This window comes from Nonomuraea sp. MG754425, assembly GCF_021699195.1.
Classification (GTDB): Bacteria; Actinomycetota; Actinomycetes; order Streptosporangiales; family Streptosporangiaceae; genus Nonomuraea.
Map to the genome: position 1 here is coordinate 1 of NZ_SSXE01000003.1, position 113,531 is coordinate 113,531.

Below are 113,531 nucleotides of genomic sequence, written 5' to 3' on the forward strand. Positions count from 1 at the left end.
CAGGTTCACGAACATCGCGTTCACGTTCGACCGCAACCGCGCTTCCTCACCCGCCAACCGCACCGCCTCACGGTGCACCTCGTCGAACGCCCGCGCCACCTCACCGATCTCGTCGTGGGTGTCGACGCCGATCGGCTGGACGGGGCCGACCGTGCCCTCACCGCTCTCGCGGAGCTGCTGGACGGTCTCGGGCAGGCGCTGCCCGGCGATGTCGAGCGCCTCGCGGCGCAGCCGGCGCAGCGGCCGGATGAGCGAGCGGGCGATGAGCGAGATGATCGCGGTCACGACGACGAGCAGGAGCAGGATGAGCCCGCCGGAGATCATCGCCGAGCGGTTGGCGCCCTCCTCCAGGGCCCTGGCGCGCAGGATGACGGAGGCGGACAGCTCCTTCTCCACACTCCGCAGGGCGTCGATCTTGCCGGTGCTGACCTCGAACCAGGTCGCGACGTCCCGGTCGGGCTGCACGCCGATGCTCAGCTCCTTGCCCTCGGCCGACTGGGCCATGGCGCGCAGCCTGAACAGGTCGGTCTGGTCGACGTCGCGGCCGACCACGGTGTTGCGGTAGAGCTCAAGCTGTTCGAGGTCGGCCAGGACGCCGAACAGCGTCTCCTCGCTCTGCTCGCGCGACTTGGCGTCGGTGAGGGCGTCGAGTTCGCCGCTGTCGAAGCCCTTCTTGTCCAGCGCGCTGGCCAGGATGCCGCGCTGCTTGGATGCCTGTTCCTTGGCCCGTGCGATGGCGGCCATGGCGCTGGCGGCGTCGGCGACCTGGTCGTCCACCGCGACCTGGCCGACCTGGTCGTGGAACTGCAGCAGCCGCGCGATGATCTGCGAGTACTTCTGGATCATCGGCAGGGGCTGGATCTTGCCGTTGACGGCCGTCTCGCGCAGCGTCGGGATCTCCTCCAGCCGGCGCAGCACGGGCCGTACGGCCTCGGCGTGCGTCTCGCCGAGCGCGACCGCGCGCCGCTTGGCCTCCTCGATGAGCCCGTCGACCCCGCTGTAGGTGGTGCGGAGCTGGGCCTCGCGGGTCTCCGGCCGCCCTTGGGCGATGTAGAGGGCGGTCTCGTCACGTTCGAAGGACAGTTCCTGGGTGACGGCGCCGATCTGCTCGCTGAGCTCGGCCACCTCTCTGAGGGTCTGGTACGTGTTGGCGTCACTGAGTGAGGTGACGACGTTCAGCCCGCCCAGGCCCACGGCGACGGCCGTCGGAACGACGATCAGCGCTATCAGGCGCGACCGCACGTGCCAGTTGCCCAATCCGAACCTCTTGGAGGGGGGATCGGACAGCCGTCGCTTCTGATGGCCGTGCGGCTCGCGGTCAGCGGAAGCTTCAGCGCTCTGCGTTCTCACTTGCCTTCGCAACCTCTCGCCCTGAGGGAAATTCTCGGTGACGTGCGGAGTTTCACGTGCGGCAATTTTGTCCATCGAATAAGCGCCATTTGAGCACATGGGTCGACCACCGCCAACCACCACTAGTGCCCCGATGAGGTGTTTATACCTAGATGTCCAGAAAATGCGGCAGAATCGGTAGATGGCCTTCTACCTGGCAAGACGAGGCAATGGGCGACCGTTCCGCGAGCCCCGTCCTGACTCACAGAAAAGATCGAATGAACGCCACACGAGTAACCTATGTTCCCGCAAACACCTCCTTTCCCAAATCGGACAAATCTCAACTTGCTTGCAGTCTTCAAATTTTCACGATAGAGCGGCAACCGGACATTGCAACTGCAAGTGTTATCTTTCCCGATAATGGACACCCAATTGGTGCTACGGTCGATCTCTGTTGTGCGTCAGGCACACAGCCCCCGGGAGCAGAAGCCACCCGGTTCCCCCCTGGCTCCACCCGAAGGGAGTCCCTGACATGAGGGTTGGCCGTTCCGCCAGAGCCGCCATCATCGGGTTCGCTTTGACACTCGGCACCGTGGCGTGCAGCGCGGGCACCGCAACGACAGCCAGTGCGCCACCGTCCGCCTCCGCCGGCGGCCTGGAGAAGACGAAGATCAAGATCGCCACCCTGCCCGCCATCGACAGCGCGGCCATCTATGTGGCGATCGACCAGGGTTTGTTCGAGAAGGAGGGCCTCGACGTCACGCCCGAGGTCGTCCAGGCCGCCCCTGAGGCCATTCCCATGCTCGTCAAGGGCGAGATCGACGCGATGTTCGGCAACTACGTGTCGATGTTCGCCGCCCATGACAAGCAGGCGCTGAAGCTACGCATCCTGGCCGAGGGCTCTCGCGCGGCCCCCGACTCGCTCAGCATCATGGCCCTGCCCAATTCCCCCATCAAGACGCCCAAGGACCTGGAGGGCAAGACGATCAACGTGAACGTCCTGCACAACTTCCAGGAGCTGGCGCTCACCCAGGTTCTCAAGGCCAACAACGTCGATCCGGCCACCATCAAATACGTGCAGGTGACCTTCCAGAACATCATGCCCTCGTGGAAGGGCGGCCAGATCGACGCCGCCTACCTGGGCGAGCCCATGGTCACCGCCGCCACCGCCACCATGGGAGCCCGCAAGATCCTCGACCCCGCCTCCGGCCCCGCCGCCGAGTTCCCCATCTCGGGCTACGTCAGCACCCAGGAGTGGTACGACAAGAACCCGCGGACGGCGGCCGCCTTCCAGCGCGCCATCCACAACGCGGCCAAGCTCATGGAGAACAACCGTGAGGTGGTGGCCAAGGTGCTGCCCACCTTCACGCAGATCGACGCCGCCACCGCGGCGACCGTGACCTTCCCCTTCTTCTCCAGCAGTGACAACTCGGTCCGCCTCCAGCGGGTGGCCGACTGGATGTGGGAAGCCAAGTGGCTGACCAAGCAGATCGACGTCAAGTCACTCATGTCGCCCACCGCGTCCGGGTGAGCAGTCAGACGCTGCCCCGCGTCCGCCCGGCGTCCTCCGCGACCCGCTGGTACCGCCGGGCGGCCGGGGCTCTCGCCTTCGCCGCCCTGATCGAACTGCTCAGCAGGACCGGCCTGGCCGACCCCGAGTTCCTGCCCCCCGCCTCCGAGATCGTCGGCCGCGCCGTGCTGCTGCTGCTCGACCCGGCCTTCCGCGGGCACGCCCTGACCAGCCTGCTCGCCTGGGCGATCGGGCTGTCCATCGCGGCCCTGCTCGCCGTACCGCTCGGCCTGCTGCTCGGCAGCGTGCCGGTCGTCGACGCGGCCATGCGCTCGGTCGTGGAGTTCCTGCGGCCGATCCCCTCCGTCGCGCTCATCCCGCTGGTCGCCCTGGTGATCGGCACCGGCCTGCAACACCGCGTGGCGCTGGTCGTCTACGCCTCCCTGTGGCCCCTGCTCTACAACACGATGTACGGCCTGCGCGGCGTGGACCCCCTGGCCAAGGAGTCCCTGCGCGCCTACGGCTTCGGCCCCCTGGCGGTGCTGCTGCGCGTCTCGCTGCCGGCGTCGGCGCCCTTCATCGCCACCGGCCTGCGCCTGGCCGCCGGGGTGGCCCTCATCCTGACCGTCAGCACCGAGATCGTGGCCGGCCGCGGCGAGGGCATCGGCGTGTTCGTCTTCTTCGCCGGCATCGCCGTGCCCGCGCGCATGACCGACATCCTGGCCGGCGTCTTCTGGGTGGGACTGTTCGGCGTGGCCGTGAACGCGCTGCTGGTGGCCGCCGAACGACGGGCGTTCCGCTGGCACCACGCCCAGTGGGGGGAGCGGCCATGAGGAGGCGAGGAATGCGCACCACCGTCTTCCGCGCGCTGGTGCTGGTCGTGCTGCTCCTGCTCTGGGAGATCGCCACCCGGCTGGCGGGCAACACCTTCTTCCCCCCGCCCAGCGTGATCGTGACCCGGATGCACGCGATGTGGTTCTCGGGGCCGCCCGGCACGTTCTTCCTCACCGACCTGGCCATCGGGAACATCCTGCCGAGCCTGGGCCGGATGGCGCTCGGCTTCGCCGGGGGCGCGCTGGCCGGGGTGCTGCTCGGGCTGGCCGTGGGATTGTCGGCGCGGGCGTACGACTATCTCGACGGCGTGCTGCAGTTCCTGCGCGCGATCCCGCCGCCCGCGCTGGTGACCGTCTTCCTCGTGGTGTTCGGGTTCGGGCTGCGCATGCAACTGGCGTTCATCGTGTTCAGCATCGTGTGGCCGGTGCTGCTCAACACCGCCGACGGGGCCCGCTCGGTGGAGCCGCTGCACCTGGAGACCTGCCAGGCGTTCCGGCTGTCGCGGGCCGAGCGGCTGCTGCGGGTGGTCCTGCCCTCGGCGCTGCCCAAGATGTTCGCCGGGCTGCGGCTGGCTCTGTCGTTGTCCCTGATCGTGATGGTCTTCTCCGAGTTGCTGCCCGGCACCACGAACGGCATCGGCTTCCAGCTCACCGACGCCTACGCCACCTTCGACCTGCCCGCCATGTGGGCCGGGATCGTGCTCCTCGGCGTGCTGGGCTACCTGCTCAACGAGGTGTTCCTGATCGTCGAGCGGCGCGTGCTCGGCTGGCACCACGCCGCCCAGCGGCTGGTCGATTAGAGTCGGCCGCGGGGACGGCATCGCGTCTTGGGGGGCACCGTGAGAACGATGATCGTGGGTGGTGGCATCGGAGGGCTCAGCACGGCGTTGAGCCTGCGTGCCGCGGGGCTGGAGTGCGTGGTCGTGGAGGCGGCCCGTACGCTGCGGCCCCTCGGGGTGGGCATCAACCTGCAGCCGCACGCCGTACGCGAGCTGACCGAGCTCGGGCTCGGGCCGGTGCTGGCGGAGCTGGGCGTGGAGACGAGCTTCATGTCGTTCGCCGACCGGCACGGCAACCTGATCATGGACCTGCCGCGCGGGCGGTCGGCCGGCTACCGCTGGCCGCAGTACAGCGTGCACCGGGGCGAACTGCAGATGGCGCTGCTGGCCGCGGTCGAGGAGCGCGTCGGGCCGGTGCGCACCGGCGTCCGGTTCGAGGACTTCGAGCAGGACGGCGACGAGGTGCTCGTCACCCTCCGGCAGGACGGGCGGGTGCTGCGGGAGCGGGTGGACGTGCTCGTCGGGGCCGACGGGGTGCAGTCCGCGGTGCGGGCCCGGTTGTGGCCGTCCGGCGATCCGCTGCGGTGGGACGGGATCCGGATGTGGCGCGGGGTCGCCGAGGCCGACCGGGTGCTCGACGGGGCCACGGTGCTGGTCGGCGGCTCGAACACCGCCGCCAAATTCGTGACTTATCACATCTCGGCCCGCAATCCGCGGCTGCTCAACTGGGTCGCGGAGGTGAAGGTGGCCGAGCCCGGGATCGTCGCCGAGGCCGACTGGTCACGTGTGGGCCGCTTCGCCGACGTGCACCGCCATTTCGCGTCATGGAAGTACCTTCCGGTGAACATCACGGAATTACTGGCCGCCACGGATCGCATACTCGAATATCCGATGGTGGACCGCGACCCCCTCCCCCGGTGGGGCCGGGGCCGGGTGACCCTGCTCGGCGACGCCGCCCACCCCATGTACCCGATCGGCTCGAACGGCGGCTCCCAGGCCGTGCTCGACGCCCGGTTCCTGGCCCGCTGCCTGGCGACGCACGCCGACCCGGGCACGGCGCTGACGGCGTACGAGGAGGGGCGGCGACCGCCCACGTCGGAGCTGGTGCTGGCGCACCGGTCGCTGCCCATCGAGAAGACGATCGCGCTGGTGAGCGAGCGCGCCCCCGGCGGGTTCACGAGCATCGCCGACGTGCTCACCCCGGAGGAGCTGACCGCCATGCAGGCCGCCCAGCGCGGATTGTCCGACAGCGACGTCCGGGCGCTGAACGAAAGGCCGTCATGGAGTGTTTGACCGTGCGCCTTACCTGGCAGGCACGATTGTGCGAGAGTAAGATCGCGGCAGATTAAGGTTACCTGACCGACATGTCCAGCTTTTTACCGCTCCGCCAGAGTCGTTTCCGGCTCCGGAAGAGTCGCCGCGCTGTCCGCGGTCTCGCCCCCTAGGATTTCCATTGCTCGAGATAGACAACCTCTCCCATGTGTACGGCGGCGGCACCCCCAACGAGCACCACGCCATCGACGGACTCAACCTGAGCGTCGCCGAGGGCGAACTGCTCTGCATCGTGGGCCCCTCGGGCTGCGGGAAGTCGACGCTGCTGCGCTCCATCGCCGGGCTCATCCAGCCGACGGGCGGCCAGGTCAAGGTCGAGGGCGAGGTCGTCAGGCAGACGCCCGACAACCTCGCCGTGGTCTTCCAGGACTACAGCCGCTCCCTGTTCCCGTGGATGTCGGTCGCCGACAACGTGGCGCTGCCGCTGCGGCGTAAGAACATGGACAAGAAGCAGCGCCGCGAGGCCGCGGCCGAGGCGCTGGAGTCGGTGGGCCTGGAGAACGCCGGGCGCAAGTACCCGTTCCAGCTCTCCGGCGGTATGCAGCAGCGGGTCGCGATCGCGCGGGCGCTGGCCTACCGGCCGACGCTGATGCTCATGGACGAGCCGTTCGGCTCGGTGGACGCCCAGACCAGGGAGGACCTCGAGGACCTCGTGCTCCAGGTCCGCGGCCACCACCAGATGACGATCGTGCTCATCACGCACGACATCGACGAGAGCGTCTACGTCGGCGACCGCGTGGTGGTGCTGTCCAAGGCGCCCGCGAACGTGGTGGGCGACCTGAAGGTGGACCTGCCCGCGCCGCGCGACCAGATCACCACCCGCGAGCACTCCGACTTCGTGCACCTGCGTGCCGAGGTCGGCCGGCTCGTCCGCGGCCACGCCACCGTCTGAGCGCCGCGCGGAACCGGGTCCGGTACCGCGCGTCGGTGAGTCTCGGCGGCCGGACGACGGTCTGGTCGTGGGACGCCGGTGCGCGCTGCCCAGGCACGACGGCACCGCGTCGTACCCCGCCAGGGCCTGCCGCCACTCGCCGAGTTGTTCGACGCCGCCGAGAGCGCCTGCCGCGAGGGGGCGTCGAGGGCCGTTTCGCAGGCCCGTGATGAGAGGGTGCCGCCTGGGCCGGTCGGCGGGCGGCACCCGTGAGGAACGCCTTTAGACCGGGGTGTGCATGTGCCGGGTCAGGGCGTGCTCCACCAAAGTGATGAGGGTGGATTTAACCGATTCGCGCTGACGGGCGTCCAGCCGCACGATCGGGATGTGGCCGCCGATCGACAGCGCTTCCCTGAGCTCGTCCTCGGCGTGCGCGAACTGGCCGTCCCAGCCGTTGATGCCGATGACGAAGGGCAGTTTCGCCTCTTCGAAGTAGTCGATGGCGGGGAAGCTGTCCGCCAGGCGGCGGGTGTCGACCAGGACGACCGCGCCGATGGCGCCGCGTACCAGGTCGTCCCACATGAACCAGAAGCGGTGTTGTCCGGGGGTGCCGAACAGGTAGAGGATCAGATCCCGATCGAGGGAGACCCGGCCGAAGTCCATCGCCACGGTCGTGGTCGTCTTGTTCGGCGTGAGCGAGACGTCGTCGACGTGCGCCGAGGCGTCCGTCATGACCGCTTCCGTGGTGAGCGGCAGGATCTCCGAGACCGCACCCACGAACGTCGTCTTGCCCACGCCGAAGCCCCCAGCCACGACGATCTTCGTCGAGGTTAGGCCGGGGCTAGAGCCTGCGAAGTCCACTGAGAACCCTTTCGAGCAAGTTGAGGTCCGGCTTTCCCGCGTCCAGCGCTGGCTGGTGCACGCGGATCAGGCCCTCCGACGCCATGTCGGCGATCAGCACCCGGACCACACCCAGAGGCTGGCGTAAGAGGGCGGAGATCTCGGCAACCGACCGGACGTTCCGGGTCAGGTTAATGATCGCCTGATACTCCGGACTTAGTAGGGAAATGTCTTGGTATTCCGACGTCACGGAGGACACGAGTGCCTCCATGGCGAACTTCATCCGCGGAGCGGTGCGCCCTCCGGTGACGGCATAGGGCCGTACCAAGGAGCTCTGCTTCTGCGGACGGGGAGCCGCCGGATGCGGCGGAGTGCTATCACCAGCCCAACCCTGCTGACCTGACACCATGTTCTCCTGTCACCGCCCTGCTAGCGGGGGCGGGCCGCTTGCAACTCAGCGCGTACGGCCGGAGTCAGTACCTGACCCGCCCGCTCGACCAGCAAGGTCATCTGGTACGCGACCAGACCCATGTCACAGTCGGGAGCGGCCAGAACCGCCAAGCAGGATCCATCACTGATCGACATGATCATCAAGAGCCCACGCTGCATTTCGATCACGGTCTGCGTCACCATACCGCCTTCGAAGACCCGTGCGGCACCCTGGGTCAGGCTGATCACGCCCGAGGCGACCGCGGCGAGCTGGTCGGCCCGGTCCTTGGGAAATCCCTCGGAGAAGGCCAGCGGCAACCCGTCAGACGACACCACGACCGTGTGGGCGACGCCCGGCACGTTGTTCACGAAGTCCGTGATCAACCAACTGATGCCGCGCGCACCCTGGCTCATTTCTCTCATTTGTCCTCCTCATTCTCTTGCCCGCGGGTGAACGCCCGGCCTTGCCGAACACCCTGCTGGAAGCTGGAGAGCCGGCTGCGCAACCGCTCGGGCGAGATCTGCGGCGCCGGTGACGAGGCCTGGGGCTCGGCGAGGCTGGCCGTACCGGGCACCAGGTTGGCCTTGGGGACCCGCCGGGGCAGGCCGGACGGCGTCGTCCCGGACTGCTGGGGCTGGGCGGCCGCCTGCGCGGCCTGGAAGCCGGAGTCGGCGGGCGACGACCAGGCCGGGCCGGTGTACGACTGGCCGGGCTTGCGCTGCGGCAGCCCGGACGCCGTGCTCTGGTGCTCCGGCGGCCCGGACAGCGGGGCGGCGGGAGGCATCGCGCCCGGCGGCGGGTCGGCGGGCACAGCCGGGTGCACGGCGGTGATCTCCGGCTCGGCCTCGTACTCGTGACGCCCGGCATCGGGGTCGGGCCGCCGGAACCAGTCGGACCCGACCGACGAGAAGATCGGCAGGAACTCGTCGCCCTGCTCCTCCATCGGCGAGTTGCGCACGACGGGGAGCGGCCCGGTCATGTCCTGGGAGGTGTAGTCGCCGGGACCGAACGGGTTGTAGCCGGAGCGGCCGTTCTGCTCGAACTGGTCGGCGGGCTTGGGCTCCTCGGCGAACGGCGAGTTGTAGCTCTCGCCGAACTGCGGGCGCACCCGGTCCTCGGACTCGAACAACGACCTGCGCGGCAGCGGGTCCGCGAACGACGACCAGCGCGACTCGTCCTGCTGCTGCGGCGGCGTCTGCGGCTGCGGCGGGGGTGGCTCGGTCGCGAAGGACGGCCAGCGCGGCTCGCCGTCCTGCATGGGCGGTGGCTGCTCGGCGAACGACGGCCACCTGCTGTCCCCGAAGGAGGAGGACTCGGGGGCGGCGGCGGAGTCGTCGGAGAACGACGGCCAGCGCTGCTCGCCGAGGGCGGAGGGCTGCTGCGGCACGGCGGGCGAGTCGTCGGAGAAGGACGGCCAACGGGGCTCGTCGGCCTGCGGCTGCTCGCCGAAGCCGGTCGGCTGCCGATCGCCGTAGGCGGGCTGCTGCTCACCGAAGCCCGGCTGCCCGGTGGCCGCGGGCGGCTCGCCGAAGGTGTCGCCGAACACCGACGGCTGGTCGCCGAAGGAGGACGGCTGCGGGTCGGGGGCGGCGGCCGGCTGCTCGCCGAACGGAGGCCAGTTCCCGCTGCCCGGCGCCGGCAGCGAGCCGGGCCACTGGGTGTCCGCGGGGCCGGGGAGGTCGTCGAAGGAGGGGTGCGAGCCGTTGCGCGACGGCTGCTGGAACATGCTCGGGTCGAACGAGGTGAACGCCTCGTACTGCCCGCCCTGCTGCGGCAGGCCCTGGCCGTTGCTGATGAGCATGTCGGGCATGAACACCAGGGCGCTCAGGCCGCCGGTCTCCCGCATGCTGAGCTGGACGCGGACGCCGTGGCGCAGGGCCAGGCGGCCGACCACGAACAGGCCCATGCGCCGCGAGACGGACACGTCCACGACGGGCGGGTTGGCCAGGCGCCAGTTGGCCTCGCCCAGCTCCTCCTGGCTCATGCCGATGCCCTGGTCGTTGATCGTCACCATCACGCCGCCCTCGGCGGGGGTGCTGGTCACGTTGACCTTGCTCTCGCGCGGGGAGAAGGAGATGGCGTTCTCGATCAGCTCGGCGAGCAGGTGGACGGCGTCGGTGACGGCGGGGCCGACGATGAGCGTGCCGGACGCGATCTGGATCTGGACCCGCTCGTAGTTCTCGACCTCCGACAGCGAGGCGCGGGCGATGTCGACCAGCGGCACCGGCTCGCTCCACTTGCGCGCGGCCTCCTGGCCGGCGAGGACCAGGAGGTTCTCGCTGTTGCGGCGCATGCGGGTGGCCAGGTGGTCGAGGCGGAAGAGGTTGGCGAGCCGCTGCTCGTCCTCTTCACCCTGTTCCAGGCCCTCGATGAGCTGAAGTTGCCGCTCGACCAGCGTCTGGCTGCGGCGGGAGAGGTTGACGAACATCGAGTTGACGTTGGCCCGCAGTTTGGCCTCGTCACCGGCCAGCCGGATCGCCTCGCGGTGGACCTCGTCGAAGGCCCGCGCCACTTCACCGATCTCGTCGCGGGTGTTGATGCCGATCGACGGCACCTCGGGCACCTGGGCGCCTTCGCCGGACTCACGCAGCACGCGGACGGTGTCGGGCAGCCGGCTCGTGGCGACCTGGAGCGCCTCGGCGCGCAGCCGCCGCAGCGGGCGGACGAGCGAGCCGGCCACGCGGGTGGTGATGATCAGGACGAGCAGCAGCAGGACGAGGATGAGCGCGCCGGAGATGATGGCGTTGCGCTGCTCGGTGTTGCTGAGGTCCTGGGTCCTGAGCACGATCTTCGTGGCCAGGTTGTCCTCGACCTCGCGCATGGCGTTGACCGCCACCGTGGTGCTCTTGAACCAGTTGTTGAGGTCGCGGGTGAGGGTCGGGGTGGTGACGTCGAGGTCGCCGATGCTGTTGCTCTGGCGTACCTGGGCGAGCGCGCGCTGGCGCATGGCGTCGGCGAGGTCCACCTGGAACCCGCGCATGCCCTGCTGGTACGCCTTCAGCTCGTCCGACTTGGCGTTCTGCTGGAAGGAGGCCAGCTCCGCCTGCTGCTTGCTCCAGGAGCCCAGGAAGTCGGCCCAGTCGGCGCTGTCCACCCGGCGCTGGATGAGCGTCACGATGAGGATGATCTGCTGCCGCGAGACCTCCTCCTTCATCTTCTGGAGCGAGCCGAGCGCGGCCACGTCACCCTGCAGGCTGTCGTCGTTGACGCCGTCGCCCAGGTCGGCCTGGATGGTCGAGAAGACCTCGATCATCGTGGTGTACGTGCTGATCGCGGCGCGCGGCGGCACCTTCGCGACCATGGAGTCGCGCAGGCTGTCCAGGCCCTCCAGCCAGCGGCGGGTGTTGCCGACGCCCTGGTTCACGCGCGCGGAGTGGGAGGCGTCGATGGCCGCGGCGGCGTTGACCACCTGCTGCTTGGCCTTGTTCGTCTCCGCACGCTGGTTCTTGAGGTCGACGAAGCGCCCGCCCCTGCGGGGTTCGGCGACGTACCACGCGGTGAGCGTGCGTTCCTTGCCGAGCTCGTGGTTGAGCGCACCGATGCGCTGGACCAGCTCGGCCACCTGGGTGAGCCGGCGGTACTCGGCGCTGGTGCCGATGGCGTCGGCGAGCTGGACGCCGGCGAGCAGCACACCCACGACGGTGGGGATGAGGATCAGCGCGACCAGCCGGGAGCGCACACGCCAGTTCGCCAGCCGGAACCGTCCGCCTGTGTACTCCCCTGACCTCGTGTGCCTGGGGTCTTTCGTCCTCACTGAGTCTCGCAACCTCTCGCCGGTACGTGCTCGAAGAAAATAGACACGCGTGTGGCGCATGGGATTCTGTCCGGCTGGGTAATTGGAACACAACCCGTACCAGATCGGCCAACCGAACATATCCCATCACACACACCCAAAGAGGCACTTTGGGTGTATTTCGCCACACGCGTTTCAGGCCGGACGGAAAGAATCCCGTGCCGCGGGCGCCGCGTGCTTCACCATCAGGTGCCGCGTCACCGAATACTCCTGCACCGCCTCCTGGCTCATGTCCTTGCCGAACCCGCTGCCCTTCACGCCGCCGTGCGGCGCCTCGCTGGCGATGGGCAGGTGGTCGTTGACCCAGGTCACTCCCACGTCGAGCCGATGGGAGACCCGCATCGCGCGGCCCACGTCGCGCGACCACACCGACGAGGCCAGGCCGTAGCGGGTGTCGTTGGCCAGCCGGACCGCCTCGTCCTCGCCGTCGAACGGGAGCGCGACCAGCACCGGGCCGAACAACTCGCCCTGCACGATCTCGCTGTCCTGCGCGACGTCCACCACCAGCGTGGGCGGGTAGAAAAAGCCGGGGCCCCCGATCGGGGAGCCGCCGTGCAGCACCCGTCCACCGGCCCGCGAGACGAACCCGTGCACCCGGTCCCGGTGCGCCGCGGAGATCAGCGGGCCGATGTCCGTCGCCGGGTCCCAGGGGTCGCCCACGGTGATTTCGGCAAGAGTTGCCCGAAGCGCCTCCACGGCCTCGCCGTAGACCTCGCGGGCGATGTAGACGCGGGTGGCCGCCGTGCAGTCCTGCCCCGTGTTGTACGTCGCCCCCATGGCCACGCCATGGGCCATCTCCGCCAGGTCGGCGTCCCCGAACACCAGCGCCGGCGCCTTGCCGCCGAGTTCGAGGTGCACCCGCTTGAGCGTGCCGGCCGCGCCGCTCATCACGGCACGGCCGGTCTCGGTGGAGCCGGTGACGCTGACCATGTCCACGCCCGGGTCGGTGACCAGCGCCTGGCCGCCCTCGGCGGCGCCGGTGACCGCCTGGACGAGATGGTCGGGGGCGCCCGCCTCGGCGAACAGCTCCGCCAGCCGCAGCGTCGTACGGGGCGTCTGCGGCGCGGGCTTGATCACCACGGCGTTGCCCGCGGCCACCGCCGGGCCGACCTTCCAGACGGCCATGACGAAGGGGAAGTTCCACGGCGCGATCGACCCCACCACCCCGACCGGGCGGCGCAGCAGCACCGAGGTGTAGCCGGGGCTGAACACCCCGGCCCCCGAGCCGTCCAGCGAGCGGGCGGCCCCGGCGAAGAAGCGCAGGTTGTCGGCGGCGAACGGCAGCTCGCCGTCCCTGAACACCGCCGCGGGCTTGCCCGTCTCCTCCACCTCGAGCCTGGTCAGCTCCTCGGCGTCGGCCTCGACGAGATCGGCCAGACGCAGCAGGAGCCGCTGCCGCTCCGCGGGGGTGGTCTGCGACCACTCCTCGAACGCCGAGCGGGCCGCCCGGACGGCCGAGGCCACGCCCTCCACCGGCGTATCCGGAATTTCGGCACAGGGAAGGCCGGTGGCGGGGTTGATCAATTCGCGCATCAGGAAGACTTCATCTCTCAGGGTCGTGCTACTGGCCGAGCTGCTCGATCAGGTCGGCGGCCTTGCGCAGGCCGTCGCGACGCCGGATCTCCTCGCCCGCGGCGGCGAGGCGCGCGCGCAGTTCGGTGTCGCCGAGCAGCCGCGCGACCGCCCCCGTGAGCTCTTCGTCGGTGAAGGTGTAGGTGGAGAGCCTGACACCATAGCCGAGTTCATCGACCCGCTGGGCGTTGTCGTACTGGTCCCAGAACAGCGGCAGCAGGATCATCGGCTTGCCGAAGTGCAGCGCCTCGGTGGTCGTGTTGTTGCCGCCATGGGTGATGACCAAGTCACACAGTGGGATGATCTTAGTCTGCGGAAGGAACTCCGCGCCCCACATGTTGTCGGCAAGCTTGATCTCCTCGTGCAGCGGGCCCTTGGAGACGATGTACTGGTTCGGGGTCGTGGCCAGCACGTCGATCACCCGCTGCATCAGCGCCACGTCGGAGGAGCCGAGCGAGCCGAGCGAGAAGTAGACCAGCGCGCCGTCGTTGCGCTCGAAGGGCAGCGTGAAGTCCTCGTCGGTCTCACGTACGGAGGAGTCGAGGCGATGCCAGGTCGGGCCCAGCGGGCGCTCGGCGACGTAGTCGAGGATCTCCGGGTAGACGTAGAGGTTCAGGTCGCCCTCGTGGATGAACTCGAGGTCGGGCAGCGGGGCCGTGCCCTGCTCGACGCACCACTCGTTGTAGGCGCTCCACACCTCGCGGTGGGTGCGCTCGTACTCGGCGCGGAAGGCGTCCCAGCCGGAGCGGTCGCCCGTGGGCAGGCCGGAGAAGACGGGCGGGACGTTCTCGCCGTTGACCTCGAGGGGCTGGCAGGAGACGATGCGGACGAACTTCTTGCCCGTCGTGAGCAGCGCCGGGAACGTGATCACGTTGTCCTCGACGATCACGTCGGGGTTCACCCGCTCGATGATGGCCTTGAGCTGCGGCTCGCAGTACTTCGCGCCGTCGATCAGCCCGTCCCAGATGGGCTTGGTGACGGTCTCCTGCTGCTCCAGGGTGCTCTTGCGGTACTCCGGCGCGGTCTCGCGGATGAAGTCCTTCCAGAACTGGCCGGGGTCCTGCTCCCCCTCCGCCGGCGGGGCCAGGTCGACGAGGTCCTCCTCGAAGCCGAGCGCTTCGAGCTTGCCCTTCCACGACGCCTCGGCGGCGAAGACGACGCGGTGGCCGCGGCGGCGCAGAATATCGCCGATGCCGATGGAGTTGTTGGTGGGACCGTAGGCGCTTTCCGGCATGAACAGGAACGTGAGAGACATCGCGACTCCGGGGAGCTCGTCAATTTGAAGATGAATTCAAAAACTGATCTAGCGTGAAGGTCAACTTAAGTGCACTATGGTCACGGCTAACTGAACAGCAGCCAAACGAGTGAAGGTGGTGAGGGTGGCTCAGCGCAAAAGCCGCAGCGACCGGCGGCTCGATCTGATCGAGGCCGCACGCAGGGCCATCATCCGCCATGGCATCGACGGTGTACAGCTCTCGCACGTCGCCGAGGAGGCGGGCCTGACCTCGGGCGCCGTCCTCTACCACTACCCCGACCTGAGCGAGTTGCTGGTCGAGGCGCAGCACGCGGGCATGGAACGTTTCTACGAGCAGCGGCTGCGCCAGCTCGCCACCTTCACCGACCCCGTCGAGAAGCTGGTGGTCACGATCAGGTCGGGGCTGCCCACCGGGCCGCTCGACCCCGATGTGCGCCTGCTCAACGAGCTGGGCGGGGCCGCCGGCCGCAACCGGGTCTACGGCGTGCTGCTCACCTCCCTCTACGACCGGCAGGTGTCGATGTACCAGGCGATCCTGGACACGGGGTCCGCTCTGGGGGTGTTCAGGCTGAGCGCCGACTCGGTGACGATCGCGCGCAACCTGGTGGCCTTGGAGGACGCCTACGGCTACCGCATCACGGCCAGGCATCCGCTGATCGGCCCCGAGGAGGCGGCCGAGCTGATCCTGTCCTACGCGCGCGCGGCCACCGGTAACGATCTCGCTCACTGATCGGCCGCCATGATCACCGCGTCCTCGGCGGCCCAGCGGACCTTGACCTCGGCGCCGGGGCGCACCGTGGCGGCTCCCTGCACGGCCACGAGGACCGGCTTGGGGTGGCCGGGCACCTCGACGGAGACGTGCGAGACGCCGCCGTAGAAGCTCACGTCGAGGACCGCGCCGGCCAGGCCACTCGACGCGCCGCCGTCGGCCAGCTCGATCTTCTCGGGCCGCACCGCCAGCAGCGCCCCGGCCTCGGCCGCCAGCTCCTCCAACGGGGTGCCGGCCAGCATGCCGAACCGCTCGCTCTTGATGCCGTCGAGGCCGCCGGCCGTGCCGTGGAAGAGGTTGTTGGCCCCGACGAAGTCGGCCACGAACGGCGTGCGCGGTCGCTCGTACAGCGAGACGGGCTCGTCCACCTGGCGGACGTGGCCGTTGTCGAAGACCGCGATGCGGTCGGCCAGCGACATGGCCTCCTCCTGGTCGTGCGTGACGACCACGAAGGTGATGCCCACGTCGTGCTGCAGCCGCTTGAGTTCGAGCTGCATGTCGGCGCGGACCTTCTTGTCCAGGGCCGACAGCGGCTCGTCGAGCAGCAGCAGCCGGGGCCGCTTGACGATGGAACGCGCCAGCGCGACACGCTGGCGCTGGCCGCCGGAGAGCTGGGCGGGCTTGCGGGCGGCGTGCGCGGACAGCCCGACGGTCTCCAGCACCTCGCCGACGCGCTGCCTGACCTCCTGCTTGGGCAGGCGCTCGCGCTCCAGCCCGTAGGCCACGTTCTTGGCCACGGTCATGTGCGGGAACAGCGCGTACGACTGGAACATGAGGCTGATCGGCCGCCGGTTCGGCGGCGTGCCCAGCAGGTCCGCGCCGTCGAGCGAGACGCTGCCCGCGTCCGGCCGCTCGAAGCCGGCGATGATGCGCAGCAGCGTCGTCTTGCCGCAGCCGGAGGGGCCGAGCAGGGCGAAGAACTCGCCCTGGCCGATCTCCAGCGAGACTCCGTCGAGCGCGATGACGTCCCCGAAGCTCCGGGAGACCCCGTCAATCTTGAGCACGCGACTCCCCGATCTTGGTCAGGCGCTGGCCGGCGATCACCGCCGTGAAGCTCACGAGGAGCAGGATCGCGGCCAGCGCGTTGATCTTCGGGGTGACCCCGAAACGGATCATTGAGTAGATGACGATCGGCAGCGTCTGGTCGTTGTTGCCGATCGTGAAGAACGCGATGACGAACTCGTCCAGCGACAGCGTGAACGCCAGCAGCGCCCCCGCCACGATGCCCGGCATGAGCTGCGGCAGCGTGATCTTCACGAACGTCACCACCGGGCCCGCGCCCAGGTCTCTCGACGCCTCCTCCAGCGAGGTGTCCGTGCCGGTCAGCCGGGTGCGCACCACCGCCGCGACGAACGCCATGGCGAACAGGCCGTGGGCCAGCACCACGGAGTACAGGCCGAGCGTGAGCTGGATCGTGCCGTACAGGACGAGCAGGCCGATGGCCAGCACGAGGTCGGGCAGCACGGCCGGCATCAGCGTGAGCGCGTCCATGACCTTGGACCTGGTGTACCTGGCCAGGCCGACGGCCATCATCGTGCCGAGCACCGTGGCGACGACCGTGGCGCCCGTGGCCACGATCAGCGTGTTGACCAGGCCGTCCCTGATCCGCTCGTCCTCGGCCAGCACGCCGTACCACTTGAGGCTGAAGCCGTCGAAGGTGTAGGCGGACTCGCCGGAGTTGAACGACATGACGACGAGCACGACGATCGGCAGGTACAGGAAGACGTACGTGAGCCAGAACGGCACGTACAGGAGCCGGGGTCTGCTACGCACGGCGGGCCGCCCATGCCTGGACGATGAGCAGCACGACCAGCACCGCGATGAGCGCCAGCGACAGCGTGGCGCCGAACGGCCAGTCGCGCGCCGCCAGGAACTGGTTCCTGATGAGGTTGCCCACCATGATCGACTTGTTGCCGCCCAGCATCTCGGGGATGACGAAGTTGCCGAAGCTCGGCACGAACACGAACAGGCACCCGGTCAGCACCCCTGGCACCGTGAGCGGCAGCGTGACCTTGCGGAAGGTGGCGAACCCGGACGCCCCCAGGTTGGCCGACGCCTCGCGGAGCTGCGGGTCGAGCCGCTCGATCGCGGCGTACAGCGGCAGCACCATCAGCGGCAGGTACGAGTACAGCAGCCCCGCCACGATCGTGCCCTGGTTGTAGAGCAGTTCCAGGGGGCCCAGCCCGATCTTGGCCAGGGCCGAGTTCACCAGCCCCGGCCCGCTGAGCAGGATCGTCCAGGCGTAGACCCGGATGATGAAGTTCGTCCAGAACGGCAGCACGACCGCCACCAGCGCCAGCGTCTTCCACTTCTTCGGGAGCTGCGCGATCAGGTAGGCCGTCGGATAGCCGACGAGCAGCGCGATCAGCGTCGTGAGCGCGGCGATCTTCAGCGAGTCCAGCACCACGCTGAGATAGAGCGGGTCGAAGAGCCGCTCGAAGTTCTCGGTGGTGAACTCGTAGACCACCCCGCCGAAACGGCCGCGCTGGAAGACGGTGTAGCTGAACACCAGCGCCAGCGGCACCAGCATGAGGACGACCAGGTAGGCCAGCCCCGGGGACAGGAAAACGAACGCGCCCAGCCAGCGTCCCGGGGAGCGGGGCACTGGCTGGGTCTCGACTTCAGACTTCACTGTGACACTGGCTCAACTGGCCGTGACGTCCTGCGCCAGCCGGGTGTACTTCGTGGACGCCTGGCCCAGGTCGATGGCGGCCTCGCCGTTGAGCAGCTCCGCCGGGGTGGTGCCGAGCAGGGAGCCCTTGGCGATCTTGACCTGCTCCATGGCGGCCTTGTTGGGCACCTTGTAGTTGATGTTCTCGGCGGCCCAGCCGTGGATCTCGGGGCTGAGGATGTAGTTGAGCAGGGCGTGCGCGGCCTCCTTGTTCTTGGAGGACTTCATGATCACCATGGTGTCCACCCAGAGGTCGCTGCCCTCCTTCGGCACCGTGAACTTGATGTTGCCCTTGGGGTCGGTGGTCGGGCACCAGCCGTCCCACGCCTCGACCATGATGGCCTCGCCGGACACGAGCCGGTCGCCGAAGGTGGTGTCGTCATAGCGCAGCAGGTGCGGCTTCTGCGCCATGAGCAGTTCCTTGGCCTTCTCGATCTCCTCGTCCTTGTCGGTGTTGATCGAGTAGCCGAGCGACTTGAGCGCGGGCAGCGCGAGCCAGCGCTCGGTGGCGAGCATGGTGACCTTCTTCTCGGCCCAGGCAGGGGGCTTGAGGAGATCGTTCCAACTCTTCGGCTCGCTCTTCACCAGGTCACTGCGGTAGCAGATACCCGTCGTGCCCCAGGTGTAGGGCACGGAGTAGTTGTTGCCCTTGTCATAGGAGAGCTGGGTGGCCTCGGGGTAGAGGTTGGCCAGGTTGGGGATCAGCTCTTTGTGGATCGGCTCCAGCAGGCCCTGCTCGTTGAGCGCCTGGGCGTACTGGCCGGACACGAACGCCACGTCGATGCCGCTGTCACCGGGCGCGGTGAGCTTGGTCATCGCCGTCTCGTTGGTGTCGTGCGTCTGGATCTGCACTTCCTTGATCTTGAGCTCCGCCTTGGCCTTCTCGGGGAGCTCCTTGGGCGTGTAACCGTCCCAGACCGTGATGTCCAAGGTCTGCTGCGACAGGTCCGCGTCGGGCTTGAGCTGGTCGGCCGCCGCCGGCGCCGCCCCGCTTGAGCTTGACGACGACTCACCCCCGCACGCCGCTACGGCAAGCGCGAGTCCGGCCGCCGCCGCGGCGGCCGGGAGACGACGGGTGAACCGGGTACGGGACACGGTCGCTACTCCTTCTGCAATTTGTGCGGTTTGAGGGGTCGCGCGACCTTACCGGACACAGCGGACCAGAGCAGGAGTGTTGCAGCAGAAATCAACATGAGCAAGACTTTTGATGACATTGCTACCTGGAAGTTTGGTCCAAGAGTTGAATTGGGATTCAATAAGCGATCGCTTGATCTCTCTCGGTGAGAGGCCACTCACCGCGCGAGATCGGGGGCTCACGGCCGCGCTGCTGACCCGGCTGGGGGGCGAGGTGCCGCCGCCGTTCGCCGTACGACGCTTCCTCCCGCTGCCCACCCTCTCGCACGGTCCTGGAGATCTCCACACTGGGGCCCCAGGTGAGCGCGATTTCGGCCCGCACGTGGACCAGACGAACTACTCGGTGGTGGTGGACGAACAGGTCGTGGTCAAGTGGCTCACGCCGCCCGTACCCCTCCCGCACCCCACTCCGGAGATCTTCGCGCACCTCGTTGACTCGGGGTTCAACGACACCGCGCCCCCTTACGCGGCTCTGACAGGCGTGTTCGACGGCCGCGAGCACCTCCTGGCGTTGGTCACGGGCTACCTCCCGCAGGCCCGCGACGGCTGGGAGTGGTGCGTGGACGAGGCCGAGGCGAGCACGTTCTCGTTCGCCGCCCGGCTCGGCCGGCTGGCCGCCGACCTGCACCTCGCCCTGTCCACCTTCCCCGCCGCGCGCGGCCAGGCGGACGTGCGCACCGAGCCCGCGGCCAGGGCGGAAGCGGCGCTGGCCGAGGCGCTGGAGCTGACCGGCGGAGCGGACGGCGAGTGGCTGGCCACCAGGGCGGCGGCCATGCGCCGCGAGCTGGCCGCCCTGGGCACCCCCGTCGCCGGCCCGCTGATCAGGATCCACGGCGACCTCCACGTGGGCCAGATCCTCAGGTGGCGCGACGGCTACGCGATCATCGACTTCGACGGCAACCCCACGGTCACCGACGCCCAGGCCCGCCAGCCGGCCGCAAGGGACGTGGCCCAGCTCACCACGAGCCTCGAACACGTGGCCCAGGTGGCGATCAGGAGAAGAGGCGCCCCGCCCGCCCACGCGGCGGCCTGGGCCCGGCAGGCCCGCGCGGCCCTCCTGACCGCCTACCGGGCCCGCCTGGCGGACGCCCACCGGCCGGACCTGCTGGACGAGCGGCTGATCCGCCCGTTCGAGGTGGAGCAGGAGTGCCGCGAACTGATCTACGCCGCCCGCCACCTCCCCCGCTGGCGCTACGCCCCCATGGGCGTCCTGCGCACCTGGTACGGAGACGAAGACCTTGAGGAGACCCACCCGTGAACGCTGACCTCTTTCTCGCCGACCTGGAGTCCAAGCCGGAGGCCCTGGCGGCGCTGGCCGACGGGCTGCGCGGGGCGGACCCGTTCCAGGCCCTGCCGGCGGACGTCGAGCGGGTCCTGTTCCTCGGCATGGGCAGCTCGCGCTACGCCGCGGGCGTGGCGGCCCGGCGGCTGCGGGCACAGGGGGTCGACGCCCACGCCGAGTACGCCTCCGCCGCCACCGGCTTCCCGAACACCGCAGGCACCCTGGTCGTCCCGATCTCGGCCACCGGCGGCAGCCGGGAGACCCTCGACGCCGTGACCAGGTACGCCGGCGGCCCGGCCCACGTGGCGGCCCTCACCAACGACCCGGGCTCCCCGCTCGCGCAGGCGGCCGGCCTGGTGGTCGAGCTGCGGGCGGGCGAGGAGCGCGGCGGCGTCGCGTGCCGCACGTTCCAGCACACGCTGGCCCTGCTCCTGGCCCTGGAGTCGCGGCTCACCGGCCGCGCGGGCGACCTGCCCGCGCTGCTCGACAGGGCCGCCAAGGCGTCGGCCGACCTGCTCGACCGCAGGGACGAGTGGCTCCCCCTGGTGATGGAGCTGCTCGACGGCCCGCACGGCGTCTACACGATCGCGCCCGCCGAGCGGCTGTCGTCGGCCGAGCAGTCGGCGCTGATGTTCCGCGAGGGCCCGCGCCGCCCGGCCGACGCCTGCGAGAGCGGCGACTGGTCGCACGTGGACGTGTACCTCACCAAGACGCTCGACTACCGGGCGCTGCTCTTCCCCGGCTCCCGCTACGACGGGCAGGCCATGGACTGGGTGCGCGAGCGCGGCTCCACGGTGATCGCCGTCGGCGCGGAGGTCAGGGACGCGGCGGCCACGATCCGCTACGCCCACGACGACGACCCGGATATCGCCCTGCTCACCGAGACGCTGGTGGCGGAGCTGGTGGCCGCCTACTGGTGGGCGGCACAGTAGGTCCGTCAGTGCGAGCGCACGGTCAGCGCGTGCTCGACCAGGGTGACCAGGGTGTGCTTGACGGCCTGCCGCGAACGCGCGTCCGTGCGCACGATCGGCACGTGCGCCGAGAGCGTGAGCGCCTCCCGCACCTCGCTCTCGATGTGCGGGAACTCGCCTTCCCACCCGTTGAGCCCGATCACGAACGGGATCTTGGAGTCCTCGAAGTAGTCGACGGCGGGGAAGCTGTCGGCCAGCCGCCGCGAGTCCACCAGCACCACGGCCCCGATGGCTCCGCGCACGATGTCGTCCCACATGAACCAGAACCGCCGCTGCCCGGGGGTGCCGAACAGGTAGAGGATCAGGTCCTGGTCGAGGGAGAGCCGGCCGAAGTCCATGGCGACGGTCGTGGTCGTCTTGGCCGGGGTGGGGCCGAGGTCGTCCACGCCCTGCGAGGCGTCCGTCATCATCGCCTCGGTGGTCAAGGGCATGATCTCGGACACCGCCCCCACGAACGTGGTCTTCCCCACGCCGAACCCGCCCGCCACGACGATCTTCGTGGCGGCGAGCCCGCTAGAGCCTGCGAAGTCCACTCAACACCCTTTCGAGCAGGCCCCTGTCGGGAAGCCCTGCCTCAAGCTGCGGCTGGTACACCTTGACCAGTCCGTCGGCCTCCATGTCGGCGATCAGCACCCGCGCCACACCCAGTGGGACGCTGAGCAGGGCCGAGATCTCCGCCACGGAGCGCACCTGCCTGCACAACTCGCTGATGGCGCGGTACTCGCGCGCGTAGGTGGTGCCGAGCTGCGCCGAGGTGGCAGACGATACCAGTGCCTCCATGGCCAGGTCCGTGCGCGGAGCGGTGCGGCCGCCGGTGACGGCGTACATGCGGACGAGCGAACTGCGCTCGGGCTCCTGCTCCCCGTTGTGCCACGATGCCATGGTTCACTCCCCCATTCACCACTGGCGCGTGGCGGAGAGCTCCGCCCGTACGGCAGGGGTGAGCACCTGCCCCGCGCGCTCGACCAGGATCGTCATCTGGTAGGCGACCAGCCCCATGTCGCAGTCGGGCGCGGCCAGCACCGCCAGGCAGGATCCGTCGCTGATCGACATCACCAGCAGCAGGCCGCCCGCCATCTCGATGAGGGTCTGGGTCACCCCGCCGCCCTCGAAGACCCGCGCCGCTCCCCCGGTGAGGCTGACCAGGCCGGCCGCGATGGCGGCGAGCTGGTCGGCGCGGTCTTTGGGAAAGCCTCTGGAGAAGGCCATGGGCAGGCCGTCCGCGGAGACGACCACGGCGTGCGCCACGCCGGGAACCTCGTCCACGAAACCGCTGACCAGCCAGTTGATGTCCCTGGCGGCCTGGCTCAGCTCCTTCATGAGTCCTCCTCGAGCTCCGCGCGCCCCTTGCGCACGCCCTGCTGGTAGCTGGCCAGCCTGTTGCGGAGCCGGTCGGGGGACACCGGAGGCCCGGGTGAGGGCGGCGGCGGCTTCGGGTTCGGGCTCGCGGTGCCCGGTACCAGGTTGGCTTTCGGTGTCCGCTTGGGCAAGCCGGAGATCGTGGTCCCGTTGTTGACGGGCTCCGCGACCGCGTCGGCGGCCTGCCATGCCTGGTCGGCCGGGGTTGACCAGGAGGTGTCGCGGTGGTCGGCGGTCGGCGTGGACCTGCTGAACCAGCCGCTCTCCTCGACGGCGGCGAAGATCGGCAGGTACTCGTCCCCGGCGGGCGGCGACGCGGGCGCGCCCGGCGGCGGGAACGACGTGCCGAGGCCGGGTGGCGGCTGCACGGCCGGGCGCGTCGAGCTGAACCAGGACGACGGCTCGGGGGCCACGGAGTCGAACGACGGGTGCCCGGACGCCGGCGCGGTGAAGTCGAACCCGACCGAGTCGAAACCGGAGGAGTCGAACCCCGACGAGTTGTACCCGGCGGAGCCGAACCCTGAGGAGGTGGACGCTGAGGAGGTGAACCCCGAGGAATTGGACGCCGGCGAGCTGAGGCTGGAGGGGTCGAGCCCCGCAGGGCCGGCCGGGTCGAAGCCGGTGGAGTCGAACGCGGCGGAGTTGAACGACGGGTGCCCGGACATCGGCCGGGGCACGGAGCCCGGCCGGGGCACGTCGAGCGCGTCCGGCTGCGGCCCGCCCTGGTACGCCGGGCCGGCCCCCTGCCTGGGCACCTGCACCCGCTGGTCCGGCACGGCGGTGAGCAGCATCGGCGGGATCAGCACCATGGCGGTCAGCCCGCCGATGTCCTGCCGCCTGAGCTGCACCCGGATGTTGTGCCGCAGCGCCAGCCGCCCGACCACGAACAGCCCCATCCGCCGCGACACCGACACGTCCACGACCGGCGGGTTGGCCAGCCGCCAGTTGGCCTCGCCGAGTTCGTCCAGCGCCATGCCGATGCCGTGGTCGGTGACCGACAACATCAGGCTGCCGCCGTCGATGCGGCTGCTGGAGATGACCACCTTGGTGTCGCGGGAGGAGAACGACACGGCGTTCTCGACCAGTTCGGCCAGCAGGTGCACCGCGTCGGTGACGGCCTGACCGGCGATGGCGACGTCCGACTGGACCTGGATGCTGACCCGGTCGTAGCTCTCGACCTCGCCGAGCGCGGCCCGGACGATGTCCATCAGCTCGACCGGCTCGCTCCACTTGCGCGCGGCCTCCTGCCCGGCGAGGACGAGGAGGTTCTCGCTGTTGCGCCGCATGCGGGTGGCCAGGTGGTCGAGCTTGAACAGGTCGCCGAGCCGGGTGTCGTCGCGCTCGCCCTTCTCCAGCCGCTCGATGAGGGTGAGCTGCCGTTCCACGAGCGTCTGGCTGCGGCGGGAGAGGTTGACGAACATGGCGTTGACGTTGGAGCGCAGTTTGGCCTCGTCGCCCGCCAGCCGCACGGCCTCGCGGTGCACCTCGTCGAAGGCGCGGGCGACCTCGCCGACCTCGTCCCTGGTGAAGATGCCGATGGGCGGGACCTCCGCGGTGATCTCGCCGTCGCGCGACTCCCGCAGGTGCTGGACGAACTCGGGCAGCCGGCGGCCGGCGATCTCCAGGGCCTCGCCGCGCAGGCGGCGCAGCGGCCGGACGAGCGACCTGGCCACGCCGGTGGTGATCAGCAGCACGACGACGAGCAGCGCCAGCACGGCGCCGGCGGTGACGAAGGCGGCGCTGCGCTCGTTGGCGCTGAGCGCCTCGCTGCGGGCCACGATGCCGTCGGCCTGGCGGCGCTCGACCTCGCGCATGGAGTCGACGACGACGTCGGTCGCGTCGAACCACTCTTTGGCGTCGTCCTTCCTGGCCTGGTCGAGTCCGCGCAGCGGCAGCCCCGTGGTGGCTCTGATCAGCACCAGCTCTCGCAGGAACAGCATGCGGTCGGCGGATCTGCCGTTGACGGTCTCGTCGAAGTAGCGGCGCTCGTCGGCGGTGGCCTCGGCGGCGAAGCCCTTGCGCTCGGTGCTCTCCACGGACTGCTCGCCGAGGAAGCGCTTGAGCTGGTCCTGGTCGAACGTGCCCTCGACGAGGACGACGGTGACCAGCGCCTGCTGGTAGGAGACGCTCTCCTTGGCCCGGGCCAGGCCGTCGAGCATGCTCGTCTGGCGGAACAGCTCGTCGTCCACGCTGCCCTTGACCAGTTCGTTGTGCACGGAGAGCAGGTCGCTGATGACCGTGGTGTACAGCTCGACGGCCGGGCCGGGCAGCAGGTTGGCCTCCAGCGCCTGCTGCCGCAGGGAGGTGAGGTCGTCGAGGCGGTTGAGCAGGTTCTCCAGTTGGTCCGCGGTACGGCCGGTGGACTCGGTCATGAGCTGGCCGGCGATGCCGCGTACCTGTCGGGTGGCCTCGTCCACCTGGTCCATCTGGGCCTGCACCTCGGCCAGGCCGTCGGCGGGCCGGTCGCGGGCGATGTACCAGGCGGTCCTGGCGCGTTCGCCGGAGACCAGGTGGGTGAGCCCGCCCAGTTCGGCGGACAGGCGGGCGAACTGGTTGGTCCGCGCGTAGTCGGACGCCGCGGACGTCGAGGAGAGCACCTGGATGCCGCCGAGCAGCACGGCCGCCGCGGTCGGGACCATGATGAGAGCGACGAGCCGCGCCCGGACACGCCAATTACGCAGCCGCCAGCGACCTTCGCCGGCCTGCTTGACGCCCAGCTCTGTACTCACCCAACGCACCTCGCCCGAATCGGCGTATATGAGGAGGCTGTGCTCCGGGGGGAAATCAGCAAGTGCCGGTAATTGGAACACATCCCATGGCTCGTGGCCAAGCGAACATAACGCGACAAAAGATGTCTCGCGTGGCTCATGAGGATAGAACCTGGCGCTCCATCATGGAAGCACCCTAGACACGAAATAATCCTTTAACAGAATAAATGTCCGCTAATGGGCGTTTGACTCGTTCCAAGCGCGTAACGCGGCCGACGCGTGGTGATCACCGGACAGTCACGGCGTTGAGAATCCCGCTATTGGCGACATATGTTGAGCGACGTCAATCGAGGAGGCGAGTGTGGGAGTTTCTCCCGACAACGCGGCCATCACCGTTGCGGGGCTTTGGAAGATCTTCGGCACCAAGGCACAGAAAGTGCTGGACAGCGAGGACAAACACCTCGATCCCGCCGCGCTGAGGGAGAAGACCGGTTGCACCGCCGCCGTCCGTGACGTGAGCTTCGACGTACGCCCCGGCGAGGTGTTCGTGGTCATGGGCCTGTCCGGCAGCGGCAAGTCCACCCTCGTCCGCTGCCTGACCCGGCTCATCGAGCCGAGCGCCGGAGAGATCCGGATCGGCGGCGAGGACATCGGCGCCGCCTCCCCCACCCGCCTCCGCGAACTGCGCCGCCACCGGGTCAGCATGGTCTTCCAGCACTTCGGCCTGCTGCCGCACCGCAAGGTGATCGACAACGTCGCGTACGGGCTGGAGATCCAGGGCGCCGCCCGGCAGGCCAGGCACGCGCGGGCGGCGGAGATCCTCTCACTCGTCGGCCTCGACGGCTACGCCGACGCCTACCCCGACCAGCTCTCCGGCGGCATGCAGCAGCGGGTGGGCCTGGCCAGGGCGCTGGCCGTGGACCCCGAGGTGATGCTGTTCGACGAGCCGTTCAGCGCGCTCGACCCGCTGATCAGGCGCGACATGCAGGCCGAGGTCATCCGGCTGCACCGCGAGGTCGGCAAGACGATGGTGTTCATCACGCACGACCTGTCCGAGGCGCTCAAGCTCGGCGAGCGCATCGCGATCATGCGCGCGGGCTCGATCGTGCAACTCGGCACGGCGGAGGAGCTGGTGGGCGCGCCGGCCGACGACTACGTGGCCGACTTCGTCCGCGACGTGCCCAGAAGCCACGTGCTGACCCTGCGCTGGATCTGCCGCGACCCCGAGCCCGGTGAGCCGCTGGACGGGCCCGCGCTGCCGGTCACCACGGTGATCAAGGACGCCGTGGGCGTCGCCGCCGGGTCGTCCCAGCCCATCAGGGCGATGACGGACGACGGCGCGCTGGCCGGTGTGGTGGACCGGGTGGACCTGCTGGGCTTCCTGTCCGGCCAGGAGACCGGCGCCGTGCGGGCGGGGACATGAGCTCCACGGTCGTCAGCACCTCGTCCGGGTTACGGCTGCCGAGGTGGGCGGCCCCCGCGGGGGTGGCGGTCCTGTTCGTGGCGGCGTACGTGGTCTTCCGCGGCACGGGGACGCTGCCGCACGACAAGGAGGCGCCGCAGTTCCTGGCCGTCACGGAGCTGCGCGAGTGGATCGACGACCACCGCAACGACAACCCGCTCTTCCTCTACTTCCTCAACTACATCCGGCTGTTCGTGGCCTGGCTCTACGACCTGTTCCAGACCGGCCTGTCCGCGCTCGGCTGGCCCGGCATCACCGGCGTCATGGGCGCGCTGGCCTGGCTGGCGGGCGGCCGGCGGATCGCGCTGCTCGCGCTCGGCGGCGTGAGCGCGTTCGGCGTGCTGGGGTTGTGGGAGTCGAGCGTCGACACGCTGGCCCTGGTCGCGGTGGCGGTGCTGCTCTCGCTGGCGATCGGGATCCCCGTCGGCGTCTGGGCCGGGCTCTCCGTACGCGTGCGGCGGGCGATCACCCCCGTCCTGGACGTCATGCAGATCATGCCGACGTTCGCCTACCTGGCCCCGCTCGCGCTGTTCTTCCACATCGGCGCGCCCGCCGGGGCCATCGCGACGATGATCTACTCGATCCCGCCCGCCATCCGCATCACGGCGCTGGCCGTCTCCGAGGTCTCCCCCACCGCGGTCGAGGCGTCCGCCTCCCTGGGGGCCACCCGCTGGCAGACGCTGTTCAAGGTGCACCTGCCGCTGGCCAGGTCCACGATCGCGCTGGCGATCAACCAGACGATCATGATGGCGCTGTCCATGGTCGTCATCGCGAACCTGATCTCGGCCCCCGGCCTGGGCGGCGACATCATCCGCGGCCTGTCTCGGGCCCAGGTCGGCATCATGTTGCCGGCCGGCGTCGCCGTCGTGGTCATGGCCGTGCTGCTCGACCGGATGATGACGGCCGTGGCCAGGCGCGACCCGCACGCGAAGCGCGGCAGGACCGACCTGCTCGCCGCCGGCGCGCTGGCCGCCGCCGGCCTGGCGCTCATCCCCGTGCTGCCGAAGGTCTGGCCGGAGACGCTCACGATCAACGTGGTCGCCGAGGTGAACGACGCCGTGCGCTGGGCCGAGGACAACTGGTTCACGGTGACGACGTGGATCAAGGACACGACCTCCCTCGTCCTGCTCAACCCGCTGGAGTCGCTGCTCACCTCCGCGCCGTGGTGGCTGGTCGCGCTGGCCGTGCTGGTCGTGGCCTGGCGGGTCAGCGGCCTGCGTCCCGCGCTCGTCGCGCTGGCCTGCCTGCTGGCGATCGCGCTGCTCGGGGTGTGGGAGCACACCATGCAGACGATGACCACGGTGGCCGTCGCGGTGCTGGTCGCGCTCATCATCGGCCTGCTGCTGGGCGTGGCCGCGGCCCGCTCGCCACGCTGGTCGGCCGTCCAGCGGCCACTGCTGGACGCCGCGCAGACCATGCCCGCGTTCGTGTACCTGCTGCCCGCGCTGGCACTGTTCGGGACGACCCGGTTCACCGCCATCTTCGCCTCCGTCATCTACGCGGTGCCGCCGGTGGTGCGCCTGGTCGAGGACGGCCTCAAGGCCGTGCCCGCCACGGTCGTCGAGGCGGCCGTCTCCGCCGGCTCCACCCCCGGCCAGCTTCTGTGGAAGGTGCAGTTGCCGATGGCCAGGCGGGCCATCCTGCTCGCGGCCAACCAGGGCATCGTGATGACGCTGGCCATGGTGGTCGTCGGCGCCCTGGTCGGGGCGGGGGCCCTCGGTTACGACGTGGTCACCGGGTTCTCCCAGCGGACCGACTTCGGGATGGGCTTCGTCGCGGGCATCGCGACCGTGCTCCTCGGAGTCATGCTCGACCGCATCACGCAGGGCGCCGACAGGCGTCCGTCCCCCCGAAAGAGGAAGTTCACATGAAGATTCGCCTGCTCGCAGGCTTCGTCGTTCTTGGGCTCGCCGCCGTGGGTTGTGGCGGCGCCACGGTCGATGCGACCTCCACCGCCTCGGCCCCCGCGGCCGGCTCCACCGCCTCCGCGTCCGGTGGCGGCACGGTGAAGATCGCGATCAACCCGTGGGTGGGGTACGAGGCGAGCGCGAACGTCGTCGCGTACCTGCTGAAGAACGAGCTCGGCTACACCGTCGAGCTGCCCGAGATCAAGGAGCAGCTCGCCTGGGAGGGCTTCCAGACCGGCGACGTGGACGTGATCATCGAGAACTGGGGTCACCCCGACCTGAAGAAGCAGTACATCGAGGAGAAGAAGGTCGCGCAGGAGGCGGGCTCCACCGGCAACAAGGGCGTGATCGGCTGGTACATCCCCAAGTGGATGGCCGACGAGCACCCCGACATCACCGACTACAAGGGCCTGAACAAGTACGCGGAGCTGTTCAAGACCTCGGAGTCGGGTGACAAGGGCCAGCTCCTGTTCGGCGACCCGTCGTACGTCAGCAACGAGGAAGCCCTGATCAAGAACCTCGAGCTGAACTACAAGGTCGTCGTCGGCGGCAGCGAGGCGGCCCTGATCAAGAGCGCCCAGCAGGCGCAGACGCAGAAGAAGGCGCTGCTGTTCTACTTCTGGGACCCGCACTGGCTGTTCAGCAAGACCCCCCTGGTCCGGGTCAACCTGCCTGCCTACACCGAGGGCTGCGACGCCGACCCCAAGAAGGTGGCCTGCGACTACCCGGAGATGGACCTCGACAAGATCGTGAGCACGAAGTTCGCGCAGACCGGCGGGAAGGCGTACGAGCTGGTCAAGAACTTCTCCTGGACCAACGAGGACCAGAACGCCGTCGCCGACGACATGACCAACAACGGCCTGAGCGGTGAGGACGCCGCCAAGAAGTGGGTCGAGGCGAACACCGCCAAGTGGCAGTCCTGGATCCCCAAGTGATCAGCTCGCGACCGCGGCCCCGCCCGGCGGGGCCGCGTGCCACCTGGGTCAGCGACACCTGGGTCGGCGTCACCTGGGTCAGGGCGCTCGCGGGGCCGCTGGCCGCGGCCCTGCTCCTGGCGGCCTGCTCCAGCGGCGAGCCGGCGACCACGGCCAAGGCCAAGGGCACGGTCAACATCGACATCCACGGCTGGGTCGGGTACGAGGCCCAGGCGGCGGTGCTGGCGTACCTGCTGGAGCACGAGCTGGGTTACAAGGTCAGCACGCGCCCGATGAAAGAGGAGCAGTCCTGGCGGGATTTCGAATCCGGCAAGGTCGATGTGATCGTGGAAACCTGGGGTCACAACGACCTGAAGAAGCAGTACATCGAGGAGAAGAAGGTCGCGTTGTCCGCCGGGCTGACCGGAAACAAGGGCGTGATCGGTTGGTACGTCCCCGAGTGGATGGCCAAAAAGTATCCCGATATTACGGACTACCGAAACCTCAATAAGTACGCGAGTCTCTTCCGGACCGAAAAGACCGGAAATCTCGGCCAGGTATTGGACGGCGACCCCTCATTCGTCACCAATGACGAGGCGCTCGTCCGGAACCTCAAGCTCAATTACAAGGTCGTCTACTCCGGCAGCGAGGACGCGCTCATCAAGGCGGCCCAGGCGGCGACGAAGAATCGGACGCCGCTGCTCATGTATTTCTACGAACCGCAATGGCTGTTCACCAAGGTCAAGCTCGTCAAGGTCGCGCTGCCGCCCTACGCCCTGGGCTGCGACGACGACACGGTCAGGGTCGCCTGCGACTACCCGCCGTACCTGCTGGACAAGATCGTCAGCCGGCGGTTCGCGGAGACGGGCGGGCAGGCGTACGAGCTGGTGCGCAACTTCAACTGGACCAACGACCACCAGAACACCGTGGCCAGCGACATGATCAACGAGAAGCTGAGCGCCGAGGACGCCGCACGGAAGTGGGTGGCGGAGAACAAGATCGTGTGGAAGGACTGGATCCCCCGGTGAGGTTCGACTTCGTCATCGTGGGCGGCGGCTCGGCCGGCTGCGCCCTGGCCAACCGGCTGAGCGCCGACCCCTCGACGTCCGTGCTGGTGCTGGAGGCGGGACGGCCCGACTACCTGTGGGACGTGTTCATCCACATGCCGGCCGCGCTGATGTTCCCGATCGGCAGCCGGTTCTACGACTGGAAGTACGAGTCCGAGCCCGAGCCGCACATGAACGACCGGCGCGTCTACCACGCCCGCGGCAAGGTCCTCGGCGGCTCCAGCAGCATCAACGGCATGATCTTCCAGCGCGGCAACCCGCTCGACTACGAGCGCTGGGCCGCCGATCCCGGCATGGAGCGCTGGGACTACGCGCACTGCCTGCCGTACTTCAAGCGCATGGAGAACTGCCTGGCCGACCCGGACACGCCCTTCCGCGGCGGGCGCGGCCCGCTGAAGCTGGAGCGCGGGCCCGCGCGGGGGCCGCTGTTCGAGGCGTTCTTCGAGGCGGTCCAGCAGGCCGGCCACCCGCTGACCGACGACGTCAACGGCTACCGCCAGGAGGGCTTCGCCGCCTTCGACCGCACCATCCACCGCGGCCGCCGCCTCAGCGCCGCCCGCGCCTACCTCCACCCCGTGCGGCACCGTCCCAACCTGACGGTCAGGACCCGGGCCTTCGTGGAGAAGGTGCTCTTCGACGGCACCCGCGCGGTCGGCGTGGTCTGCGACGGCCGGCGCGTGGACGCCTCGGAGGTCATCCTCTGCGGCGGGGCGATCAACACCCCGCAACTCCTCCAGCTCTCGGGGGTGGGCCCGAAGGCGCTGCTGGAGCCGCTGGGCATCGACGTCGTGCACGACCTGCCGGGCGTGGGCGAGAACCTCCAGGACCATCTGGAGGTCTACGTCCAGCACGCCTGCGGGCAGCCGGTCTCCCAGCAGCCCTCGCTGGCCAGGTGGCGACGCCCGTTCATCGGCGCGGACTGGCTCTTCCGCAGACGCGGCCCTGGGGCCACCAACCACTTCGAGGCCGGCGGCTTCATCCGCTCGAACGACGCCGCCGCCTACCCGAACCTGATGTTCCACTTCCTGCCGATCGCCGTCCGCTACGACGGCTCGGCCCCGGCGGGCGGGCACGGCTACCAGGTGCACATCGGCCCGATGTACTCCGACGCCCGCGGCTCGGTCCGCGTCGTGTCCGCCGACCCGCGCCGCAAGCCCGCCCTCCGCTTCAACTACCTGTCCACCGAGCAGGACCGCAGGGAGTGGGTGGAGGCGATCAGGCACGCCCGCGCGATCCTGTCGCAACCGGCGTGGGCCGGCCTGGACGCGGGCGAGATCTCACCCGGCCCGTCGGTGCGCACGGACGAGGAGATCCTCGCCTGGGTCGCCAAGGACGGCGAGACCGCCCTCCACCCGTCGTGCACCTGCGCGATGGGCACCGGCGAGACGGCGGTGGTGGACCCGGACACGATGCGCGTGCACGGCCTCGACGGGCTGCGCGTGGTGGACGCCTCGGCCATGCCGTACGTGACGAACGGCAACATCTACGCCCCCGTCATGATGCTGGCCGAGAAGTCCGCCGACCTCATCCTCGGCAACACCCCGCTGCCGCCCGAGCCGGTGGAGTTCTACCGGCACGGGTGAGCCGCTCAACGGTCCAGGCGCTGGTAGCGGCGTACCGACAGGACGAAGAACACCACCGTGATCAGCGCCGGCCACACCACGGCCATCGGCAGCGCGTGCCGGGCCACCCACGAGTCGCCGCCCCATCCGGGGTTGCCGAACAGCTCCCTGGCCGCCGCCACCGTGGACGACAACGGGTTCCACTCCGCGACGGCCCCCAGCCAGCCCGGCATCGTGCCGGGGGCGACGAAGGCGTTCGACAGGAAGCCGATCGGGAACTCCAGCGTCTGCACCGCCACCACCGCGCCCGGGTCCCTGGTGAGCAGGCCCAGGTACATGCCGGCCCAGAGCAGCGCGAAGCGCAGCAGCAGGAGCAGGCCCACCGCCCCGAGCGTGCCCGAGAGGGTGGCGGGCCGCCAGCCGACCGCCAGACCGCAGGCCAGCAGCCCGGCCAGGACGACGACCGAGTGCAGCAGGTCGGCGATGGCCCGGCCGATCAGGACCGCCGAGGGGGCCATGGGCATCGAGCGGAAGCGGTCGGTGACGCCCTTGGAGGCGTCGGTGGCGACGGCGATCATGGTGCTGCTCAGGCCGAACAGCATCGTCATGCCGTACATGCCGGGCATGAGGAAGGCGAAGTAGTCCGCCCCGTCGGGCACCTTCACCGCCCCGCCGAACAGGTAGCCGAAGGCGAGGGTGATGACGACGGGGAAGACGACCCCGAAGACGACGGTCATGGGCTGGTTGGCCCAGTGGATCAGGTCGCGGCGGGCGACCGTCCAGCCGTCGGCCAGCGCCCATCGCGCTCGCGTCACGGGGCTGTCCAGGGTGGTCACGGTCATGGGCGGACGCCTCCGGCTTCGGTGAGGTTCAGGAAGACTTCGTCGAGGGTCGGGCGGCGGACGGCGACGTCCTCGGCCTCGATGCCGGCCGCCGCGAGCGCGGTGAGCACCTCGGTGAGGGACCGCACCCGCTCGTTCACCGGCCCGCGCACGTGCCGGGTGTCCCGGTCGAGCTCCACCGGCCCCGACGCCACCCCGCCGATGATCTCGGCGGCCCGCTCCAAATGCTCCGGATCGCGGACGACCACGTCGAGCTGGTCGCCGCCGATCCGGGACTTGAGTTCGTCGGGCGTGCCCTCGGCCACCACCCGGCCGGCGTCGATCACCGAGACGCGGTCGGCGAGCTGGTCGGCCTCCTCCAGGTACTGGGTGGTCAGCAGCACCGTGGTGCCGTCGGAGACCAGCTCGCGCACCGACCGCCAGACCTCGGCGCGGCTGCGCGGGTCGAGGCCGGTGGTCGGCTCGTCGAGGAACAGCACGGGCGGCGCGAGGATCATGCCGGCCGCCAGGTCGAGGCGGCGGCGCATGCCGCCCGAGTACTCCTTGGCCGGGCCCGGGTGCTCCAGGCCGAACCGTTCCAGCAGCTCGGCCGCCCTCGACCGGGACTGGACCGCGCTCAGGTGGCAGAGCCGGCCGAACAGCTCCAGGTTCTGCCGCCCGGTGAGCAGCTCGTCCACCGCCGCGTGCTGGCCGACCAGCCCGATGTTGCGGCGTACCTGGCGGGGCTGGGTGGTCACGTCGAACCCGGCCACCTCCGCGCGCCCGCCCGACGGGCGCAGGAGCGTGGTCAGGATGCGCACGGCCGTGCTCTTGCCTGCCCCGTTGGGGCCGAGCAGGCCGCGGACCGTGCCACGGCGCACGTCCAGATCGATGCCGTCCAGCGCCGCCTTCTCGCCGTACGACTTGCGCAGACCCTGCGCGAGTACCGCTGACATGCAGCCTCCCTGTGAATCGTACGGCGTACCGTACACAATACGGACGATCCTGGCAACCGTACGGTGTACCGTACGAGGGTGACTGTTGAGTACCCGGGGCGCGGCGACCCCGCGCGCAGCCTGGCGCTGCTCTGGCGGACCAGCGAGCGCACCAGCCGCAAGGGCAAACCGGAGCTGAGCGTCGACCGCATCGTGCGCGCCGCCATCGCGCTGGCCGACGCCGAAGGGCTGGCGGCGCTGTCCATGCGCCGCGTGGCCGAGCGCCTGGGCGTCGGGACGATGTCGCTCTACACGTACGTGCCGGGCAAGCCGGAACTGCTCGACGTCATGCTCGACGAGGTCTACGGCGAGACTCCCCGGCCGGAGGACGTGCCGGGCTGCTGGCGCGGCAGGCTGGAGCGGATCGCCAGGGAGAACTGGGCCCTCTACCTGCGCCACCCGTGGTTGCTGCAGGTGGCCGCGGCCCGCCCGGTGCTCGGCCCCAACGCCACGGCCAAGTACGACTACGAGCTGCGCGCGATCGACGGCATCGGCCTGTCGGACCTGGAGATGGACTCGGTGATCACGCTGATCACCGGCTTCGTGCACGGCACGGCGCGGGGCGCGGTGGAGAGCGCGCAGGCCGAACGCGTGACGGGGATCAGCGACGAGCAGTGGTGGGCCGCGCACGCGCCCTTCCTCAGCCGGATCGCCGACGCCACCCGCTACCCCACGGCCTCCCGGGTGGGCCAGGCCGCGGGCGAGGAGCTCAACGCGGCCTACAGCCCCGAGCACGCCTTCGAGTTCGGGCTACGCCGCGTGCTCGACGGCATCGAGGCCCTGATCGACCAGCGCGACCCCACCACCTGACAGCCCATTTCGCGAACGGGCGGCGGGCGCGTCTCAGGCTGACAGCGCGTTCTCGTAGGCGAGCATCGTGTCCACGAACAGGCGGCGCTGCTGCGGCGTGAGCGGCTCCAGCGCGCGCCGCCACGCCTGGGCGCCGTAGCCGAGCCACTCGTTGATCGCGTCCTGGCGCCGCTCGGCGATGCTGACGATCGTCCGGCGGCGGTCGGCGTCGTCCTCGCGCCGCTCCAGCACGCCCTTGCGGCTCAGCTCCCCCACCATCAGGCTGACCGTCGCGGGCGCCACCTCCAGCCGCCCGGCCAGTTCGTTGACCGTCATCGGGCCGTCGAACAGCAGGTACGACAGCAACGACAGGTGCCGGGGCGCCAGCGACAATGACTGCAGTTCCTCGGGCACCTTCAGCCGCTTGGCCCGCCCCACCATGCGCGGCATCAGCAGCAGCAACGTCCTGATCCCGTCGTCCACGCCCAAGCCGTCAGTCGCCATGCCCACAGGATAGTGACCGGTGGACGTCCCTAGTGGACGGCCGACGAGCGCAGCCGTACGACGTGCTCGACCAGCGAGATCAGCGTCGCCTTGACCGACTCCCGGTTGCGCGCGTCGGTACGCACGATGGGCACCTGCGGCGACAGCGCGAGCGCCTCCCTGACCTCCCCGTCGGAGTGCGGGAACTGGCCGTCCCAGCCGTTGATGCCGACCACGAACGGCAGCTTGGCCTCTTCGAAGTAGTCGATGGCCGGGAAGCTGTCGGCCAGGCGGCGCGTGTCGAGCAGCACCACCGCGCCGATCGCGCCGCGTACGAGGTCGTCCCACATGAACCAGAAGCGGTGCTGACCGGGCGTGCCGAACAGGTAGAGGATCAGGTCGCGGTCGAGCGAGAGGCGGCCGAAGTCCATCGCCACGGTCGTGGTCTGCTTGTTCGGCGTCAGGCCGAGGTCGTCGATGCCCGCGGACGCGTCGGTCATGACCGCTTCGGTCGTGAGCGGGAGGATCTCGGACACCGCCCCCACGAACGTCGTCTTGCCGACGCCGAAGCCGCCGGCGACCACGATCTTCGTCGAGGTGAGGCCGGCGCTAGAGCCTGCGTAGTCCACTGAGCACCCTTTCGAGCATGTTGAGGTCTGGCTGCCCCTGGCTGAGGCGTGGCTGGTGCAGGCGGACGAGCCCTTCGTCGGACATGTCCGCCACGAGCACCCTGGCCACGCCCAGCGGGACGCGGAGCAGGGCCGAGATCTCGGCGACCGACCGGAACGACCTGCACAGTTGCATGATGGTCGCCTGCTCGGGGGTGAGCAGGGCCATCTCGTCGTCCGGGATCGACATGGACGAGATCAGCGTCTCCATCGCGATCTGGTAACGCGGCTCCGATCGGCCGCCCGTCATCGCGTAAGGACGGAACAGGGGTTCTTCGTCCCCGGTCCCGTCAGAGCCGTACACGGCCCGCTCCCCTCAGTTCCATCACATCTACCGGGTCCTGGCGGCCTGGAGTTCCGCGCGCAGGGCGGGCGTGAGCGCTTGCCCAGCCCTGTCTACCAGCAACGTCATCTGGTATGCCACCAGGCCCATGTCACAATCCGGACCCGCCAGAACCGTCAGCACGGACCCGTCGCTGATCGCCATGACCAGCAGCAGGCCGCGCTGCATCTCCACGACGGTCTGCGTCACCGCGCCGCCCTCGAACACCCTGGACGCACCGACGGTCAGGCTCAGCAGGCCGGCGGAGACCGCGGCGAGCTGGTCGGCCCGGTCCGGAGGGAAGCCCTCCGAGGTGGCCAGGCAGAGCCCGTCCGCGGAGACCACGACGGCGTGCGCGACTCCGGGCGTGTTACGGACGAAGTCGGTGATCAGCCAGTCGAACTTGTGCGCCTCATGGCTAAGGGTTGTCACGCATCCTCCCCGGCGGGACGCTTACTCACTCTTGTCCTCCTGTCCACGTACTTCCTGGCGGCCCCGTCGCACACCCTGCTGGAAGCCGGCCATCCGGCTGCGCATCCGGTCCGCTGAGACCGGAGGCACCGGTGCCTGCGGCTGCGGCTGCTGCTGCGCGGGCCGGCTGGCCGTGCCCGGCACCAGGTTGGCCTTGGGGGTGCGCTTGGGGAGCCCGGCGGCGGTGACGCCGCCGAGGCTGGGCTCGCTGGCTCTGGCCGCCGCCTGCCATCCGGCGTCGGCGGCCGTTCGCCACGATTCCTCCCCAGAGGGTACGGCCTGCGCGGGTGTGGAATGATCCACACCCTCGGGCTGCTCCGCGTCCGCGTTCTCCGGCTTGCGGAACCAGGCCGACTCGACCGCCGCGAAGATCGGCAGGAACTCCTCCTGCTCCTGCTCGAGCGCGGACACCTCCACGGCCGGTATCGGCTCGGACCGGCGGACGTCGTTCGTCGGATACGACGGAGCCGGCGTCTGGAACGCGCCATTACCAGACGGGAGGGAAGGCGAGCTGGGGTACGAGAGGTAGCCCTGGGAGTCGTGGGAGGCCGGCCGGCTGCGGTAGGAGCCGCCGTCGGTGTCGGCGGTGAAGCCGGCGATCCCGGCGCGGCCGGGGTCGGAGTGGAACGAGGGGGGCCGGGGCGTGCCGGGCGTGCTGTCGTAGGTCCGGCCGGGCGTGCCCGGCGCGGGCGGGACCCCGTCGGACCCGCCGGGCCCGGACGGCGCTCCCGCGTGCCGGGGCCGCCCGCCCTCGAACGGCCCCTGCCCGCCGGCCGCGGCGTCGAAGGAGTCGAAACTGGCGAACGACCTGAACGTGCCGTTCGAGCCCGGGGCGGGGGCCGGCGTCGAGGACGTGAGCGGCCCGGAGCGGCCGGGCACGGTGCCGCCGCCGAACGCGGGCCGCTGCGGCAGCGGCTGCTGTGTCCCGTCGGCGATGAGCGCGGGCGGCAGCAGCACCATGGCGACCAGGCCGGCGCCCTCGTTCTTGCGCAGGTGCACCCGGATGCCGTGCCGCAGCGCCAGGCGGCCGACCACGAACAGGCCCATGCGCCGGGAGACCGACACGTCCACGACGGGGGGTTCGGCCAGGCGGCGGTTGGCCTCGGCCAGTTCGTCCTCGGTCATGCTGATGCCGGTGTCGCTCACCGCGAGCATCGCGCCGCCGCCCTCGACGAGGCTGCTGGTGACCACGACCTGGGAGTTGCTCGGGGAGAACTGGATCGCGTTCTCGACCAGCTCGGCGACCAGGTGGACCAGGTCGTTGGCGCTGCTCCCGAGCACGGACGTGGCACGGTGCACCTTGATCTGGACGCGCTCGTAGCCCTCGACCTCCGACAGCGCGGCGCGTACGACGTCGACCAGCTTGGCCGGCTGGCTGCGCCGGCGGGTGGCGTCGTGGCCGGCCAGGACCAGCAGGTTCTCGGAGTTGCGGCGCATGCGGGTGGCCAGGTGGTCGAGCTTGAACAGGTCGGCCAGCCGGCCGCCGTCCTGCTCGCCCTTCTCCAGGCCGTCGATCAGCGAGATCTGCCGCTCGACCAGCGTCTGGGTGCGGCGCGAGAGGTTGACGAACATCGAGCTGATGTTGCTGCGCAGCTCGGCCTCCTCACCCGCCAGGCGCACGGCCTGCCGGTGCACCTGGTCGAAGGCGCGGGCCACCTCGCCGATCTCGTCGTTGCCCTCGATCTCGATCGGCCGCACGTCGCGCACGGTCGCGTCGCCGCTGACGCGCAGCCGGCGCACCACGTCGGGCAGCCGGAACCCGGCCACCTCCAGCGCCTCGGTACGCAGCCGGCGCAGCGGCCCGACCATGGAGCGGGCGATGGCGACGGTGAGCAGCAGCACGACGATCAGCAGCGCCACGATCAGGGAGCCCGCGATGATCGCGTTGCGCGACTCGGCGGAGCGCAGCTCCTGGCTGCGCAGGCCCACCCGTTCGGCCAGGTCCTTCTCGATACCCTGCAGCACCTCGATCGCGGCGGTGTTGTCCTTGAACCACTCCTCGCGCTCCGCCCTGGCGGAGATGAGGTTGTCCGTGATGCGGGCGCCCGGCGCCCGGCCGCTGACCAGCACGACCGCGCGCGCCTTGGTGAGCTGGACGCGGACGTACTCCTGCTTGGAGGTCAGCGCCTTGGACAGCGCCAGCCCGAACTCGACGCCGGCCTCGGCCCCGACGGTGGCGATCTCGGCCTGCTGGCGGGCGTTGGAGGCGATGAACTGTTCGACGTCCTTGGCGTCGGCGCTGTTGGGGTTATAGGAGTTCTGGATGAGCTGGACGCGCTGGCGGGACATCTCCTCCTTGGCCGCGGCGAGCGCGCTCAGGGCGCGGAACTGGCCGACGATCTGGGAGTCGTCCGACATCAGCGCCAGCTCGTCGTGCAGGTTGAGCAGGGTGTCGGTGAGGAAGTCGTACCGGATGGTGTCGGTCTGGCCCTCGATCCTGATCTTGGGCAGCCGGCTCAGGTCGTACTTCGCCTGGGCCGCGGCCTTGACCACGCGGGGGCCGTAGGCGTCGTCGATGGCGTCGAGGTCGGTCCGTACGGTCTTGACCAACCCGTCCACGGCCGCCTTGCGCTGCGTGAGGTCGTCGGCGAGTTGCTTGCGCAGCGCGCGGTTGGCGCCGATCCAGCCTCCCGTGTCACGCTCCAGCCCGATCGCCTGCACCAGGTCGCGGATGCGGCCGGCCTGCTCGGCCGCGATCGCCGTCCGGTCGTGGACGTCGATGGTCTGCACCGACTCCACCACGCGTGTTCCCCCGAGCACGACGGCGGCGATGGTGGGCACCAGGATCAGCGCTGTGAGTCGCCACCGCACCCGCCAGTTCCGCAGGCCGAGCCGTGACAGCGACCGTTTTCCGCGCATTCGCCGCGCGGCTGGGTCGCCGCCCGCATTCCCCGTAGTCACCGCTCCCGCTACCCCTCAATCGTCCCGCCCGCGACGGGTCATGAATCGTCCACAACGTATCCGGCGTACCTGACTTATCAGGCATATCGGACATAATCGTTACAAACGTGACCGGTAGTCGTGTGCTGTTGGTTATCGCAGTGCGGCAAGGACTTGATCGCGGACTTGCGCCCTCTGCGCGTCGTCGGTGAGGGGGCGACCAGCGCGGTCCACGACGTAGAAAACGTCCACTGCCTCCGCGCCGAGAGTCTCCACGCGGGCGGCCCTCACGTCAAGACCACACTCACCGAACGCCCGTCCAATACGCCACAGAAGTCCCGGCCTGTCATGGGCCCTGACTTCCACCACCGTGGCGGTCGCGGAGGCGTCATCGACCAACGTCACCCGGGGTGGAGCGACGGGCACCCGCGGCGGCCTGAGCGAGCGGGTACGGCGGGCCAGCCGCTGTTCGATGTCAAGACGCCCAGCAAGGACGAGACGGAGATCGGCCTCCAGGGTCGCGGGATCGGGCGGGGACCCGTACTCGGGGATGACGGAGAACTCGATCACCGCCGTGGACCCGGCGGAGGCGGACGAGGCGGAGCGCACGACGAGCCGGTGCGCGGACAGCACACCCGCCGCGCTCCACAACAGGCCCACGCGGTCGGGCGCGACGACCGTGACCGCGCCCCCGTTCACGCGGACCGCGCCGCCGCCGTGCCGGGCCAGCGACGCCTGCTCGGCCGACAGGGTGGGCGGCTTGGGCGGCGGAGACCCCGCCAGCACCGACCTGACGCGGCGCACCAGGTCGGCCACCAGGCCGGCCTTCCAACTGTTCCAGGCGGCCGGGCCCGTCGCGTGCCCGTCGGCGACCGCCAGCGCGGCCAGCAGGTCGAGCACCTCACGCGAGCCGACGGTCGCCGCGACCTTCTCGATCGTGACGGGGTCGTCGAGATCCCTGCGGGTAGCGGTCTCGGGCAGCAGCAGGTGGTGGCGTACGACGGTGGCCAGCGTCTCGACGTCGGGGGCCGGCAGGCCGATCCTGGTCGCGATGTCGCGCACCACGACCTCGCCGGTCGCCGAGTGGTCACCCGGCCAGCCCTTGCCCACGTCGTGCAGGAGCGCCGCGATCAGCAGGAGGTCGGGACGGGAGACCTCGCGGGTGTGGCTGGCGGCGTTCGCGGCGGCCTCGATCAGGTGGCGGTCGACCGTGAAGCGGTGGATCGGGTTGCGCTGCGGGCGGTGGCGCACCCGCTCCCAGTCAGGGAGCAGCTTGACAAGGATGCCCGCCTGGTCGAGCTCCTCCCACACGGGCACGGCGGCGCGGCCCGCGCCGAGGATCGACACCAGCGCGTCACGCGCCTCCTCCGGCCACGGCACCGGCATCGGCGGCGACTGAGCTGCGAGCATCGAGACGGTGGCGGGCGAGAGCGGCAGCCCGGAATCGGCCGCCGCGGCGGCGGCGCGCAGCACCAGGACCGGGTCCTTGCGCGGGTTGACCCCCCTGGCCAGCACCACCTCCCCGGCGTGCTCGACCACGCCGTCGGCCAGCGGGCGGCGGCCACGCGGGGCCGGCCCTGACACCAGCCTGTCAACGGTGCGCCAGGTGGCGTCGAAAGCGTGGGAGACGGTGCGGCCGGCCTCGGCCAGCCTGCGCATCAGCGCCTCGGCGTCCAGCAGGCCGAGCAGCCCGGCGACCGCGTCCTGCTCCTGCAGCACCAGCCGGTCGGTGCCGCGGGCGGTGACGACGTGCAGCGCGTGCCGCACGTCGAGGATGAACTCGTACGCCTCCCGCGCCCGGGGGCCGGGGGCCGAGGCGACCCAGGCGGCGGCCACGGCCTGCATCGCCTGCACGTCGCGCAGCCCGCCGCGGCCGTCCTTGAGATCGGGCTCCAGCAGGAAGGCCAGCTCGCCGCTGTTCTGGGCCCGCTTGTCGGCCGCGTCACGCAGTTCGCCGAGCCTGCGCCGGGAGTCGGCGCGCCACTCGGCCAGCACCGCTTCCCTGGCCTTCCTGGTCAGGTCGGGGTCGCCGGCCACGTGCCGGGCCTGGATGAGGCCGAGCACGGCCTTGAGATCCTGCCGGGCGACCGAGACCGCCTCTTCCACCGTGCGTACGGAGTGGTCGAGGTTGGCCGCCGAGTCCCAGATCGGATACCAGATCCGGTCGGCGATCCGGGCCACGTCCGCCCGGCCGTTGTGCAGCAGCACCAGGTCGAGGTCGCTGCCGGGCGCCAGCTCGCCCCTGCCGAGACTTCCGACGGCGACCAGCGAGACGTGGTCTCCGTCGCTCGCCGTGCGGAACAGATCCTTGAGCCAGCGATCGGTGTCCGCGGTCCGCTCCTTGCGGGCCGCGGCGTACGAACGGGCCTCTCCCCTCACTGTCGTGCCCCCTTGCCCGGCTCCGCCCGGACGCCGTCGTCCGGGCATCGCCACGGATCCGTGGTGGAGTCCCTGCCCTGCCTCGCCAGGACGCCGTTGTCCTGGCGCGGCCTCGTAACGAGGGTCACAGGGCTTCGGGACCCCGTTCTCCCGTACGCACTCGGATGACGGTGTCGACCGGGACCGACCACACCTTGCCGTCGCCGATCTTGCCGGTGTGCGCCGCCTTCACGATGACGTCGATCACGTCCTCGGCGTCATCCTCTTCGGCGAGGACCTCCAGCCGGACCTTCGGGACCAGGTCGACCTGGTACTCCGCGCCGCGGTAGACCTCGGTGTGGCCGCGCTGGCGACCGTAGCCGCTCGCCTCGCTGACCGTCATTCCCTTGATGCCGAACTGTTCCAGCGCGGCTTTCACGTCATCCAGTTTGAAGGGCTTGATGATCGCCGTGATGAGCCTCATGCGTCCACCTTCTTCGTGGCGGTTGCGGGGACCGGACCGTTGGGGGAGCTCACGCCGGAGGCGTGAACGGTGCCGAGGTCGTAGCCGGTCTCGGCGTGCGTGGTGATGTCGATGCCGGTGATCTCGTCCTCGGTGGCGACGCGGAAGCCCATCGTCTTGTCGATGATCTTGGCGATCACCCACGTGATGACGAAGGAGTAGCCGCCGACCGCGACGGGGCCGAGCACCTGCAGCCCGAGCTGACCGAAGCCGCCGCCGTAGAACAGGCCCTCGCTCTGCTGGTCGAGGAAGGGGTAGGCGGCCAGGAAGCCGAGCGAGACGGCGCCGACGACACCGCCGACCAGGTGCACCCCGACGACGTCGAGGGAGTCGTCGAAGCCCAGCTTGTACTTCAGGCCCACGGCGTAGGCGCAGATCGCGCCGGCGAGCAGGCCGATGACCATCGCGGCCCAGGGGTCGACGAAACCACAGGCCGGGGTGATGGCGACCAGACCGGCCACCGCGCCGGAGGCCGCACCGAGGCTGGTGGCGTGCCCGTCGCGGATCTTCTCCACCACGAGCCAGGCGCCCACGGCCACCGCGGTGGCGACCTGGGTGTTGAGGAAGGCCAGGCCGGCGGTGCCGTCCACGGCCAGTTCCGAGCCGGCGTTGAAGCCGAACCAGCCGAACCACAGCAGTGCCGCGCCGAGCAGGACCAGCGTCAGGTTGTGCGGGCGCATCGGCTCCTTGCGCCAGCCGTGCCGCTTGCCCAGCACCAGCGCGAGCGCCAGCGCCGCGGCTCCGGCGTTGATGTGGACGACCGTGCCGCCCGCGAAGTCCTCGATGCCCATGGTGTTGAGCCAGCCGGTGCCCCACACCCAGTGCGCGACCGGGAAGTAGACGACCGTGGCCCAGATCACGGTGAACAGCATCCACGCGCCGAACTTCGCCCGGTCCGCGATGGCGCCGCTGATCAGCGCCACCGTGATGATGGCGAACGTCATCTGGAAGGTGGAGAAGACGAGGCTCGGCATGCCGGTGCCGTCGTCCTTGGTCGCGGTGTCCACCAGGCTCTGCAGGCCCAGTGCGTCGAAGCCGCCGACGAACGTGTTGATCGCGGAGCTGGGGTTGTCGGTGAAGGCGAGGGAGTGCCCGAACAACATCCAGGTGATAGTTACGGTGACGATGGCGCCGAACGACATCATCATCATGTTCAGGACACTCTTGGCCCTGGTCATGCCCCCGTAGAAGAACGCGAGGCCCGGAGTCATCAACAGCACCAACGCGGTGGCCGCTAGCATCCAGGCAGTCGTGCCGCTGTCGATCTTCACGACGCGACCCTCCTTACATGTGACGTGTTGCCACAGCGTGTTCGCCCGGGGTTTCGTGGCTCGACCAGGTGTGTTTCACATTCGTGAATCTCGCCACACTGGTGTTTCGGGTGCGTTTCGGGCATCTCACAGGGCCATTTTCCGCAATGCCAAACGGCTCATGCCATACTTAGGCTTGCCTTACCTAACCGATCAAGGAATGCCCATGCGCCTCCGCCTGGCGATCGCCGCCATGCTTCCCGTACTCGCCCTCACCGCGTGCGGGACCTCGTCCACCACCGAGGACGCGGGTCCCACCCGCACCGTCAAGCACGCCATGGGCGAGACCAAGGTGCCCATGGCCCCGAAACGGGTCGTCGTGCTCGACACCGACAAGCTCGACACGATGGTCTCCCTCGGCCTCGTCCCCGTCGGCGCGGCGCAGGCCCAGGAGAACCAGACCTGGCCCGACTACCTCGGCCCGAGCCTGTCGGCCACCAAGCCGGTTGGCACCCTCCAGCAGGTCAACATCGAGGCCGTCATGGCGCTCAAGCCGGACCTCATCCTCGGCTCCAAGTTCCGCCAGGAAGCCTTCTACGACAAGCTGTCCAAGATCGCGCCGACCGTCTTCACCGAGCGGGTCGGCGTGACGTGGAAGGAGAACTTCCTGCTCGACGCCGAGGCGCTGGGCAAGAAGGACCAGGCGCAGCAGCTCATGACCGGCTACGAGACACGGGCCAAGGAAGTGGGCGCCAAGTTCTCGAAGCTCGAGGTCGGCATCGTGCGCTTCATGCCGACCGAGATCCGCCTGTACGGCCCCGAGTCGTTCAGCGGCATCGTGGTGGGCGACGCCGGCATCCCGAGGCCGCAGCCGCAGCAGCTCGCCGACCAGGACGACAAGCGCTTCGGCAAGATCAGCCAGGAGAACATCGCGAAGGGCGACGCCGACGCGATCTTCTACAGCGCGTACGGCGAGGCGGCGGCCAAGTCGCAGGCCGAGGTCACCGGCGGGCCGCTGTGGAAGAACCTCGGCGCGGTCAAGTCGGGCCACGCCTTCAACGTGGACGACGAGATCTGGATGCTCGGCATCGGCGTCACCGCGGCCGGCAAGATCCTCGACGACCTGGACAAGCACCTGACGGCGCTCGCCTGACCCGCGAGCCGAAACCCGGCCGACACGCGGCCTGCACCCGGCCGACCTCCGCCGGCCGGGTCACGCCCGGCCTGACGGCCGGCGGTACCTGGCCCGGTCGGCCTCCGCCGGCCGAGACGCCCGCCTGACAGCCGGCGGCTGACACGCGACGCCCGGCCGAGCCGCGCCCCGGGTGGGGTCAGGCGGCGGCGGTGGCCATCTTGCGGAGCCGGGCCAGCGCGTCGCGCTCGATGCGCCGGGCGCGGTCGCGGCCGATGCCGTAACGCTCGCCGACCTCGGTCAACGTGTGCTCGCGGCCGTCGACGAGCCCGTAGCGCCAGCGCAGCATCTCGCTCATCGGGCCGTCGAGCCCGGTCAGCCACTCCTCGAGCCGCTCGCGCTCCAGGATGTCGATGGCCTGCTGCTCGGGGTCGGCCCACGTCTCGTCGGCGATCATGTCGCCGAGCTCGGTCTCGTCCTCGTCGCCCACCCCGAGTTGGAGGGACACCGGGTCGGACGCCCAGCGCCGCAGCTCGCGGACCCGCTCGATGGGCAGGTCGAGCATCCCGGCGAGGTCGTCGTCGGTGGGCTCGGCGTCGAACTCCGCCAGCATGTCCCGGCGGACCCGCATCAACCGGGTCATCTGCTCCCCCGCGTGCGTGGGCAGGCGGACCGGACGGGCCTGTTCGTGGATGGCCCGGCCGACCGACTGCCTGATCCACCACGTGGCGTAGGTGGAGAACTTGTACCCCCGGCGGTAGTCGAATTTCTCCACCGCGCGGACCAGGCCCAGGTTCCCCTCCTGGACCAGGTCGATCAGCGGCATCCCCCGCCCCGAGTACTTCCTGGCCACCGCCACCACCAGGCGCAGGTTGGCCTGGATGAACTCGTCCTTGGCCCGCTGGCCCGAGATGGCCAGCCGCTCGAGCTCCTCGTCGGCCGCGTCCCCGATGCGCGGCTCCGAGCCCCCGCCGTCGAGCAACTGCTCCGCGAAGAGACCCGCCTCTATCCGCTTGGCGAGCTCCACCTCTTCCTCTGCCGTGAGCAGTGGGACCCGGCCGATCTCGGCCAGGTATGTCCCCAGCAGATCGCGGTCAGCGACGTGCTGCTCCTGCGTGCGACTCCCCGTAGGCCTTGCCATCCCCAGGCACCTCGTTCCGCAGCTCCGTACTTACCCGGCCAACGTCCGGCCAGGGGCAAAGATTCCCTAAAGCACTACGTCTGCGGGATGGTTCTGGATGTCCTCCTCAAGGAGGAGAGCACGACGAAAGACCTGGTGAGCAAGGAAAAGCGGGTGCGGAACGCGGGGAACGGGCGGGCCGGCGCGCTGCGACGAGCCTACGTCCGTGCCGCGCCGCGCGCGGCCCCCGGCGGGTCTTCTCCTCAGTCGACCCGGCCGCCCCTGGGCCGCAGGGTCAGCTCGGTGAGGTGGGCGTCGGGCCCGGCGGTGAGGACGCCGAGCACCGCCCTGGCCACGGTCTGCGGCGTGAGGTACTTCTCGGGCTCGAACGCGCCGCCCTCGAAGGCGCGGACCTCGCGCTGCATGTCGGTGGCGGTCCGGCCCGGGTAGACGGTGGTGACCCGGAGCGCGGGCTCCTCGAGCCGCAGCGCGTCGGCGAACGCCTTGAGCGCGAACTTGCTGGCCGCGTACGAGGCCCAGTCGGGGTTGGCCCGCTGGCCGGAGCCCGAGTTGACGCACACCACGTGCCCGCCGGCCGACCGGAGGGCGGGCAGCAGGAGCCGGGTCAGCTCGGCCACCGCGACCACGTTCACCTCCAGGGTCTGACGCCACACGTCGGCGTTCTGGTCGGCGATCCGGCCCAGGACGCTGACTCCGGCACTGTGCACGAGCACGTCGAGCCGCTCGATGCCCTCGACGTCGGCCGCCGTGACCCGGGTCAGCTCCACCGGCCAGGGCCGCGCGCCGGGCAGTCCGGCGGCCAGCGCGGCCAGCGCCGCCTCGTCGCGCCCGCCGAGGAGCACGTCATGGGTCGGGGCGAGGGCCGTGGCGACGGCCGCGCCGACGCCTTTGGAGGCGCCGGTGACCAGCGCCTTCGGTCGATCAGTCATGGGAGGCAGCTTATTGAGGCCGGGCGGCCGGCGCGGCCGTCGGCAGGGCAGCTCGGTGCCCGGCGGGGCGGCGGGGCGGCGCGGTCGCCGGCGGGGCGGCGCTCACTGGGGGAGGTCGCCGGGCAGGAAGGTGCCGGTCTCCTCGGTCATCCGCTCGTACTCGTCGAGTCTGGCCCGGGTGCGCAGCGGGGCGGCGTCGGCCATCGCCTCGACCAGGGCCATGGCCAGCGCCAGCGGCGCCGCGTGCGAGTCGAACACGAGCCGGTCGCCCACGGGTGCGTCCAGCACGATCTCGGCGGGGAAGTCGGGCCTGTCGGTGATGGCGACGATGCGCAGCCCGAGCTTGGCGGCGTACTCCAGCCCGTGCAGCGCCTCCGCCGGGTAGCGCGGCAGCACCACGGCCACCGCCCACTCAGCTCCCGCCCGGCGGGCCGCGTGCAGCCCGTCGGTCAGCTCGGAGCCGCCGTGGGTGAACAGCCGCACGTCGGGGTGGATGCGGCGGGCGTAGTAGGCGAAGGTGGTGGCCAGGCCGCACGAGACGCGCAGCCCGAGCACGGGCAGCGGCTCGGTCGCGGCGAGTTGCTCGCCCAGCTCCTTGAGCGGCAACGCCGCCAGGCGCTCCCTGACCCGGGCGAGGTTGCGGATCTCGCAGTCGATGGCGCCGCGCAGCAGCGTGTCCCACGGCGCCTCGGCTCCGCCCAGCACCATCGGCCGCAGCGCCTGCCGCATCTCGGGGTAGCCGGTGAAGCCCAGCACCATGGCGAACCGGGTCACGGAGGGCTGGCTGACCCCCGCCCGCTCGGCCAGCTCGACGCTGGACAGGAAGATCGCCTCGTCCAGGTGCTCGCTGAGGTACTGCGCGATCCTGCGTTGCACGGGTGACAGGCTCCGGCCGTCCAGGAGCAAGTCGAGCCCACCGTGATATCCGTCCGCCACGCCACGCTTCAACGTCGCCGGCCCGGCATTCTCATCCCGGCCGGTCGGGGGGACCGGCCGGGGAGCGGGGTCAACCGGTCAGGAACTGGGTGGCGGCCAGCTCTCGGTACAGTTCGTCGGCGCCCACGAGTTCGTCGTGGGTGCCCGTCGCCCGTACGCCGCCGCCCTCCATGACGACGATCCGGTCGGCGCCGGTCACCGTGGACAGGCGGTGCGCGATGACCAGCACGGTGGTCTCCTCGGCGACCTCGGCGATGACCTCGCGCAGGCGCAGCTCGTTGACCGCGTCGAGCTGCGAGGTGGCCTCGTCGAGCAGCAGCAGCCTGGGCTTGCGCAGCAGCGCCCTGGCGATGGCCACGCGCTGCCGCTCGCCGCCCGACAGCAGCACGCCGCGGTGCCCGACCGCCGTGTCCAGGCCGTCCGGCAGCCTGGACACCAGGTCGTCGAGCCGGGTGCGCGCGACGGCCCTCAGAAGTTCCTCCTCCGTCGCGTCCCGGGCGGCGAAGAGCAGGTTCTCCCGCAGGGTGCCGGCCAGCACGGGCGCGTCCTGCTCGACGTAGCCGAGCGCGGCGCGCAGCTCGCCGAGCGGCCAGTCGCGGATGTCCCTGCCGTCGATGCGGATCGTGCCGGACTGGTGCTCGTAGAAGCGTTCGAGCAGGGCGAACACCGTGGACTTGCCCGCGCCGGACGGCCCCACCAGCGCGGTCAGCCCGCCGGGCGGCACCTCGAAGCTCACGCCGTCGTGCACGACGGGCCGGTCGTCGCCGTAGCGGAAGACCACGTCCTGGAAGGTCAGCCCGGCCGGTCGCCCGGCGCCGGGCGTCTCGGTGGTCGCCGCCTCGGCGGGCAGGTCCTCGATCTCCTTGATCCGCGCCAGTGCGGCCAGCCCCTGCTGCAACTGCACCCCGCCCTGGACGAGCTGCCCGATCGGCGGCACCAGGTAGAACAGGTACAGCAGGAACGCGATCAGCGACGACACCTCCAGCGTGCCGGCGGCGACCCTGGAACCGCCCACGGCCAGCACGGCCAGGAACGCGATCTGCACCGACATCCACGTCGCCACCCCCGCGAGCGACGTCCAGCCGGCCACCTGCAGACCGCGGTCGCGGGCGCGCGCGGCGGCCTCGCCGACCACGGCGATCTCCCGCTCCTCCGCGCCGCTGGCCTTGACCGTCCGGTACGCCTGCAACGCCCGGTCCAGCACCGCGCCCATCTCGCCCACGGCCTCCTGGGCGTGGGCTTGCGCCCGCTGGATCTTCGGCATGATGAGCGCGACCAGCCCGCCGATCACCACCACAATCAGCAGGGTGACCAGCAGCAGCACGCCGTCCATGGTCGCCATCATGACGACCGCGCCGACCAGCATGAACGCCGCGCTGACGGACTCGACGATGCCGTTGGTCAGCACGGCGCGCAGCAGGGTCGTGTCACCGGTCACGCGTGACAGCAGGTCGCCCGGCTTGAGCCGGTCCACGTCGGCGACCTTGAGCCGCAACATGCGATCGACGAGCCTGCGCCGGGCGCCGAGCACGATGCCCTCGCCGGTGCGCTCCATCAGGTAGCTGCCCCCGGCCGAGACGACCGCGCCGACCAGCACGGCCACGGTCAGCCAGAGCAGCGGCCCGGCCATCGACCGGTCCTGGCCGAAGGCGTCCACCACGTACTTGGCCAGCAGCGGCATCGACAGGCCCGCCGCCGAGCCGATCAGGCTCAGTAACCCGCCCAGGACGAGGATCTTCCGGTGCACGCGGACATAACCGAGCAGTTCCTTGACCACCACATCTCCCTTCACGATATTTCGCGTCTTCTCCAACGAACGAAGGAGAGCGATCCGTGCCACCCGGATGGCGTCAACTTAGATTGACGACTTAAGTATGTCAACTTTGGTTGACGCATATTCCCGGGAGGACGACCGACATCCGGAGGCGGCCCGCGGACGAATAGGGCGTCGAGGAACCCCGGCCGGAACCTCGTCCGTCACGATCAGCCCTTTCCGAAAGGACCGAACATGGAGCTCCGGACCAACCGGCGCGCTCTGGTCGGACTCGGCCTCGCCGCGGCGCTCGCCATCACGTCGGCGGCCGCGCTCCGCACCGACTCCGGCACGGCTTCCTCGCATCGCGAAGCGCCGATGATCTCGGGGGACCCGCAGCACGACAACACCGACGTGTACGCGTTCGTCAGCCCCGACAAAGCCGGCACCGTGACCCTGCTGGCCAACTGGATCCCGTTCGAGGAGCCGCAGGGCGGCCCGAACTTCTACCCGTTCGCCACCCGGTCCCGGTACAACATCAAGATCGACAACAATGGTGACGGCAAGACCGACATCACCTACCAGTGGGTGTTCCGCAACGAGGACAAGCGCGGAACCACCACGTTCCTCTACAACAACGGCCCCGTCACCTCGCTGGACGACCCCAACCTGCTCTTCCGCCAGCGCTACACGCTCAAGCGGATCACCCCCGGCGGCTCCAAGACGCTGGTGGACGACGGCGTCGTCGCACCCAGCAACGTCGGCGCCGCGTCGATGCCCGACTACGGCGCGCTGCGCGGCCAGTCCATCAAGAGCCTGCCGGGCGGCGGCAAGTCCTTCGCCGGGCAGTCGGACGAGGCGTTCTTCCTCGACCTGCGGGTCTTCGACCTGCTCTACGGCGGCGACCTGTCCGAGGTCGGCCAGGACACCGCCAAGGGCTACAACGTCAACACCGTGGCCCTCCAGGTGCCGCAGTCGGAGGTGGCGCTCAAGGGCGACGCCAAGCGCAACCCCGTGATCGGCGTCTGCTCCACCACCGACAAGTTCAACGGCCGCTCGTACGTGCAGGTCTCGCGCCTGTGCAACCCGCTGGTCAACGAGGTCGTCGCGCCCGCCGGGCTGAAGGACGCCTACAACGCCCTCGACCCGTCGCAGGACGCGGACGTGAAGGCGCTGGTCGACCGGGTCACCGACCCGGAGGTGGCCAGGCTGCTCCAGGCCCTGTACGGCATCAAGGCGCCCGCGACCCCGCGTACCGACCTGGTGGAGATCTTCCTGACCGGCATCGCCAAGCAGAACGGCCCCATCAAGGCCGACCTGAACTCGCAGGTGCTCAACAAGGACGCCGGCAAGCTGCGCCCCTCGGAGCAGTTGCGGCTGAACATGTCCGTCCCGCCGGCGAAGGACCCGAACAGGCTCGGCGTCCTCGGCGGTGACCTGCAGGGCTTCCCGAACGGCCGGCGGCTCGCCGACGACGTCGTGGACATCGCGCTGCAGGCGGTGGCCGGCGCCGCGCAGAGCGGCAAGCTCATCCCCGGCCTGACCGACAAGGTGGACGGCAACGACAAGCCCATCGGGCAGTCGTTCCCCTACATCCCGCTGCCCGGCAACGTCGCAGTCAACCAGCGATAACCGTCCTGACCGGCCGGTTCCCTCTCCAGGCCGGCCGGTCCACCCCGGCGGCAGGCCACCCGTCTCCCACCGTCTGCCGCCGTCGCAAGGGCCGGCCGGCCGTGTTCTCCCCGTCACGGCCGGCCGGCTCCGTCTCCCAGTTCTGGAGCCCTGGACATGCGCGCGTTCGCGATATTCGCCGGCCTCGCCCTCCTCACGGCGACGCTCTTCACGATCGTCTCCTTCTCCTCCTCGCCGGTGACCCCGCCCGCGGCCCTGTCTCCGCAGGACCCGCCGGGCCGCGAAAGCCTCCAGGAGCGGCTCAGGCGCGTGCCCGGCGACCACCGAGGCTGGGCCGAACTCGCCCTCCACTACGTGGACCAGGCCAGGCTCACCGGCGACCCGATGTACTACACGAAGGCCGAAGGCGCCCTGGCCACCGCCGCCGGGCTCGACGGCCGCGACGACACCGTCCTGGCCGGGCAGGCCGCGCTGGCCGCCGGCCGCCACGAGTTCGCCGACGCGGTCCGCCTGGCCGAACGCGCCGTCGAGGCCAACCCGTACGGGCTCGCGGCCTACGGCGTGCTGGCCGACGCCAGGACGCAACTCGGCGACCTGGACGGCGCGCAACGGGCCGTGGACCGGATGATGGACCTGCACCCGGGAGTGGCCGCCTTCTCCCGCGCCTCCTACGCGGCGGAACTGCGCGGCGACCGGGACGGAGCACGCAGGTACCTCGAATACGCCCACGCCGACGCCTGGACGCCGGCCGACCTCGCCTACAGCCGCTACTACCTGGGCGAGCTGGCCCTGCACGCGGGCGACCTGAAGACGGCGGCCGGCTGGTACGCCGAGGCGCTGCGCGCCTACCCCGCCTACCCGCCCGCCCTCGCCGGCCAGGCCAGGGCCGCGGCGCTCGGCGGTCGTCTCGACGAGGCGCTCGACCTCTACGACACCGTGGTCCGGCGGCTGCCCCTGCCCCAGTACCTCATCGAGCAGGGCGAGACCCGGATCAAGGCCGGCGGGCGCGCCGACTGGACGCTGCTCAGGGCCCAGCGCGATCTCTACCGGGCCGCGGGCGTGCGCGACGACCTGACGTGGGCCGAGTTCGAGGCCGACCACGGCGACCCGGACCTGGCCGTCGGCCACGCCAGGGCCGAGTACGCCCGCAACCCGAACCTCGTCGCCGCCGACGCCCTGGCCTGGGCCCTGTACCGGGCCGGCGAACCGGCCGAGGCGCTGCGGTACGCCAAGGAGGCGACCGCCACCGGCTGGCGGAACCCGCTGCTCGCCTACCACCGCGCGAAGATCGAGCAGGCCCTCGGCCGTCCCGCGCGGGTGGACCCTGGATTCGACCCGACGCTGTCGTCACTGGCGAGGTTCTCATGAGAGTGTTCCGGCTCGGCCTGCTGTCGGCCCTGGCGGGCCTGCTGCTCGCGTTGTGCGCGAGCGTGCTGCTGAGCGGCGCCGCCTCGGCCCATCCGCTCGGCCGGTTCACCGTCAACCACTACAACGGACTGCGGGTCTCGCCCACGCAGGTGACCAGCCTCGCCGTCGTCGATCTGGCCGAACTGCCCACCCTCCAGGCCAGGGCGGAGGTGGACGCCTCGTACGCGGCCCGCCGCTGCGCCGCCCTGGCCGCCGCCCAGCGGCTGGAGGTGGCCGGGCGGGCGACGCCGTGGCGGGTGACGAGCTCCGCCTTCGCCTACGCCCCCGGCGAAGGGGGCCTGGAGACCAGCCGCCTGTCCTGCCGGCTCGTGGCCGAAGTCCGCGCCGCGGGGGCCATGAGGTTCACCGACGGGTTCGACCAGGACAGGATCGGCTGGCGTGAGATCACCGTGGCCGGGGACGGCGTGCGGCTGAGCGGCTCGTCGGCTCCGGCGGCGAGTGTCAGCCGGGAGTTGCTGGCCTACCCCGACGACCTGCTGTCGGACCCGCTCGACCAGCGCACGGCCACGTTCACCGTCGCGGGCCCGGCCCTGGGACCGCCGTCCGGGTCCGGCGCGGCGGCGGGGGGCACGCCGTCCGGGGGCCTGGACGCCGGGATCGGCGGCCCGCTCGGCACGGCGCTGGCCGCGCTGGAGCGCACGTTCACGGGGCTGATCGGCTCGGACGCGCTGACGGTTCCGCTGGGGCTGCTGGCGGTGGGGCTGGCCGTGGTGCTCGGGGCGGGGCACGCGCTCATCCCGGGGCACGGGAAGACCGTCATGGCCGCGTACCTGGCCGGGCGGCGGGGCCGTCCGCGCGACGCGCTGGTGGTGGGCGCGACGGTGACGGTCACGCACACGGCCGGGGTGCTGGTGGTGGGGCTGCTGCTGTCGGCGTTCACGACGCTGGCCGGGGAGTCGGTGCTGGCCTGGCTGGGGGTGGCGGGCGGCGCGCTGATCGCCGTCGTCGGCCTCCGCCTCCTGCGCGACGCCCGCCGCCCGGCCCTGCACGATCACGGGCACGGGCACGGGCACGGGCACGGGCACGGGCACGGGCACGGGCACGATCATGGTCATGGTCATGGGCACGGGCACGGGCACGACGGCTCCGCGCCCGGCAGGCGGGCGGGGCTGGTCGGGCTGGGAGTGGCGGGCGGCCTCGTCCCCAGCCCTTCGGCCCTGATCGTGCTGCTCGGCGCGATCGCCCTGGGCCGGACGTGGTTCGGCGTGGCCCTGGTGACCGCGTACGGCGTCGGCATGGCCGCCACCCTCACCGTCACCGGCCTGCTCCTGGTCAGGCTCGTGGACCGCCTGGAGGCGCGCGCCTCGGCCGGTCGCCGGCTGGCGGCCAGGGTCTCGGGCCTGGCTCCCGTGGGCACGGCGGCCATGGTCGTCCTGCTGGGCGCGGGCCTGGCCCTGCGCTCAGTGGCATCCCTCTAGCGGGGAGCCGCGGCGGGCGTGCGTCAGGTGTGCCGGCGTCCGCGCCGGGTGGACGGCAGGTCGTGACGTCCGGACAGGAACTCCTGGAACGCGATCTTCGCCCTGATCGCCGGCCGCCGCCACCGCTCCTCGCGGTGGATGGCTTTGGCCATCTTGCGCGGCGACTGCCCGGCGAAGAACCAGCGGGCCCACGGCGAGCCGGGCCGTGCCAGCCGGATCGCCCCCACCAGCAGCATGGGCGGCACGAACAGCCCGGCCATGCCCGTCCAGATCTTGCCCTTGAGCAGCGTGACGACGGCTAAGGCCAGATTGGCCACGATCAGCGCGGCGGGGTTGACGGGGGTGCCGTAGTTCCAGGTGAGGGGGCGCAGGCCGATGAGGAGCAGGCCGGTCACGGCGACCGCGATGAAGACCGCGTCCACCGAGGTGCGCCCCTCCTCCTCCCAGTAGACGTCGTGCAGGTGCAGGATGAGCGCGAACTCGTCGAGCACCAGCGCCGAGCCGACGCCGAAGACGGAGGCCGCGACGGCGGTCCCGGCCTGCGAGCTGGGCGAGACGATGAGCGTGACCCCGCCGACCAGCATCAGCACCACGCCGAACACCACGTGGTGGATGTGCATCTCCCCCACGTTGATATTGCGGAACCAGCCGATCTTCGCCCTGATCAGCCGGACGTTGATCCGGGTGGCGATGAAGGCGGCGATGAGCATGACGAAGTAGCAGAACAGCGGCAGCCGTCCTGTGGCGATGATGCTTTGCTGAAACCAGTCCCTCATGGCACTGGTTCCGATGGTATGAGGAGATCGCCTGTTCCAGGTGCTTTGCCACTCCCGGACGGCCCGCGCCGCGCCCGCCGCTCAGGCCAGGAACGCCCGTAGCAGGGCCGCCGTCCCCTCCAGGTGCTCCACGACCGCCCGCCTGGCCGCCTCGGGGTCGCCGGCGAGGATGGCGTCCACGATGGCCTGGTGCTGCGCGACGGCGTGGTCCAGGTTGACCTGGAGCATCGGGATGGCGTTCAGCAGGTCGCTGACCCGCGAGCGGGCGTCCGCGCAGGCCGTGGCGAGCAGGGTGGAGCCGGTCAGCTCGGCGATCGACAGGTGGAAGGCGGTGTCGAGGCGGCGGTAGTCCTCCAGCCCCGCCTCGTTGAGCTCGGCGAGCCGGCGTACGAGCACGGCGCGCCTGTCCTGCGTCAGCTCGGACGCGGCCAGCACCTGGGCGGCCCCGCACTCCACGGCCAGTCGGAAGGTGAGCGCGTCCGTCAGTTCGGCCGTGCCCATCTTGTTGACCGCCTGGCGCAGGTCGCCGGCGTCCGGCCGGGGCGGCACGTACGTGACGAACGCGCCGCCGTAGCGGCCCCGGCGCACGTCGAGGTAGCCCGCGTCCGACAGGGCGCGGATGGCCTCGCGCAGCGTGACCCTGCTGATGCCGAGCCGCACGGCGAGCTCGCGCTCGGGGGGCAGTTTCCGACCGGGCGGGACGACGCCCAGTTTGATCGCCTGGAGCAGCCGTTCCACCGTCTCCTCGAAGGCGTTGCCCGCTCTGACCGGGCGCAACACCGTCATCAAACGCGCCGACTCGTCCAACGTGTCCTCAGGTCTTGACAAGCGATCCCGCCATACACATCAATGGTCTGAGACTAGCCCAATTAACGGGAAAGCGCTTCAGGCCAGATCGGAGCTGCACAGCGTGAGCGATCGAGCGAGCACCGGGTACCTGTCCGTCTCCGAGTTGCGCGCCGACGTGGCGGCGGGCCGGATCGACACCGTCCTGCTCGCGATCGCCGACATGCAGGGCAGGTTGCAGGGCAAGAGACTGTCGGCGCGCTACTTTCTCGACGAGGTGCTGCATCACGGCTCCGAAGGCTGCAACTACCTGCTGGCGGTGGACGTGGACATGAACACCGTCCCCGGCTACGCGATGTCGTCCTGGGAGCGGGGCTACGGCGACTTCGTGATGCGGCCCGACCTCGCCACGCTGCGCCGGGTCCCCTGGCACGAGGGGACCGCGATGCTGATGGCCGACCTGGGCTGGGAGGACGGCCGCGACGTGACCCCCTCCCCGCGCCAGATCCTGCGCGGGCAGCTCGCCCGCCTGGCCGAGCGCGGCCTGACCGCCTACGTCGGCACCGAGCTGGAGTTCGTGGTCTACGACGACAGCTACGAGGACGCCTGGCGGCGCGCCTACCGCGACCTGACCCCGGCCAACCTCTACAACGTAGACTACTCGCTGCTCGGCACGGCCCGCATCGAGCCGCTGCTGCGCCGGATCAGGCGCGAGATGGAAGGCGCCGGCCTCTACGTCGAGTCCGCCAAGGGCGAGTGCAACCTGGGCCAGCACGAGATCACCTTCCGCTACGACGAGGCGCTGCGCACGTGCGACAACCACGTCATCTACAAGACCGGCGCCAAGGAGATCGCCGCCCAGGAGGGCCGGTCGATCACGTTCATGGCCAAGCCGAACCAGCGCGAGGGCAACTCCTGCCACATCCACATCTCGCTGCGCGGCGGCGGGGACGAGCCGGTGATGGCGGGCACGCAGCCGTACGGGCTCTCGCCGCTCGGCGCGGGCTTCGTCGCCGGCCAGCTCGCCCACCTGCGAGAACTGACCCTCCTGTACGCCCCCAACATCAACTCCTACAAGCGCTACGTGCCCGGCAGCTTCGCCCCCACGGCCGTCAAGTGGGGCGTGGACAACCGCACCTGCTCGCTGCGGCTCGTCGGCCACGGCAGCTCGCTGCGGGTGGAGAACCGCGTGCCGGGCGGCGACGTGAACCCGTATTTGGCGGTGTCGGCGCTGATCGCGGCCGGGCTGCGCGGCATCGACGCCGAACTGGCGCTGGAGGACCCGTACGAGGGCAACGCCTACACCTCCGGCGCCGAGACCGTGCCGCACACCCTGCGCGACGCGCTGGCCCTGTTCGAGGCGTCGGAACCGGCCCGCGAGGCGTTCGGCGCGGACGTGGTCGAGCACTACGCGAACAACGCGCGGGTGGAACTGGCCGCCTACGACGCGGCGGTGACGGACTGGGAGATGTTCCGTGGTTTCGAGCGGATGTGACGTGAGCGCATGAAGATCGTCAACCCGGCGACGGAGGACGTCCTCGCCGATGTGGAGTTGGCAGACGCGGCCGAGGTGGACCTGGCCGTGGAGCGTGCCAGGAAGGCGCAGGCGGCCTGGCGCGAGGTGGCGCCGGGCGAGCGGGCGCGGCTGCTGCGCCGCTTCGCCGGCCTCGTGGACGAGCACGGTGAGGAGCTGGCGCGGCTGGAGGTGGCCAACGCCGGGCACACGATCGGCAACGCCCGCTGGGAGGCCGGCAACGTACGCGACGTGCTGCACTTCTACGCCGGCGCCCCCGAACGCAACCACGGCAAGCAGATCCCGGTGCCCGGCGGGGTGGACCTGACCTTCCAGGAGCCTCTGGGCGTCGTCGGGATCATCGTGCCGTGGAACTTCCCCATGGTGATCATGATGTGGGGCGCGGCCCCGGCGCTGGCGGCGGGCAACACCGTGATCGTCAAGCCGGCCGAGTGGACTCCGCTGACCGCGCTGAGGCTGGCCGAGCTGGCCCTGGCGGCGGGCCTCCCCGAGGGGGTGCTCCAGGTGCTGCCTGGAGCAGGGGAGGTCGCGGGGGCCCGCCTGGTGGCGCATCCCGGCGTGGCCAAGATCGTGTTCACCGGCTCGACCGAGGTCGGCAAGGAGATCGCCGCCAAGGCGGCGAGCCAGGTCAAGCGGGTCACGCTGGAGCTGGGCGGCAAGTCCGCGAACATCGTCTTCGCCGACGCCGACCTCGCCAGGGCCGCGAGCAGCGCGCCCTACGCCGTCTTCGACAACGCCGGCCAGGACTGCTGCGCCAGGTCCAGGATCCTCGTCCAGGCCGCCGTCCACGACGAGTTCATGGAGCGCCTGGCCGGAGCCGTGCGCGGGGTCGTGGTCGGCGACCCGCTCGACGAGGCCACCGAGATGGGCCCGCTGATCAGCGCCGAACACCTCGAACGCGTGCGCGGCTTCGTCGAGGGCGAGCCCTACCTGCGCGGATCCTGCCCCGAGGGCAAGGGGTACTGGTTCCCGCCGACCGTGCTGACCCCCGAGGTCACCGACCGGGCGTTCACCGAGGAGATCTTCGGGCCCGTCGTGTCGGTGGTGCGGTTCGAGGACGAGGCGCAGGCCGTCCGGATCGCCAACGACACCCCGTACGGGCTGAGCGGCTCCATCTGGACCCGCGACGTGGGGCGGGCGCTGCGCGTGGCCAGGGCTGTCGAGGCGGGCGCGCTGTCGGTGAACTCCCATTCCTCGGTCCGCTACTGGACCCCGTTCGGCGGCTTCAAGCAGTCCGGCCTCGGCAGGGAACTCGGCCCTGACGCGCTGGCGGCGTTCACCGAGACCAAGAACGTCTTCATCTCAACGGAGTGAGTGGGCACATGCAGCGGTTGCAGGATAGGGTGGCGGTCATCACCGGCGCGGCCAGCGGGATCGGGCTGGCCACGGCCCGCCGCTTCGCCGACGAGGGCGCCCGGGTGGTCTGCGTGGACGTGGACGAGGAGGCGGGCGTCAAGGCGGCCGACGGCGTCGGCGGCCTCTTCGTCAAGGCGGACGTGACCAGCGAGGACGACGTCGCCCGGATGTTCCGCACGGCGTACGACACCTACGGGAGCGTGGACGTCGCCTTCAACAACGCCGGCATCTCGCCCCCCGACGACGACTCGATCCTGGAGACCGGCCTCGACGCCTGGCGCCGTGTCCAGGAGGTGAACCTGACGAGCGTCTACCTGTGCTGCAAGCACGTCATCCCGTACATGCGCCGTCAGGGCAAGGGGTCGATCATCAACACGGCGTCCTTCGTGGCCGTCCTGGGGTCGGCGACCTCGCAGATCTCCTACACCGCGTCCAAGGGCGGGGTGCTGGCGATGTCGCGGGAGCTGGGCGTGCAGTTCGCCAGGGAGGGCATCCGGGTCAACGCGCTGTGCCCGGGGCCGGTGAACACGCCGCTGCTCCAGGAGTTGTTCGCCAAGGACCCGGAGCGGGCGCAGCGGCGGCTGGTGCACGTGCCCGTGGGCCGCTTCGCCGAGGCGTCGGAGATCGCGGCCGCGGTGGCGTTCCTGGCCAGCGACGACTCCTCGTTCATCACGGCCAGCGAGTTCCTGGTGGACGGCGGCATCTCCGGCGCCTACGTCACCCCGCTCTAGGAGGACGGCATGGGTCCCGTCATCGGCATCACGTGTTACGTCGAGACCGCCTCGTTCACGGTGTGGCAGGACACCCCCGCGGCGCTGCTGCCGTACGCGTACGTGGAGCGGGTGGTGCGCGCGGGCGGCCAGCCGGTCCTGCTGCCGCCGGCCGGCGCGCCCGCCGGGCTGGTGCGCCGGCTCGACGGGCTGATCCTGGCCGGGGGCGGCGACGTCGACCCGGCGCGGTACGGAGCGGAGCCGCACGAGCAGAGCGGCTACGTCCGGAAATTTCGTGATGACGCGGAGTTCGCCGTCATTTCGGCGGCGCTCGACGCCGGGCTGCCCTTCCTGGGCGTCTGCCGCGGCCTCCAGGTGCTCAACGTGGCCCTCGGCGGCAGCCTCCACCAGCACCTGCCCGACCTGGTCGGGCACACCGGCCACTGCCCGGGGCCGGGGCGCTTCGGGCACCTGCCCGTCACCCCCGCCCCCGGCACCCGCCTGGCCAAGGCGCTGGGCGAGCAGCCGGTGACGGTCGCGCACTACCACCACCAGGCCGTGGACCGCCTCGCCCCCGGCCTGACCGTCACCGCCGCCACCGGCGACGGCACGATCGAGGCCGTCGAGACGGACGCCTCGGAGGCGTTCACCATGGCCGTGCAGTGGCACCCGGAGACGGCCGACGACCACGCGCTGTTCGAGGCGCTGGTCCGGGCCTGCTGACACCGCTCAGGCCGGCCGGGGCTCACCCGGCCGGCCTGAACGCCCCCTCTATCGAGATGGCCTCGGCCCCGTACCTGTCCTCCAGGCGGCGGCGCAGGTCGTCGCTCACCACCCAGACGCTGACGTTCACCCGGTTCGTGACGGGGTCGGGCGAGGTCGCGAGGATCCCGGCGTCCTTCTCCTCCCCCAGGTCCCGCTGGATCGCGAGCAGTTCGGCCTCCGTGCGCTCGGCCGGGGTCAGGCACAGCGGGCCGCCCCACACCTCGCGGATCCACCGCTCCCGCGCTGCCAGGTCACCCGTGAAGCGCAGGTTGACCACGTGGCGCGCGGCGTCGATCGGCTCCTCCCGCACGGGGGTCGGTGCCGGGTCGAGCCGGTCGAACCAGGCCCCCGCGAAGTCCTCCGCCGTGCGGGCCCGCTCGACGGCCTTGTTCATCGCCTTCTCCGTGGTCGTGGCCTCGTCCACGGCCCGCCAGCCGCCTTCGGGAGCGGGACACGGGGTGTCGAGCCTGCCCGGTTCCCGCGCCGGGGTCGCCTCGGGCTCGCCGGGCGGCTCCGTCAGCGTCAGCCGCCTGCCGTCCCAGGTGCCGACCAGCCGGTACCGGCCCCATTTCACGCCGCCGCTCGACTCGTGCGCCACCTCGGCCCAGTCCAGGCCGACGACGTCGGGGCCGTCGCACTGGGGCGGGTCCGACGTCATGACGGCGTAGCAGAGCTGGGGGCCGTGGCCGCCGCCTTCGAGCACGGTCATGCTGGCCGTGTGACGAGCCGGCTCCGGTGCGGCGGCCGGGCGGGCGCCGCAGGACGCCACCGCCGACAGAGCGGCCACCAACGCCAGGCTTCCCGTCAACCGATGCATACTCCTATGACGTGATCGCGCCCCGCGCGGTTCACATCGGGCCCGCAACGCGACAACAACCCCGTAACGGCACTAGGCTGACGAACATCACCGTCGAAACCGTGCGGGAGAGCACCCTGACAGCCGGTCAGGGTCCCTGAAGGAGCAAGCCCTCCCCGCGAACCTCTCAAGGCAAAGGACCGCACGGACGAGGTGTCCTCTGGAAAGCAGGCCCATGGGCCTCGCCGAAGGTGAAAGTCCGGCAAAAGCCGGGCGAAGCTCTCAGGCATCGATGACAGAGGGGGAGGATCCTGGCATCCACTCCTGTCCTGAGGTGCGCCCAATGTCCCGACCGACACCGCTACGAGACGTTCACGAGAGCCTCGGTGCCACGCTCACCGACTTCGCCGGATGGCTCATGCCCCTCCGGTACGGCAGCGAGTCCGCGGAACACCGGGCCGTACGCGAGGCCGCCGGGCTGTTCGACCTCTCGCACATGGGCGAGATCTTCCTGACCGGCCCGCAGGCGGGCCAGGCGCTGGACTACGCGCTGGTCGGGCACCTGTCGGCGCTGGCCCCCGGCCGCGCCAGATACACCATGATCGTGAACGAGCGCGGCGGGGTGCTCGACGACCTCATCGTCTACCGGCTCGGGGACGAGGAGTTCATGGTCGTGGCGAACGCCTCGAACTACGAGACGGTCGCCCACGAGCTGCGCGGCCGGGCGAAGGCGTACGACACGGTGGTCGAGGACCGCTCCGACCAGTACGCGCTGATCGCCGTCCAGGGCCCGCGCTCCCAGGAGATCCTCGCCACGCTCACCGACGCCGACCTCGGCGGGCTCAAGTACTACGCGGGCCTGCCCGGCCTGGTGGACGGCCGGCAGGCGCTGATCGCCCGGACCGGCTACACCGGCGAGGACGGCTTCGAGCTGTTCGTGGCCAACCAGGACGCCGTCCCCCTCTGGCACGCGATCGCGGCGGCCGGGCAGCCGTACGGGCTCACGCCCGCGGGCCTGTCGAGCCGCGACACGCTCCGGCTGGAGGCGGGCATGCCCCTGTACGGCAACGAGCTCAACGCCGAGCTCACCCCGTTCGACGCGGGGCTGGGCAGGGTGGTGAAATTCGACAAGCCGGGTGACTTCGTCGGCAGGTCGGCGCTCGAGGCGGTCAGGAACGACCCCCCGCGGCGCGGGCTCGTCGGCCTGGTCGCGCGGGGCCGCCGGGTGCCGCGTCACGGTTACCCGGTCACCAAGGACGGCGTCGTCGTCGGCGAGGTCACCAGCGGTGCGCCCTCCCAGACCCTGGGAAAGCCCATCGCGATGGCCTACGTCGACACCGGCGCCGATTCAGGCCTGGCTGTGGACATCCGGGGCAGCCATGAACCTATGGACCTGGTCGAGCTGCCCTTTTACAGGAGGAACAAGTGAGCAACATCCCTGACGACCTGAGCTACACCAAGGAGCACGAGTGGGTGGCCGGCCTCGACGACGGCCTCGTGGTGACCGTCGGCGTGACGGCCTTCGCCGCCGAGCAGCTTGGTGACGTCGTCTACGTGCAGCTCCCCGAGGTCGGCGCGAACGTCGAGCGGGGCGACTCGGTCGGCGAGGTGGAGTCGACCAAGTCGGTGAACGAGATCTACGCCCCCGTCGGCGGTGAGATCACCGAGGTGAACCAGGTCGTCGTGGACGACCCGGGCCTCGTCAACAGCGACCCGTACGGCGATGGCTGGATGTTCAAGGTGCGCGTGGCAGGCGACCCTGAGGACCTGCTCTCGCCCGAGGAGTACACCGCACTCACCTCAGGCGAGTCCTGACCTTCACCGCCGGGGCCCCGCTCGGGGGCCCCGGCCCCGCACCATGAGGGGCGCACATCAATGGCGATCAGCGTCTTCGACCTGTTCAAGATCGGCATCGGCCCGTCGAGCTCCCACACGGGCGGCCCGATGGCGGCGGCGCACAAGTTCGTCCGTGGCCTGCACGAGGACGGCCTGCTGGATCAGGTGGCCCGGGTGGAGGCCATCCTGTACGGCTCGCTCGGCCTGACCGGCAAGGGCCACGGCAGCGACAAGGCGGTCCTGCTCGGCCTGTCCGGCGAGAAGCCCGAACTGGTGGACGTGGACACCGTGGACGCCCGCATCGCCGCGATGCGCGAGTCGGGCACGGTCACCCTGTTCGGCACCCACGAGATCCCCTTCGTCGTCGGCGAGGACCTCGTCTTCGAGCGCAAGATCTCCCTGCCCGAGCACCCGAACGGCATGCGCTTCACCGCCCGCGCGGCCTCCGGCGAGCGGCTCAGGGAGAAGGTCTACTTCTCGGTCGGCGGCGGCTTCGTCGTGGACGAGAAGGCCACCGGCGCCGACCGCATCAAGCCCGACGACACCGTGCTGCCCTTCCCCTTCACCACCGGCGAGGAGTTGCTCAAGCACTGCTCGAACACCGGTCTGTCGATCTCCGCCCTGATGCTGCGGAACGAGCGGGCGTTCGGCCGTACGGAGGAGGAGATCCGGCGCGGGCTGCTTCACCTGTGGCAGGTCATGTCCGAGTGCGTGCGCCGGGGCATCGCGACGGAGGGCGTGCTGCCGGGCGGCCTGAAGGTCAGGCGCCGCGCCAACCAGCTCCACCGCCGTCTGCAGTCGGAGCCGCCGGAGAGGGACCCGTTGCAGGCCATGGACTGGGTCACGCTGTTCGCCTTGGCGGTCAACGAGGAGAACGCGGCCGGCGGGCGCATCGTCACCGCGCCCACGAACGGCGCCGCCGGCATCATCCCGGCCGTCCTGAGCTACTACACCCGGTTCGTCCCGCACGCCGACGACGACGGCGTGGTCCGCTTCCTGCTGACGGCCGGCGCGATCGGGGTGCTGTTCAAGGAGAACGCCTCCATCTCCGGGGCCGAGGTGGGCTGCCAGGGCGAGGTGGGCTCGGCCTGCTCGATGGCCTCGGCCGCCCTCACGGAGGTCCTCGGGGGCACGCCCGAGCAGGTGGAGAACGCGGCCGAGATCGGCATCGAGCACAACCTGGGCCTGACCTGCGACCCGATCGGCGGCCTGGTGCAGATCCCGTGCATCGAGCGCAACGCGGTGGCCTCCAACAAGGCCATCACCGCCGCCCGCATCGCGCTGCGCGGCGACGGCCGGCACTTCGTGGCACTGGACAAGGCGATCAAGACGATGCGCGACACCGGCCGCGACATGCTGGACAAGTACAAGGAGACGTCGCGCGGCGGGCTCGCGGTGAACGTCATCGAGTGCTGATCACCTCTGAGTGGTACCATAGAGCTGTACCACTCAGAGGGAGGGTCATGTCCATCACCGCCAGCGAGGCCCGGCGACGTCTGTTCCCGCTGATCGAAGAGGTCAACAACGACCGCACTGCCGTCGAGATCGTATCCAAGAGCGGGAACGCCTATCTGGTGGCCGCAGAAGAGTACGAAGCCCTCCAGGAGACGGCCTACCTGCTCCGCTCTCCGGCCAACGCTCGCCGGCTGATCGAGTCGCACCAGGAGGCGCTCGCGGGCCGCCACGAGAGGCACGAACTGCTGGACGACGAGACTTCCCGGTGAAAGTCGCCTTCACGGGGAAAGGCTGGGAGGACTACGTCCACTGGCAGACGGCCGATCGGCAGATCCTCAAGCGAATCAACCGGCTCGTCGAGGACGCGTTGCGTGATCCCTTCGAGGGCATCGGCAAGCCTGAGCCGCTGAAGTACGCCCTGGCAGGCGCGTGGTCGCGGCGCATCACCGAAGAGCACCGACTGGTGTACCTGCCCATGGACGATGAGATCGTCATTCTGCAGGCTCGCTACCACTACGAGTAGATCGACCCATCAAGACGATGCGCGACATGGTGGACACGTACCAGGAGACGTCGCGCGGGGGGCTCGCGGTCAACGTCATCGAGTGCTGAGCGGTGCTCAGCGCCTCACGTGCAGCCGGACGACGGCCGGCGTCTCGTCGTCGCGGACCTCGCGGCGGATGCGGCCCACGATGTCCTGGTCGAGCTTGCCGACCACCGAGCCCATGTCCGCCGCCGCCGGGCAGGTCAGGCCGAGGCGCAGGCCGTCCTCGGCGACGCGCACGCCCGCCTTGCCCAGGCCGTCCACTCCTTTGAGGCCGACGAACAGCATGGCCGTGCCCGTGCCGTTCTGGGTGCCGCGGCGGCCCCAGCCCAGGCAGAGCAGCAGCCAGCGCAGCGCGACCAGGGCCAGGATCAGCATGCCCAGCGCCAGGAACCACAGGGGCCAGGGGTCCTCGGCCAGCGACCTGTGGGCGCGGCCGGGCAGGACCTTCGCGGTGGGCGACAGGCCGAAGAACTGGTCGTGGCCGCGCAGCCACGCGTAGCCGCCCAGCACCAGCAGCAGCCCTCCGACGATGGCCAGCCCGACGCGGTTGCCCGCATACTGCCGCATCACACAACGCTCCCTTCCGCCGTGTGACCGGCGGGCCCGCGACCGGCCGGTGTGTGACCGGCGGACGCGCGACCGAACAGCGTGCGACCGGTCTGTGCGGGGCGGGTCATGCGGCGGCCCTCCGGCGCAGACGGACCACGACCTCGCCGGTGCCGAGCGTGCCGACGCCCGCCAGGCGGTCGCCGACGGCCGTCCCGACCTGCCTGAGCATCTGGCCCGAGCTCTCCGCGCCGGTCGTGACCGTGACCTCGATGGTGCGCAGGCGCAGCCGGACGCGGGCCTTGTCCACGCCCGCCACCTGCATGGCCGCCGCGCGCAGCGTGCGGCGCAGGCCCGAGCGGGTGATGCCGATGACGATCAGCGGGTCGGCGGTCTCCACCGCCACCAGGCCGGAGCGGCCCGGCACGATCGCCAGCAGCAGCATGAGCGCGCCCGCCCCCGCCGACACCAGGGCCGCGGTCGCCGTGGTCACCCAGGTGGTCTTGCCCGCGAGCGCGACCACCTCGTTCACGGGGACCCAGCCGAGCGGCGCGCCGAGCAGCGCCGACACCACCTCGGCCGAGGTCGCCCCGAGCCCGGCGGCCAGCGTGAGCGCGACCAGGGCTCCGGGGACGGTACGCGCGGGCCTGAGCACCCTGCTCGCCCTGCGCAGCCCGGTGTGCCGCGGGGCGACGACGGCGCCGGGCAATATCTGCTGAAGCGTGGTCATCACAACGAAAGACGTACATGGATCGGGCATGACGTGAACCGCGCCCTCGCCGCCGATTTGCCCGAACATTACGGGGACCGCAATCAACGCGAACGCGCCTCATATTCATTTGCCCCATATGCGGTTACGCTGCCGGTATGGATGACCGGCAGCGTTATGACCGCGCGACAGCGGCCCTCGAAGCACCGTTCGCCATTCTCGACCTCGCGGCCATGCGGGCCAACGCCGCGGATCTCGTCCGGCGGGCGGCGGGCAAACCGATCAGGGTCGCCAGCAAGTCCATCCGCAGCCGCCCGCTGCTCGAACGCATCCTCGCCATGGACGGCTTCCAGGGCATCCTGGCCTACACCCTGCCCGAGGCGCTCTGGCTGGCCGCCAACGGCTGCACCGACATCGTCGTCGCCTACCCCACCGCCGACCGGCACGCCCTGGCCGCCCTGGCCGCGGACGCGAGCGCGGCCGAGCACGTCACCGTCATGGTCGACTCGGCCGCGCACCTCGACTACATCGAGGCGGCCGTGGCCGAGACGCGCCCGCGCGCCGAGATCCGGCTCTGCATCGACGTGGACGCCTCCTACGTCGCCTTCGGCCGCCGGGCCGGCACGCTGCGCTCCCCCATCCGCGAGCCGTACGAGGCCGCCGACCTGGCCACCGCCATCGCCAAGCGCCCCGGCCTGCGGCTGGCCGGGCTGATGGCGTACGAGGCGCAGATCGCCGGGGTCGGCGACGACCCGCCCGCGGGCGCCGCCCGTGCCCGCGTCGTCCGCGTCATGCAGGCGCTGTCGGCCAGAGAGCTGATCGTGCGGCGCGGGCGCGTGGTGAACGCCGTACGCCAGCTCGCCGACCTCGAGTTCGTCAACGGCGGCGGCACCGGCTCGGTCGAGCTCACCGTGCGCGAGAAGGCCGTCACCGAGGTCACGGCGGGCTCCGGCCTCTTCCATCCCCGCCTGTTCGACTTCTACCGCCGCTTCACCGGACGCCCGGCCGCCATGTTCGCGCTGCCGGTGGTGCGCCGTCCGGACCCCGGCACGGTGACCGTGCTCGGCGGCGGCTACGTGGCCTCGGGCCCCGTGGGGCCCGCCCGCGCGCCCCAGCCGTACCTGCCCGCGGGCCTGCGGTACGCACCCGACGAGGGCGCGGGCGAGGTGCAGACCCCGCTGCTCGGCCGGGCCGCCGAGGAACTGCGGATCGGCGACCGGGTGTGGTTCAGGCACGCCAAGGCGGGCGAGCTGTGCGAGCGGTTCGACACGCTGCACCTCGTCGAGGGCGACGCCCTGGCGGGGGCGGCGCCGACGTACCGGGGCGAGGGCCAGACGTTCCTCTAGCGGCGCCCGCGGCGGCGCCGCCACAACACGATGGCCGCCCCCACGACCAGCGCCGCGCCGACGCCGATGAGCAGCGGCCCCAGCTCGGGCCGCTCCTCCTCCCACACCTTCTCGTGGTCGTCGCCGTACTCGGCGGGCCGCGGCGTGACCCCGAGGGCGTCGCCCACGGACGCCACGAAGTGCCCCGCCCTGCTCTTGACGTCGGCCACCGTACGCTCGGCGACCCGCTTGGGACTCACCTTGTCGGCGATGGCGTCGACCGTGTGCGCCAACTCCGCGCGCGTCTGGGCGATGCGCCGCTCCAGCTCGTCGGGATCGGTGTCAGCCATGGTTCTCCTTCCAGCCGTACGCGCCGCGTGCCGAGCGGGCTCCGTCCGTTCTGGTGATCAGTCTGTCAGGTCGGCGCGCCGTCCGGCACAACGGCCGGGCCGGTAGGTTTGGCGGGAAGAACCCAGGAGGGCCCATTGACCGAGACCAAGCTCGCGCCCGGCGACGCCGCGCCCGAGTTCACGCTACCCACCGCCGACGGCGGCGCCATCTCGCTCGACGCCTACCGCGGCAAGCGCGTGATTCTCTATTTCTACCCTGCCGCGATGACACCCGGCTGCACCAAGCAGGCCTGTGACTTCCGCGACAACCTCGCCCAGCTCACGGCCGAAGGGTTCGTCGTCCTCGGCGTGTCGAAGGACAAGCCGGAGAAGCTGGCCAAGTTCGTTGCGCGCGACGCGCTGACCTTCCCCCTCCTGTCCGACCCCGACCTGGCCGTGCACCGGGCCTACGGCGCCCACGGCACGAAGAAGCTGTACGGCAAGGAGGTCGTGGGGGTCATCCGCTCGACGTTCGTCATCGACGCCGACGGGAAGGTGGAGCAGGCGCTCTACAACGTGAAGGCGACGGGACACGTGGCTTCGCTGAAGAAGAAGCTCGGCCTGTCCTGACCCGCGGGCGGGTCCCGCTTCCCGGCGGGCCCGCTCCTCTTTCGCAAATGCCTCCGGCCCGCATTCTGAGCGCTAAACTGTGTTCGGCCCGTTGCGACGGGCGGCGCGGGCGTGGCGAAATGGCATACGCGGCAGGTTTAGGTCCTGTTGGTGGCAACACTGTGGGGGTTCGAGTCCCCCCGCCCGCACCCGAATTCCTATTTCGTTTTCGGTAGCCGGTGTTTTCGCTGATCCGCAATTGCGCTATTCAGCCGGTCCGGAGGGGCGCTGGATCCCCGTTCTCCACAGACCCGTCCGGCGGCTCGGGCTCTCGGGGCACATCGGGCACCGCGGCCGTGGGTCGCGGCACGACACAGCGCACATGGTCGCCGTCCGGAGCGCAGCCGGGCCTTCCCGGGGGTCCCCAGCCGGGCCCGCGGGGCTCCAGCCACAGGCCGGTCCTGGCGGGGCGGTCGGGCACGAGGTCGGTCAGGGCGGCCACGGTGACGCCGCCGAGCACGCCGCCGGCGAGCAGCCCGATCAGGCCGGCTCCCATGACCTGGGTGCGTCTGCGGCGCAGGAAGTCCGGTAAGGAGCCCGGCCGTCGCTCGTGTGGTGTCGGCTGGGTGGGCGGGAGGTGGATGGCGGGGCGATCCGCCTGCTCTCCGTACCTGAGGGCACCGGTTTCGGGCGGTTCCGATGAAGTCGGGTCGCGCGGCGCTTCCTCTGCGCCGCGCGACCCGGCGTCGCGATCATGATCCGCCATCACGATCTCCCTTTACTCGCCCACGAGGGGCGCTCCCAGTCATGAGGATGCCAAAAGCCCCGTAAGCCCCATGTAAGCGGAGGATCATCTAAGACCTGGGTCGTAGTCCTACTTCCACCTAGAGACGGACCAATATCGCACCTGCCCTGCATATCGTGATGATGTGTTCGGCAAGGTACGGGCGTGGTCCGTGAGCCACGGAAGACTGGCGGGCGCCTTCCGCGTGGCTCCCCTGGCGGTGCTGTGCGCCGTGCTGACGTGGCCGTACGCGGTGTTCCTCCCGCCGGAGGAGAACGTCCCGCTGACCGTGGCCGGTCATCTGGCGCTGTCGGCGGCGCTCATCGTGCCGCTGCTGTGGCGGAACCAGCCGCTGCTGTCGTTCGCCGCGGTGTCGCTGGTCAGCTTCGGGCAGTGGCTGGCGCAGGCCACTCCGCAGCCGGCCAACCTCGCGGTGCTGGTGGCGCTCTGGGCGGTGGCCTACCAGTGCTCGTTCCGGTGGGCGCTGGCGGCGGGCCTGGTGGCGGAGCTGGGCGTGTTCCTGGCGCTGCTCAACTGGTCGGCGGCCACGTTCGGGATGTTCTTCAGCGGCTCGATCCTCGTGGTCGCGGTCTGGGTGACCGGCCTGTACGCCAACACCCGCCGCCGCTACCTGGAGGGCCTGGAGGAGCGCGCCGAACGGGCCGAACGCGAACGGGACCAGCAGGCCAGGATGGCCGCCGCGGCCGAACGGGCCAGGATCGCCAGGGAACTGCACGACGTCGTGGCCCACAACGTCAGCGTGATCGTGGTGCAGGCCGACGGCGCCGGCTTCGCCCTCGACAGCGACATCGAGCAGGCCCGCCTGGCCGTCCGGAACATCTCCAAGACCGGCCGCGCCGCCCTCGCCGAGATGCGCCGGCTGGTGGGCGTGCTGCGCGAGAGCGAGGCCGCGGGCACCGACTACACCCCGCAGCCCGGGCTCGGCCAGCTAGAGGAACTGGTGAGCGGCTCGGGCGTGCCCGCCCGGCTGCTGGTCGGCGGCGCGCCGGCCGAGCTGCCCGAGGGTCAGCAGCTCGCCGTCTACCGCATCGTCCAGGAGGCTTTGACGAACGCGCTCAAGCACGGCGGCCCCGGCGTCGAGGCCACCGTGGAGATCGAGTACAGCGGTCGTGACCTGGTGATCCGCGTGACCGACAACGGCCGGGGCGCGGCGGCCCCGCGCAGCCCCGACGGGCACGGGCTGATCGGCATGCGCGAGCGGGCCGGCATGTACGGCGGCGCCGTGTCGGCCGCCCCCCGGCGGGGCGGCGGGTTCGAGGTGCTGGCCAGGTTCCCCATGGCGAAGGCGGCGTAGATGATCCGGGTGATGCTGGTCGACGACCAGGAGCTGTTGCGGGCCGGCTTCCGGATGGTGCTCGGCGCGCAGCCGGACATCGAGGTGGTGGCGGAGGCCGGGGACGGCCGCACCGCCCTGGAGATCCTCAAGGACACGCAGGTGGACGTGGTGCTGATGGACGTCCGCATGCCCGGCATGGACGGCGTCGAGGCCACCGCCCACATCGACGGGCCGAAGGTGCTCATCCTGACCACGTTCGACCTCGACGAGTACGCCTTCGCGGCGGTCAAGGCGGGCGCGGCCGGGTTCCTGCTGAAGGACGTGCCGCCGAACGACCTGGTCAACGCCATCAGGGTGGTGCACGCGGGCGAGTCCGTGGTGTCGCCGAGCACGCTGCGCCGGATGCTGGACCGCTTCGCCGCGCAGCTCCCCTCCGGCACGCCGGTGGCGTCGGCGGCCGACCTGACGCCGCGCGAGCGCGAGGTGCTGCTCATGGTGGCCCGGGGCCTGTCCAACATGGAGATCGCCGCGGGTCTGGAGGTGGCGGAGGCCACGGTGAAGACGCATCTGGGGCGGGTGCTGGCCAAGCTGGGGCTGCGGGATCGGGCCCAGGTGGTGGTGTACGCGTACGAGGCCGGGCTGATCGTGCCCGCGCCTCGGCCGAAAGTCTGACGGGGGTCATCCACCGGCGCACACAAAGTCCCTCCTCAAGGCCCATAATTCGCGAAATTTCCACTTCTAGCGTGAGTCGCGGCTGCAAATCACGACAAGGAGTGAAAGTGACGCTCACCGAGACCCGGCGCCAGGCCCCGCCCGCCGTGGTGGCCACCGATCTGACCAAGGTGTACGGCCAGGGCGACGCCCTCGTGCACGCCCTGCGCGGCGTGACCGTGTCCTTCGCCACCGCCGCGTTCACCGCCATCATGGGCCCGTCGGGCTCGGGCAAGTCGACGCTCATGCACTGCCTGGCCGGCCTCGACACCGCCACCTCGGGCACCGTGCACATCGGCGACGTGGAGCTGACCGGCCTGACCGACCGGCGGCTGACGCTGCTGCGCCGGGAGCGGATCGGCTTCGTCTTCCAGGCGTTCAACCTGCTGCCCACGCTGAGCGCCGAGCAGAACATCCGCCTGCCCCTCGACATCTCCGCCCGCCAGGCCGACCAGGCGCTGTTCGACCGGGTGATCGAGACCGTCGGGCTGAAGGACCGGCTCGCGCACCGGCCGGCCGAGCTGTCCGGCGGCCAGCAGCAGCGCGTGGCCGTGGCCAGGGCGCTCATCAGCAAGCCCCAGGTGATCTTCGCCGACGAGCCCACGGGAAACCTGGACTCGCGCAGCGGGGCCGAGGTCCTGTCCTTCCTGCGCACCTCGGTGCGGGAACTGGGCCAGACCATCGTCATGGTCACGCACGACCCGGTGGCGGCCTCGTACGCCGACCGCGTGGTGTTCCTGCGTGACGGCGAGCTGGTCACCGAGGTCGGCTCCCCGACCCCGCAGAGCGTGCTGGACACCCTCGTCCGGCTGGAGGCGTGAGGTGCTCAGGACCGCGCTGGCCGGGTTGCGCGCGCACCGGCTCAGGCTGCTGCTCACGTCGCTGGCGATCATGCTCGGGGTGGGGTTCATCGCGGGCACGTTCGTGCTGAACGACACCGTCCAGGCCGGCTTCGCGCAGCGGGTCACGGCGGACGCCGCCAAGGTGGACGTGGCGGTGTTGCCCGCCAGGACCGGCGCGACGGTGCCGCATCGGGTGCTGGAGCGGGTCCGCGCGCTGCCCGGCGTGACCGAGGCCCAGGGCCTGATCAGGGGCGGCGCCCCCGTCCTCGGCAAGGACGGCAAGACCTTCGGCAACGCCCCGACCACCGCGCTGTCGGTCGTGCGCGGCCCGCTCGACCGCACCCACGTCGTCTCCGGCACCGGTCCCGGCACCGACGACCAGGCCGCGGTCCTCGACGAGAACACCGCGCGGGCCCAGGGCTTCCGTCTCGGCGACACGATCACCGTGCTCGACGCGGGCCGGAGCGCGCACCGGTTCAGGCTGGTCGGGCTGATCGACACCGGCGTGGACCAGATGCTCGCCTACACCGGCGCGGTCGGCTTCACCCACGCCACCGCCCAGCGGATGACGGGCGTGAAGGGGTACGCGGAGATCGACGTGGCGGGCACGGTGTCGAAGCAGGCCGTCGCGGCGGCCGTCGGCGGCGCGTACGCCGTCAGGACCGGGGACGAGCTGGCCGACGACCTGGCCAGGGCCGCCGGCATCGAGACGCGGATGCTCACGCTGGGCCTGCTGATGTTCGGTGTCGTCGCGATGGCGGTGGCCGCGCTGGTCATCTACAACACCTTCAACATCCTCGTCGCCCAGCGCACCCGGGAGATGGCGCTGCTGCGCTGCATCGGGGCCACGCGCGGGCAGGTGTTCGGCTCGATCCTGCTGGAGTCGGCCGTCGTGGGGCTGCTGGCCTCCGCGCTGGGCCTGTTCATCGGCTACGGCCTGGCCGCGCTCACGCTGAGCGTGCTCACCGCGCTGGACGCCCCGCTGCCCACGGACGCGGCCATCGCCCTCACCCCGGCCACGATCGGGACCGGCCTGGCCGTGGGCCTGGTCGTCACGGTGTGCGCGGCCCTGCTGCCCGCCCGCGCCGCCACCCGCGTGCCGCCGGTCTCGGCGCTGCGCAGCCGGGCGGAGGAGCAGACGTTCCGCACGGGCCTGGCGCGCGGCGCTTTCGCGGCGCTGTTCCTGGCGGCGGGCCTCGGCACGACGGCGGTCGGCGCGTTCGTGCTCGAACCCGGCCGGGAGGTCTCGCTGCTCGTGGTCGTGGCCGGGGGCGCGCTGACCTTCCTGGCCGTGCTCATCCTGGGACCGGTGCTGGTCAGGCCGTTGAGCGCGCTGGTGGGCTGGGCGCCGCGTCGGCTGTTCGGGGTGCCGGGCCGGCTGGCCGTGGACAACTCCGGGCGCAACCCCAGGCGGGCGGCCACCACCACGGTGGCGCTGACCATCGGGGTGACGCTGATGACGCTGATCTCGGTGGTCACCGCGTCCACCCGGACGACGATGACGGTCAAGCTGGACGAGCAGTTCCCCATCGACTTCCTGCTCGCCGACCAGGAACGTGCCTCCGTCGTCCCCAGGTCCGTGGCCGAGGAGCTGCGCGGCAGGCCGGAGCTGGCCTCGGTGGCGCAGATCCGCCAGGTGGAGGCGCCGGTCATGGGCGAGCGGCTCACGGTGGGCACCTACAGCGGGCCCGTCCGGCCGTACGTCGCCGCCGGCTCCATGGCGGGCTTCGGTCCCGGTCAGGCGGCGCTGGACGAGATCACGGCCGAGCGGCTCGGCGTGCGGGTCGGCGACGCGGTGAGTCTGCGGACCGGGCGCGCGGGCACCGTGTCGCTGAAGGTGGTCGCGCTGCTCGACGGCAACCAGTCGGGGCTGCCGCCGGTCACGCTCGCGGAGCGGCCGTTCGAGTCGTACTTCGGCTCGGTGCCCGACGCCCGGGTGATGGTGACGATCAAGGACGGCGTGCCCGAGGAGCGGGCCAGGGCGGTCGTGGACGCCGCCGCCGCGCCCTACCCGGCCGTGCAGGTCAGCAGCTCGACGGAGGTACGCGGGCAGTTCGACGAGACGCTCGACATGATGCTCATGATCATCTCCGGGCTGCTCGGGCTGGCGATCCTGATCTCGCTGCTGGGCATCGCGAACACGCTGTCGCTCTCGGTGCACGAACGCACCAGGGAGTCCGCCCTGCTGCGGGCGCTCGGCCTGACCCGGGCGCAGTTGCGCCGGATGGTGTCCGTCGAGGCGCTGATCCTCGGGCTGATCGGGGCGCTGGTGGGGGTGGTGCTGGGCGTCGTCTTCGGCTGGGCCGCGATGCGGGCGATGCTGGAGGGCTCCGTCCTGTCCGTGCCGGTGCCGCAGATCGTGCTGTTCGTGGTGCTGTCGGGGCTGGCGGGCGTGCTGGCGGCGGTGCTCCCGGCCCGCCGCGCGGCACGGGCGTCGATCGTCGGCTCCCTCGCCACGGGGTGACATCCGGATGAACGGGCGGAACACCTTACGCGATGCCGGAGCCGATCGAGCACTCCACACAGCACCCGGCACAGCCCATCGGGCAGAGTGCTCCGTGCGGTCAGCGGGGGGTGCGGCCGGGCCACAGTTCGGCCACGGTCTCCGGATCGAGCAGCGGCCGGGCCACCACCTCGCCCGTGGCCCCGTCGATGACCACGCAACCGCCCCCGGCCGTCTCCGGCAGCCTGGCCGGATCGTCGGGCTCCAGGTCGCGGACCCACGCCACGTACCCGCCGTCGAAGCCGTACACGCCGACCGGCAGCGCGTCCTCCGGCTCCCGCACCCCGTTGTAGTACTCCTCGGCCAGCGCCCTGGCCTGCTCCAGGTTCATCGTGGCCGCCCCAGGCGATCGAGCAGCACACAGAACACCCCGGTCACCGTCCGGTACGGCGGCTCGACCGACATGTGCCCCCGCTGGGCGTCGATCCAGATCACCTCGCCGTCGAAGTTCACCGCGTTCCAGACGTGCGAGCCGCCGCCCGGCCAGCGCACCAGGATGACCGCCGCCCCGCCGTGCCCGGCGTCGAGCAGCCGCCGGGCGATCATCGGGTAGGCGTGCCGGCCCTGGCCCGCGTACTGCAGGCGGTGGCTCACCCACCGTTCGATCCGGGCCACGCTGCCCTGCTCGCCGGTCAGCACGGGCCGGCCGATCCGGTCGTACTCGGGCAGTCTCGGCGCGGCCGTCGCGGGCTCGCCGTGCCAGGTGGACAGCACGGCGAGCGCGCAGTCGGCGGCGTTGGAGGCCCGGAACGGATCGTCGGCGGGCCCGCCGCCGTTGATCAGGCGCACCCATGTGCCGCGCGGGTCGGGAAAACGGGCGCCGGGCCGCAGCGCCCCGGCGAGGTCCCGCTCCACCTGCGGGTCCGGCTTCGCGAGCCCGCCGGGCACGCCGTACGGACGGCTGTCCGCGAGCCTGGGCGGACGCCGGGGCCCGTCGAACCAGTCGTCCCCGGCGTCGGGCGCGTCGTCACCGGTCGCGGCATCGGCCCTCTCGTGGCCGGGCCGCGCCGGCTCGGCGGCCAGCTCGTAGTCGAGCCACCGCACGCCCTCGGCCACCACGGGGTTGTACGGCCCATCTCGCAGGGCCCACCGGACACTCGGCTTGCGCTCGTGGAACACGGCCTGCCTCCTGTCATGCCTCGACGAACGATCGTAGAGGCGACTCCGTGTCAAGGGGGCGGACTCGGCGGAGATTCTCTGTTCCGGCCGCCCCGTCCACCTGCGCAAACACCCTCAAATCCGGGCTCAGGCCACGTCCACGGTGATGGAGTGCCAGCCGGTCGCGCCGTCGGGCGCGGGCGGCGCGACCTGCTCGGTCTGGGTACGCCCGGAGGCGTCGGTCGCCCGCACCTCGATCGTGTGCCGGCCTGGAGTGGCGGCCCAGTCGATCACCCACTGCCGCCACGTGTCGGGACCGGGTGTCTGGGCCAGCCGCGCCTGCCGCCACTGCCCGCGATCCACCCGCACCTCGACCGCGGCCACGCCGACGTGCTGCGCCCACGCCACCCCGGCGATCGTGGTGGCGCCCGCCTTGAGCGAGTCGCCCGACCTGGGCACGTCGATGCGCGACTGGGTCTTGACGGGGCCCTTGGCCGACCAGCCGCGCGGCGTCCAGTACGCCTGGTCGACGTCGAACCTGGTCACCTTGATGTCCACCACCCACTTGGTGGCCGAGACGTACCCGTACAGGCCGGGCACCACCTGGCGTACGGGGAAGCCGTGCTCCAGGGGCAGCGCCTCGCCGTTCATGGCGACCGCGAACAGCGCGTCGCGGCCGTCCATCACCACGTCCACCGGGGTGCCGCAGGTGAAGCCGTCGGCGGAGGTGGACAGCAGCATGTCGGCGTCGGAACGCAGCCCGGCGCGGCGCAGCACGTCGGCCATCCGCGCGCCCAGCCAGCGGGCGTTGCCCACGTAGGGGCCGCCGACCTCGTTGGACACGCACGCCAGCGTGACGTACGTCTCGGTCAGCGGCAGCTTCAGCAGGTCGGCGTAGGTGAGCTCGACGGGACGGTCCACCATGCCGTGGACGCGCAGGACCCAGTCGCGGGGATCCACCTGGGGGACGACGATCGCGGTGTCGACGCGGTAGAAGTCGCCGTTCGGGGTGACGAACGGGGACAGGCCGCCGATGCGCAGGTCCGTGCCCGCGGGCAGGGGCCGGGCGGGCGTCGCGGGCGCGGGGAGCCTGACGCCGCCGCGCGCCGCGTTCACGGCCCGCCGTCCGCCGAGTTGCTGCCCGAGCACCGCGGCGGCGCCCGCCACCACCGCGCCCCCGGCGGCCCCGGTGAGCAGCCGCCGCCGGTCGAACGTCGCCGCCCGCCCTCCGGCCCGCATCACCGTCGGCCGCTCGGCCTCCGCCCCGCCGCCGAAGCCGCCCTCGACCTCGTGACCGGGCTCCCCGGCCCCGGGAAACACGGGCTCAGCGGGCGCGGAACCGGGCGGCGGGGAGATCGGCTCAGCGGACCCAGCGGGCGAGAGCCCACCGGACCCAGCGGCCCCGGCCCGCGCGACGGGCCCGGTGGCGCGCCGGAGCAGCCAGGTCAAGGCCCAGGCCCCCGCGAGGGCCCCCAGCACGGTCGGCACGGCGTCCAGCAGCCGGGTGTCCGGCCGGGTCACCACGGCCAGCACGCCGATCGCCCCGAACAGCCCGAACCCCGCGTATCCGGCCGCGGGCGCACGCCGGGCCGACACCCCGATGACGGCGGCCACGGCGGCCAGCACCACCAGCACCCCGGCCACCAGAACGGTCTTGTCGTTCTCGCCGAAGGTGTTGATGGCGAAGTCCTTGACCGGGGCCGGCGCCAGGTCGACGGCCGCGTCACCGACCGCCACCACGGGGAACGCCGCCGGCGCGCCGCCCACCCCGGCCACGAGCTGGGCGACCCCGAGGGCGACGCCTCCGGAGACCAATCCTGCCAACGCCCCCGCCCACGGGGGGACCGTCACTTCAGTCCGCACACCTGAGACGGTACGCCGCCGGACGCCGAACGGTGCACAGGCAGGTGGTTCCTCAGGCGGGTGGTTACGAGGTGAGCAGCTCTCGCGCGACCGGGGCCAGCGCCCGGAAGGCCCGCCCCCGGTGGCTGATCGCGTCCTTCTCCTCGGGAGCCAGTTCGGCCGTCGTCCGCGACTCACCCTCGGGCACGAAGATCGGGTCGTAGCCGAACCCGTTGGCGCCCCGGGGCGAGCGGACCAGCCGGCCGGGCAGCGTGCCCTCCACCACCCGGGACTCCCCGGACGGCAGCGCCAGCGCGGCGGCGCAGGCGAAGTGCGCGGCGAGCTTGTCGTCGGGCACGTCGGAGACCTGGGCGAGCAGCAGGTCGAGGTTGGCGAGGTCGGCGCCGTGGCGACCGGCCCAGCGGGCCGAGAAGACGCCCGGCATGCCGTTGAGCACGTCGACGCAGAGCCCGGAGTCGTCGGCCACCGCGGGCAGCCCGGAGCCCTGGGCCACCGCGTGCGCCTTGAGCAGGGCGTTCTCCTCGAACGTGACCCCGGTCTCGGCGATCTCGCCGATCGAGGGGAACTCCTCCAGCCCGACGATGTCGAACCCGGCGAGGATGCGGCGCAGCTCCGCTATCTTGCCCGCGTTGCGGGTGGCCAGCACGACCTTCACGAGCTCAGCGCCTCCTGCTGGAAGAGGGTCAGCTCCTCGCAGCCCGCCACGGCCAGGTCGAGCAGGCTGTCGAGCGCGCCCCGGTCGAACGGCGCGCCCTCGGCCGTGCCCTGGACCTCGACGAACGTGCCGTCGCCGGTCATCACGATGTTCATGTCGGTCTCGGCGGCGACGTCCTCGGTGTAGCAGAGGTCGAGCATCGGCACCGAGCCGACCACGCCGACGGAGACGGCCGCGACCGAGCCGATGAGCGGGTCGCCGGGGCACATGCGGCGCTGGCGCATCCACGCGATCGCGTCGGCCAGCGCGACGTAGGCGCCGGTGATGGCGGCGGTGCGGGTGCCGCCGTCGGCCTCCAGCACGTCGCAGTCGAGCAGAATGGAGTTTTCCCCCAACGCTTTGTAATCGACGCAGGCACGCAGTGAACGCCCGATCAACCGGGAAATCTCGTGGGTCCGCCCGCCGATTTTGCCGCGGACCGATTCGCGATCGTTACGGGTATTGGTCGCCCGCGGCAACATCGCGTATTCGGCCGTAACCCAGCCCTGCCCGCTGCCCCTGCGCCAGCGGGGCACGCTGTCCTGCACGGAGGCGGCGCACAGCACCCGGGTGCCGCCGAACTCGACCAGCGCGGAACCCTCGGCGTGGGTCAGCCATCGCCTGGTGATGGTCACGGGTCGGAGCTGGTCAGGGTTGCGGCCATCCTGTCGGGACATGCAGATCACCCTATCTCCGCGACACAACGCTCTTGACCAAATGTGTCCGCCACATGGATCCTTACGCAATGACAACGGGGGTGTTGCGAAACCCTGACTTCCTCCGGTTCCTGACTTCGCACGTGGCGAACGAACTTGGGGCGAATATCTCACGCGTCGCCCTTCCGCTGGTAGCAGTGCTGGTGCTGCACGCGGGGCCCGCGGAGGTGGGGGTGCTGTCGTCGCTGCAGACGGCGGCCTTCCTGTTGATCGGCCTGCCTGCGGGGGTGTGGGTCGACCGGATGCGCAAGCGCCGGGTGATGATGGTCTCCGACCTGGCCAAGTTCACGGTGCTGGCGAGCATCCCGGTGGCGGCCGCGCTCGACGTGCTGACGATCGAGATGATGTTCGCGGTCGCGCTGATCGCGGGGATGTCACAGGTGTTCAACGATGTGGCCGACCAGACGTACCTGCCTGATCTGGTGAGCACCGCGCAGCTCAGCGACGGGAACGCGAAGCTGGAGGTCGTGCGGTCGGGAGCGTTCCTGGCGGGGCCGGGCCTGGGGGGCGTGCTGGTGCAGTTGCTCGGCGCGCCGCGCACGATCGTGGCCACCGCCATCGGCGCGCTCGCCTCGGTGTTCCTGCTGGCCAGCATCAAGGCGCCCGACAAACCACCCGCCGACGTCGAGCGCGGCCCGCTGCTGCGGGAGATCCGCGCGGGCCTGTCGTACGTGTGGCGCGACCGGCTGTTACGCGCGTTCGTGGCCTCCTCGGCGATCGGCAACCTGTGCGTGAGCGGGGTGCTCGGCCTGTCGGTGCTCTTCCTCGCCGAGACCGTGAAGCTGTCGCCCGGCGTGCTCGGGGTGCTGCTCATGTCGGGAGGGGTCGGCGGCCTGCTGGGCGGGCTGACCGGAAGCTGGTTATCGAGGAGACTCGGCACCGCCAGGACGACCTGGCTGGCCGCCGTGATCGGCGCCCCGTTCGGCCTGCTCCTGCCCATGACGGAGGCCGACTGGCGGGTGGTGTGCTTCGCGATCACCTCGATCGTGATCTCCTGGAACGCGACGCTGTCGAACGTCGGCCAGACCACCTACCGGCAGACCGTCACCCCCGAGCACCTGCTCGGCCGGGTCAACGCGTCGGTGCGGTTCCTGACGTGGGGCGCGATGCCGCTGGGCGCGCTGCTCGGCGGGCTCGTCGCGCAGCAGATCGGGGTTCGGGAGGCGTTGTGGCTGCTCATGATCGGCCGGATGATGGCGTTCGTGCCGCTGCTGTTCTCGCCGCTGCCGCGCATGCGTGACTACGGCGACGTCGTGGCCAGGCCGTGACCCGCGCCCGGCTCAGGTCAGGTCGTAGACGGCGCCGCTGCGGGCCAGCTCCAGCGGCCCGCCGTAGCCGCCGCCCGAAGCCTCCTCCAGCACGGTGGCCTGGTCGTTCCACGGGACGAGGTGGGTCAGGACGAGCCGGCCGACGTCTGCCTTGGCCGCGTGCTCGGCCGCCTGCCGGCCGGTCAGGTGCAGCCCGGAGGGCAGCTCGGGGCGCTCGACGAACGACGCCTCGCACAGCAGCAGGTCGGTGCCCGCGGCCAGCTTGACCAGCTCGCTCGACTCCCCGGTGTCACCGGAGTAGGCCATGCTCACGCCGCCGGCGGCGACCCGGAAGCCGTACGCCTCGACCGGGTGGTTGACCAGGCCGGCGGTGAGGGTGAACGGGCCGATCTCGTACGAGCCGGGCGTCAGCGCCACGAACTCGAACGCGGTCTCCAGTCCCGGCTCGTCCGGCATGCCGTACGCGGCGGCGAGCCGGGCGGACGCCCCGGCGGGCGCGTAGACCGGCACGACGGGATAGGGGGCCCCGGGCCCGTACGTCCTGGCCACGTGATAGCCGCAGATGTCGAGGCAGTGATCGGCGTGCAGGTGTGACAGGCAGATGGCGTCGACGTCGTACAGGCCGGTGTGGCGTTGCAGCGCGCCGAGCGACCCGCTGCCGAGGTCGAGCAGCATCCTGAACCCGTCGGCTTCGAGAAGGTAGCAGGACGCGGGGCTGTCGGGGCCGGGGTAGCTCCCGGAGCAGCCGACGATGGTCACCTTCATGTGGGCCTCCCGTTATAGGTAGTACCCCCCACTGGTGCGACTTCGACCACATCGATCTCCGGGCCCAGGAACCGTCGCCCGAGCCGGGCGAAGAGCAGGGAGTCGCCGGTGGCGCGGAAGCGGTGCCGGGGGGTGGCGTCGGTTCCGGCCGCCAGATCGCGGTCGTGCAGGATCCGGTAGACGTCCTTGGCCGTCTCGTCGGCGCTGGAGATCAGCGTGACCCCGTCGCCGGCGACGTAGGAGATGGCGCCGGTGAGCAGCGGGTAGTGCGTGCAGCCGAGGATGAGCGTGTCGCACCCGGCGTCCCTGACGGGCTCCAGGTACTCGCCCACGACCTTGATGAGGTCATCGCTCATCGTCTCCCCGCGCTCGACGTACTCCACCAGGCGCGGGGCGGCCACGCCGGTGAGGTGCACGTCGGGCGCCGCGGTGAAGGCGTCGTGGTAGGCCATGGAGTCGATGGTGGCCGAGGTGGCGATCACGCCGACCCTGCCGTTGCGGGTGGCCCGTACCGCGCGCCTGGTGGCGGGCATGATCACTTCGACGACGGGCACGTCGTAGCGCTCGCGGGCGTCGCGCAGCACCGCCGAGCTGGCGCTGTTGCAGGCGATCACGAGCATCTTGACGTCCTGCTCGACCAGGTGGTCCATCACCTCCAGCGCGTACGCGCGCAGTTCCGCGATGCGCTTGGGCCCGTACGGCTGGTGGGCCGTGTCGGCCACGTAGGTGATGGACTCGTGGGGCAGTTGGTCGATGATCGCGCGCGCGACCGTCAGGCCGCCCACCCCGCTGTCGAAGATCCCAATACTCGCGTCCGGCACGCTCTAGAGGGTAGGCGACCTGCCCGATCGACACTGCGTAAGAATGCTCACACTGCGACAGGCGTGGCGTGCGGCGATGCCGGGAGGGTCACGTCCGGGGGGCGTCAGCCCCTTCCGACGCGGGCGAGCTGGCGCGACTGGGCCACGAGGCGGCCGGTGGAGTCGCGTACCTCGACCTCCTCGTCGAACCAGCCGTCGGAGATCAGCCGGCCGCCGCCGAGCAGCGTGAGCGGGCCGGGCGCGGGCAGGGCCCGCAGGTGCCAGGTGAGGTCCACGGTGGGGGCCCAGCCGCGGGCCCCGGCGGAGAAGACGACGGGCGGCAGCGCGTCCACGGCCAGCGCCAGCACGTACGGGTCGGGGTCCTGGGGCTCGGCCATCCTGAAGTAGGCCCGCGACTCGGGCCGGCCGGTGGGCTCGCCCTTCAGCCAGCCGATCGTGGGCGGGTCGAAGAGCAGCTCCATCTGGGCGTTCAGCGTCATGCCCGAGTCGGGCTTCGGGTCGGGGAGCTTGACGCACTCCTCCAGCGGGGGCATGGGGTGGGCCGCCTCGCCGGCGTGCACGGGCTCGACGTCGTGCAGCGTGGCCGTGGTGATCAGCCCCTCGATCTGCGGCACGCCGTCCTGGACCAGGGTCGCCCTGGCGAACGCGACGGTCCGGCCCGCCTTCAGCGGCTCGATCCTGACCTGCGCCGGTCCGGGGGCCGCCGACCTCAGGAACTGCGCCGTCTGGCTCACGGGGTGCTCGAACGGCGAGGCGTCCACCGCCGCACGCAGGATCACGGCCATGAGGTAGCCGCCGTTGAGCGGGCCGCCGATCGCGTATCCGGGGTCGATGCACACGTCGTAGGTGTTCTCGTCCACCCTGATCGCCTGCGTGGCCTCGTCGAACTTGGTCATCCGCCCTGCCTCACATCTGGAACTATGTTCTAGACACTTTAGAGCATTCCTCGCTCAGCGCGCCTACCTGCGAAAACATGATTCGGCTGACAACGTTTGATCATGGCAAGTGTCACCGAACTCCGCGGACAGTCCGTTTGGGACTCCAACGGGGTGTGGGTCGGTTTCGTGGTGGACATCCGGGTGGTCAAGCACAAGGGCGAACTCCAGCAGAGCCACACGGTCTACGGCCTCGTCGTCTCCGGTCGCCGGGCCCCGCTCCTGCTCGGGCTCACCCGCGATCGGCAGGACCGATCGACCTGGTTCTCACAGACGTTGGCGCGGGTCGTCTACGCCGGGTGCACTTTCGTGCCCTGGGCGAACGTCGCCGACTACGGAGGCGGCGAGGTGCACCTTGATGTCCTGAGAAAAGAGCTGAACAGGGTCTAAATTTCGACTTCAGTACATTGCAAGCGCCCGTCTAGCAACATCAGCTACTTTCATTGTGGTCAAAAGTCCACATTGTGAGTTGAGTGATGTCTGCGAACAATCCCCCCTATGGCCAGGATCCTGACCGGACCACGGCATACAACTGGAACCAGGGGCAACAGCCGGAGCAGCAGCCGGCGGCTCAGTACCCGAGCCCGCCCTACCCTCCGCAGCAGCCGTACCAGCAGCAGCCCTATGGCCAGCAGTACGACGCGCAAGGACAGGGGGCCTACGGCCAGCAGGCGTCCCACGGGCAGCAGCAACCCTCCTACGGCTCCCAGTACGGGCAGCAGCACGGGCAGCAGCAGCCCTCTTATGGCACGCCCCAGTACGGTGGCCAGCAAGGCTGGCAACAGGAGCAGGGCGGCTGGCAACAGCAACCGCAACAGCAGGGTTGGCAGCAGGAACAGGGTTGGCAGCAGGGCCAGTACGCCCAGGGCGGCTGGCAGCAGCAGGGCCCCGAGGGTTTCGGCCCGCCCGAGCCGCCGAAGAAGGGCCGCAAGACCTGGATCATCGCCGTCGCGGCGGCGCTGGCCGTGGTGCTGTTCGGCGGCGGCGCGGTGTGGGCCGTGGGCGCCTTCGGCGGCGGCGGCACGCAGCCGAACGACGTCCTGCCCGCTGACGCGATCGCCTATGCCCGCGTCGACCTGGACCCGGCCGCCAACCAGAAGCTGGCGCTGTTCGAGCTGGCCAGGAAGTTCACGGTCACCAAGGACGCCTTCACCGGCGACGACCCGCGCAAGGCGCTGTTCGACGCCATCAACGACCAGGATTCCGACAGCGACGTCGACTTCGCCAAGGACGTCGACCCGTGGCTCGGCAGCCGGATCGGCGTCGCCGCCGTACCTTCCGGCAAGGAGGAGCCCGACGTCGCGGTGGCCGTCCAGATCAAGGACCAGGAACTGGCCAAGGCCGGCATCGCCAAGCTGATGAAGGGCGACAAGTACGGCGTGGCCTTCCGCGAGGACTACGCCCTGCTGAGCTCCACGCAGGCCCTGGCCGACAAGTACGCCACGGCCGAGGGCAGCCTGTCCGACAACGCCGAGTACGCCGAGGACATGGGCGCCGTCGGCGAGCAGGGCGTGCTGTCGTTCTGGGCCGACATGGGCGGCCTGATGGAGCTGGCCAAGACGCAGATCCCGGCCGGCCAGGAGGCGGCCGTCGAGCAGATCAAGGACGCCCGGTTCGCCGGCGCCCTGCGCTTCGACAGCGCCTACGTCGAGTTGGCCGGCATCGTCCGCGGCGCCAAGGGCATGACCGCGGAGGGCGACCTGCCCAAGGCCAACCTGGCCACGCTGCCCGCCTCCACGGCCGGCGCGCTGTCGATCTCCGGCCTCGACCAGGTCGTCACCAAGCAGTGGGCCGAGATCGAGAAGCAGGCCGTGGCGTCCGGCAACGCGCAGCTCAGCCAGATGCTGCAGCAGGCCAAGACGCAGCTCGGCCTGGCGCTGCCCGGCGACCTCGCCACGATCCTGGGCCAGAACTTCACGGTCGCGGTGGACAGCGAGGGCCTCGACGGCCAGCAGATCAAGGGCGGCGTGCGGGTCGTGACCGACCCGGCCAAGGCGCAGGCGATCCTCGACAAGGTGCAGCAGGCGCTGACCCAGCAGGGCGCTACCAGCCCGCAGATCGCCAAGGTCGCCGGTGACGGCGTCTTCACGGTGGCGACGACCGACGAGTACGCGAAGAAACTGGCCGAGGAGGGCACACTGGGCGACTCGGAGACGTTCCAGACCGCGATCCCCAACGCGGGCGAGGTGAACTTCGCGCTCTTCGTGGACCTCGACAAGGTCGAGAACCTCTACCTCGGTTCCATGCAGGGCGACGAGAAGGCCAACCTCCAGGTGCTGCGGGCGGTCGGGCTGAGCGGCACGCAGACCGACAGCGAGGCGGCGTTCTCACTGCGGCTGCTGTTCAACTGAGCGCGCGGCACCTGCCGGGTGCGTGCGGCTGAATCGGCGGGAACGCGAAGGGCGGCCTGGTCCACCGAGGACCGGGCCGCCCTGCTGTTGCTCCGTCAGCCTCCGCCCCAGTCTCCGACTACGCCCAGAGCTGGCCTTCGAGGCGGTCCTCCGCCTCCTCCAAGGTGCCCTCGTAGGCGCCCGTGGACAGGTACTTCCAGCCGCCGTCGGCCACCACGAACGCGACGTCGGCGCGTTCGCCCGCCTTGACCGCCTTCGCGGCCACGCCCAGCGCCGCGTGCAGCGCGGCCCCGGTCGAGACGCCGGCGAAGATGCCCTCCGAGGCCAGCAGCTCGCGGGTACGCCGCAGCGCGTCGGCCGAGCCCACCGAGAAGCGGGTGGTCAGCACCGACTCGTCGTAGAGCTCGGGGATGAAGCCCTCGTCCACGTTGCGCAGCCCGTAGACCAGTTCGCCGTAGCGCGGCTCGGCGGCGACGATCTGGACGTCCGGCACCCGCTCACGCAGGAACCGCCCGACGCCCATCAGCGTCCCCGTCGTGCCGAGCCCGGCGACGAAGTGGGTGATCGTGGGCAGGTCCTCGAGGATCTCGGGGCCGGTGCTCTCGTAGTGGGAGCGCCAGTTGGCCGGGTTGCCGTACTGGTAGAGCATCACCCAGTCGGGGTGCTCGGCGGCCAGCCCCTTGGCTACCCGCACGGCCTCGTTGGAGCCGCCCGCGGCGGGCGAGGAGATGATCTCCGCGCCCCACATGCGCAGGAGCTGGCGGCGCTCCTCCGAGGTGTTCTCCGGCATCACGCAGACCAGCCGGTAGCCCTTGAGCCGGGCCGACATGGCCAGCGAGATGCCGGTGTTGCCGCTGGTCGGCTCGAGGATCGTGCAGCCCGGCCTGAGCAGCCCGTCCTTCTCGGCCTCCTGGATCATCCAGAGCGCGGGCCGGTCCTTGATCGAGCCGGTCGGGTTGCGGTCCTCGAGCTTGGCCCAGATCCGCACGTCGGCGGAGGGCGACAACCTCGGCAACCCGACCAGGGGCGTGCGGCCGACCGAGTCCATCAGCGATTCGAACCGCATGTCAGCCGCCGGCGACGGCGGGAAGCACGGTCACCGTGTCGCCGTCGGACACCGGCGTGCCGAGGCCGCCCAGGAAACGCACGTCTTCGTCGTTCAGGTAGACGTTGACGAAGCGGCGCAGGCTGCCGTCGTCGACCAGGCGCTCCTTGATGCCGGGGTGCAGGGCCTCAAGGTTGCTGATCAGCTCTTCGAGCGTGGCGCCCTCGGCGCTGACGGCCTTGGCGCCGTCGGTGTAATTACGCAGGATGGTCGGAATGCGAACCTCGATGGCCATCGCGCTCAGTCTCCTCAGTCAGGTCGTCGTCCCATCGGCATGCAACACCGACGGCTGGATGCGGATTCCGCATCAGCGACAGTCGTAGACGACGACAGCCGGAGTGTGCGCGAACAGGAAGCTCTGCACAGGTCGGGCCATCATGGGAGAAACCTTACCTCTTCCTCGGTGACGACACCGTCGAGGATGCGGTAGGAGCGGAACTCGACGTCGTTCTCATCCCTGGTGGAGACCAGGACGTAGTGGGCGTCGGGCTCGGAGGCGTACGAGATGTCGGTGCGCGACGGGTACGCCTCGGTGGCCGTGTGGGAGTGGTAGATCACGACCGGGGTCTCGTCGCGGTCGTCGATCTCCCGCCACACCCGGAACTGCTCCATCGAGTCGAAGCGGTAGAAGGTCGGGGAACGCTCGGCGTTCTCCATCGGGATGAACCGCTCGGGCACCCCGTTCCTGCCCGCGATCACACCGCACGCCTCGTCCGGGTGGTCGGCGCGGGCATGGGCGACGATCTGGTCCACCAGTTCCTGCGGGATCGACAGCATGCCCGGAAATTACCAGAGCGCCCGGACCAGGCTGTCCTGGAGGTAGGTCAGCCAGTCGTAGGTCACGTAGGCCGGGTAGCGGGGGTCATCCTCGGACATCGTCGCGATCTGGTCGTGGATCTCCTCGGTCACCTCGAGCTTGGTGCCGAGGGTCAGGCGCAGGTCGTTGAGCGCGCGCAACCACGCCTGGGCCTGCTCGGGCGACAGCTCGAAGCGGCCCGAGCGGGCGCTCTCGTGCACGGTCTGCGCGTCGGCCCGCTTGCCGTCGCGCAGCGTGGCCTCGGTGTAGCGGCGGAACTCGGCCGACTCCTTGTCGTCCTGGTACGCCGACGGGAACAGCCTGGCCAGCACCGGATCCGACGGCGCCGCGCCGTCGCCGACGCCGATGCCGAGGGCCCGCTCCAGCGGGTCGTCGCTGGTCTGCCCGGGAGAGACGATGCCGAGCATCATGGAGGCGAGCGAGCGCAGCAGCGAGACCTCGGCCGCCTCGAAGACCGCGACGACGTTGCCGTTCCTGCCTCGCGAGAACCCCGAAGTCACCGGTGCCGCCTCACTGCTCTCGATCTGCTCATAGGACTCATAGGACTCATAGGACGTGCAGGGCTCAGCGGACCCGGACGACTTGGCCGACTTGAGCGGCTCACTTGACCGAATCCGGCTGGACCGTCGCCCACAGGCCGTAGGAGTGGAGAATCTGCACATCCCGTTCCATCTCCTCCCGCGTGCCGCTGGACACGACCGCCTTGCCCTTGTGATGCACGTCCAGCATCAGCTTCTCGGCCTTCTCCCGCGGGTAACCGAAGACCGATTGGAAGACATAGGTCACATAGGACATGAGGTTGACCGGGTCATTCCAGACGATGGTCACCCACGGCAGATCGGGCCGGACGTCCGATGACGGACGCTCGACGGCGATTGGAGCAGTGCTACCCACATCCCCGAGTCTGCCCTATCTGGGCCGTAGTCTTCGAGTCGTGAGAATGACCATGAGCACTGCGTTGCTCACAGATCACTATGAGCTGACGATGCTGCAGGCCGCCCTGCGCAGCGGCGCGGCACACCGCCGCGCGGTTTTCGAGGTGTTCGCCCGCCACCTGCCCGGCGGCCGCCGCTACGGGGTCGTCGCGGGCACCGGACGTGTCCTCGACGAGGTCGAACGCTTCCGTTTCGGTGATGAGGAACTCACTTACCTGCGCGATCACGAGGTCGTGGACGACGCGACTCTGGCGTTTCTGGCCGATTACCGGTTCTCCGGGAACATCTACGGCTACCGCGAAGGCGACCTGTACTTCCCCGCCTCCCCCATCATGGTCGTCGAGGGCACCTTCGCCGAGGCCGTGCTGCTGGAGACCATCACGCTGTCCGTGCTGAACCACGATTGCGCGATCGCCTCCGCCGCCTCCCGCATGGTGAACGCCGCCGCCAAGCGCCCGCTCATCGAGATGGGCTCCCGCCGTACGCACGAGGCCGCCGCCGTGGCCGCCGCGCGGGCCGCGTACATCGCCGGGTTCGCCTCCACCTCCAACCTGATGGCCGGCCGGCAGTACGGCGTGCCCACGGCCGGCACGGCGGCCCACGCGTTCACCCTGCTGCACGACTCGGAGCGGGCGGCGTTCGCGGCCCAGATCGCCTCGCTGGGGCCGGAGACCACGCTGCTGGTGGACACCTACGACGTGCCGGACGCCGTACGCACCGCCGTGGAGCTGGCCGGGCCGCGGCTGGGCGCGGTCCGCATCGACTCCGGCGACCTCGCGGCGGCGGCGCAGGAGGTCCGCGAGCAGCTCGACGCGCTCGGCGCGTTCGACACCCGCATCCTGGTCACCTCCGACCTCGACGAGTACGCCATCGCCGCGCTCGCCGCCGCCCCCGTGGACGGCTACGGCGTGGGCACCTCCCTGGTCACCGGCTCGGGCGTGCCGACGGCGGCCCTGGTGTACAAGCTGGTGGCGCGGGAGACGGCCACCGGCAAGCTGGAGGCCGTGGCCAAGCACTCGGTGGGCAAGCCGTCGCGCGGGGGCCGCAAGGAGGCGTACCGGATGTTCGACGAGCAAGGACGCGCCGAGACCGAGCTGATCACCACCGGCGGCCTCGTCCCCGAGGACGGCGTTCCCCTGCTGCACGAGCTGGTCCGCGGCGGGCGGGCGATCGGCCGCGAGCCCCTGACGGCCGCCCGCGACCGCCACGCCGCCGCCGTCGCCACGCTCCCCCAGGAGGCCCTCCACCTCGGACGCGGGTACGCCTCCATCCCCACCGAATTCGCCTGAACCTCCCCTGACGTATCGTGCTACCTATGGGCACCGCGTTGATCATCGTCGATGTGCAGAACGACTTCTGCGAGGGCGGCAGCCTGGCCGTGGCCGGGGGCTCCGAGGTGGCGGCGGCGATCACCCGCCACGTGAACGAGCACGGCTACGACCACGTCGTGGCCACCCGCGACTACCACGTCTCCCCGGGAGAGCACTTCTCCGGCGCCCCCGACTACGTCTCCACCTGGCCCGCCCACTGCGTCGCCGGCACGCCAGGAGCCGACTTCCACCCCTCGCTCGACGTGGCGGCGGTGGAGGAGGTCTTCAGCAAGGGCGCCTACGCGGCGGCCTACAGCGGCTTCGAGGGCGCCTCCGGCGACGGCGTCCCGCTGGGCGAGTGGCTCAACGAGCGCGGGGTGCGCGAGGTCGACGTGGTGGGCATCGCCACCGACCACTGCGTGCGCGCCACCGTGCTCGACGCGGTCGAGCACGGGCTGGCGGTGCGGGTGCTGCTCGGCCTGACGGCGGGCGTGTCCCCGACCACCACAGAGGCCGCGATGGCGCAGATGCAGCAGGCGGGCGCGATCCTGAGCGGAGCCCCCGCCGTCGGGTGAGGCCGGAGCCGACACGAAGCGTATGCGCTGTGCAACGCTGAGGTCATGTGATATCGAAGAGGGCGAACCCACTCCGAAGCCGGAGCACCACGGAGAGTGATCACTCTTCCGATCCCAGTGGGAGGTCCCCCATGTTGCCGTTCTCCCTCGGCATGGCCTGGCTCTTTCTCGCCCCGCTCTGCCTGTGGCTGCTCGTCAGGGGCAGCGGGCGGGAGCGCGCGGGCGCGGTCGTCACGTTAGCCCTGCTGGAGGCGGGCACGATCGCGATGAGCACGGTGCCGCACGCCGCCCTGCCCGCCCGTCCGGCCGCCGCGCACAGCTCGCCGGCCCCGTCGGCGCGCCGCGCGCCCAAGCCGCTGCCTGCCACCTGCGCCGAGCGGGCCCAGGTGCCCCGCGCCGCCGTCGCGGAAGGCGGCCGGCTGCTGCTGAGCTGGTCCGCCGCCCCGAACGAGTGCGACCGCGCCGTGGTCACACTGCGGGCCCGCGACCACCGGCTGCTGATCTGGCTGCGGACGATCCGGCGCACCGCCGAGCACGCGACCCGCCGGGGCGCGCGCACCCTGCCCGTCCGCGTCCGGGCGGGCACGGCCTCGATGAGGGTCCCGCTGCACGGGCACGCCCGCTACGTCCCGGCCGACGGCCGCAGCGGGCACCGCATCCCGAGCCCTGCCACGTAAGGGGTCAGGACGGCGGGGCCGTCGCCCGCAGCGCGTCGTCGAAGCTGGCGAACACCTCGAAAGCGTGCCGCAACCCGGTGATCGACAGAACCCGGGCCATCACCCCCTGCACCCCGCCGAGCAGCAGCCGCGTGCCCCTCGACTCGCAGTGCTGCATGATGTCGACGAGTTCGCTCATCCCCATCGAGTCGCAGAACGCGACCTCACCGAGATCCAGGATCAGGAACGGCTGGGAGGGCAGCTCCCAGACGCGCTGCATGTACTCCCGGAGGATCGGCAGCGCGTCTACGTCGAGCTCGCCCTCGAGCTTGATGATGATGGCGTTTCGGGAGAGGCCGGACGACACGGTGAGCGCCGAGTTTCCGGTGGCCTCAGACGACATGGGCGAAGCCCTTCTGCATATCCGAAAGACAGCCAAGAGTGGTTGTTGCCGCTTCCGTCGAGCTTCTAACAGAAGGCCACTGCTCTGTGGCCAAATGCGTAGAGTCACGCATCGTGACCACCGGCCGTGACACCCGTGCCCGCCCTCCGGACGGACCCGTCACCGCCGCTGGGTGGCCCAGCGGCGGATCATCGCGATGCGCTCCTGGATCTGCTCCGCCGTCGCCTGGGCGATCGGCGGGCCACCGCAGGCGCGGCGCAGCTCCGAGTGGATCACCCCGTGCGGCTGGCCCGTGCGATGGTTCCACGCGCCCACCAGGCCGTTGAGCTCGCGCCGCAGGTCGGCGATCTGCTCGTGCGGCGCGAGCTCCTGCTTCGGCTCGTCCGCCTGCTGCTTGCGCCGGGCCGCCTGCTGCTCGGACTGCCGCTTGCGCAGCAACTGGGCCACCTGATCGGGCTCCAGCAGGCCCGGCAGGCCGATGAAGTCCTCCTCCTCGGCCGAGCCGACCTCCGCGCCCGTGCCGAACTCGCCCCCGTCGAACAGCACCCGGTCGAAGGTGGCCGAGGTCTCCATCGTCTCGAACGGCAGCTCGTCGCCCAGGACGTCGGGGCTGTCCTGCTTGCGGTTGGCCTGCTCCAGCAGCGAGTCGTCGAGGCCGTCCTCCGGAGGCCGCTTGTTGAGCACGTGGTCGCGCTCCACCTCCATCTCGTTGGCCAGGCCCATGAGCGTGGGCACCGAGGGGAGGAAGACCGAGGCCATCTCACCGCGCTTGCGGGCACGGACGAAACGGCCCACGGCCTGGGCGAAGAAGAGCGGCGTGGAGGTGGAGGTGGCGTAGACGCCGACGCACAGGCGCGGGATGTCGACCCCCTCCGACACCATGCGCACGGCCACCAGCCAGCGGTCTTCCGACGCCGTGAACTGCTTGATCTTCTTGGACGCGCCCGGGTCGTCGGACAGCACCACCGTCGCGCCCTCGCCGGTGATGTTGCGCAGGTGGCGGGCGTAGTGGCGAGCTGTCTCGTGGTCGGTGGCGATGACCAGGCCGCCCGCGTCGGGGACGCCCCTGCGCACCTCGGTGAGCCGGCGGTCGGCGGCCTGCATGACCTGGCGGATCCAGTCGCCCTTCGGGTCGAGCGCGGCCCGCCACGCCTGGGAGAGCTGGTCCTTGGTGAGCGGGGTGCCGAGCGTGGCGGCGATCTCGTCGCCGGCGCGCGTGCGCCACTTCATCTCGCCGGAGTAGGCGAGGAAGATCACCGGCCGGACGACGCCGTCGTCGAGCGCCGGGCCGTAGCCGTAGGAGTAGTCGGCGACGCTGCGCTTGAAGCCCTCGGCGTCCTCCTCGTAGCCCACGAACGGGATCGGGTTGTCGTCGGACCTGAACGGCGTGCCGGTGAGCTGGAGGCGGCGGACGGCGGGCTCGAACGCCTCGCGCACGCCGTCGCCCCACGACTTCGCGTCGCCCGCGTGGTGGATCTCGTCGAAGATGACCAGGGTCTTGCGGTTCTCGGTGCGCGCCCGGTGCAGCGCCGGGTGCATGGCGACCTGCGCGTACGTCACCGCCACCCCGGTGTAGTCGCGCGAGGTGGCGCCCTGGCTGTTCTTGAACTCCGGGTCGATGGCGATGCCCACCCGGCCGGCCGCGTCGGCCCACTGGCGCTTGAGGTGCTCGGTGGGCGTCACGACCGTGACGGCCCTGATCACCCCGTTGGCGAGCAGCTCGCTGGCGATGCGCAGGGCGTAGGTCGTCTTGCCCGCGCCCGGCGTCGCCACGGTGAGGAAGTCACGTGGCTCGCGCCTGAAGTAGAGGTCGAACGCCTCCTGCTGCCAGGCACGCAGCTTGGGCGCGGTGCCCCACGCGGCCCGGTCGGGATAGGAAGGCGATAGGTGGGACGCGGCGAAGGTGCTCACCGCATCACCTCTGGGGTTCGTGTGCTTCGCTCTCTCACAGTGACCCAAGAGTAATCGGGCCGACCGACAAGACGTGCCGTGAGCCGAGGATTCTGGCCAAGGTCTTCCGCACGTGCTATGTGGCTTATCGGAGGCTCGTCATGACCGCGTCGAGCGCCTGCCTGCGGGCGTTCTCCTCGGGTTGCAGCAGCCCGACCAGCAGCACGGGACGCGTGTCGCGGGTGACCAGTGTCACCCGGAGGAAGGCCGGGCGGTTGACCACGTCCTGGTACTCGGCGCGCAGCGCGCGGGTGTGGCCGTCGGGGAGCCGACGGTCCTCGACGACCGTCACGCGGTCGCCCTTAAGCAGCAGCCTGGAGTACAGCTCCGCCGCCTGCGCCGTGGCCTTCTTGGCGTCCTTCACCGAGCCCTGCGCCGGTCTGGCCATCACGAGGGCCCCGCGCCCGTCGCGGACGACCGAGGTGAAACCCGTGACGGGCGGCAGCACGCCGGCGCTCCACCCCTGCGGCAGCGTCGCCGTCACTCCCGCCAGCGCGTCGCTGAGCCGTCCCGTGGCCGCCGGCGGGGCGGTGAGCCGGGGGGCGAGCAGCGCCGTCGTGGCCACCAGCGCCGTTCCGGCCGCCAGCGCCGCCAGGACGATCACCGTGCGCCGTCCCGGCCGTCTGCCTCCGGCCTGCTGCGCCTCGCGCGCTCCCGGGGCCGCCGGTGAGCCCTGCAGGCGGGCGGAGGGCGGCAGCGCGTCGTCCCAGTCGTCCTGGTCGTCCGGCTCCCGTTCCCGTCGCGGCGGCACGGAGTCGCGGGGGACGGTCCTGCGGATCTGGGGGTTCCACTCCGGCTCCCCGATCTGCTCGCCGTCAGAAGGGCCCAGGTCCAGCGGGTGCGCCCGGCGTCCCCGGCCGGGGTCCCGGCGAGGCGGGGCCATGTCCGCGTACGGCCGCCCGCGGCGGCCCCACGCGGGCGGAGGTCCGGGGACCGGCTCCGGAGCGGTGGAGCGTTCCTCCACGGGGTCGGCGAGATCCCCGGGCTCCGCGTCCTCGGGAGGAGTACGGCGATGCCTGGGCCGCCCCGGCTCGGGGGGCCAGACACGGTGATCATCCACCATGACACCTCCTTGCCCGCTGTCCTATCACTCCTCGCCACAGGGATCAGGAGAACCGTGATCGCTGTGACAGGAGGGACGGAATTTCAGTGGACGCGGCCGGCGAGGAAGGTCGCGGCCAGCGAGATGGCCGCCATGAGGACCGAGATGACCAGGAACCCGGTGGCGATCTGCGCGGAGGCGTGCCCGATCACGTTCACCAGCGCGCCGCCGATCCCGATCGACAGCGCCGAGCCGAGTTGGTCGGTGACCGAGAGCGCGGCCGAGTTCGCGCCCTGCTCGTTCAGCGGCGACTGCTTCATGGCCGTGATGCTGATGGTGGTCATGCCGAACCCCATCCCGAAGCCCGCCACGATCCACGCGGGCACGGAGATCCATCCGCTCACCCCCGGCAGGACCGACAGCAGGCAGAGCAGGATCGCGACGGTGACGCAGCCCGCGCCGAACCGGATCCGCCGGTGCGCCTCGCCCGCCTTCCTGCTCTGCAGGAACGAGCCCACGGACCAGCCCAGCGCCCCCGTCGTCAGCGCGATGCCCGCCGACCTGGCGTCGAAGGACTTCACGTGCTGCAGGGCCAGCGGGATGAAGGAGTTCACCCCGAAGAAGGCGGCCGAGTACAGCCCGCGCATCACCACGGTCGTGGGCAACCCGCGCCGCAGGCGCAGCGCGCCCGGCGGCAGCAGCCGGTACAGGCCGTAGCCCAGCAGGGCCAGGCCCGCCGCCGTCCCCACGCCCGCCCATCCGGCGTGGACGTGCAGCCGGTCGACCGCGTACAGCAGCAGCCCCGCGCCGGCGGCCGTGGCGGTGGCGGCCAGCGTCATCGCGTTCGGCCTGGATCTCGGGCCGGTGCCGGGACCGCTCCCGGTCGCGGAGCTCAGCCGCAGCGCCGGCACGAGCATCAGCAGCGCGGGCACGACCAGCGGCACGATGCCGTAGAAGACGTACCGCCAGCCCCACTGCTCGCCGACGAACCCGGCCACCGACGGCCCCACCATGGCGGGCACCACCCAGGCGGCCGAGACGGCGGCGAACGCCTTGGGCCGCACCTCCACGGCGTACACGCGGGCGATCATCACGTACAGGGCCACGATCGCGGCGCCGCCGCCCAGCCCCTGCACGGCGCGGGCCACGAGGAACATCCCCGACGAGCCGGCCGATCCGGCCAGCGCCATGCCGAGCGCGAACAGCACCACGCCGGCCAGGAACGGCACCGGGTAGCCGCGCCGGTCCGACCAGAGCCCGGCCACCACGTTCATGAACAGGCTGGCGATGAGGAAGGCGGAGAAGCTCAGCCCGTACAGGCCGAGGGCGTCGAGCTCCTCGGCGATGGCGGGCATGACGACGCCGACCGACATGCCTTCGAAGGCGATGAGCGTGACCACCAGCAGGATGCCTAAGGTGGCGGCTCGGTACTCCGGGCTCAGGATCCCCGGAGGTTTGTGGGGAGCGTCAAGCGTCTTTGCTGCTGTCACCTACATATCGTAGATGGGCAGGGAATATAAGACAGCGGGAGTCTCGCGGTAGGCGGCCCACATCTCGTGCATGCGCGTCGCCTGGCCCGGCGTGAACTCCCACATGCACCGGTCGTGGGCGTAGTCCATGTAGTTGTGCATGGGGTCCTTGCCCGCGTGCGCGACGCAGGTGTCCTTGTCCTGCGGGCACGCCTCGGTCGGCTTGGCCTCGCGCGGGGTGTCGTCGATCCCGTCGCCGGGCTCCTCGCAGCCGTTCTCGAACGTGTGGAACAGGCCGAGCCAGTGACCGATCTCGTGCACGCCCGTGAAGCCCTTGTTGTAGTCGCTCATCGCGCCGCCGGGCAGGGTGCGCCAGTCGATCACCACGCCGTCGAGGGCGGGCGCGCCCGCGTACCAGTAGGGGTAGCTGGCGAAGCCGAGCATGAGCTCGCTGAGCTGGGCGATGTAGAGGTTGAGCGTGCCGGCCCCGCCCTCGTGCAGCGCGCTCTTCATGGCCTTCTCGTGGCCGATGGGGTCGGTGAACCAGGCGGCGTGCTCCTTGACCGAGATGCGGTCGAGGCGGAAGCGCACGCCGGTGTCCACGCCGCCGAACCCGCCCGCGTAGGCGGCGTTGAGCGTGTCGATCTGCGCCTGGACGGCCTGGTCGCTCACCTGGCGGACGGCGCCCCGGGAGATGAGGTGGACGCGCGTGGGCACGATGATCTGGCTGGGCGGCGTGACTCCGGCCAGCCGCTCGCGCAACTCGGCCATCACCTTGGCCACGTCTTCCGGCCGGGGCGAGCGCGGCCGGCGCGGTACGGGACCGTGCCAGTGCTCGGACACGACGGGCCCACTGCCCCGCGTCCGCGCGGCCGACCCGTGCGTCTCGAACGCGCGCGCCTCCGTCCGCGCCGCGGACGCGCGCATCCCAGGCGTGTACCCGGCCGACCCGTGCACCCCAGCCCCGTGCATCCCAGGCCCATGCAGCCCAGGCCCATGCATCCCAGGCGCGTGCGCCGCCGTCAGCGCCATCGGCGGGTGCGCCAGGGGCGCGGCCTCGGGGGCGCAGCCGGTCGCCGCCGCCGAGGCGGGGCGAGGCGGGAACGGCGGGATGACGCCGGCCGCGAGCAGGCATGCCAACGAGACGGCGGTCGCGCGCCGGGCGGCCATGCGATCTCCCCACTGCGGTGCGGTCTGGTCTGGCTACAGACCGTAACGCTCCACAGCGGGATTACCGCTCAGCAACACTCACTGCTTGTCGTCACCCTCGCCGCCACCGGGAGGCAGGCCCTCGTAGATCTCCTTGCACTCCGGGCAGACCGGGTACTTCTTGGGGTCGCGGCTGGGCACCCAGATTTTGCCGCAGAGGGCGCGGATGGGCGTGCCGGTCACCATGCTCTCGGTGATCTTGTGCTTGTCCGCGTAGTGGGCGAACCGCTCGTGATCGCCGTCGCCGTGCGACGTCCGCGGAGTGGTCTCCTGCTCTGGGAGGATCTTCGTGCTCACCCCACCGAGTTTATGCCCGCCCGTGACCGCCTCCCCCAACAACGCCGCCCCAACAACACGGCACGGCCCCCGCCCTGAGGGGGCGGAGGCCGTACGGAGGGGGAACGTGCTCAGCCCATGTGCACCGGAGCGCCCTCGGTCTTCCTGCCCGACTTGACGAACAGCGACAGCGCCGCCGTCAGCACCGCGACACAGGTGCTCACGATGAAGGCGAGGTGCATGCCGTCCATGAACGACAGGTGCACGGCGCTGCCGATCTGCTCCGGCAGCCCGGGGGGCGCCACACCGAAGGCGGCACCCTTCTCCAGCGCCGCCAGGTTCTCCGGCGGGATCGCCGCGGCGGCCGGGCCGAGGTGGCCGGGCAGCGTACGGGAGATCTCACCCGCCATCACGGCGCCCAGGATCGCGGTGCCGAGCGCGCCGCCGACCTGCATGGCCGACTGCTGCAGGCCGCCCGCGACCCCGCTCAGCTCGACCGGCGCGTTGCCCACGATGATCTCCGTGGCGCCCACGAAGACCGGCGAGAGGCCGAAGGCCAGCAGCACGAACGGGATGCCGCTCTCGATGAACGAGGCGTCGATCCCGAGCCGCGACATGAGGAACATCGCCAGCGCGGTGATCAACAGGCCGGTCGCCATGGTGAGCTTCGGCCCGAACCGGCCGAGCGCCATGCCCGCCAGCGGCGAGGCGACGATCATGCCCGCGCTCATCGGCAACATGCGCAGACCGGCCTCCAGCGGCGACAGCCCGTGCACGCCCTGGAAGAAGAAGCCCAGGAAGAACATCGCGCCGAACATCGCGAACGCCACCATCATCATCAGGAAGGTGCCGATGGAGATGGACCGGTTGGCGAACAGCGACAGCGGCACCAGCGGCTGCCTGGCCCTGCTCTGCCAGAACACGAACAGGGCGAGGAGCACCACGAACGCGATGACGAAGTTGCGCGTCGTGGCGGAGCCCCAGCCCCACTCGGGGGCCTTGATGATCGTCCAGACGAGCGAGAACATCGCGCCGGACAGCAGCACCACGCCGAGCCAGTCGATGCGGGCCAGCGTCCGCGAGCGGTTCTCCTTGATCAGCAGCGCGCCCATGACCAGCGCGATGACGCCGACGGGCGCGTTGATGAAGAAGACCGACTCCCAGTTCACCTTGTCGACCAGCACGCCGCCCACGATCGGGCCGGCGGCGCTGGACAGGCCGATGATCGCGCCCCAGGCCCCCATCGCCTGGTTCAGCTTCTCACCGGGGAACGCGCCGCGCAGCAGCGCCAGCGCGGCGGGCTGCAACAGCGCGCCGAACAAGCCCTGCAGCACGCGCAGGCCGATCAGCGTGCCGATCGGCGTGATGCCGGGAATGAGGTCGGCGAGCTGGGCGCTGAAGCCGATGCCCACAGAAGAGACCGCGAAGCCCGCCACACCGATGAGAAACACCCGCTTGTGCCCGAACAGGTCGCCGAGCTTGCCCGCGGTGATCAGGAAGACCGCGAGCGCGAGCAGGTAACCGCTGGTCACCCACTGCAGGTCTGACAAAGTGGCCCGCAGGTCCATCTGGATGACCGGGTTGGCGATGCCGACGACCGTGCCGTCGAGCATCACCATGATCACACCCAGGCTCACCGCGAGCAGTACAAGCCACGGGTTGCCCCCCGTCCCCGGCTTGGCAGGGCCAGACGAGGACGGCGCGTGGACCGTCTTCGTATCAGCCATGAGTCCCCCTTTAGTCCACATTCACCCCAGACAGGGGCATAGGTCACGTAAGCCTCCGGCAATCTACTGTCAGTCCATGACTTATGACAAACGACTTTTATTCGTCTGCTCATGACTTATGGCACACTGTGTCACAAAGGTTTCGAGGGAGTGACCACAGTGGGTCTTCGGGAACGCAAGAAGGAGAAGACGCGCCTGGCGATCTTCGACGCGGCGCTCGACCTGTTCCTCGAACAAGGATACGAGTCGACCACCGTCGAGCAGATAGCGGGGGCGGTCGAGATCTCCCCCCGCACCTTCTTCCGGTACTTCACCGGCAAGGACCATCTGGTGCTGCTCTTCCACGACCAGGCCGAGGAGCTCATGCTGGAGGTCCTGGCGGGCCTGCCACCGGACGAGCCGCCGTTCGCCTGTCTCATGCGGGCCCTGCGCGCCGTCCTCGCCGACGTCCGGGCGGCGGCCCCCGAGCACGCCGACCGGTTCATGAAGCTACGGCGGCTGCTCGACGAGCATCCGCGCCTGTTCGGCCAGTCGGTGGCCAGGGGCGCCGAGACCGAGCGGCACCTGGCCGAGGCGATCGCCGCACGCCGGGGCGTGGACCCCGACCGGGACCAGCTCACGCACCTGATCGTGGGGTTCGCGATGTCCACCATGCGGGTCGGGTTCGAGTGCTCGCGCCAGGACGGCACGATGGAAGAGGTCCAGGAGCGGATGGCGGAGAGCATCGCGCTGGCCGAGCGCTCGCTCCGGCCGGGCTGGGACCTGTAGCGGGGGCGTCAGTTCAGCGTCGGGTCGTCGGGGCAGGTGGCCACGAAGGCCAGCTCCCCGCGCTGGCGGCGGAGCACCCGCCGCCACAGTGAGGCCGGGTCGGCGTGGAAGGTGTCGCCCACCTCGGAGTCGACCACGTACCAGGCGCCTTCGGCGATCTCGCTCTCGAGCTGGCCCGACGTCCACCCGGCGTAGCCCGCGAAGATGCGCATCTGCGCGATCTCCCCTTGCAGGATCTCGGGCGGCGCGTCGAGGTCGACCGTGCCCAGCCGGGCCACGGCGTCGGTGCCCGCGTGCAGCCGGCGCCACCCCAGGGGCTCCTCACCGCTCGGCACCGCGGCCAGCGCCAGCGCGCTGTCGGTCTGTACGGGGCCGCCCTCGAACAACACCGAGGGGCCGGTCACGAGGGGATCCCACACCGGCAGCACCTGCGTCACGGAGATGTCGCTGGGCCTGTTGAGCACGACGCCCAGCGTGCCGCCGTCGTGGTCGTGTTCCAGGATCAGCACGACGCTACGCCGGAAGTTGGGGTCGTCGAGGAGTGGCGTCGCCACCAGCAACCCGCCGACGTAGATCGCTTCCGCCATACCTCCATCATGAAGTACCTGCGGGGGTGCGCGCTCCCCCAGTGCGCCGATGTTACTTTTCGTGCCCGCTTGGGAACTTTACGTAGCGTAGATCACTTCTGGGAGAGCACATGCGCACCGGTATCCGCCTCATTCTGGCCGCCCTGCCGCTGGGCGCCGTCGCGCTGCTGCCCTCCGCCGCCGACGCCCGTCCGATGGACTGGCCGTGGCCCCGGCACGACGCCGGCGACCCGTTCACGATGACCGTGGAGGACGTGGGGTGCCGCTCCGGCCGGGTGGCCGTCCGGCTGCACAACCAGACCCGGCAGCTCGCCCGCTTCGACCTGAAGTCCGACGGCGACAGCGTGGCGAGCGGCTCGATTCCGGCCCGCAAGACCATCGTCCGGCAGGTCGCGGTGGGCAAGGGCAGCCGGGCCGAGATCGAGGCGTACTCGGTCACGGACCGCGACCCGGAGACGCTGATCGACTCCAGTCATGTCAGGAACGACTGCCCCTGGGGGCACCACCGCGGCCACCTGCCCTTCACGGGCCCGCCCACCGACCTGATGGGCAAGCTGGCCACGGCGGGCGGGCTCGTGGTGATGGGCGGGATCCTGTGGTGGTACGGCTCGATCTGGCCGCGCTCATCCATGTGACCCCGGGCCACGCCCCGCCCGTCCACCTGGGCCCGACCCGCGCACCGGCTCAGCCGCGCGACCCCGGCACCCGCAACACGCCGGCTCAGCCGCTCGACCACGGCACGTCGGCTCAGCCGTGCGGCCCCGGCACCACGAACGCGCCGGCCCTTGCGGCGGCCAGGGTGCGGGCCACGGACCGTTCGGCGTCCACCCGCGTCACCGGCTCCCTCGTGACCACCAGCCGGTAGTAGAGCGGCGCCGAGACCGCCCTGATCACCTCGCCGCCGTCGGTGCCCGCGGGCAGTTCGCCCCGCCGTACGGCCAGGTCCACGGCCTTGGCCCACTCCTCGATGCGCCGCGCGAAGAAGGAGCGCAGCGCCTCGGCCGCCTGGTCGTCGCAGGTGGCGGCGGCGATCACCGCCTGGAGCGTGGCCCCCAGTCGTCCGTCCGCGAGCGCGTCGAGCACGGACAGCGCGTTGGCGAGCAGGTCACTTTCGACGCTCCCCGTGTCGGCGTGGTCGGAGGACTGGTTGGCCAGCTCGTTCATGAGGTCGGCCACCAGGCCGGGGGTGCTCCCCCAGCGCCGGTAGACGGTGGTCTTGCCGACGCCCGCCCTGGCCGCGACCTGGTCCATGGTCAGGCCGTGGAAGCCGCGCTCGACCAGTTCGTCCTGGGCGGCCTCCAGGACGGCCGCGCGCACCCGCGCTGTGCGACCGCCGGGTCGCACGGTTCCCGCCGAGCGGGAAGGTTGGTCCATCGAGGCTCCTTCTCGTCAAAGACCGCGCACCCATTCTATCGAAACGCTTTTCCCGTTTAGGGCAGTGTTCGGCATTGCCGAACTGCGCTAGGGTTCCCGTTGTGGGAGAGACGATTCAATCGGTGGAACGCGCCGCCGCGATCCTACGGCTGCTCGCCTCCGGCCCCCGCCAGCTCGGAGTGGCCGAACTGGCCAGGGCGATGGGCCTGCCGAAGGGCACGCTGCACGGCATCCTGCGCACCCTGGTGCACGTGGGCTTCGTCGAGCAGGACGCCGCCACCGGCAAGTACCGCCTCGGCGCCACGCTGCTCCATCTGGGCAGCAGCTACCTCGACGTCAACGAGTTGCGCACCCGCTCCATCAACTGGGCGGACGCACTGGCCGGCCGCAGCAGGGAGAGCGCCTGGATCGGCACCCTGCACGAGGGGCACGTCCTGGTGATCCACCACGTGTTCCGGCCCGACGACAGCATGCAGACGCTGCAGGTGGGCACGTACCTGCCGACGCACGCCAGCGCGCTGGGCAAGGTGCTGCTGGCGCACGACCCGTACGGTGAGGGCGCCGGGCCGCTGGAGCCCCTCACCAAGCGCACGATCACCGACCCGGCGGCGCTGGAGAGAGAGCTCGACCAGGTCAGCGCACGCGGCTGGGCGGCCGAGATGGAGGAGCTGACCGAGGGCGAGGTGGCCATCGCGGCCCCCATCAAGGATTCGCGTGGCCTCGCGGTGGGCGCCATCGGCATCCGGGGCGCCGTCGAGCGGCTCGCGCCCGAGGGAAACCTGAACATGGAGTTCGTCTCCTACGTACGCGACGCCGCCCGCGCCATCACCCGTGACCTCGCCAGATGACACTTGAACAGCCTCCACCGACCACATACGATTCGTTCGGCATTGTCGAACTATGAGCCTTGCGAGGAACCCCAGTGCCTGACCCGCGCTACGTCGCAGCCATCGATCAGGGCACCACGTCCAGCCGGTGCATCGTGTTCGACCAGGCCGGCAACATCATCTCCGTCGCCCAGCGCGAGCACCGCCAGATCTTCCCCAAGCCGGGCTGGGTCGAGCACGACGCCGACGAGATCTGGCAGTCCGTCCAGACCGTGCTGGCCGAGGCCGTGACCGGGGCGGGCATCGACGACGGCCAGATCGCCGCCCTGGGCATCACCAACCAGCGCGAGACCACCGTCCTGTGGGAGCGCGCCACCGGCCGTCCCGTCTGCCCGGCGATCGTCTGGCAGGACACCCGCACCGACGCGCTCACGCGCACACTGGCCGAGCACGAGAGCCTGTTCAAGGAGAAGGCCGGCCTGCCGCTGGCCACCTACTTCTCCGGACCCAAGATCCGCTGGCTGCTCGACGAGCACGGGCTGCGCGAGCGGGCCGAGCGCGGCGAGGTGCTGTTCGGCACCATGGACAGTTGGCTGCTGTGGAACCTCACCGGCCGGCACCTCACCGACGTGACCAACGCCAGCCGCACGATGCTGATGAACATCCACACCCTCGCCTGGGACGACGAACTGCTCGCCGCGATGGACGTGCCGCGCGCGATGCTGCCGGAGATCCGCCCGTCCGCCGAGGTCTACGGCCACACCTCCGCCGGCGTCCCGGTGGCCTCGGCGCTCGGCGACCAGCAGGCGGCGCTGTTCGGCCAGACCTGCTTCGCGCCCGGCGAGACCAAGAGCACCTACGGCTCCGGCAGCTTCCTGCTGATGAACACCGGCCAGCAGCCGGTCGTCTCCAAGCACGGCCTGCTGACCACCGTCGGCTACCAGATCGGCGACGGCCCCGCCACGTACGCGCTGGAGGGCGCGATCGCGGTCACCGGCTCCCTGGTGCAGTGGCTGCGCGACAACCTGGGCCTGATCTCCAGCGCGGCCGAGATCGAGACGCTGGCCAAGACGGTGGACGACAACGGCGGCTGCTACTTCGTCCCGGCCTTCTCCGGCCTGTTCGCGCCGCACTGGCGATCAGACGCGCGCGGCGTGATCGCGGGCCTGACCGGGTTCGTGAACAAGGGCCACATCGCGCGGGCCGTGCTGGAGGCCACGGCGTGGCAGACCCGCGAGGTCGTGGACGCCATGAACGCCGACTCCGGGCTCAACCTGACCACGCTGCGGGCCGACGGCGGCATGACCGCCGACAACCTGCTCATGCAGACGCTCGCCGACGTGCTGGCCGTGCCGGTCATCCGGCCGATGGTGGCCGAGACCACCGCGCTCGGCGCCGCGTACGCCGCCGGCCTGGCCACCGGCTACTGGCCCGACCTCGACAGCCTGCGCGTCAACTGGCACAAGGCCGCCGAGTGGCGGCCCGCGATCGACGAGTCCGTACGCGAGCGCGAATACCGCAACTGGAAGAAGGCCGTGGCCCGCACCCTGGGCTGGGTCGAGCAGGAGGGATGACGGCGATGACGACCGCTACCGGCACCGACCGGGCCCAGGCCCGGCAGGATCTGTCCACCACCACCTACGACCTGCTCGTGATCGGCGGCGGCATCCTCGGCACGTCGGTGACCTGGATGGCCGCGCAGGCGGGTCTGCGGGTGGCGATGGTCGACGCCGGCGACTTCGCCGGGGCCACCTCCAGCGCCTCCTCCAAGCTCGTCCACGGCGGCCTGCGCTACCTGCAGACCGGCAACGTCAAGCTGGTGGCCGAGAACCACCGCGAGCGCCGCGCCCTGGCCGCCGACATCGCGCCGCACCTGGTCAAGCCGCTGACGTTCCTGGTGCCGATCTACAAGGGCGGGCCGCACGGGGCCGCCAAGCTGGGCGCGGGCGTCTTCCTGTACTCCGCGCTGTCGGTGTTCGGCGACGGCATGGGCAAGGTGATCACGCCGCACCAGGCGCTGGCCAAGGTGCCCGCGCTGCGTACCGAGGGCCTGCGGGCCGCGGCCGTCTACGGCGACCACCAGATGAACGACAGCCGCGTCGCGGTCATGACCGTACGGGCTGCCGTGGACGCGGGCGCGACCGTGCTCAACCACGCCGAGGTGATCGGGCTGCGCCGGACGTCCGGCACCGTCACCGGCGCCGAGTTGCGCGACCGTCTCGACGGCACGGAGTTCGGCGTGAACGCCCGTCTCGTGCTGAACGCCACCGGCCCGTGGGTGGACCACCTGCGGCGCATGGAGGACCCCGAGGCCGCCCCCAGCATCCGGCTGTCCAAGGGCGCCCACCTGGTGCTGCGCCGGCACGAGCCGTGGAAGGCCGCGCTGACCACGCCCATCGACAAGTACCGGGTGTCGTTCGCCATCCCGTGGGAGGACCACCTGCTGCTGGGCACCACGGACGAGGCGTACGAGGGCGATCCCGGCGCGGTGCGCCCCACCGAGGCCGACATCGCGCAGATCCTCGACGAGGCCGGGCACTCCGTGCGCGACGGCCAGCTCAGGCGCGAGGACATCACCTACGCCTTCGCCGGCCTGCGCGTGCTGCCCGGCGGCCCCGGCCAGGTGACGGCGGCCAAGCGGGAGACGGTGCTGACCAGGGGCACCGGCGGCATGTTGTCGGTGGCCGGCGGCAAGTGGACGACCTACCGGCACATCGGCAAGTACGTGCTCGACATCCTGGCCCACCTGCCGGGGCGGCCCCTGGGCGACGACCTGGCCGACATCCTGCCCGCCGTGCCGCTGCCCGGCCTGGCCAGCCCCGACGCCGTGGCCCTGCGGCTGTGGACCGACCGCGACCCGGGCACCCGCATGGACCCGCTGGTGGCCCGCCACCTGGCCACGCACTACGGGTCGATCGCGTTCGAGCTGGCCCGGCTCATCAGGGATGATCCCGCGCTCGGCGAGCGCATCCACCCGGGCGGGCCGGACATCTGGGCCCAGGCCGTCTACGCCCGCGACCACGAGTGGGCGGCCACGGTGGACGACGTCGTACGCCGCCGCACCACGCTCACCGTACGCGGCCTCGACACCGAGGAGATCCGCACCAGGATCGCGACGCTGCTCGGTACCGCCTGAGTTTGCCCCCGGGAGGTGGCCCGGCCCCCGATGTGGGCAGGGGGTGGGCATGCCTACTCCCATGAACGAAGCCCTGCTCAGGCACTTCAAGGACCTGCGCGACGGCGGCCACGGCCACGCCGTCGCGCGGGAGGACAAAGAACGGGTGTTCGCCAGGGCCGTCGAACTGCTCGACCCCGTGGCGCGCCAAGCCCTCGAGGAGGCCAACGCCGACCTGCTGCTCGGCACCGGCGAGGTGGTGGCCAGCGGGGTCACCCGCTCGCGCGAGGGCGGGCTGAACGCGATGTGGTCGCTGACCTGGCAGGAGCAGCGCGACTGCGGGGAGCAGCCGATCGCGGTGGTCGCCCACTTCGGCTGCGACTTCCACCATCCGCACCTGCGCGGCAACACGGTCGGCGACTGGCCGCTGAACGTCTTCGACGAGGCGGACGCCGCCGGACAGCTCGACACGCTCCGCGTGATCGCGGCCGGCGACGCGCACAACCTGGTCTTCCAGGAGAGCTACCACCTGATGCCCGCGATCACCCGGACGGCGCACGAGACGACGTGGTGACCGGCCCGCTCAGGCCTCGGTGAAGCCCCTGGCGCGCCCGCCCGCGGAGTCGCGGACCGCCGCGGCGACCGCCCCGGCCACGTCGGGGTGGAAGACGCTCGGGACGATGTAGTTGGGGCCCAGCTCCTCCGGCGTGACGACGGCGGCCAGCGCGCCCGCGGCGGCCAGCAGCATCTCCTGCGTCACCCCGTTGGCCTGCGCGTCCAGCAGCCCCCTGAAGACGCCGGGGAAGGCCAGCACGTTGTTGATCTGGTTGGGGTAGTCGGAGCGCCCGGTCGCCACCACGGCCGCGTGCTCGCGGGCGTCGTCGGGCGAGACCTCGGGCTCCGGGTTGGCCAGTGCGAACACCACCGCGTCCTTGGCCATCGTGGCGATGTCGTCGCCGGTCAGGATGCCCGGCGCGGACACCCCCACGAAGACGTCGGCGTCCTTGACGGCCCCGCGCAGGTCGCCGGAGTAGCCCTCGGCGTTGGTGTGGTCGGCGATCCAGCGCAGCGACTCGTCGAGGTCGTCGCGGCCCTTGTGCACGGCGCCGAGGTAGTCGCAGACGACGACGTTGCGCGCGCCGGCCGCCAGCAGCAGCCGCAGCACGGCGTTGCCCGCCGCCCCCGCGCCGGCCATGGTGATCTTGACGGACTCGATGTTCTTGTCGACGACCCGCAGCGCGTTGGTGAGCGCGGCCAGCACGCAGATCGCGGTGCCGTGCTGGTCGTCGTGGAAGACCGGGATGTCGAGCAGCTCGCGCAGCCGGCGCTCCACCTCGAAGCAGCGCGGCGCGCCGATGTCCTCCAGGTTGATCCCGCCGAACCCGGGCGCGATCACCTGCACGGTGCGGACGATCTCGTCGACGTCCTGGGTGTCGAGGCAGATCGGCCAGGCGTCGATGCCCGCGAAGCGCTTGAACAGCGCCGCCTTGCCCTCCATGACCGGCAGCGCCGCCTCGGGACCGATGTTGCCCAGCCCCAGCACGGCCGAGCCGTCGGTGACCACGGCCACGGTGTTGCGCTTGATGGTCAGGCGCCGCGCGTCCTCCTTGTTGCGGGCGATCGCCATCGACACGCGCGCCACGCCCGGCGTGTACGCCATGGACAGCTCGTCGCGGTTGCGCAGCGGCACCTTGGACTTCATCTCGATCTTGCCGCCGAGATGCATGAGGAACGTGCGGTCGGACACCTTGTGGATGACGACGCCCTCGACGGCCTCGAGCTGGTCGACGATGGCCTGGGCGTGGTCGGTGTCCCTGGCGGCGCAGGTGACGTCGATGCGGAGCTTCTCGTGCCCCGCGTTGGTGACGTCGAGGGCGGTCACGACGCCCCCGGCCGACTCTACGGCGTGGGTGAGCTGGCTGACGGCCTTGCCGCCGGCGGGCACCTCGAGCCGCACGGTGATGGAGTACGACACACTCGGGACGGTCGCCACGTCAATCGCTCCTTTGGGACTGACCAAGAATGCATCCATGTTAGGGGCAGTTGACTGTGGGCTGACTCGACGGCGGGTCAATACAGCGCCTCGGCGGCCATGACGATCAGCTCCGCGCACGTCGCCACCGGGATTCTGGTGCTGTCGAGGACCAGTTGGTAGAGCCGCGGATCGGCCGGATCGACCCGGTAGAAATGGCGCACGTAGGCGCTTCTGGCGCGGTCGTTCTCGTCGATGATCCGGGCCGCCTCACGCTCGCTGACCTGGTTGAACGCGGCCGCCTGGCGGATCCGGCGCTGGATCGGGGCGTCGAGCCGGACGTGCAGCGCGCCGGGGTGCTCGGCCAGCACCACCGCCCCGGCCCGGCCCAGGAACACGCCCCCCTGGTTCGTGGCCATTTGTTGGAGCGTGCGCTCTGTGCGGCGGACGAACTCCTCGGGCGCGAGCGGCATCGCGCCCGGCACGTACATGTCCACCCCGCCGAAGGTGACCGTCGGCAGCCGCACGGCCCCGGCGAACAACCGGCCCAGGCCGTGCTCGGCGCGGTCGTCGTGGGCCAGCGCCTCCTCCAGCGAGCAGCCCAGTTCCTCGGCCACGGCGCTGGGAATGGCCCGATCGACGAAGGGCACGCCGAGCCGCTCGGCCACGGCCGGACCGATCCGGTTGCCGGCCGTGCCGTATGTCGCCGATATCGTGACGACCCGCATATTTCCAGGTTAGAACAGTGCGCTGGCCAACGCCCTACGCGCTTTCGCCAAAGATGGGTCTTCGGCGGGCAACGCCTCGAACAGGCCGAGCAGGTGCCGCCTGGCCTTGTCGCGGTCGTCGCCCGAGGTGCGCTTGATCACGGCGATGACCCGCGCGAACGCCTCGTCGACCGAGCCGTTCAGCATCTCCAGGTCGGCGGCGAGGAGCTGCGCGTCGATGTCGGCCGGGTCCTGGGCGCGGCGCTGCACGTCGGCGGGGTCGACCTCGGAGGTGCGCTTGAGCAGGTTGACGCCCGCGAGCGCCATCTTGGCGTCCTCGTCGCCCGGCACGCGGGCCAGCAACCGCTGGTAGGACTCGATCGCCGCGTCGAAGTCACCCCGGTCGATGGCCTGCTCGGCGGCCACCATGTCGGGGTCGGCCGGCGGCCCCACGGGCTCCTCCTGCGGCTCGCCGCCTTCCTGATCCGGCGGCCGGGCCGCGGGGTTGGCCTGGTAGAACTGCTCGACCGCGGCCATCAGCTCGTCGAGCCAGCGGCGCACCTCCTGCTCGGGCAGCACCTGCTGGAAGCCGGTGACGGCCTGCCCCTGGAAGATCGCCAGCACGGTCGGGACGGCCTGCACGCGCAGCGCCTGGGCGATCTGCGGGCTGGCATCGACGTTGACCTTCGCCAGCACGGCCTTGCCGCCGAGGTCGCCGACCACCTTCTCCAGCACCGGACTGAGCTGGGAGCTGCCCGGCGCCCTGGGTGACCAGAGGTCGAGAACCACGGGCACGGTCATGGACCGGTCGATGACATCGGTCGTGAACGTCTCTTCGGTCACATCGACGATCGAGGCGGACGAGGCCGCCTGGGGACCTGCCGCCTCCCGCCGGGCCTGCGACTCCAGAGCCTGCTTGCGCGCGCCCAGATCGACCGCTCCGTAGAGGGACCCGGGCCTAGAGAAGTCCGCCATGCCCTTCATCTTGCCGTATCGCGGAGACCGGGAAGTCACCCGCGGCCACCCTGAGCGTGCGCAACTGGCCGAACATGCGGTGGAGTTCGTCCTCGGCGTACATCGTCAGGCCGAACTCGGCCTCCATCAGATCGGCGGTGGCCCGCCGGACGACGTCGCGGCCCGCGTCGGTGATCTCGGCCAGCACGCCGCGGCCGTCGCGCGGGTTGGGCCGGCGGCGGACGAACCCGGACTTCTCCAGCCTGTCCACCGTGTTCGTGACGCTCGTGGGGTGAACCATGAGGCGCTCCCCGATCCTGGACAGCGGCAGCGCCCCGGTCTTGCTGAAGGTCAACAGGACGAGTCCTTCGTACCTCGCGAAGGTCAAGTCGTATGGCTTCAGGAGCGAGTCAAGTTGCGACAGCAGGATCTGATGGGCTCTCATGATCGAGGTAACGGCCGCCATGGCGGCGGAGGGCCCGAAATGCGCGCGCCAGCTCTCCGCGGCGCGGTCGATCGGGTCGAACGGCAGGTTGAGCGGCTTCGGGTGCGACACAGCGATACGGTAGCGCGCCGCTCGTCCACATTCGTCTGGGTGCTCCGTACGACAGGCTTCTTCGCTTGACCAAGAATCCGGACATCAATCATCACGCTCAGTTATGGTTCTCCTACACATGGTGACGCGGAGGCCAAGTCACAACGGCCGTGGGGACGGCCGGGACAGGGCGCGATTCCGCCTCGCCAAGGGGCACGGGGGGTGCTTGATGAATTTCAACGGGGAAAAGGGTGCGTGAGCACGCGGGCGTTTCACGAGAGGAGCTGAAGCACAGCGCGGCGGTCACAGTCGCCGTCCTGCTGGCTGTCGGACTTTTCGCGGCGTGGAACGTCCTGATCCCGGGCGTGGACGCGTGGGAGAACATCGTGGCCGCGGTCATCGGCTCGCTCCGGCTGACCGGCCCGGTGGCGGCGGCCTTCGCCGCCTGGGTGGCCCTGCGCAAGCGCCGGGCGCTGCGCGGGCGCTCGCTCACGACGTGGCGGGCGCTCAAGGCGCCGCTGGCGATCGTGATGGTGGTGCTGGGCTCGTTCGGGGCCACGGTGCTGGTGCTGGCCGTCAAGACGGTGCTCACCGACCAGGCGGGCCGGCTGAGCCTGACCGGGCTGACGATGGGCATGGCGGGGCTCGCGCTGTACTCCGTGATCGGGTGGGTGGCCGGCTGGGTGCTGCCGCGGCCCTACACCCCGCCGCTCGCGGGGCTGGCCTGCTACGGGCTGTTCACGTGGCTGGCCGACGACCGCGGCTGGGCCGACAAGCTGGCGCCCGGCACCGGCGAGCCGTACGACCTGTTCCAGGGCCTGAACGGGGCTCCGTTCTTCGACCAGACGATCTGGCTGCTCGGCATCACGGCGGCGCTGCTGCTCGGCTGGGCGGCGCTGGTCACCAGGCAGGCCCTGGTGCTGGCGTGCGCGCTGCTGTCGGTGCTGGCCGCCGGGATGGGCGTGTCGCGGGTGCTGGCCCAGCCGAAGCCGGCCGCGGCCGTGGACATCGCCTACGCCTGTCAGGAGTGGCCGATCACGGTGTGCGTGCATCCGGGGATGCGCGCGGGGCTGACCGAGCTGGGGGCGACGTTCACGCAGATCGCCTCGCGGCTCGCCGAGACGCCCGCCGCGTTCACGCGGGTGGAGCAGCGTCCGCTGGACGACCCGCTGAAGCCGTCGAATGGGCTGGCGCCGGTCCACGTGCCTGACCTGTCGTCCGGGTTCGCGGAGGAGGCGGCGTACGAGTACATCGAGACGCTCGCCCCGAGGTGCCAGAGCGCGGTCGCGGAGGGTTACCGGCAGATCGTGGTGGCCTGGCTGCGCGGCGAGCCGCTGCCCGGCACGCCACTGCCCGAGCACCACTACGCGACGACGGCGTTCTCCTCCTGGAGCGAGCACCAGCGCCGGGAGTGGCTGCGCATGTTCTACAGCGACTTCCAGAGCTGCCGGCTGTCGGGCACGCACTTCGGCGGCGGGCCCTCCCAGGCCCAGGTGGCGCCCCCGGTGTTGCCCGCCCCCGAGTCGAGCCACGCCTACCCGGTGTATCCGGGGCCCGCCGGCACCACGCCGGCCGGTTCCTCCCCCGGCACGCCGGGCGCGGGCGCCACTTCGGACGCGCCGCACTCCGGCTACACCCGGAACGCGCCCGCTGCCCGGTGGACGCCCGACACGTCGGGGGTGAGCTGGCCGGTCTTCGCCGCCGCGCCGCAGGAGCCGGCCCAGCCGGCGGCCCCGGACGTGGCGCCGCCCCAGAGCGGCACGCAGGCCCAGGGGAACACGCAGGCGCTGCCCCAGGACAGCGCTCGGGAGAGCGCTCGGGAGACCGTGCGGGAGCACGCGCCCGACCCGGCGCCGGCGTCCGAGCAGGTTCCCGCCTCCCACGCGCACGCCGCCCAGGAGGCCCCGGCGAACAGCCACGAATCGGGACCGAAGATGTCACCTAAGAGCCTGCACTGATGATCGGCGAACGGGTAGTCATGCTCGCATGACGACTTCCCGTACGGCGCCGCCCGAGGTGACTCCAGGACGGCGCCGCTGGTGGCGATACGCGGCGGCGTTCCTGGTGCTGGCGGTGCTGCTCGTGGTGGGCGGACGGCTGGCCTGGTCCTGGTTCGACCCGCTCGGCGAACGGACCGTCGACCGCAGCCAGCCGGCGCTGCTGCGCTCCATCAAGGACCTGAGCAGGTTCGAGGCCGCCACGGGCAATTTCCAGGTGGTCGTGGACCTCGAGAAGGACGCCGCCTTCCTGCCCGACGCGATCAAGGGGACGCGCACGCTCTTCGTCGGGGCCGGCGGGGTGGACGCCTACGTCGACTTCTCCGCCATGGCGAACGGCGGAGTGAGCATCTCCGAGGATCGCACCGAGGCCACCGTACGCGTGCCGCGCGCCCAGCTCGAGAAGCCGAACCTGGACAACAGCCGCTCGTACGTGTTCGCGCAGCAGCGCGGCCTGTTCGACCGGGTCAGCGACTTCCTGTCGGGCTCGCCCGGCGACCAGCGGGAGCTCTACCTGCTGGCCGAGAAGAAGATCAACGAGGCGGCGGTGGCGAGCGACCTGCGGGCCAGGGCCGACGCCAACACCAAGGCCATGCTGTCGGGCATGCTCAGGTCGCTCGGTTTCACGAAGGTCACGGTGAAGTTCACCGACGAACCCTGAGCCGGGGGCCTGGCTCCCGGTGCGCTCACCTGCGCCTTAGGCGCCTTGTGCGCCTCCCTAAGTACCTCCTCATCCGCACGGCGCCGAGAGATAAGGCATCCGCCCGATGTGCCGGAGGGGGCCTTAGGAGGAGTCTCAAGAGTGCAGAGAACGAGACAAGGGAGCCTTCGGATGAACGCCGAACTCGAATACACCGTGATGCAGCACCACGCCGCCGAGCTGCGGCAGGCCGCCGCCGAGCGGCGACAGGTGCACGAGGCGCGCAGGAACCGGCCCGAGCGCCGGCACCGCTCGTTCCTCGCCCGGTTCCGCGCCTCATGACCGCCCACACGCAGCCCGGCCGCACCCTCCCTCGCGGCCGGGCTGAGATGCCCCCTTAGGGGGGCGGTGGCGTCCCGGCCGAATTCCTGGTCGGCCTGGGGCGCAGCGTTCCGAGACCCCGGTCCCATTCCTGGTCGGACCGGGGTTTCGCGCTGTCCGGGGTGTCGCGGCGCGGATCGGGCCGGCTCTCAGGCGACCGTGATGACGATCTTGCCCTGGACGTGTCCCTCCGCCAGCACGCGGATCGCCTCGGGGACCTCGCCCAGCGCGTACGTGCCGCCGACGGCGGGCACCAGCTCGCCCGACCCCAGCAGCCCCGCCAGGAACCGGAGGTCGCCGAGGTCTCTCGACGAGAACATCGCGAGCGGCTTGCGGCGGCGGGTGAACGGGCCGATCAGGGCGGCCCTGAGCTGGCGGTCGGTCCCCGACAGCCAGGGCCCGCCGCCCTCACCGCCGATGATCACCGCCCGGCCGCGAACGTCGAGCGCGCGCCGCAGATGTGACAGGGGGCGGTTGCCCGCCGTGTCGAGGACGAGGTCGTAGCGGCGCGGCCCGTCCGCGAAGTCCTCGCGCGTGTAGTCGATGACGTGCCGCGCTCCGAGCGAGCGGACGAACCCGGCCTTCGACGGCCCGCACACGCCGGTGACCTCGGCCCCGAACATGCGGGCGAGTTGCACCGCGAACGACCCCACGCCGCCGCCCGCCCCGATGACCAGCACCCTGTCCCCCGTGCGCACCTCGCCCGCCGCGCGCAGCGCCTGGAGGGCGGCGGTCGCCGAGGTCGGGACGGCCGCGGCCTGCTCGAACGTGATGCCCGCCGGGATCGGCACGAGGCGGCCGGGCCGGGCGAGCGCGTACTCGGCGAAGGAGCCGTCGCAGGTGCCGAACACCTGGTCGCCGGGCTTGACGGTGGTCACCTTGGCGCCGACGGCGTGCACGAGGCCGGCGACGTCGCCGCCGAGCCGGCCCTTCGGGCGGCGCAGGCCGGTCGCGAGCCGGATGAAGTAGGGCTGTCCGGTCATCAGGTGCCAGACTCCCGGGTCGAGGCCGGCCGCGTGCACGCGTAAGAGCACCTCGTCGTCGCCCGGTTCGGGCCGCTCGACCTCCGCGTGGCTGAGGACGGAGGCGTCGCCGTACACCTCGTGCACGATCGCTTTCATGGGCTGTCTCCTTCGTCGGGATACTGGAACACGTCGTCCAGCGGCGCGCCGAACACCCTGGCGATCTGGAAGG

At 70.9% G+C, this 113,531-nt stretch carries 112 protein-coding genes, 1 tRNA gene and 1 riboswitch (1 of these 114 running past the window's edge); of the genes, 49 read left to right on the forward strand and 64 right to left on the reverse strand.

From position 1 onward, the window contains the following. The coding region (locus FAF44_RS01510; protein WP_237101134.1) for a nitrate- and nitrite sensing domain-containing protein at nt 1-1,257 on the reverse strand (1,257 nt) is incomplete at its 3' end. A gap of 604 nt (nt 1,258-1,861) precedes the next feature. On the opposite strand from FAF44_RS01510, the gene FAF44_RS01515 reads away from it, so the two are divergent. From FAF44_RS01515 to FAF44_RS01535, 5 genes are all read left to right on the forward strand, one after another. Beyond that, nucleotides 1,862-2,860 (forward strand): ABC transporter substrate-binding protein, encoded by a 999-nt coding sequence (locus FAF44_RS01515; RefSeq protein WP_237101135.1) that lies wholly within the window; start codon nt 1,862-1,864, stop codon nt 2,858-2,860. Then, nucleotides 2,857-3,672 carry an ABC transporter permease gene (locus FAF44_RS01520; RefSeq protein ID WP_237101136.1) on the forward strand — a complete coding sequence of 272 codons (816 nt, stop codon included), beginning with the start codon at nt 2,857-2,859 and terminating at the stop codon, nt 3,670-3,672. Before FAF44_RS01515 ends, FAF44_RS01520 begins: the two co-directional genes overlap by 4 nt. Nucleotides 3,673-3,683: 11 nt before the next feature. Next, complete coding sequence (locus FAF44_RS01525; protein ID WP_237101137.1) at nt 3,684-4,472, forward strand: ABC transporter permease; 789 nt, start codon at nt 3,684-3,686, stop codon at nt 4,470-4,472. 48 nt (nt 4,473-4,520) lie between these two features. After that, nucleotides 4,521-5,744, forward strand: coding sequence for a flavin-dependent oxidoreductase (locus FAF44_RS01530; protein WP_237101138.1), 1,224 nt, complete (start codon nt 4,521-4,523; stop codon nt 5,742-5,744). A 160-nt stretch (nt 5,745-5,904) separates the two neighbouring features. After that, complete coding sequence (locus tag FAF44_RS01535) at nt 5,905-6,675, forward strand: ABC transporter ATP-binding protein (protein WP_237101139.1); 771 nt, start codon at nt 5,905-5,907, stop codon at nt 6,673-6,675. A gap of 261 nt (nt 6,676-6,936) precedes the next feature. Here FAF44_RS01535 and FAF44_RS01540 read toward each other — a convergent pair whose 3' ends face one another. The 6 genes from FAF44_RS01540 to FAF44_RS01565 form a co-directional block, all read right to left on the reverse strand. Further along, a complete protein-coding gene (locus tag FAF44_RS01540; protein WP_237101140.1) occupies nt 6,937-7,467 on the reverse strand; it encodes an ATP/GTP-binding protein in 531 nt (176 codons plus the stop codon). 28 nt (nt 7,468-7,495) lie between these two features. Further along, the gene (locus FAF44_RS01545; protein ID WP_237101141.1) at nt 7,496-7,903 is read right to left on the reverse strand and encodes a DUF742 domain-containing protein; all 408 of its coding nucleotides are present in this window, start codon (nt 7,901-7,903) and stop codon (nt 7,496-7,498) included. 20 nt (nt 7,904-7,923) lie between these two features. Continuing rightward, entirely contained in the window at nt 7,924-8,337 is a 414-nt protein-coding gene (locus FAF44_RS01550) for a roadblock/LC7 domain-containing protein (protein ID WP_201760494.1), read from the reverse strand. A gap of 5 nt (nt 8,338-8,342) precedes the next feature. Further along, entirely contained in the window at nt 8,343-11,678 is a 3,336-nt protein-coding gene (locus FAF44_RS01555; protein WP_237101142.1) for a nitrate- and nitrite sensing domain-containing protein, read from the reverse strand. Nucleotides 11,679-11,852: 174 nt separating this feature from the next. Next, nucleotides 11,853-13,250: an aminobutyraldehyde dehydrogenase gene (locus tag FAF44_RS01560; RefSeq protein ID WP_237101143.1), complete on the reverse strand. Its 1,398-nt coding sequence runs from the start codon at nt 13,248-13,250 to the stop codon at nt 11,853-11,855. A gap of 28 nt (nt 13,251-13,278) precedes the next feature. Further along, nucleotides 13,279-14,544: a glycosyltransferase gene (locus FAF44_RS01565; protein WP_237101144.1), complete on the reverse strand. Its 1,266-nt coding sequence runs from the start codon at nt 14,542-14,544 to the stop codon at nt 13,279-13,281. A 124-nt stretch (nt 14,545-14,668) separates the two neighbouring features. Between FAF44_RS01565 and FAF44_RS01570 the strand changes: the two genes are divergently transcribed. Beyond that, nucleotides 14,669-15,274, forward strand: a complete 606-nt coding sequence (locus tag FAF44_RS01570) for a TetR/AcrR family transcriptional regulator (protein WP_237101145.1) — start codon at nt 14,669-14,671, stop codon at nt 15,272-15,274. Here the strand turns inward: FAF44_RS01570 and FAF44_RS55655 are convergent. The 4 genes from FAF44_RS55655 to FAF44_RS01590 are packed head-to-tail and all read right to left on the reverse strand — an operon-like array spanning nt 15,268 to nt 19,079. Continuing rightward, a complete protein-coding gene (locus tag FAF44_RS55655; RefSeq protein ID WP_237101146.1) occupies nt 15,268-16,317 on the reverse strand; it encodes an ABC transporter ATP-binding protein in 1,050 nt (349 codons plus the stop codon). The genes FAF44_RS01570 and FAF44_RS55655 overlap by 7 nt on opposite strands. Next, nucleotides 16,304-17,086 carry an ABC transporter permease gene (locus tag FAF44_RS01580; protein ID WP_237101147.1) on the reverse strand — a complete coding sequence of 261 codons (783 nt, stop codon included), beginning with the start codon at nt 17,084-17,086 and terminating at the stop codon, nt 16,304-16,306. The genes FAF44_RS55655 and FAF44_RS01580 overlap by 14 nt, the downstream gene beginning before the upstream one ends. After that, nucleotides 17,079-17,945: an ABC transporter permease gene (locus FAF44_RS01585; protein WP_237101148.1), complete on the reverse strand. Its 867-nt coding sequence runs from the start codon at nt 17,943-17,945 to the stop codon at nt 17,079-17,081. Before FAF44_RS01585 ends, FAF44_RS01580 begins: the two co-directional genes overlap by 8 nt. A gap of 12 nt (nt 17,946-17,957) precedes the next feature. Further along, a complete protein-coding gene (locus FAF44_RS01590) occupies nt 17,958-19,079 on the reverse strand; it encodes a spermidine/putrescine ABC transporter substrate-binding protein (protein ID WP_237101149.1) in 1,122 nt (373 codons plus the stop codon). Nucleotides 19,080-19,251: 172 nt separating this feature from the next. On the opposite strand from FAF44_RS01590, the gene FAF44_RS01595 reads away from it, so the two are divergent. Both FAF44_RS01595 and FAF44_RS01600 read left to right on the forward strand, forming a co-directional pair. Next, nucleotides 19,252-20,376 carry a hypothetical protein gene (locus FAF44_RS01595; RefSeq protein WP_237101150.1) on the forward strand — a complete coding sequence of 375 codons (1,125 nt, stop codon included), beginning with the start codon at nt 19,252-19,254 and terminating at the stop codon, nt 20,374-20,376. After that, nucleotides 20,373-21,332: an SIS domain-containing protein gene (locus FAF44_RS01600; RefSeq protein WP_237101151.1), complete on the forward strand. Its 960-nt coding sequence runs from the start codon at nt 20,373-20,375 to the stop codon at nt 21,330-21,332. The genes FAF44_RS01595 and FAF44_RS01600 overlap by 4 nt, the downstream gene beginning before the upstream one ends. Before the next feature lie 5 nt (nt 21,333-21,337). Here the strand turns inward: FAF44_RS01600 and FAF44_RS01605 are convergent, their stop codons facing one another. Genes FAF44_RS01605 through FAF44_RS01620 form a run of 4 tightly spaced genes read right to left on the reverse strand, consistent with a single transcriptional unit; the run spans nt 21,338 to nt 25,459 of the window. Further along, complete coding sequence (locus tag FAF44_RS01605; RefSeq protein WP_237101152.1) at nt 21,338-21,904, reverse strand: ATP/GTP-binding protein; 567 nt, start codon at nt 21,902-21,904, stop codon at nt 21,338-21,340. Further along, nucleotides 21,885-22,253: a DUF742 domain-containing protein gene (locus FAF44_RS01610; protein ID WP_237101153.1), complete on the reverse strand. Its 369-nt coding sequence runs from the start codon at nt 22,251-22,253 to the stop codon at nt 21,885-21,887. Before FAF44_RS01610 ends, FAF44_RS01605 begins: the two co-directional genes overlap by 20 nt. A gap of 15 nt (nt 22,254-22,268) precedes the next feature. Continuing rightward, nucleotides 22,269-22,682: a roadblock/LC7 domain-containing protein gene (locus FAF44_RS01615; RefSeq protein ID WP_237101243.1), complete on the reverse strand. Its 414-nt coding sequence runs from the start codon at nt 22,680-22,682 to the stop codon at nt 22,269-22,271. A 5-nt stretch (nt 22,683-22,687) separates the two neighbouring features. Then, the gene (locus FAF44_RS01620) at nt 22,688-25,459 is read right to left on the reverse strand and encodes a nitrate- and nitrite sensing domain-containing protein (protein WP_237101154.1); all 2,772 of its coding nucleotides are present in this window, start codon (nt 25,457-25,459) and stop codon (nt 22,688-22,690) included. Between the two features lie 340 nt (nt 25,460-25,799). Here FAF44_RS01620 and FAF44_RS01625 point away from each other — a divergent pair, with 340 nt between their 5' ends. Genes FAF44_RS01625 through betA form a run of 5 tightly spaced genes read left to right on the forward strand, consistent with a single transcriptional unit; the run spans nt 25,800 to nt 32,371 of the window. Next, nucleotides 25,800-26,861: a glycine betaine/L-proline ABC transporter ATP-binding protein gene (locus tag FAF44_RS01625; protein ID WP_308193266.1), complete on the forward strand. Its 1,062-nt coding sequence runs from the start codon at nt 25,800-25,802 to the stop codon at nt 26,859-26,861. Next, nucleotides 26,858-28,771, forward strand: coding sequence for a proline/glycine betaine ABC transporter permease (locus tag FAF44_RS01630; protein WP_237101155.1), 1,914 nt, complete (start codon nt 26,858-26,860; stop codon nt 28,769-28,771). The genes FAF44_RS01625 and FAF44_RS01630 overlap by 4 nt, the downstream gene beginning before the upstream one ends. Next, nucleotides 28,768-29,742 carry an ABC transporter substrate-binding protein gene (locus FAF44_RS01635; RefSeq protein WP_237101156.1) on the forward strand — a complete coding sequence of 325 codons (975 nt, stop codon included), beginning with the start codon at nt 28,768-28,770 and terminating at the stop codon, nt 29,740-29,742. The genes FAF44_RS01630 and FAF44_RS01635 overlap by 4 nt, the downstream gene beginning before the upstream one ends. Next, on the forward strand, nt 29,739-30,749 hold the full coding sequence (locus FAF44_RS01640; protein ID WP_237101157.1) for an ABC transporter substrate-binding protein: 1,011 nt from the start codon (nt 29,739-29,741) through the stop codon (nt 30,747-30,749). Before FAF44_RS01635 ends, FAF44_RS01640 begins: the two co-directional genes overlap by 4 nt. After that, nucleotides 30,746-32,371 (forward strand): choline dehydrogenase, encoded by a 1,626-nt coding sequence (betA, locus tag FAF44_RS01645; RefSeq protein WP_237101158.1) that lies wholly within the window; start codon nt 30,746-30,748, stop codon nt 32,369-32,371. Before FAF44_RS01640 ends, betA begins: the two co-directional genes overlap by 4 nt. Nucleotides 32,372-32,376: 5 nt before the next feature. Here betA and FAF44_RS01650 read toward each other — a convergent pair whose 3' ends face one another. Continuing rightward, nucleotides 32,377-33,192 (reverse strand): ABC transporter permease, encoded by an 816-nt coding sequence (locus tag FAF44_RS01650; protein ID WP_237101159.1) that lies wholly within the window; start codon nt 33,190-33,192, stop codon nt 32,377-32,379. After that, nucleotides 33,189-34,127 carry an ATP-binding cassette domain-containing protein gene (locus FAF44_RS01655; RefSeq protein WP_237101160.1) on the reverse strand — a complete coding sequence of 313 codons (939 nt, stop codon included), beginning with the start codon at nt 34,125-34,127 and terminating at the stop codon, nt 33,189-33,191. The genes FAF44_RS01650 and FAF44_RS01655 overlap by 4 nt, the downstream gene beginning before the upstream one ends. A gap of 78 nt (nt 34,128-34,205) precedes the next feature. Between FAF44_RS01655 and FAF44_RS01660 the strand changes: the two genes are divergently transcribed. Further along, nucleotides 34,206-34,976, forward strand: a complete 771-nt coding sequence (locus tag FAF44_RS01660) for a TetR/AcrR family transcriptional regulator (protein ID WP_237101161.1) — start codon at nt 34,206-34,208, stop codon at nt 34,974-34,976. A gap of 33 nt (nt 34,977-35,009) precedes the next feature. Here FAF44_RS01660 and FAF44_RS01665 read toward each other — a convergent pair whose 3' ends face one another. From FAF44_RS01665 to FAF44_RS01700, 8 genes are all read right to left on the reverse strand, one after another. Next, a complete protein-coding gene (locus FAF44_RS01665) occupies nt 35,010-35,459 on the reverse strand; it encodes a MarR family winged helix-turn-helix transcriptional regulator (protein WP_237101162.1) in 450 nt (149 codons plus the stop codon). 29 nt (nt 35,460-35,488) lie between these two features. After that, on the reverse strand, nt 35,489-36,067 hold the full coding sequence (locus FAF44_RS01670; protein ID WP_237101163.1) for an ATP/GTP-binding protein: 579 nt from the start codon (nt 36,065-36,067) through the stop codon (nt 35,489-35,491). Further along, nucleotides 36,048-36,356: a DUF742 domain-containing protein gene (locus FAF44_RS01675; RefSeq protein ID WP_237101164.1), complete on the reverse strand. Its 309-nt coding sequence runs from the start codon at nt 36,354-36,356 to the stop codon at nt 36,048-36,050. The genes FAF44_RS01670 and FAF44_RS01675 overlap by 20 nt, the downstream gene beginning before the upstream one ends. 81 nt (nt 36,357-36,437) lie before the next feature. Further along, the gene (locus FAF44_RS01680) at nt 36,438-36,860 is read right to left on the reverse strand and encodes a roadblock/LC7 domain-containing protein (protein ID WP_237101165.1); all 423 of its coding nucleotides are present in this window, start codon (nt 36,858-36,860) and stop codon (nt 36,438-36,440) included. Nucleotides 36,861-36,881: 21 nt separating this feature from the next. Further along, nucleotides 36,882-39,758, reverse strand: a complete 2,877-nt coding sequence (locus FAF44_RS01685; RefSeq protein ID WP_237101166.1) for a nitrate- and nitrite sensing domain-containing protein — start codon at nt 39,756-39,758, stop codon at nt 36,882-36,884. A gap of 174 nt (nt 39,759-39,932) precedes the next feature. Beyond that, nucleotides 39,933-42,158: a [protein-PII] uridylyltransferase gene (locus tag FAF44_RS01690; RefSeq protein ID WP_237101167.1), complete on the reverse strand. Its 2,226-nt coding sequence runs from the start codon at nt 42,156-42,158 to the stop codon at nt 39,933-39,935. A 124-nt stretch (nt 42,159-42,282) separates the two neighbouring features. Continuing rightward, nucleotides 42,283-42,621 (reverse strand): P-II family nitrogen regulator, encoded by a 339-nt coding sequence (locus tag FAF44_RS01695; protein WP_043616024.1) that lies wholly within the window; start codon nt 42,619-42,621, stop codon nt 42,283-42,285. Further along, nucleotides 42,618-43,931: an ammonium transporter gene (locus tag FAF44_RS01700; protein WP_237101168.1), complete on the reverse strand. Its 1,314-nt coding sequence runs from the start codon at nt 43,929-43,931 to the stop codon at nt 42,618-42,620. The genes FAF44_RS01695 and FAF44_RS01700 overlap by 4 nt, the downstream gene beginning before the upstream one ends. A 205-nt stretch (nt 43,932-44,136) precedes the next feature. Between FAF44_RS01700 and FAF44_RS01705 the strand changes: the two genes are divergently transcribed. Beyond that, nucleotides 44,137-45,063 (forward strand): ABC transporter substrate-binding protein, encoded by a 927-nt coding sequence (locus FAF44_RS01705; RefSeq protein ID WP_237101169.1) that lies wholly within the window; start codon nt 44,137-44,139, stop codon nt 45,061-45,063. A gap of 178 nt (nt 45,064-45,241) precedes the next feature. On the opposite strand, the gene FAF44_RS01710 is transcribed toward FAF44_RS01705, so the two are convergent. The 4 genes from FAF44_RS01710 to FAF44_RS01725 form a co-directional block, all read right to left on the reverse strand. Then, complete coding sequence (locus FAF44_RS01710; RefSeq protein ID WP_237101170.1) at nt 45,242-46,183, reverse strand: RNA polymerase sigma factor RpoD/SigA; 942 nt, start codon at nt 46,181-46,183, stop codon at nt 45,242-45,244. Nucleotides 46,184-46,425: 242 nt separating this feature from the next. Beyond that, on the reverse strand, nt 46,426-47,112 hold the full coding sequence (locus FAF44_RS01715; protein ID WP_237101171.1) for an SDR family oxidoreductase: 687 nt from the start codon (nt 47,110-47,112) through the stop codon (nt 46,426-46,428). A 102-nt stretch (nt 47,113-47,214) separates the two neighbouring features. Next, nucleotides 47,215-47,988 (reverse strand): MurR/RpiR family transcriptional regulator, encoded by a 774-nt coding sequence (locus FAF44_RS01720; protein WP_237101172.1) that lies wholly within the window; start codon nt 47,986-47,988, stop codon nt 47,215-47,217. A 130-nt stretch (nt 47,989-48,118) separates the two neighbouring features. Next, nucleotides 48,119-49,840: an ABC transporter ATP-binding protein gene (locus FAF44_RS01725; RefSeq protein WP_237101173.1), complete on the reverse strand. Its 1,722-nt coding sequence runs from the start codon at nt 49,838-49,840 to the stop codon at nt 48,119-48,121. 216 nt (nt 49,841-50,056) lie between these two features. Here FAF44_RS01725 and FAF44_RS01730 point away from each other — a divergent pair, with 216 nt between their 5' ends. The 3 genes from FAF44_RS01730 (at nt 50,057) to FAF44_RS01740 (ending at nt 54,279) form a co-directional block, all read left to right on the forward strand. Then, nucleotides 50,057-51,433, forward strand: a complete 1,377-nt coding sequence (locus tag FAF44_RS01730; RefSeq protein ID WP_237101174.1) for a DUF4331 domain-containing protein — start codon at nt 50,057-50,059, stop codon at nt 51,431-51,433. 156 nt (nt 51,434-51,589) lie between these two features. Then, on the forward strand, nt 51,590-52,801 hold the full coding sequence (locus tag FAF44_RS01735) for a lipopolysaccharide assembly protein LapB (RefSeq protein WP_237101175.1): 1,212 nt from the start codon (nt 51,590-51,592) through the stop codon (nt 52,799-52,801). Continuing rightward, nucleotides 52,798-54,279 carry a nickel/cobalt transporter gene (locus FAF44_RS01740; RefSeq protein ID WP_237101176.1) on the forward strand — a complete coding sequence of 494 codons (1,482 nt, stop codon included), beginning with the start codon at nt 52,798-52,800 and terminating at the stop codon, nt 54,277-54,279. Before FAF44_RS01735 ends, FAF44_RS01740 begins: the two co-directional genes overlap by 4 nt. A 23-nt stretch (nt 54,280-54,302) precedes the next feature. Here the strand turns inward: FAF44_RS01740 and FAF44_RS01745 are convergent, their stop codons facing one another. Next, a complete protein-coding gene (locus FAF44_RS01745) occupies nt 54,303-55,055 on the reverse strand; it encodes a hypothetical protein (protein ID WP_237101177.1) in 753 nt (250 codons plus the stop codon). Between the two features lie 81 nt (nt 55,056-55,136). Continuing rightward, on the reverse strand, nt 55,137-55,841 hold the full coding sequence (locus FAF44_RS01750; protein WP_237101178.1) for a FadR/GntR family transcriptional regulator: 705 nt from the start codon (nt 55,839-55,841) through the stop codon (nt 55,137-55,139). Between the two features lie 124 nt (nt 55,842-55,965). Here FAF44_RS01750 and FAF44_RS01755 point away from each other — a divergent pair, with 124 nt between their 5' ends. From FAF44_RS01755 to FAF44_RS01770, 4 genes are read left to right on the forward strand one after another with little or no spacing between them, the layout of a single operon-like run. Continuing rightward, nucleotides 55,966-57,336, forward strand: coding sequence for a glutamine synthetase family protein (locus FAF44_RS01755; protein ID WP_237101179.1), 1,371 nt, complete (start codon nt 55,966-55,968; stop codon nt 57,334-57,336). 9 nt (nt 57,337-57,345) lie between these two features. Continuing rightward, entirely contained in the window at nt 57,346-58,689 is a 1,344-nt protein-coding gene (locus FAF44_RS01760; RefSeq protein ID WP_237101180.1) for an aldehyde dehydrogenase, read from the forward strand. Nucleotides 58,690-58,697: 8 nt separating this feature from the next. Next, nucleotides 58,698-59,462: a 3-oxoacyl-ACP reductase gene (locus tag FAF44_RS01765; RefSeq protein ID WP_237101181.1), complete on the forward strand. Its 765-nt coding sequence runs from the start codon at nt 58,698-58,700 to the stop codon at nt 59,460-59,462. Nucleotides 59,463-59,471: 9 nt separating this feature from the next. Next, nucleotides 59,472-60,164, forward strand: a complete 693-nt coding sequence (locus FAF44_RS01770; protein WP_237101182.1) for a gamma-glutamyl-gamma-aminobutyrate hydrolase family protein — start codon at nt 59,472-59,474, stop codon at nt 60,162-60,164. A gap of 22 nt (nt 60,165-60,186) precedes the next feature. Here FAF44_RS01770 and FAF44_RS01775 read toward each other — a convergent pair whose 3' ends face one another. Beyond that, a complete protein-coding gene (locus FAF44_RS01775; RefSeq protein WP_237101183.1) occupies nt 60,187-61,014 on the reverse strand; it encodes a hypothetical protein in 828 nt (275 codons plus the stop codon). A gap of 103 nt (nt 61,015-61,117) precedes the next feature. Further along, nucleotides 61,118-61,215, forward strand: a riboswitch (glycine riboswitch). 130 nt (nt 61,216-61,345) lie between these two features. Here FAF44_RS01775 and gcvT point away from each other — a divergent pair. Genes gcvT through FAF44_RS01800 form a run of 5 tightly spaced genes read left to right on the forward strand, consistent with a single transcriptional unit; the run spans nt 61,346 to nt 64,816 of the window. Beyond that, entirely contained in the window at nt 61,346-62,431 is a 1,086-nt protein-coding gene (gene gcvT / locus FAF44_RS01780; protein ID WP_237101184.1) for a glycine cleavage system aminomethyltransferase GcvT, read from the forward strand. After that, on the forward strand, nt 62,428-62,817 hold the full coding sequence (gene gcvH, locus FAF44_RS01785; RefSeq protein WP_237101185.1) for a glycine cleavage system protein GcvH: 390 nt from the start codon (nt 62,428-62,430) through the stop codon (nt 62,815-62,817). The genes gcvT and gcvH overlap by 4 nt, the downstream gene beginning before the upstream one ends. 60 nt (nt 62,818-62,877) lie before the next feature. Continuing rightward, nucleotides 62,878-64,254, forward strand: coding sequence for an L-serine ammonia-lyase (locus tag FAF44_RS01790; protein ID WP_237101186.1), 1,377 nt, complete (start codon nt 62,878-62,880; stop codon nt 64,252-64,254). Between the two features lie 47 nt (nt 64,255-64,301). Then, complete coding sequence (locus tag FAF44_RS01795) at nt 64,302-64,562, forward strand: type II toxin-antitoxin system Phd/YefM family antitoxin (protein WP_237101187.1); 261 nt, start codon at nt 64,302-64,304, stop codon at nt 64,560-64,562. Beyond that, nucleotides 64,559-64,816: a Txe/YoeB family addiction module toxin gene (locus tag FAF44_RS01800; RefSeq protein WP_237101188.1), complete on the forward strand. Its 258-nt coding sequence runs from the start codon at nt 64,559-64,561 to the stop codon at nt 64,814-64,816. The genes FAF44_RS01795 and FAF44_RS01800 overlap by 4 nt, the downstream gene beginning before the upstream one ends. Nucleotides 64,817-64,912: 96 nt before the next feature. On the opposite strand, the gene FAF44_RS01805 is transcribed toward FAF44_RS01800, so the two are convergent. Both FAF44_RS01805 and FAF44_RS01810 read right to left on the reverse strand, forming a co-directional pair. Next, nucleotides 64,913-65,410, reverse strand: coding sequence for a hypothetical protein (locus FAF44_RS01805; RefSeq protein WP_237101189.1), 498 nt, complete (start codon nt 65,408-65,410; stop codon nt 64,913-64,915). Nucleotides 65,411-65,513: 103 nt separating this feature from the next. Continuing rightward, complete coding sequence (locus FAF44_RS01810; protein ID WP_237101190.1) at nt 65,514-66,116, reverse strand: DUF6286 domain-containing protein; 603 nt, start codon at nt 66,114-66,116, stop codon at nt 65,514-65,516. A 137-nt stretch (nt 66,117-66,253) separates the two neighbouring features. Between FAF44_RS01810 and FAF44_RS01815 the strand changes: the two genes are divergently transcribed. Then, complete coding sequence (locus FAF44_RS01815; protein WP_237101191.1) at nt 66,254-67,441, forward strand: amino acid deaminase/aldolase; 1,188 nt, start codon at nt 66,254-66,256, stop codon at nt 67,439-67,441. Here FAF44_RS01815 and FAF44_RS01820 read toward each other — a convergent pair. Beyond that, nucleotides 67,438-67,770, reverse strand: a complete 333-nt coding sequence (locus FAF44_RS01820) for a DUF3618 domain-containing protein (RefSeq protein WP_237101192.1) — start codon at nt 67,768-67,770, stop codon at nt 67,438-67,440. The two genes, FAF44_RS01815 and FAF44_RS01820, sit on opposite strands and share 4 nt — an antisense overlap. 135 nt (nt 67,771-67,905) lie before the next feature. On the opposite strand from FAF44_RS01820, the gene bcp reads away from it, so the two are divergent. Together bcp and FAF44_RS01830 are read left to right on the forward strand one after the other, a co-directional pair. Continuing rightward, nucleotides 67,906-68,379 carry a thioredoxin-dependent thiol peroxidase gene (gene bcp, locus FAF44_RS01825; RefSeq protein WP_237101193.1) on the forward strand — a complete coding sequence of 158 codons (474 nt, stop codon included), beginning with the start codon at nt 67,906-67,908 and terminating at the stop codon, nt 68,377-68,379. 105 nt (nt 68,380-68,484) lie between these two features. Further along, a tRNA-Leu gene (locus FAF44_RS01830) sits at nt 68,485-68,567 on the forward strand. A 59-nt stretch (nt 68,568-68,626) separates the two neighbouring features. On the opposite strand, the gene FAF44_RS01835 is transcribed toward FAF44_RS01830, so the two are convergent. Further along, the gene (locus FAF44_RS01835) at nt 68,627-68,914 is read right to left on the reverse strand and encodes a hypothetical protein (RefSeq protein WP_237101194.1); all 288 of its coding nucleotides are present in this window, start codon (nt 68,912-68,914) and stop codon (nt 68,627-68,629) included. A 400-nt stretch (nt 68,915-69,314) separates the two neighbouring features. On the opposite strand from FAF44_RS01835, the gene FAF44_RS01840 reads away from it, so the two are divergent. The 4 genes from FAF44_RS01840 to FAF44_RS01855 all read left to right on the forward strand — a co-directional run bounded on the left by FAF44_RS01840 (nt 69,315) and on the right by FAF44_RS01855 (nt 74,456). After that, nucleotides 69,315-70,457 (forward strand): sensor histidine kinase, encoded by a 1,143-nt coding sequence (locus FAF44_RS01840; protein WP_237101195.1) that lies wholly within the window; start codon nt 69,315-69,317, stop codon nt 70,455-70,457. After that, entirely contained in the window at nt 70,458-71,111 is a 654-nt protein-coding gene (locus tag FAF44_RS01845; protein WP_237101196.1) for a response regulator transcription factor, read from the forward strand. A 107-nt stretch (nt 71,112-71,218) separates the two neighbouring features. Next, a complete protein-coding gene (locus FAF44_RS01850) occupies nt 71,219-71,971 on the forward strand; it encodes an ABC transporter ATP-binding protein (protein WP_237101197.1) in 753 nt (250 codons plus the stop codon). A gap of 1 nt (nt 71,972) precedes the next feature. Beyond that, complete coding sequence (locus tag FAF44_RS01855; protein WP_237101198.1) at nt 71,973-74,456, forward strand: ABC transporter permease; 2,484 nt, start codon at nt 71,973-71,975, stop codon at nt 74,454-74,456. A gap of 100 nt (nt 74,457-74,556) precedes the next feature. Here the strand turns inward: FAF44_RS01855 and FAF44_RS01860 are convergent, their stop codons facing one another. From FAF44_RS01860 to rph, 5 genes are all read right to left on the reverse strand, one after another. After that, nucleotides 74,557-74,826, reverse strand: a complete 270-nt coding sequence (locus tag FAF44_RS01860; RefSeq protein ID WP_237101199.1) for a hypothetical protein — start codon at nt 74,824-74,826, stop codon at nt 74,557-74,559. Continuing rightward, nucleotides 74,823-75,614, reverse strand: coding sequence for a toxin glutamine deamidase domain-containing protein (locus FAF44_RS01865; protein WP_237101200.1), 792 nt, complete (start codon nt 75,612-75,614; stop codon nt 74,823-74,825). The genes FAF44_RS01860 and FAF44_RS01865 overlap by 4 nt, the downstream gene beginning before the upstream one ends. A 126-nt stretch (nt 75,615-75,740) precedes the next feature. Next, nucleotides 75,741-77,456, reverse strand: a complete 1,716-nt coding sequence (locus tag FAF44_RS01870; RefSeq protein WP_237101201.1) for a molybdopterin-dependent oxidoreductase — start codon at nt 77,454-77,456, stop codon at nt 75,741-75,743. A 64-nt stretch (nt 77,457-77,520) separates the two neighbouring features. Then, complete coding sequence (rdgB, locus tag FAF44_RS01875) at nt 77,521-78,111, reverse strand: RdgB/HAM1 family non-canonical purine NTP pyrophosphatase (RefSeq protein WP_237101202.1); 591 nt, start codon at nt 78,109-78,111, stop codon at nt 77,521-77,523. Continuing rightward, the gene (rph, locus tag FAF44_RS01880) at nt 78,108-78,827 is read right to left on the reverse strand and encodes a ribonuclease PH (RefSeq protein WP_237101203.1); all 720 of its coding nucleotides are present in this window, start codon (nt 78,825-78,827) and stop codon (nt 78,108-78,110) included. Before rph ends, rdgB begins: the two co-directional genes overlap by 4 nt. A 68-nt stretch (nt 78,828-78,895) precedes the next feature. Here rph and FAF44_RS01885 point away from each other — a divergent pair, with 68 nt between their 5' ends. Then, a complete protein-coding gene (locus tag FAF44_RS01885; RefSeq protein ID WP_237101204.1) occupies nt 78,896-80,134 on the forward strand; it encodes an MFS transporter in 1,239 nt (412 codons plus the stop codon). A 12-nt stretch (nt 80,135-80,146) separates the two neighbouring features. Here the strand turns inward: FAF44_RS01885 and FAF44_RS01890 are convergent, their stop codons facing one another. The 3 genes from FAF44_RS01890 to FAF44_RS01900 all read right to left on the reverse strand — a co-directional run bounded on the left by FAF44_RS01890 (nt 80,147) and on the right by FAF44_RS01900 (nt 82,616). Then, nucleotides 80,147-80,899 carry an MBL fold metallo-hydrolase gene (locus tag FAF44_RS01890; protein WP_237101205.1) on the reverse strand — a complete coding sequence of 251 codons (753 nt, stop codon included), beginning with the start codon at nt 80,897-80,899 and terminating at the stop codon, nt 80,147-80,149. After that, nucleotides 80,896-81,720, reverse strand: a complete 825-nt coding sequence (murI, locus tag FAF44_RS01895) for a glutamate racemase (RefSeq protein WP_237101206.1) — start codon at nt 81,718-81,720, stop codon at nt 80,896-80,898. Before murI ends, FAF44_RS01890 begins: the two co-directional genes overlap by 4 nt. Nucleotides 81,721-81,824: 104 nt before the next feature. Then, complete coding sequence (locus FAF44_RS01900) at nt 81,825-82,616, reverse strand: thioesterase family protein (RefSeq protein WP_237101207.1); 792 nt, start codon at nt 82,614-82,616, stop codon at nt 81,825-81,827. A 102-nt stretch (nt 82,617-82,718) separates the two neighbouring features. Between FAF44_RS01900 and FAF44_RS01905 the strand changes: the two genes are divergently transcribed. Continuing rightward, nucleotides 82,719-83,045: a hypothetical protein gene (locus FAF44_RS01905; protein WP_237101208.1), complete on the forward strand. Its 327-nt coding sequence runs from the start codon at nt 82,719-82,721 to the stop codon at nt 83,043-83,045. 86 nt (nt 83,046-83,131) lie between these two features. Continuing rightward, complete coding sequence (locus FAF44_RS01910) at nt 83,132-85,006, forward strand: DUF3352 domain-containing protein (RefSeq protein WP_237101209.1); 1,875 nt, start codon at nt 83,132-83,134, stop codon at nt 85,004-85,006. 118 nt (nt 85,007-85,124) lie between these two features. Here the strand turns inward: FAF44_RS01910 and FAF44_RS01915 are convergent, their stop codons facing one another. From FAF44_RS01915 to clpS, 5 genes are all read right to left on the reverse strand, one after another. Beyond that, complete coding sequence (locus FAF44_RS01915; protein WP_237101210.1) at nt 85,125-86,072, reverse strand: PLP-dependent cysteine synthase family protein; 948 nt, start codon at nt 86,070-86,072, stop codon at nt 85,125-85,127. A gap of 1 nt (nt 86,073) precedes the next feature. Beyond that, nucleotides 86,074-86,346, reverse strand: a complete 273-nt coding sequence (locus FAF44_RS01920) for a MoaD/ThiS family protein (RefSeq protein WP_237101211.1) — start codon at nt 86,344-86,346, stop codon at nt 86,074-86,076. A gap of 140 nt (nt 86,347-86,486) precedes the next feature. After that, on the reverse strand, nt 86,487-86,888 hold the full coding sequence (locus tag FAF44_RS01925) for a Mov34/MPN/PAD-1 family protein (protein ID WP_237101212.1): 402 nt from the start codon (nt 86,886-86,888) through the stop codon (nt 86,487-86,489). A 9-nt stretch (nt 86,889-86,897) separates the two neighbouring features. After that, complete coding sequence (locus FAF44_RS01930) at nt 86,898-87,428, reverse strand: DUF2017 domain-containing protein (RefSeq protein WP_237101213.1); 531 nt, start codon at nt 87,426-87,428, stop codon at nt 86,898-86,900. 100 nt (nt 87,429-87,528) lie between these two features. Further along, nucleotides 87,529-87,822, reverse strand: a complete 294-nt coding sequence (gene clpS, locus FAF44_RS01935; protein WP_237101214.1) for an ATP-dependent Clp protease adapter ClpS — start codon at nt 87,820-87,822, stop codon at nt 87,529-87,531. A 46-nt stretch (nt 87,823-87,868) separates the two neighbouring features. Between clpS and FAF44_RS01940 the strand changes: the two genes are divergently transcribed. From FAF44_RS01940 to FAF44_RS01950, 3 genes are all read left to right on the forward strand, one after another. Continuing rightward, the gene (locus tag FAF44_RS01940) at nt 87,869-89,152 is read left to right on the forward strand and encodes a nicotinate phosphoribosyltransferase (RefSeq protein WP_237101215.1); all 1,284 of its coding nucleotides are present in this window, start codon (nt 87,869-87,871) and stop codon (nt 89,150-89,152) included. 26 nt (nt 89,153-89,178) lie between these two features. Next, complete coding sequence (locus FAF44_RS01945; protein ID WP_237101216.1) at nt 89,179-89,748, forward strand: nicotinamidase; 570 nt, start codon at nt 89,179-89,181, stop codon at nt 89,746-89,748. Nucleotides 89,749-89,879: 131 nt separating this feature from the next. Then, on the forward strand, nt 89,880-90,425 hold the full coding sequence (locus tag FAF44_RS01950; RefSeq protein WP_237101217.1) for a hypothetical protein: 546 nt from the start codon (nt 89,880-89,882) through the stop codon (nt 90,423-90,425). 4 nt (nt 90,426-90,429) lie between these two features. On the opposite strand, the gene FAF44_RS01955 is transcribed toward FAF44_RS01950, so the two are convergent. From FAF44_RS01955 to FAF44_RS01985, 7 genes are all read right to left on the reverse strand, one after another. Next, nucleotides 90,430-90,807 (reverse strand): STAS domain-containing protein, encoded by a 378-nt coding sequence (locus FAF44_RS01955; protein ID WP_237101218.1) that lies wholly within the window; start codon nt 90,805-90,807, stop codon nt 90,430-90,432. A 159-nt stretch (nt 90,808-90,966) separates the two neighbouring features. Then, nucleotides 90,967-92,718 (reverse strand): DEAD/DEAH box helicase, encoded by a 1,752-nt coding sequence (locus FAF44_RS01960; protein ID WP_237101219.1) that lies wholly within the window; start codon nt 92,716-92,718, stop codon nt 90,967-90,969. 124 nt (nt 92,719-92,842) lie between these two features. After that, entirely contained in the window at nt 92,843-93,820 is a 978-nt protein-coding gene (locus FAF44_RS01965; RefSeq protein ID WP_237101220.1) for a hypothetical protein, read from the reverse strand. 83 nt (nt 93,821-93,903) lie between these two features. Beyond that, on the reverse strand, nt 93,904-95,289 hold the full coding sequence (locus tag FAF44_RS01970) for an MFS transporter (RefSeq protein WP_237101221.1): 1,386 nt from the start codon (nt 95,287-95,289) through the stop codon (nt 93,904-93,906). After that, the gene (locus FAF44_RS01975) at nt 95,290-96,195 is read right to left on the reverse strand and encodes a zinc metalloprotease (RefSeq protein WP_237101222.1); all 906 of its coding nucleotides are present in this window, start codon (nt 96,193-96,195) and stop codon (nt 95,290-95,292) included. 321 nt (nt 96,196-96,516) lie between these two features. Further along, the gene (locus FAF44_RS01980; RefSeq protein ID WP_237101223.1) at nt 96,517-96,774 is read right to left on the reverse strand and encodes a DUF3039 domain-containing protein; all 258 of its coding nucleotides are present in this window, start codon (nt 96,772-96,774) and stop codon (nt 96,517-96,519) included. Nucleotides 96,775-96,884: 110 nt separating this feature from the next. After that, nucleotides 96,885-98,390 (reverse strand): MFS transporter, encoded by a 1,506-nt coding sequence (locus FAF44_RS01985; RefSeq protein WP_237101224.1) that lies wholly within the window; start codon nt 98,388-98,390, stop codon nt 96,885-96,887. Between the two features lie 249 nt (nt 98,391-98,639). On the opposite strand from FAF44_RS01985, the gene FAF44_RS01990 reads away from it, so the two are divergent. After that, a complete protein-coding gene (locus FAF44_RS01990) occupies nt 98,640-99,248 on the forward strand; it encodes a TetR family transcriptional regulator (RefSeq protein ID WP_237101225.1) in 609 nt (202 codons plus the stop codon). Nucleotides 99,249-99,256: 8 nt separating this feature from the next. On the opposite strand, the gene FAF44_RS01995 is transcribed toward FAF44_RS01990, so the two are convergent. After that, on the reverse strand, nt 99,257-99,835 hold the full coding sequence (locus FAF44_RS01995; protein ID WP_043616202.1) for a YqgE/AlgH family protein: 579 nt from the start codon (nt 99,833-99,835) through the stop codon (nt 99,257-99,259). A gap of 110 nt (nt 99,836-99,945) precedes the next feature. On the opposite strand from FAF44_RS01995, the gene FAF44_RS02000 reads away from it, so the two are divergent. After that, nucleotides 99,946-100,470, forward strand: coding sequence for a hypothetical protein (locus tag FAF44_RS02000; protein ID WP_237101226.1), 525 nt, complete (start codon nt 99,946-99,948; stop codon nt 100,468-100,470). A gap of 112 nt (nt 100,471-100,582) precedes the next feature. On the opposite strand, the gene FAF44_RS02005 is transcribed toward FAF44_RS02000, so the two are convergent. After that, the gene (locus FAF44_RS02005) at nt 100,583-101,209 is read right to left on the reverse strand and encodes a TetR/AcrR family transcriptional regulator (RefSeq protein ID WP_237101227.1); all 627 of its coding nucleotides are present in this window, start codon (nt 101,207-101,209) and stop codon (nt 100,583-100,585) included. 101 nt (nt 101,210-101,310) lie between these two features. Between FAF44_RS02005 and FAF44_RS02010 the strand changes: the two genes are divergently transcribed. The 4 genes from FAF44_RS02010 to FAF44_RS02025 all read left to right on the forward strand — a co-directional run bounded on the left by FAF44_RS02010 (nt 101,311) and on the right by FAF44_RS02025 (nt 105,725). Next, nucleotides 101,311-102,057 (forward strand): IclR family transcriptional regulator, encoded by a 747-nt coding sequence (locus FAF44_RS02010; RefSeq protein ID WP_237101228.1) that lies wholly within the window; start codon nt 101,311-101,313, stop codon nt 102,055-102,057. A gap of 74 nt (nt 102,058-102,131) precedes the next feature. Continuing rightward, on the forward strand, nt 102,132-103,610 hold the full coding sequence (gene glpK / locus FAF44_RS02015; protein WP_237101229.1) for a glycerol kinase GlpK: 1,479 nt from the start codon (nt 102,132-102,134) through the stop codon (nt 103,608-103,610). Between the two features lie 5 nt (nt 103,611-103,615). Beyond that, entirely contained in the window at nt 103,616-105,172 is a 1,557-nt protein-coding gene (locus FAF44_RS02020; RefSeq protein WP_237101230.1) for a glycerol-3-phosphate dehydrogenase/oxidase, read from the forward strand. 49 nt (nt 105,173-105,221) lie between these two features. Next, nucleotides 105,222-105,725 carry a hypothetical protein gene (locus FAF44_RS02025; protein WP_237101231.1) on the forward strand — a complete coding sequence of 168 codons (504 nt, stop codon included), beginning with the start codon at nt 105,222-105,224 and terminating at the stop codon, nt 105,723-105,725. 9 nt (nt 105,726-105,734) lie between these two features. Here the strand turns inward: FAF44_RS02025 and FAF44_RS02030 are convergent, their stop codons facing one another. From FAF44_RS02030 to FAF44_RS02045, 4 genes are all read right to left on the reverse strand, one after another. Then, complete coding sequence (locus tag FAF44_RS02030) at nt 105,735-107,144, reverse strand: NAD-dependent malic enzyme (protein WP_237101232.1); 1,410 nt, start codon at nt 107,142-107,144, stop codon at nt 105,735-105,737. A gap of 77 nt (nt 107,145-107,221) precedes the next feature. Then, nucleotides 107,222-107,851 carry an AAA family ATPase gene (locus FAF44_RS02035; protein WP_237101233.1) on the reverse strand — a complete coding sequence of 210 codons (630 nt, stop codon included), beginning with the start codon at nt 107,849-107,851 and terminating at the stop codon, nt 107,222-107,224. A gap of 9 nt (nt 107,852-107,860) precedes the next feature. After that, nucleotides 107,861-108,805 carry a tetratricopeptide repeat protein gene (locus FAF44_RS02040; RefSeq protein ID WP_237101234.1) on the reverse strand — a complete coding sequence of 315 codons (945 nt, stop codon included), beginning with the start codon at nt 108,803-108,805 and terminating at the stop codon, nt 107,861-107,863. Next, nucleotides 108,789-109,340 (reverse strand): MarR family winged helix-turn-helix transcriptional regulator, encoded by a 552-nt coding sequence (locus FAF44_RS02045; protein WP_237101235.1) that lies wholly within the window; start codon nt 109,338-109,340, stop codon nt 108,789-108,791. Before FAF44_RS02045 ends, FAF44_RS02040 begins: the two co-directional genes overlap by 17 nt. A gap of 230 nt (nt 109,341-109,570) precedes the next feature. Between FAF44_RS02045 and FAF44_RS02050 the strand changes: the two genes are divergently transcribed. From FAF44_RS02050 to FAF44_RS02060, 3 genes are all read left to right on the forward strand, one after another. Further along, nucleotides 109,571-111,277, forward strand: coding sequence for a hypothetical protein (locus FAF44_RS02050; protein WP_237101236.1), 1,707 nt, complete (start codon nt 109,571-109,573; stop codon nt 111,275-111,277). Nucleotides 111,278-111,305: 28 nt separating this feature from the next. Then, complete coding sequence (locus FAF44_RS02055; protein WP_237101237.1) at nt 111,306-111,977, forward strand: DUF4230 domain-containing protein; 672 nt, start codon at nt 111,306-111,308, stop codon at nt 111,975-111,977. A 171-nt stretch (nt 111,978-112,148) separates the two neighbouring features. Further along, complete coding sequence (locus FAF44_RS02060; protein WP_237101238.1) at nt 112,149-112,298, forward strand: hypothetical protein; 150 nt, start codon at nt 112,149-112,151, stop codon at nt 112,296-112,298. Nucleotides 112,299-112,486: 188 nt separating this feature from the next. Here the strand turns inward: FAF44_RS02060 and FAF44_RS02065 are convergent, their stop codons facing one another. Together FAF44_RS02065 and FAF44_RS02070 are read right to left on the reverse strand one after the other, a co-directional pair. Further along, entirely contained in the window at nt 112,487-113,458 is a 972-nt protein-coding gene (locus tag FAF44_RS02065; protein ID WP_237101239.1) for an NAD(P)-dependent alcohol dehydrogenase, read from the reverse strand. Continuing rightward, nucleotides 113,455-113,531 carry the 3' portion of a helix-turn-helix transcriptional regulator gene (locus FAF44_RS02070; RefSeq protein ID WP_237101240.1) on the reverse strand. Its footprint extends 154 nt past the window's final position, so only the last 77 of its 231 coding nucleotides appear in the window; its start codon lies beyond the right edge, outside the window; its stop codon occupies nt 113,455-113,457. The genes FAF44_RS02065 and FAF44_RS02070 overlap by 4 nt, the downstream gene beginning before the upstream one ends.

Coding starts and splice junctions, on each gene's coding strand:
- FAF44_RS01685 (WP_237101166.1), bottom strand. CDS start 39,758: ATGCGCGGAAAACGGTCGCTGTCACGGCTCGGCCTGCGGAACTGGCGG.
- FAF44_RS01965 (WP_237101220.1), bottom strand. CDS start 93,820: ATGGTGGATGATCACCGTGTCTGGCCCCCCGAGCCGGGGCGGCCCAGG.
- FAF44_RS02025 (WP_237101231.1), top strand. CDS start 105,222: ATGCCTACTCCCATGAACGAAGCCCTGCTCAGGCACTTCAAGGACCTG.
- FAF44_RS01735 (WP_237101175.1), top strand. CDS start 51,590: ATGCGCGCGTTCGCGATATTCGCCGGCCTCGCCCTCCTCACGGCGACG.
- FAF44_RS01945 (WP_237101216.1), top strand. CDS start 89,179: ATGGGCACCGCGTTGATCATCGTCGATGTGCAGAACGACTTCTGCGAG.
- FAF44_RS02005 (WP_237101227.1), bottom strand. CDS start 101,209: ATGGACCAACCTTCCCGCTCGGCGGGAACCGTGCGACCCGGCGGTCGC.
- FAF44_RS01610 (WP_237101153.1), bottom strand. CDS start 22,253: ATGGCATCGTGGCACAACGGGGAGCAGGAGCCCGAGCGCAGTTCGCTC.
- FAF44_RS01710 (WP_237101170.1), bottom strand. CDS start 46,183: ATGGCAAGGCCTACGGGGAGTCGCACGCAGGAGCAGCACGTCGCTGAC.
- FAF44_RS01525 (WP_237101137.1), top strand. CDS start 3,684: ATGCGCACCACCGTCTTCCGCGCGCTGGTGCTGGTCGTGCTGCTCCTG.
- FAF44_RS01815 (WP_237101191.1), top strand. CDS start 66,254: ATGGATGACCGGCAGCGTTATGACCGCGCGACAGCGGCCCTCGAAGCA.
- FAF44_RS01920 (WP_237101211.1), bottom strand. CDS start 86,346: ATGGCCATCGAGGTTCGCATTCCGACCATCCTGCGTAATTACACCGAC.
- FAF44_RS01770 (WP_237101182.1), top strand. CDS start 59,472: ATGGGTCCCGTCATCGGCATCACGTGTTACGTCGAGACCGCCTCGTTC.
- FAF44_RS01530 (WP_237101138.1), top strand. CDS start 4,521: ATGATCGTGGGTGGTGGCATCGGAGGGCTCAGCACGGCGTTGAGCCTG.
- FAF44_RS02060 (WP_237101238.1), top strand. CDS start 112,149: ATGAACGCCGAACTCGAATACACCGTGATGCAGCACCACGCCGCCGAG.
- FAF44_RS01910 (WP_237101209.1), top strand. CDS start 83,132: ATGTCTGCGAACAATCCCCCCTATGGCCAGGATCCTGACCGGACCACG.
- FAF44_RS01905 (WP_237101208.1), top strand. CDS start 82,719: ATGGCAAGTGTCACCGAACTCCGCGGACAGTCCGTTTGGGACTCCAAC.
- FAF44_RS01745 (WP_237101177.1), bottom strand. CDS start 55,055: ATGAGGGACTGGTTTCAGCAAAGCATCATCGCCACAGGACGGCTGCCG.
- FAF44_RS01695 (WP_043616024.1), bottom strand. CDS start 42,621: ATGAGGCTCATCACGGCGATCATCAAGCCCTTCAAACTGGATGACGTG.
- FAF44_RS01750 (WP_237101178.1), bottom strand. CDS start 55,841: ATGACGGTGTTGCGCCCGGTCAGAGCGGGCAACGCCTTCGAGGAGACG.
- gcvT (WP_237101184.1), top strand. CDS start 61,346: ATGTCCCGACCGACACCGCTACGAGACGTTCACGAGAGCCTCGGTGCC.
- FAF44_RS01675 (WP_237101164.1), bottom strand. CDS start 36,356: ATGACGGGCGGCCGATCGGAGCCGCGTTACCAGATCGCGATGGAGACG.
- FAF44_RS01715 (WP_237101171.1), bottom strand. CDS start 47,112: ATGACTGATCGACCGAAGGCGCTGGTCACCGGCGCCTCCAAAGGCGTC.
- FAF44_RS01950 (WP_237101217.1), top strand. CDS start 89,880: ATGTTGCCGTTCTCCCTCGGCATGGCCTGGCTCTTTCTCGCCCCGCTC.
- FAF44_RS01635 (WP_237101156.1), top strand. CDS start 28,768: ATGAAGATTCGCCTGCTCGCAGGCTTCGTCGTTCTTGGGCTCGCCGCC.
- FAF44_RS01915 (WP_237101210.1), bottom strand. CDS start 86,072: ATGCGGTTCGAATCGCTGATGGACTCGGTCGGCCGCACGCCCCTGGTC.
- FAF44_RS02040 (WP_237101234.1), bottom strand. CDS start 108,805: ATGGCGGACTTCTCTAGGCCCGGGTCCCTCTACGGAGCGGTCGATCTG.
- FAF44_RS01730 (WP_237101174.1), top strand. CDS start 50,057: ATGGAGCTCCGGACCAACCGGCGCGCTCTGGTCGGACTCGGCCTCGCC.
- FAF44_RS01885 (WP_237101204.1), top strand. CDS start 78,896: ATGACAACGGGGGTGTTGCGAAACCCTGACTTCCTCCGGTTCCTGACT.
- FAF44_RS02000 (WP_237101226.1), top strand. CDS start 99,946: ATGCGCACCGGTATCCGCCTCATTCTGGCCGCCCTGCCGCTGGGCGCC.
- FAF44_RS01925 (WP_237101212.1), bottom strand. CDS start 86,888: ATGCTGTCGATCCCGCAGGAACTGGTGGACCAGATCGTCGCCCATGCC.
- FAF44_RS02065 (WP_237101239.1), bottom strand. CDS start 113,458: ATGAAAGCGATCGTGCACGAGGTGTACGGCGACGCCTCCGTCCTCAGC.
- FAF44_RS01655 (WP_237101160.1), bottom strand. CDS start 34,127: ATGTCAGCGGTACTCGCGCAGGGTCTGCGCAAGTCGTACGGCGAGAAG.
- FAF44_RS01545 (WP_237101141.1), bottom strand. CDS start 7,903: ATGGTGTCAGGTCAGCAGGGTTGGGCTGGTGATAGCACTCCGCCGCAT.
- FAF44_RS01890 (WP_237101205.1), bottom strand. CDS start 80,899: ATGAAGGTGACCATCGTCGGCTGCTCCGGGAGCTACCCCGGCCCCGAC.
- FAF44_RS01795 (WP_237101187.1), top strand. CDS start 64,302: ATGTCCATCACCGCCAGCGAGGCCCGGCGACGTCTGTTCCCGCTGATC.
- FAF44_RS01565 (WP_237101144.1), bottom strand. CDS start 14,544: ATGTCTCTCACGTTCCTGTTCATGCCGGAAAGCGCCTACGGTCCCACC.
- FAF44_RS01955 (WP_237101218.1), bottom strand. CDS start 90,807: ATGTCGTCTGAGGCCACCGGAAACTCGGCGCTCACCGTGTCGTCCGGC.
- FAF44_RS01900 (WP_237101207.1), bottom strand. CDS start 82,616: ATGACCAAGTTCGACGAGGCCACGCAGGCGATCAGGGTGGACGAGAAC.
- FAF44_RS01765 (WP_237101181.1), top strand. CDS start 58,698: ATGCAGCGGTTGCAGGATAGGGTGGCGGTCATCACCGGCGCGGCCAGC.
- FAF44_RS01995 (WP_043616202.1), bottom strand. CDS start 99,835: ATGGCGGAAGCGATCTACGTCGGCGGGTTGCTGGTGGCGACGCCACTC.
- FAF44_RS01845 (WP_237101196.1), top strand. CDS start 70,458: ATGATCCGGGTGATGCTGGTCGACGACCAGGAGCTGTTGCGGGCCGGC.
- FAF44_RS02035 (WP_237101233.1), bottom strand. CDS start 107,851: ATGCGGGTCGTCACGATATCGGCGACATACGGCACGGCCGGCAACCGG.
- FAF44_RS01665 (WP_237101162.1), bottom strand. CDS start 35,459: ATGGCGACTGACGGCTTGGGCGTGGACGACGGGATCAGGACGTTGCTG.
- FAF44_RS01560 (WP_237101143.1), bottom strand. CDS start 13,250: ATGCGCGAATTGATCAACCCCGCCACCGGCCTTCCCTGTGCCGAAATT.
- FAF44_RS01550 (WP_201760494.1), bottom strand. CDS start 8,337: ATGAGCCAGGGTGCGCGCGGCATCAGTTGGTTGATCACGGACTTCGTG.
- FAF44_RS01705 (WP_237101169.1), top strand. CDS start 44,137: ATGCGCCTCCGCCTGGCGATCGCCGCCATGCTTCCCGTACTCGCCCTC.
- FAF44_RS01835 (WP_237101194.1), bottom strand. CDS start 68,914: ATGGGAGCCGGCCTGATCGGGCTGCTCGCCGGCGGCGTGCTCGGCGGC.
- FAF44_RS02055 (WP_237101237.1), top strand. CDS start 111,306: ATGACGACTTCCCGTACGGCGCCGCCCGAGGTGACTCCAGGACGGCGC.
- FAF44_RS01760 (WP_237101180.1), top strand. CDS start 57,346: ATGAAGATCGTCAACCCGGCGACGGAGGACGTCCTCGCCGATGTGGAG.
- FAF44_RS01630 (WP_237101155.1), top strand. CDS start 26,858: ATGAGCTCCACGGTCGTCAGCACCTCGTCCGGGTTACGGCTGCCGAGG.
- FAF44_RS01740 (WP_237101176.1), top strand. CDS start 52,798: ATGAGAGTGTTCCGGCTCGGCCTGCTGTCGGCCCTGGCGGGCCTGCTG.
- FAF44_RS01860 (WP_237101199.1), bottom strand. CDS start 74,826: ATGAACCTGGAGCAGGCCAGGGCGCTGGCCGAGGAGTACTACAACGGG.
- rph (WP_237101203.1), bottom strand. CDS start 78,827: ATGTCCCGACAGGATGGCCGCAACCCTGACCAGCTCCGACCCGTGACC.
- FAF44_RS01650 (WP_237101159.1), bottom strand. CDS start 33,192: ATGACCGTGACCACCCTGGACAGCCCCGTGACGCGAGCGCGATGGGCG.
- FAF44_RS01810 (WP_237101190.1), bottom strand. CDS start 66,116: ATGACCACGCTTCAGCAGATATTGCCCGGCGCCGTCGTCGCCCCGCGG.
- FAF44_RS01975 (WP_237101222.1), bottom strand. CDS start 96,195: ATGCGCGCGTCCGCGGCGCGGACGGAGGCGCGCGCGTTCGAGACGCAC.
- FAF44_RS01940 (WP_237101215.1), top strand. CDS start 87,869: ATGACCATGAGCACTGCGTTGCTCACAGATCACTATGAGCTGACGATG.
- FAF44_RS01790 (WP_237101186.1), top strand. CDS start 62,878: ATGGCGATCAGCGTCTTCGACCTGTTCAAGATCGGCATCGGCCCGTCG.
- FAF44_RS01515 (WP_237101135.1), top strand. CDS start 1,862: ATGAGGGTTGGCCGTTCCGCCAGAGCCGCCATCATCGGGTTCGCTTTG.
- FAF44_RS02020 (WP_237101230.1), top strand. CDS start 103,616: ATGACGACCGCTACCGGCACCGACCGGGCCCAGGCCCGGCAGGATCTG.
- FAF44_RS01820 (WP_237101192.1), bottom strand. CDS start 67,770: ATGGCTGACACCGATCCCGACGAGCTGGAGCGGCGCATCGCCCAGACG.